100 protein-coding genes, 1 tRNA gene, 1 pseudogene and 1 riboswitch (1 of these 103 running past the window's edge) are annotated in these 115,343 nt (G+C 63.4%); of the genes and pseudogenes, 58 read left to right on the top strand and 44 right to left on the bottom strand.

Annotated features, from left to right (window positions below):
- The 18 genes and pseudogenes from PW947_RS03725 to PW947_RS03640 form a co-directional block, all read left to right on the top strand.
- On the top strand, nucleotides 1-3,135 hold the 3' portion of the coding sequence (locus tag PW947_RS03725; protein ID WP_299629723.1) for an FAD/FMN-binding oxidoreductase. 960 nt of this gene lie to the left of the window's left edge; 3,135 of the gene's 4,095 nt are visible here — the last part of the coding sequence; its start codon lies beyond the left edge, outside the window; the stop codon is at nucleotides 3,133-3,135.
- A 34-nt stretch (nucleotides 3,136-3,169) separates the two neighbouring features.
- Nucleotides 3,170-3,598 (top strand): HIT family protein, encoded by a 429-nt coding sequence (locus PW947_RS03720; RefSeq protein ID WP_299629722.1) that lies wholly within the window; start codon nucleotides 3,170-3,172, stop codon nucleotides 3,596-3,598.
- A gap of 7 nt (nucleotides 3,599-3,605) precedes the next feature.
- Nucleotides 3,606-4,016 (top strand): DUF971 domain-containing protein, encoded by a 411-nt coding sequence (locus tag PW947_RS03715; protein ID WP_299629721.1) that lies wholly within the window; start codon nucleotides 3,606-3,608, stop codon nucleotides 4,014-4,016.
- Between the two features lie 66 nt (nucleotides 4,017-4,082).
- Nucleotides 4,083-4,815, top strand: a pseudogene (gene ubiE / locus PW947_RS03710) (bifunctional demethylmenaquinone methyltransferase/2-methoxy-6-polyprenyl-1,4-benzoquinol methylase UbiE).
- A 37-nt stretch (nucleotides 4,816-4,852) separates the two neighbouring features.
- The gene (locus tag PW947_RS03705) at nucleotides 4,853-5,845 is read left to right on the top strand and encodes a TIM44-like domain-containing protein (protein ID WP_299629720.1); all 993 of its coding nucleotides are present in this window, start codon (nucleotides 4,853-4,855) and stop codon (nucleotides 5,843-5,845) included.
- 121 nt (nucleotides 5,846-5,966) lie between these two features.
- Nucleotides 5,967-6,629, top strand: coding sequence for an SCP2 sterol-binding domain-containing protein (locus tag PW947_RS03700; RefSeq protein ID WP_299629719.1), 663 nt, complete (start codon nucleotides 5,967-5,969; stop codon nucleotides 6,627-6,629).
- Nucleotides 6,630-6,644: 15 nt separating this feature from the next.
- Entirely contained in the window at nucleotides 6,645-8,219 is a 1,575-nt protein-coding gene (gene ubiB, locus PW947_RS03695) for a ubiquinone biosynthesis regulatory protein kinase UbiB (RefSeq protein ID WP_299629718.1), read from the top strand.
- Nucleotides 8,220-8,352: 133 nt separating this feature from the next.
- A complete protein-coding gene (locus PW947_RS03690; RefSeq protein ID WP_299629717.1) occupies nucleotides 8,353-9,003 on the top strand; it encodes a thiopurine S-methyltransferase in 651 nt (216 codons plus the stop codon).
- Nucleotides 9,004-9,218: 215 nt separating this feature from the next.
- The gene (locus PW947_RS03685) at nucleotides 9,219-9,614 is read left to right on the top strand and encodes an FmdB family zinc ribbon protein (protein WP_299629716.1); all 396 of its coding nucleotides are present in this window, start codon (nucleotides 9,219-9,221) and stop codon (nucleotides 9,612-9,614) included.
- 72 nt (nucleotides 9,615-9,686) lie between these two features.
- Complete coding sequence (locus PW947_RS03680; RefSeq protein WP_299629715.1) at nucleotides 9,687-10,337, top strand: DUF502 domain-containing protein; 651 nt, start codon at nucleotides 9,687-9,689, stop codon at nucleotides 10,335-10,337.
- A 64-nt stretch (nucleotides 10,338-10,401) separates the two neighbouring features.
- Complete coding sequence (gene aspS / locus PW947_RS03675) at nucleotides 10,402-12,204, top strand: aspartate--tRNA ligase (protein ID WP_299629714.1); 1,803 nt, start codon at nucleotides 10,402-10,404, stop codon at nucleotides 12,202-12,204.
- A 153-nt stretch (nucleotides 12,205-12,357) separates the two neighbouring features.
- Nucleotides 12,358-12,834 carry a dihydroneopterin triphosphate diphosphatase gene (gene nudB, locus PW947_RS03670; protein WP_299629713.1) on the top strand — a complete coding sequence of 159 codons (477 nt, stop codon included), beginning with the start codon at nucleotides 12,358-12,360 and terminating at the stop codon, nucleotides 12,832-12,834.
- Nucleotides 12,831-14,087, top strand: coding sequence for a cardiolipin synthase ClsB (gene clsB, locus PW947_RS03665; protein ID WP_299629712.1), 1,257 nt, complete (start codon nucleotides 12,831-12,833; stop codon nucleotides 14,085-14,087). Before nudB ends, clsB begins: the two co-directional genes overlap by 4 nt.
- Before the next feature lie 193 nt (nucleotides 14,088-14,280).
- Nucleotides 14,281-14,880: a TetR/AcrR family transcriptional regulator gene (locus PW947_RS03660; protein ID WP_299629711.1), complete on the top strand. Its 600-nt coding sequence runs from the start codon at nucleotides 14,281-14,283 to the stop codon at nucleotides 14,878-14,880.
- Between the two features lie 44 nt (nucleotides 14,881-14,924).
- Nucleotides 14,925-16,712 carry an acyl-CoA dehydrogenase C-terminal domain-containing protein gene (locus PW947_RS03655; protein ID WP_299629710.1) on the top strand — a complete coding sequence of 596 codons (1,788 nt, stop codon included), beginning with the start codon at nucleotides 14,925-14,927 and terminating at the stop codon, nucleotides 16,710-16,712.
- Between the two features lie 144 nt (nucleotides 16,713-16,856).
- Complete coding sequence (locus PW947_RS03650; protein WP_299629709.1) at nucleotides 16,857-19,292, top strand: 3-hydroxyacyl-CoA dehydrogenase/enoyl-CoA hydratase family protein; 2,436 nt, start codon at nucleotides 16,857-16,859, stop codon at nucleotides 19,290-19,292.
- A gap of 9 nt (nucleotides 19,293-19,301) precedes the next feature.
- Entirely contained in the window at nucleotides 19,302-20,501 is a 1,200-nt protein-coding gene (locus PW947_RS03645) for an acetyl-CoA C-acyltransferase (RefSeq protein ID WP_299629708.1), read from the top strand.
- Between the two features lie 97 nt (nucleotides 20,502-20,598).
- On the top strand, nucleotides 20,599-21,369 hold the full coding sequence (locus PW947_RS03640; RefSeq protein WP_299629795.1) for an enoyl-CoA hydratase: 771 nt from the start codon (nucleotides 20,599-20,601) through the stop codon (nucleotides 21,367-21,369).
- A gap of 27 nt (nucleotides 21,370-21,396) precedes the next feature.
- Here PW947_RS03640 and fdhD read toward each other — a convergent pair whose 3' ends face one another.
- On the bottom strand, nucleotides 21,397-22,218 hold the full coding sequence (gene fdhD / locus PW947_RS03635; protein ID WP_299629707.1) for a formate dehydrogenase accessory sulfurtransferase FdhD: 822 nt from the start codon (nucleotides 22,216-22,218) through the stop codon (nucleotides 21,397-21,399).
- A 148-nt stretch (nucleotides 22,219-22,366) separates the two neighbouring features.
- Between fdhD and PW947_RS03630 the strand changes: the two genes are divergently transcribed.
- The 3 genes from PW947_RS03630 to PW947_RS03620 all read left to right on the top strand — a co-directional run bounded on the left by PW947_RS03630 (nucleotide 22,367) and on the right by PW947_RS03620 (nucleotide 26,807).
- Nucleotides 22,367-22,843, top strand: coding sequence for a nitrate reductase associated protein (locus PW947_RS03630; protein WP_299629706.1), 477 nt, complete (start codon nucleotides 22,367-22,369; stop codon nucleotides 22,841-22,843).
- Between the two features lie 164 nt (nucleotides 22,844-23,007).
- On the top strand, nucleotides 23,008-26,136 hold the full coding sequence (locus PW947_RS03625; RefSeq protein WP_299629705.1) for an EAL domain-containing protein: 3,129 nt from the start codon (nucleotides 23,008-23,010) through the stop codon (nucleotides 26,134-26,136).
- A 119-nt stretch (nucleotides 26,137-26,255) separates the two neighbouring features.
- Nucleotides 26,256-26,807 (top strand): GNAT family protein, encoded by a 552-nt coding sequence (locus PW947_RS03620; RefSeq protein WP_299629704.1) that lies wholly within the window; start codon nucleotides 26,256-26,258, stop codon nucleotides 26,805-26,807.
- 41 nt (nucleotides 26,808-26,848) lie between these two features.
- Here the strand turns inward: PW947_RS03620 and PW947_RS03615 are convergent, their stop codons facing one another.
- Entirely contained in the window at nucleotides 26,849-27,244 is a 396-nt protein-coding gene (locus PW947_RS03615) for an acyl-CoA thioesterase (RefSeq protein ID WP_299629703.1), read from the bottom strand.
- A 227-nt stretch (nucleotides 27,245-27,471) separates the two neighbouring features.
- Between PW947_RS03615 and PW947_RS03610 the strand changes: the two genes are divergently transcribed.
- Nucleotides 27,472-29,376: an ABC transporter ATP-binding protein/permease gene (locus tag PW947_RS03610; protein ID WP_299629702.1), complete on the top strand. Its 1,905-nt coding sequence runs from the start codon at nucleotides 27,472-27,474 to the stop codon at nucleotides 29,374-29,376.
- 66 nt (nucleotides 29,377-29,442) lie between these two features.
- Here the strand turns inward: PW947_RS03610 and murU are convergent, their stop codons facing one another.
- Together murU and PW947_RS03600 are read right to left on the bottom strand one after the other, a co-directional pair.
- A complete protein-coding gene (gene murU, locus PW947_RS03605) occupies nucleotides 29,443-30,147 on the bottom strand; it encodes an N-acetylmuramate alpha-1-phosphate uridylyltransferase MurU (protein ID WP_299629794.1) in 705 nt (234 codons plus the stop codon).
- Between the two features lie 47 nt (nucleotides 30,148-30,194).
- The gene (locus PW947_RS03600) at nucleotides 30,195-31,259 is read right to left on the bottom strand and encodes a phosphotransferase (RefSeq protein ID WP_299629701.1); all 1,065 of its coding nucleotides are present in this window, start codon (nucleotides 31,257-31,259) and stop codon (nucleotides 30,195-30,197) included.
- Between the two features lie 225 nt (nucleotides 31,260-31,484).
- Between PW947_RS03600 and PW947_RS03595 the strand changes: the two genes are divergently transcribed.
- From PW947_RS03595 to gloA, 5 genes are all read left to right on the top strand, one after another.
- On the top strand, nucleotides 31,485-33,854 hold the full coding sequence (locus tag PW947_RS03595; protein WP_299629700.1) for an LPS-assembly protein LptD: 2,370 nt from the start codon (nucleotides 31,485-31,487) through the stop codon (nucleotides 33,852-33,854).
- Nucleotides 33,855-33,921: 67 nt separating this feature from the next.
- Nucleotides 33,922-35,283, top strand: coding sequence for a peptidylprolyl isomerase (locus PW947_RS03590; protein WP_299629699.1), 1,362 nt, complete (start codon nucleotides 33,922-33,924; stop codon nucleotides 35,281-35,283).
- An 85-nt stretch (nucleotides 35,284-35,368) separates the two neighbouring features.
- Entirely contained in the window at nucleotides 35,369-36,379 is a 1,011-nt protein-coding gene (gene pdxA, locus PW947_RS03585) for a 4-hydroxythreonine-4-phosphate dehydrogenase PdxA (RefSeq protein WP_299629698.1), read from the top strand.
- A gap of 134 nt (nucleotides 36,380-36,513) precedes the next feature.
- The gene (gene rsmA / locus PW947_RS03580) at nucleotides 36,514-37,374 is read left to right on the top strand and encodes a 16S rRNA (adenine(1518)-N(6)/adenine(1519)-N(6))-dimethyltransferase RsmA (protein ID WP_299629697.1); all 861 of its coding nucleotides are present in this window, start codon (nucleotides 36,514-36,516) and stop codon (nucleotides 37,372-37,374) included.
- A 72-nt stretch (nucleotides 37,375-37,446) separates the two neighbouring features.
- Complete coding sequence (gene gloA, locus PW947_RS03575; RefSeq protein WP_299629696.1) at nucleotides 37,447-37,833, top strand: lactoylglutathione lyase; 387 nt, start codon at nucleotides 37,447-37,449, stop codon at nucleotides 37,831-37,833.
- Nucleotides 37,834-37,988: 155 nt separating this feature from the next.
- On the opposite strand, the gene PW947_RS03570 is transcribed toward gloA, so the two are convergent.
- The 12 genes from PW947_RS03570 to PW947_RS03515 all read right to left on the bottom strand — a co-directional run bounded on the left by PW947_RS03570 (nucleotide 37,989) and on the right by PW947_RS03515 (nucleotide 51,385).
- Entirely contained in the window at nucleotides 37,989-38,912 is a 924-nt protein-coding gene (locus PW947_RS03570; RefSeq protein WP_299629695.1) for a SprT family zinc-dependent metalloprotease, read from the bottom strand.
- A gap of 45 nt (nucleotides 38,913-38,957) precedes the next feature.
- Nucleotides 38,958-39,713 (bottom strand): lysophospholipid acyltransferase family protein, encoded by a 756-nt coding sequence (locus PW947_RS03565; protein WP_299629694.1) that lies wholly within the window; start codon nucleotides 39,711-39,713, stop codon nucleotides 38,958-38,960.
- A gap of 162 nt (nucleotides 39,714-39,875) precedes the next feature.
- Nucleotides 39,876-40,430, bottom strand: coding sequence for a D-glycero-beta-D-manno-heptose 1,7-bisphosphate 7-phosphatase (gene gmhB, locus PW947_RS03560; RefSeq protein ID WP_299629693.1), 555 nt, complete (start codon nucleotides 40,428-40,430; stop codon nucleotides 39,876-39,878).
- A gap of 10 nt (nucleotides 40,431-40,440) precedes the next feature.
- Complete coding sequence (gene glyS / locus PW947_RS03555; protein WP_299629692.1) at nucleotides 40,441-42,540, bottom strand: glycine--tRNA ligase subunit beta; 2,100 nt, start codon at nucleotides 42,538-42,540, stop codon at nucleotides 40,441-40,443.
- Between the two features lie 15 nt (nucleotides 42,541-42,555).
- On the bottom strand, nucleotides 42,556-43,563 hold the full coding sequence (gene glyQ, locus PW947_RS03550) for a glycine--tRNA ligase subunit alpha (RefSeq protein WP_299629691.1): 1,008 nt from the start codon (nucleotides 43,561-43,563) through the stop codon (nucleotides 42,556-42,558).
- Nucleotides 43,564-43,746: 183 nt separating this feature from the next.
- Nucleotides 43,747-45,447, bottom strand: coding sequence for an apolipoprotein N-acyltransferase (gene lnt, locus PW947_RS03545; RefSeq protein ID WP_299629690.1), 1,701 nt, complete (start codon nucleotides 45,445-45,447; stop codon nucleotides 43,747-43,749).
- A gap of 40 nt (nucleotides 45,448-45,487) precedes the next feature.
- The gene (locus tag PW947_RS03540; protein WP_299629689.1) at nucleotides 45,488-46,384 is read right to left on the bottom strand and encodes a transporter associated domain-containing protein; all 897 of its coding nucleotides are present in this window, start codon (nucleotides 46,382-46,384) and stop codon (nucleotides 45,488-45,490) included.
- Nucleotides 46,385-46,618: 234 nt separating this feature from the next.
- Nucleotides 46,619-47,293 (bottom strand): gamma-glutamylcyclotransferase, encoded by a 675-nt coding sequence (locus PW947_RS03535; protein WP_299629688.1) that lies wholly within the window; start codon nucleotides 47,291-47,293, stop codon nucleotides 46,619-46,621.
- Between the two features lie 48 nt (nucleotides 47,294-47,341).
- A complete protein-coding gene (gene ybeY, locus PW947_RS03530) occupies nucleotides 47,342-47,809 on the bottom strand; it encodes an rRNA maturation RNase YbeY (protein ID WP_299629687.1) in 468 nt (155 codons plus the stop codon).
- A gap of 39 nt (nucleotides 47,810-47,848) precedes the next feature.
- Nucleotides 47,849-48,934 (bottom strand): PhoH family protein, encoded by a 1,086-nt coding sequence (locus tag PW947_RS03525; protein WP_299629686.1) that lies wholly within the window; start codon nucleotides 48,932-48,934, stop codon nucleotides 47,849-47,851.
- A gap of 44 nt (nucleotides 48,935-48,978) precedes the next feature.
- On the bottom strand, nucleotides 48,979-50,352 hold the full coding sequence (gene miaB / locus PW947_RS03520) for a tRNA (N6-isopentenyl adenosine(37)-C2)-methylthiotransferase MiaB (RefSeq protein ID WP_299629685.1): 1,374 nt from the start codon (nucleotides 50,350-50,352) through the stop codon (nucleotides 48,979-48,981).
- A 61-nt stretch (nucleotides 50,353-50,413) separates the two neighbouring features.
- Nucleotides 50,414-51,385, bottom strand: coding sequence for a LysR family transcriptional regulator (locus PW947_RS03515; RefSeq protein WP_299629684.1), 972 nt, complete (start codon nucleotides 51,383-51,385; stop codon nucleotides 50,414-50,416).
- A 124-nt stretch (nucleotides 51,386-51,509) separates the two neighbouring features.
- Here PW947_RS03515 and PW947_RS03510 point away from each other — a divergent pair, with 124 nt between their 5' ends.
- The 4 genes from PW947_RS03510 (at nucleotide 51,510) to ribB (ending at nucleotide 55,173) form a co-directional block, all read left to right on the top strand.
- Complete coding sequence (locus tag PW947_RS03510) at nucleotides 51,510-51,920, top strand: VOC family protein (RefSeq protein WP_299629683.1); 411 nt, start codon at nucleotides 51,510-51,512, stop codon at nucleotides 51,918-51,920.
- Between the two features lies 1 nt (nucleotide 51,921).
- A complete protein-coding gene (locus PW947_RS03505; RefSeq protein WP_299629682.1) occupies nucleotides 51,922-53,088 on the top strand; it encodes an MFS transporter in 1,167 nt (388 codons plus the stop codon).
- A gap of 183 nt (nucleotides 53,089-53,271) precedes the next feature.
- Nucleotides 53,272-53,985 (top strand): XRE family transcriptional regulator, encoded by a 714-nt coding sequence (locus PW947_RS03500; RefSeq protein WP_299629681.1) that lies wholly within the window; start codon nucleotides 53,272-53,274, stop codon nucleotides 53,983-53,985.
- 107 nt (nucleotides 53,986-54,092) lie between these two features.
- Nucleotides 54,093-54,275, top strand: a riboswitch (FMN riboswitch).
- Between the two features lie 154 nt (nucleotides 54,276-54,429).
- Complete coding sequence (gene ribB, locus PW947_RS03495) at nucleotides 54,430-55,173, top strand: 3,4-dihydroxy-2-butanone-4-phosphate synthase (RefSeq protein ID WP_299629680.1); 744 nt, start codon at nucleotides 54,430-54,432, stop codon at nucleotides 55,171-55,173.
- A 109-nt stretch (nucleotides 55,174-55,282) separates the two neighbouring features.
- Here ribB and PW947_RS03490 read toward each other — a convergent pair whose 3' ends face one another.
- The 3 genes from PW947_RS03490 to glpD form a co-directional block, all read right to left on the bottom strand.
- Nucleotides 55,283-55,969: an HAD family hydrolase gene (locus PW947_RS03490; RefSeq protein ID WP_299629679.1), complete on the bottom strand. Its 687-nt coding sequence runs from the start codon at nucleotides 55,967-55,969 to the stop codon at nucleotides 55,283-55,285.
- A gap of 276 nt (nucleotides 55,970-56,245) precedes the next feature.
- Entirely contained in the window at nucleotides 56,246-57,745 is a 1,500-nt protein-coding gene (glpK, locus tag PW947_RS03485) for a glycerol kinase GlpK (RefSeq protein WP_299629678.1), read from the bottom strand.
- Nucleotides 57,746-57,824: 79 nt separating this feature from the next.
- The gene (glpD, locus tag PW947_RS03480; protein ID WP_299629677.1) at nucleotides 57,825-59,357 is read right to left on the bottom strand and encodes a glycerol-3-phosphate dehydrogenase; all 1,533 of its coding nucleotides are present in this window, start codon (nucleotides 59,355-59,357) and stop codon (nucleotides 57,825-57,827) included.
- 244 nt (nucleotides 59,358-59,601) lie between these two features.
- Here glpD and PW947_RS03475 point away from each other — a divergent pair, with 244 nt between their 5' ends.
- Nucleotides 59,602-59,967, top strand: coding sequence for a hypothetical protein (locus PW947_RS03475; protein WP_299629793.1), 366 nt, complete (start codon nucleotides 59,602-59,604; stop codon nucleotides 59,965-59,967).
- A gap of 87 nt (nucleotides 59,968-60,054) precedes the next feature.
- Here the strand turns inward: PW947_RS03475 and PW947_RS03470 are convergent, their stop codons facing one another.
- Nucleotides 60,055-60,252, bottom strand: a complete 198-nt coding sequence (locus tag PW947_RS03470; RefSeq protein ID WP_299629676.1) for a hypothetical protein — start codon at nucleotides 60,250-60,252, stop codon at nucleotides 60,055-60,057.
- A 406-nt stretch (nucleotides 60,253-60,658) separates the two neighbouring features.
- The gene (locus PW947_RS03465) at nucleotides 60,659-61,438 is read right to left on the bottom strand and encodes a DeoR/GlpR family DNA-binding transcription regulator (RefSeq protein WP_299629675.1); all 780 of its coding nucleotides are present in this window, start codon (nucleotides 61,436-61,438) and stop codon (nucleotides 60,659-60,661) included.
- A gap of 167 nt (nucleotides 61,439-61,605) precedes the next feature.
- Here PW947_RS03465 and PW947_RS03460 point away from each other — a divergent pair, with 167 nt between their 5' ends.
- The 3 genes from PW947_RS03460 (at nucleotide 61,606) to PW947_RS03450 (ending at nucleotide 64,998) form a co-directional block, all read left to right on the top strand.
- Nucleotides 61,606-63,243, top strand: coding sequence for a gamma-glutamyltransferase family protein (locus PW947_RS03460; protein ID WP_299629674.1), 1,638 nt, complete (start codon nucleotides 61,606-61,608; stop codon nucleotides 63,241-63,243).
- Nucleotides 63,244-63,538: 295 nt separating this feature from the next.
- Nucleotides 63,539-64,342, top strand: coding sequence for a ferritin-like domain-containing protein (locus PW947_RS03455; RefSeq protein ID WP_299629792.1), 804 nt, complete (start codon nucleotides 63,539-63,541; stop codon nucleotides 64,340-64,342).
- Nucleotides 64,343-64,446: 104 nt separating this feature from the next.
- Entirely contained in the window at nucleotides 64,447-64,998 is a 552-nt protein-coding gene (locus tag PW947_RS03450) for a hypothetical protein (protein ID WP_299629673.1), read from the top strand.
- A gap of 107 nt (nucleotides 64,999-65,105) precedes the next feature.
- On the opposite strand, the gene PW947_RS03445 is transcribed toward PW947_RS03450, so the two are convergent.
- The 4 genes from PW947_RS03445 to PW947_RS03430 all read right to left on the bottom strand — a co-directional run bounded on the left by PW947_RS03445 (nucleotide 65,106) and on the right by PW947_RS03430 (nucleotide 69,727).
- The gene (locus PW947_RS03445; protein ID WP_299629672.1) at nucleotides 65,106-66,689 is read right to left on the bottom strand and encodes a DEAD/DEAH box helicase; all 1,584 of its coding nucleotides are present in this window, start codon (nucleotides 66,687-66,689) and stop codon (nucleotides 65,106-65,108) included.
- A 201-nt stretch (nucleotides 66,690-66,890) separates the two neighbouring features.
- Nucleotides 66,891-67,511 (bottom strand): hemolysin III family protein, encoded by a 621-nt coding sequence (locus tag PW947_RS03440; RefSeq protein WP_299629671.1) that lies wholly within the window; start codon nucleotides 67,509-67,511, stop codon nucleotides 66,891-66,893.
- Between the two features lie 161 nt (nucleotides 67,512-67,672).
- The gene (locus PW947_RS03435; protein ID WP_299629670.1) at nucleotides 67,673-68,974 is read right to left on the bottom strand and encodes a cytochrome c; all 1,302 of its coding nucleotides are present in this window, start codon (nucleotides 68,972-68,974) and stop codon (nucleotides 67,673-67,675) included.
- A 21-nt stretch (nucleotides 68,975-68,995) separates the two neighbouring features.
- On the bottom strand, nucleotides 68,996-69,727 hold the full coding sequence (locus PW947_RS03430; RefSeq protein ID WP_299629669.1) for a c-type cytochrome: 732 nt from the start codon (nucleotides 69,725-69,727) through the stop codon (nucleotides 68,996-68,998).
- A gap of 434 nt (nucleotides 69,728-70,161) precedes the next feature.
- Here PW947_RS03430 and copC point away from each other — a divergent pair, with 434 nt between their 5' ends.
- Together copC and PW947_RS03420 are read left to right on the top strand one after the other, a co-directional pair.
- On the top strand, nucleotides 70,162-70,539 hold the full coding sequence (gene copC, locus PW947_RS03425; protein WP_299629668.1) for a copper homeostasis periplasmic binding protein CopC: 378 nt from the start codon (nucleotides 70,162-70,164) through the stop codon (nucleotides 70,537-70,539).
- Nucleotides 70,536-71,474, top strand: coding sequence for a CopD family protein (locus tag PW947_RS03420; RefSeq protein ID WP_299629667.1), 939 nt, complete (start codon nucleotides 70,536-70,538; stop codon nucleotides 71,472-71,474). The genes copC and PW947_RS03420 overlap by 4 nt, the downstream gene beginning before the upstream one ends.
- A 138-nt stretch (nucleotides 71,475-71,612) precedes the next feature.
- Here PW947_RS03420 and PW947_RS03415 read toward each other — a convergent pair whose 3' ends face one another.
- From PW947_RS03415 to dgoD, 3 genes are all read right to left on the bottom strand, one after another.
- On the bottom strand, nucleotides 71,613-71,825 hold the full coding sequence (locus tag PW947_RS03415) for a YodC family protein (protein WP_299629666.1): 213 nt from the start codon (nucleotides 71,823-71,825) through the stop codon (nucleotides 71,613-71,615).
- Between the two features lie 59 nt (nucleotides 71,826-71,884).
- The gene (locus PW947_RS03410) at nucleotides 71,885-72,187 is read right to left on the bottom strand and encodes a hypothetical protein (RefSeq protein WP_299629664.1); all 303 of its coding nucleotides are present in this window, start codon (nucleotides 72,185-72,187) and stop codon (nucleotides 71,885-71,887) included.
- A 350-nt stretch (nucleotides 72,188-72,537) separates the two neighbouring features.
- A complete protein-coding gene (gene dgoD / locus PW947_RS03405; protein WP_299629663.1) occupies nucleotides 72,538-73,902 on the bottom strand; it encodes a galactonate dehydratase in 1,365 nt (454 codons plus the stop codon).
- Here dgoD and PW947_RS03400 point away from each other — a divergent pair.
- Nucleotides 73,901-74,578: a FadR/GntR family transcriptional regulator gene (locus PW947_RS03400; RefSeq protein ID WP_299629791.1), complete on the top strand. Its 678-nt coding sequence runs from the start codon at nucleotides 73,901-73,903 to the stop codon at nucleotides 74,576-74,578. The two genes, dgoD and PW947_RS03400, sit on opposite strands and share 2 nt — an antisense overlap.
- 23 nt (nucleotides 74,579-74,601) lie before the next feature.
- On the opposite strand, the gene PW947_RS03395 is transcribed toward PW947_RS03400, so the two are convergent.
- Nucleotides 74,602-76,140 carry a DHA2 family efflux MFS transporter permease subunit gene (locus PW947_RS03395; RefSeq protein ID WP_299629662.1) on the bottom strand — a complete coding sequence of 513 codons (1,539 nt, stop codon included), beginning with the start codon at nucleotides 76,138-76,140 and terminating at the stop codon, nucleotides 74,602-74,604.
- A 123-nt stretch (nucleotides 76,141-76,263) separates the two neighbouring features.
- Here PW947_RS03395 and PW947_RS03390 point away from each other — a divergent pair, with 123 nt between their 5' ends.
- Both PW947_RS03390 and PW947_RS03385 read left to right on the top strand, forming a co-directional pair.
- Entirely contained in the window at nucleotides 76,264-76,710 is a 447-nt protein-coding gene (locus PW947_RS03390) for a MarR family transcriptional regulator (RefSeq protein ID WP_299629661.1), read from the top strand.
- 351 nt (nucleotides 76,711-77,061) lie between these two features.
- Complete coding sequence (locus tag PW947_RS03385) at nucleotides 77,062-78,633, top strand: methyl-accepting chemotaxis protein (protein ID WP_299629660.1); 1,572 nt, start codon at nucleotides 77,062-77,064, stop codon at nucleotides 78,631-78,633.
- Nucleotides 78,634-78,773: 140 nt separating this feature from the next.
- On the opposite strand, the gene PW947_RS03380 is transcribed toward PW947_RS03385, so the two are convergent.
- The 4 genes from PW947_RS03380 to PW947_RS03365 form a co-directional block, all read right to left on the bottom strand.
- Nucleotides 78,774-78,850 (bottom strand) — tRNA-Met (locus PW947_RS03380).
- 140 nt (nucleotides 78,851-78,990) lie between these two features.
- Nucleotides 78,991-80,649 (bottom strand): MFS transporter, encoded by a 1,659-nt coding sequence (locus PW947_RS03375; RefSeq protein WP_299629659.1) that lies wholly within the window; start codon nucleotides 80,647-80,649, stop codon nucleotides 78,991-78,993.
- A 228-nt stretch (nucleotides 80,650-80,877) separates the two neighbouring features.
- Nucleotides 80,878-82,419, bottom strand: coding sequence for a sensor histidine kinase (locus tag PW947_RS03370; protein ID WP_299629658.1), 1,542 nt, complete (start codon nucleotides 82,417-82,419; stop codon nucleotides 80,878-80,880).
- A gap of 6 nt (nucleotides 82,420-82,425) precedes the next feature.
- Nucleotides 82,426-83,181 carry a response regulator transcription factor gene (locus PW947_RS03365; RefSeq protein WP_299629657.1) on the bottom strand — a complete coding sequence of 252 codons (756 nt, stop codon included), beginning with the start codon at nucleotides 83,179-83,181 and terminating at the stop codon, nucleotides 82,426-82,428.
- 198 nt (nucleotides 83,182-83,379) lie between these two features.
- Between PW947_RS03365 and recA the strand changes: the two genes are divergently transcribed.
- The 8 genes from recA (at nucleotide 83,380) to PW947_RS03325 (ending at nucleotide 92,200) form a co-directional block, all read left to right on the top strand.
- On the top strand, nucleotides 83,380-84,459 hold the full coding sequence (gene recA, locus PW947_RS03360; RefSeq protein WP_299629656.1) for a recombinase RecA: 1,080 nt from the start codon (nucleotides 83,380-83,382) through the stop codon (nucleotides 84,457-84,459).
- A gap of 7 nt (nucleotides 84,460-84,466) precedes the next feature.
- A complete protein-coding gene (gene recX / locus PW947_RS03355) occupies nucleotides 84,467-85,360 on the top strand; it encodes a recombination regulator RecX (protein ID WP_299629790.1) in 894 nt (297 codons plus the stop codon).
- Between the two features lie 184 nt (nucleotides 85,361-85,544).
- Nucleotides 85,545-86,366, top strand: coding sequence for a DUF2889 domain-containing protein (locus tag PW947_RS03350; RefSeq protein WP_299629655.1), 822 nt, complete (start codon nucleotides 85,545-85,547; stop codon nucleotides 86,364-86,366).
- Nucleotides 86,363-87,532 (top strand): ADP-forming succinate--CoA ligase subunit beta, encoded by a 1,170-nt coding sequence (gene sucC / locus PW947_RS03345; protein WP_299629654.1) that lies wholly within the window; start codon nucleotides 86,363-86,365, stop codon nucleotides 87,530-87,532. Before PW947_RS03350 ends, sucC begins: the two co-directional genes overlap by 4 nt.
- A 122-nt stretch (nucleotides 87,533-87,654) precedes the next feature.
- Nucleotides 87,655-88,536, top strand: coding sequence for a succinate--CoA ligase subunit alpha (gene sucD / locus PW947_RS03340; RefSeq protein WP_299629653.1), 882 nt, complete (start codon nucleotides 87,655-87,657; stop codon nucleotides 88,534-88,536).
- 156 nt (nucleotides 88,537-88,692) lie between these two features.
- On the top strand, nucleotides 88,693-89,397 hold the full coding sequence (locus PW947_RS03335) for a TerC family protein (protein ID WP_299629652.1): 705 nt from the start codon (nucleotides 88,693-88,695) through the stop codon (nucleotides 89,395-89,397).
- Between the two features lie 144 nt (nucleotides 89,398-89,541).
- On the top strand, nucleotides 89,542-90,237 hold the full coding sequence (locus PW947_RS03330) for a pilin (RefSeq protein WP_299629651.1): 696 nt from the start codon (nucleotides 89,542-89,544) through the stop codon (nucleotides 90,235-90,237).
- Nucleotides 90,238-90,412: 175 nt separating this feature from the next.
- Nucleotides 90,413-92,200, top strand: coding sequence for a Wzy polymerase domain-containing protein (locus PW947_RS03325; protein WP_299629650.1), 1,788 nt, complete (start codon nucleotides 90,413-90,415; stop codon nucleotides 92,198-92,200).
- Nucleotides 92,201-92,284: 84 nt separating this feature from the next.
- On the opposite strand, the gene moaC is transcribed toward PW947_RS03325, so the two are convergent.
- Nucleotides 92,285-92,761, bottom strand: a complete 477-nt coding sequence (gene moaC / locus PW947_RS03320) for a cyclic pyranopterin monophosphate synthase MoaC (RefSeq protein ID WP_299629649.1) — start codon at nucleotides 92,759-92,761, stop codon at nucleotides 92,285-92,287.
- A gap of 231 nt (nucleotides 92,762-92,992) precedes the next feature.
- Between moaC and PW947_RS03315 the strand changes: the two genes are divergently transcribed.
- The gene (locus tag PW947_RS03315; RefSeq protein WP_299629648.1) at nucleotides 92,993-94,807 is read left to right on the top strand and encodes a M48 family metalloprotease; all 1,815 of its coding nucleotides are present in this window, start codon (nucleotides 92,993-92,995) and stop codon (nucleotides 94,805-94,807) included.
- A 40-nt stretch (nucleotides 94,808-94,847) separates the two neighbouring features.
- On the opposite strand, the gene PW947_RS03310 is transcribed toward PW947_RS03315, so the two are convergent.
- The 6 genes from PW947_RS03310 to PW947_RS03285 all read right to left on the bottom strand — a co-directional run bounded on the left by PW947_RS03310 (nucleotide 94,848) and on the right by PW947_RS03285 (nucleotide 99,634).
- The gene (locus PW947_RS03310; protein WP_299629647.1) at nucleotides 94,848-95,441 is read right to left on the bottom strand and encodes a DUF2946 family protein; all 594 of its coding nucleotides are present in this window, start codon (nucleotides 95,439-95,441) and stop codon (nucleotides 94,848-94,850) included.
- Nucleotides 95,434-96,543: a hydrolase gene (locus PW947_RS03305; RefSeq protein WP_299629646.1), complete on the bottom strand. Its 1,110-nt coding sequence runs from the start codon at nucleotides 96,541-96,543 to the stop codon at nucleotides 95,434-95,436. Before PW947_RS03305 ends, PW947_RS03310 begins: the two co-directional genes overlap by 8 nt.
- A 33-nt stretch (nucleotides 96,544-96,576) precedes the next feature.
- Nucleotides 96,577-97,023, bottom strand: a complete 447-nt coding sequence (locus tag PW947_RS03300) for a nuclear transport factor 2 family protein (RefSeq protein WP_299629645.1) — start codon at nucleotides 97,021-97,023, stop codon at nucleotides 96,577-96,579.
- A gap of 145 nt (nucleotides 97,024-97,168) precedes the next feature.
- The gene (waaF, locus tag PW947_RS03295) at nucleotides 97,169-98,194 is read right to left on the bottom strand and encodes a lipopolysaccharide heptosyltransferase II (protein WP_299629644.1); all 1,026 of its coding nucleotides are present in this window, start codon (nucleotides 98,192-98,194) and stop codon (nucleotides 97,169-97,171) included.
- A 222-nt stretch (nucleotides 98,195-98,416) separates the two neighbouring features.
- Nucleotides 98,417-98,611 (bottom strand): zinc-finger domain-containing protein, encoded by a 195-nt coding sequence (locus PW947_RS03290; RefSeq protein ID WP_122153464.1) that lies wholly within the window; start codon nucleotides 98,609-98,611, stop codon nucleotides 98,417-98,419.
- A 99-nt stretch (nucleotides 98,612-98,710) separates the two neighbouring features.
- Nucleotides 98,711-99,634, bottom strand: a complete 924-nt coding sequence (locus PW947_RS03285) for a branched-chain amino acid transaminase (RefSeq protein WP_299629643.1) — start codon at nucleotides 99,632-99,634, stop codon at nucleotides 98,711-98,713.
- Nucleotides 99,635-100,011: 377 nt separating this feature from the next.
- Here PW947_RS03285 and PW947_RS03280 point away from each other — a divergent pair, with 377 nt between their 5' ends.
- From PW947_RS03280 to PW947_RS03240, 9 genes are all read left to right on the top strand, one after another.
- Nucleotides 100,012-100,836 (top strand): AzlC family ABC transporter permease, encoded by an 825-nt coding sequence (locus PW947_RS03280; RefSeq protein WP_299629789.1) that lies wholly within the window; start codon nucleotides 100,012-100,014, stop codon nucleotides 100,834-100,836.
- The gene (locus tag PW947_RS03275; protein WP_299629642.1) at nucleotides 100,833-101,156 is read left to right on the top strand and encodes an AzlD domain-containing protein; all 324 of its coding nucleotides are present in this window, start codon (nucleotides 100,833-100,835) and stop codon (nucleotides 101,154-101,156) included. The genes PW947_RS03280 and PW947_RS03275 overlap by 4 nt, the downstream gene beginning before the upstream one ends.
- Nucleotides 101,157-101,461: 305 nt before the next feature.
- A complete protein-coding gene (locus tag PW947_RS03270) occupies nucleotides 101,462-102,655 on the top strand; it encodes a phosphoglycerate kinase (RefSeq protein WP_299629641.1) in 1,194 nt (397 codons plus the stop codon).
- A 500-nt stretch (nucleotides 102,656-103,155) separates the two neighbouring features.
- The gene (pyk, locus tag PW947_RS03265; RefSeq protein WP_299629640.1) at nucleotides 103,156-104,592 is read left to right on the top strand and encodes a pyruvate kinase; all 1,437 of its coding nucleotides are present in this window, start codon (nucleotides 103,156-103,158) and stop codon (nucleotides 104,590-104,592) included.
- A gap of 231 nt (nucleotides 104,593-104,823) precedes the next feature.
- A complete protein-coding gene (gene fba, locus PW947_RS03260) occupies nucleotides 104,824-105,888 on the top strand; it encodes a class II fructose-bisphosphate aldolase (RefSeq protein WP_299629639.1) in 1,065 nt (354 codons plus the stop codon).
- 165 nt (nucleotides 105,889-106,053) lie between these two features.
- Nucleotides 106,054-106,944, top strand: coding sequence for a phosphoribosylaminoimidazolesuccinocarboxamide synthase (locus PW947_RS03255; protein WP_299629638.1), 891 nt, complete (start codon nucleotides 106,054-106,056; stop codon nucleotides 106,942-106,944).
- Between the two features lie 52 nt (nucleotides 106,945-106,996).
- Nucleotides 106,997-107,515, top strand: a complete 519-nt coding sequence (gene purE / locus PW947_RS03250) for a 5-(carboxyamino)imidazole ribonucleotide mutase (RefSeq protein ID WP_299629637.1) — start codon at nucleotides 106,997-106,999, stop codon at nucleotides 107,513-107,515.
- Nucleotides 107,516-107,601: 86 nt separating this feature from the next.
- Nucleotides 107,602-108,798 (top strand): 5-(carboxyamino)imidazole ribonucleotide synthase, encoded by a 1,197-nt coding sequence (locus PW947_RS03245; protein WP_299629636.1) that lies wholly within the window; start codon nucleotides 107,602-107,604, stop codon nucleotides 108,796-108,798.
- 16 nt (nucleotides 108,799-108,814) lie between these two features.
- Nucleotides 108,815-109,906: an L-threonylcarbamoyladenylate synthase gene (locus PW947_RS03240; protein WP_299629635.1), complete on the top strand. Its 1,092-nt coding sequence runs from the start codon at nucleotides 108,815-108,817 to the stop codon at nucleotides 109,904-109,906.
- Between the two features lie 204 nt (nucleotides 109,907-110,110).
- Here PW947_RS03240 and PW947_RS03235 read toward each other — a convergent pair whose 3' ends face one another.
- From PW947_RS03235 to dacB, 4 genes are all read right to left on the bottom strand, one after another.
- Entirely contained in the window at nucleotides 110,111-110,311 is a 201-nt protein-coding gene (locus PW947_RS03235; protein ID WP_299629634.1) for a hypothetical protein, read from the bottom strand.
- Nucleotides 110,312-110,769: 458 nt separating this feature from the next.
- Nucleotides 110,770-111,969 (bottom strand): SGNH/GDSL hydrolase family protein, encoded by a 1,200-nt coding sequence (locus tag PW947_RS03230; protein WP_299629633.1) that lies wholly within the window; start codon nucleotides 111,967-111,969, stop codon nucleotides 110,770-110,772.
- A gap of 99 nt (nucleotides 111,970-112,068) precedes the next feature.
- On the bottom strand, nucleotides 112,069-113,067 hold the full coding sequence (locus PW947_RS03225) for a sterol desaturase family protein (protein WP_299629632.1): 999 nt from the start codon (nucleotides 113,065-113,067) through the stop codon (nucleotides 112,069-112,071).
- Between the two features lie 441 nt (nucleotides 113,068-113,508).
- Nucleotides 113,509-115,149: a D-alanyl-D-alanine carboxypeptidase/D-alanyl-D-alanine-endopeptidase gene (gene dacB, locus PW947_RS03220; protein ID WP_299629631.1), complete on the bottom strand. Its 1,641-nt coding sequence runs from the start codon at nucleotides 115,147-115,149 to the stop codon at nucleotides 113,509-113,511.
- Between the last annotated feature and the right edge of the window lie 194 nt (nucleotides 115,150-115,343).

Here is a 115,343-nt window from a genome sequence, read left to right as displayed (position 1 = left end):
GGCACCGCGCTCGACAATCTCGCCTGGTGGCGGATGGTCGATCCGGAAGGCAACTGGCTCGAAGTCACGCGTCTGGATCACAACATGGGCAAGATCCACGACATCGAAGTCGCGCGCTTCGAGCTGAAGTGGTTCGACGGCGAATACAAACCGGGCGAAAAGCTGCTGCGCACGGAATCGCTGGACATCAAGGGCCGCGTGTTCCGTAAGGAAGGTCTGGGCAAGGACGTGACGGACAAGTTCCTCGCGGGTCTGCCGGGCATCCAGAAGGAAGGTTGCGACGGCCTGATCACGTCGGCGCGCTGGGTGCTGCACAAGATGCCCGCGCATACGCGCACGGTCTGTCTGGAGTTTTTCGGTCAGGCGCGCGAAGCGATTCCGAGCATCGTCGAAATCAAGGATTACCTGTTCGAAACGTCGAAGCAGGGCGGCGCGATTCTCGCGGGTCTGGAGCATCTGGACGAGCGCTATCTGCGCGCGGTCGGCTATGCGACCAAGAGCAAGCGCAACGCGTTTCCGAAGATGGTGCTGATCGGCGATATCGTCGGTGACGACGCGGACTCGGTCGCGCAGGCCACGTCGGAAGTCGTGCGGATGGCCAACGGCAAGAGCGGCGAAGGTTTCGTCGCGGTCAGCGCCGAAGCCCGCAAGCGCTTCTGGCTGGACCGCAGCCGCACCGCCGCGATCGCGAAGCACACCAACGCGTTCAAGATCAACGAAGACGTCGTGATCCCGCTGAACCGGATGGGCGAGTACACGGACGGCATCGAACGCATCAACATCGAGCTGTCGATCAAGAACAAGCTGCAACTGGTCGATGCGCTCGAAGCGTTCTTCAAGGCGGGCAAGTTGCCGCTCGGCAAGAGCGACGACGCGAACGAAATCCCGTCCGCCGAACTGCTCGAAGACCGCGTGCAACAGGCGCTGGATCTGCTGAAAAACGTGCGTACGCGCTGGGAATTCCTGCGCGACAAGCTCGATCTGTCGTTGCGCGAGGCGCAGCATTACATGGTCGGACTCGGCTACGCGGCGCTCGCGGAGAAGTTCGCGGATCGCGTCGATGCGCAGCCGGGCGCGACCGTGTTCGACATCACGCAAGACCGTACGGTGCGCGTGTCGTGGAAGCAGGAAATTCGCGCGGAACTGCGCCAGATTTTCAACGGCGGCGAATTCAAGCCGATCCTCGACGAAGCGCAGGCCATTCACAAGCAGGTGCTGCGCGGCCGCGTGTTCGTCGCGCTGCACATGCACGCGGGCGACGGCAACGTTCACACCAACCTGCCGGTCAACTCGGACAACTACGAGATGCTGCAGGACGCGCACGTCGCGGTCGCACGCATCATGAAGCTGGCGCGCTCGCTCGATGGCGTGATTTCCGGCGAGCACGGCATTGGTATTACGAAGCTCGAATTCCTGACCGACGAAGAGATCAGCGAATTCCGTCAGTACAAGCAACGCGTCGATCCGCACGGCCGTTTCAACGCCGGCAAGCTGCTCGAAGGCGCGGATTTGCGCAATGCGTACACGCCGAGCTTCGGGCTGATGGGCTATGAATCGCTGATCATGCAGCAGTCGGATATCGGCGCGATTTCCGAATCCATCAAGGACTGTCTGCGTTGCGGCAAGTGCAAGCCGGTGTGCGCGACCCACGTGCCGCGCGCGAACCTGCTGTACAGCCCGCGCAACAAGATTCTCGCCACGTCGCTGCTGGTCGAGGCGTTCCTGTACGAGGAACAGACGCGCCGCGGCGTGTCGATCAAGCATTGGGACGAATTCAACGACGTCGCCGATCACTGCACGGTGTGCCACAAATGTGTGACGCCGTGTCCGGTGAAGATCGACTTCGGCGATGTCACGATGAACATGCGCAATCTGCTGCGCAAGATGGGCAAAAAGAAGTTCAACGCGGGCAATGCCGCCGGCATGTTCTTCCTGAACGCAACCAATCCGCAGACCATCAACCTCGCGCGCACCGCGATGATGGGCGTGGGTTACAAGGCGCAGCGCCTCGGCAACGAAGTGCTGAAGAAATTCGCGAAGAAGCAGACCGCGCAACCGCCCGCGACGACCGGCAAGCCGCCCGTCGTGCAGCAGGTGATCCACTTCATGAACAAGAAGATGCCGGGCAATCTTCCGAAGAAGACCGCCCGCGCGCTGCTGGATATCGAAGACAACAAGATCGTCCCGATCATCCGCAATCCGAAGACCACCACCAGCGACACGGAGGCGGTGTTCTACTTCCCCGGTTGCGGCTCGGAGCGGTTGTTCTCGCAGGTCGGACTCGCCACCCAGGCGATGTTGTGGGAAGCGGGCGTGCAAACCGTGCTGCCGCCGGGCTACCTGTGCTGCGGTTATCCGCAGCGCGGCTCGGGTCAGTTCGACAAGGCCGAGAAGATCGTCACGGATAACCGCGTGCTGTTCCACCGCGTCGCGAACACGCTGAACTATCTGGACATCAAGACGGTGGTGGTGTCGTGCGGCACCTGTTACGACCAGCTGGCCGGATACGAATTCGAGAAGATTTTCCCGGGTTGCCGGATCATCGACATCCACGAGTTCCTGCTCGAAAAGAACATGAAACTGGATGGCGTGAACGGGATGCGCTACATGTATCACGACCCGTGTCACTCGCCGATCAAGACCATCGAGCCGATCAAGCTGGTCAATCAGCTGATGGGTTCGGAGAAAGACGGCTACCAGATCGAGAAGAACGACCGGTGCTGTGGCGAGTCGGGCACGCTGGCTGTCACGCGCCCGGACATTTCGACGCAAGTGCGCTTCCGTAAGGAAGAAGAAATCCGCAAGGGCGCGGCCAAATTGCGCGGCATACCGCTCGTCGCGGAAGCGGGCGCGAACGCGATCAACCCGGCCAATGCATCGGCCGGGTCGGCGGGCGCGGCGCCGGGTTCGGTGCTGAAGGCCGGCGACGGCCCGACGCCGAACGGCGCGACCGACGTGAAAATCCTGACGAGCTGCCCGTCTTGCCTGCAAGGCCTGTCGCGCTACAACGAAGACGCGGGCATCGAGGCGGACTACATCGTCGTCGAGATGGCGCGTCACGTGCTGGGTGAAGACTGGATGGCGGATTACGTCCAGCGGGCGAACAATGGCGGAATCGAGCGCGTGCTGGTTTAATGGCACCACGAACGATTTCAGCCTGAGGACGACGATGGACTGTGTTTTCTGCCGTGAAGAAGGCGGCGACGTGTTGTGGCAGGACGACGCGATGCGCGTCGTCCTCGCCGACGAGACCGATTACCCCGGTTTTTGCCGGGTTATCCTGAACCGGCACATCGCCGAATTTTCCGATCTCGACGACGCCGAACGCGAGCGGGTGATGCGCGCGGTCAACGCGACCGAACGCGCGATCCGTCGCGTGATGCAGCCGGTCAAGATCAACCTGGCGAGCCTCGGCAACCAGGTGCCGCATGTGCATTGGCACGTGATTCCCCGTTTTTCCAACGACGCGCATTTCCCGCTGCCGGTCTGGGCGCCGCGCCAGCGCACGGTGTCCGAAGCGCTGCTGGCGGCGCGGCGCGCGCAGGCTACGCTGCTGCGCGACGCAGTGCGCAGCGAACTCGAACACGCTTTCGCCTGAGGTCATCATGGCTGGACTCAATCGCGACACGCCGATTCCCGTCGGCGTCGTCATTCACAGCAAATCCCGGCTGCTCGAACTGCAATACGACAACAACGTCAGCTATCGCGTGCCGTTCGAGTTGCTGCGCGTGTGCTCGCCGTCGGCGGAAGTGCGCGGGCATGGGCCGGGGCAGGAAACCTTGCAGACCGGAAAACGGCAGGTGACCATCACCGCGCTGGAAGGCGTCGGCAATTACGCGTTGCAGCCGACGTTCTCAGACGGTCACAACACCGGTCTTTATTCGTGGGATCTGCTGTACGACCTCGCGACGCGCCAGAACGAGCACTGGCGCGAGTATTTCGACAAACTCGACGCAGCGGGCGTGGACCGCGATGCGCCGATGCCCGAAAAGAGCGCGTCGCACGGCTGTCACTGATACGATTCGCCCCTTAGCCGCGATGACGCGGCGCAACATTCCAGAATACGCGAAAGGACGAGCGCGATGAGCAAAACCCACTTCGGCTATCAGACGGTCGACGAACAGGAAAAAGCGAAGAAAGTGGCGGGGGTTTTCCACTCGGTCGCCTCCAACTACGACCTGATGAACGACCTGATGTCGGGCGGGATGCACCGGGCCTGGAAGATGTTCACGATCGCGCAGGCGAACGTGCGGCCCGGCTACAAGGTGCTCGATATCGCGGGCGGAACGGGCGATCTGTCGAAAGCGTTCGCGAAGCAGGCGGGCGACACCGGCGAAGTCTGGCATACCCGACATCAACGAATCGATGCTGCGCGTGGGCCGCGACCGTCTGCTGGACAAGGGCGTGATTACCCCGGCGCTGCTGTGCGACGCCGAGAAAATTCCCTTTCCGGACAACTACTTCGACGTCGTGACCGTGGCTTTCGGCCTGCGTAACATGACGCACAAGGACGTGGCGCTGGCGGAAATGCGGCGCGTGCTGAAACCGGCCGGGCGTTTGCTCGTGCTGGAGTTTTCGAAAGTGTGGGACCCGCTGAAGAAAGCTTACGACGTCTATTCGTTCAAGGTGTTGCCGTGGCTGGGCGACCGTTTTGCGAAAGATGCCGAAAGCTATCGTTACCTGGCCGAATCTATCCGGATGCACCCCGACCAGGAAACTTTAAAAACGATGATGGAACAAGCAGGCCTCGATGCCGTCAAATATTACAATTTGTCAGCTGGCGTGGTAGCGTTACATGTGGGGACCAAATACTAGGGTCCCTAACCCATCGTTTTTAAAGGAAATGTCAAAAATGGCCGATTCGCGTTTGTTAGGTTCCCGTAAGCATGGGGGTTCGTGGGCGAGGCGAATCGGAATGCTCGCCGTGGTCGGTTTGATCGTCGCCGGCAGCGTGGCGTCGCTCGACGCCGAAGCGCGCCGGATGGGCGGTGGTCGCAGCATCGGCCGTCAACAATCGTCGTCGATGCAGCGTGAAGCCACGCCGTCGCCGAGCCAGTCTCCGAATAGCTCGCAAGCCGCGCAGCGCTCGCAACCCGCGCCTGCACCGACTCCGGCCGCACAGCCGAACCGTTCGCGCTGGCTCGGACCGATCGCCGGTCTCGCTGCCGGTCTCGGTATCGCCGCGTTGCTGTCGCACTTCGGTCTGGGCGGCGCGTTCGCCGGTGCGTTCGCGAACATCATCGTGATCGCGCTGATCGCCATGGTCGCGATCTGGCTGATCCGCAAGTTCATGAACCGCAAGCGCGACACGGCTACGCCGGCTTACGCGGGCGCGTCGCCGTCGCTGAACGCGGGCGGCACGGGCTATTCGCAGCAGCCGAGCTACACGGCGCCGCCGTCGGGTTCGTATCTGGCGCCGCAAGGCAATCCGCTGAACACGCCTGACATCGAAGCCGCGCCGGCCGTTCCGGCCAATTTCGATTCCGAAGCGTTCCTGCGCAACGCCAAGGTGTATTTCGTGCGCCTGCAAGCTGCATGGGACGCGGGCAACATGGACGACATCCGTGAATTCACGACGCCGGAAATGTTCGCCGAAGTGAAGGTCGACCTCGACTCGCGCGGCACGCAGGGCAACCAGACCGACGTCGTCCAGTTGAACGCCGACCTGCTCGGCGTCGAAGATCGCGGCAGCGATTACTTCGCGAGCGTGCGCTTCTCCGGCCTGATCCGCGAAACGGCGGGGGCATCGGCGGAACCGTTCGTCGAAATCTGGAATCTGTCGCGCGCGTCGCGTAACAACGAAGGCTGGTTGCTCGCGGGCATCCAGCAGGTTGTCCAACATTGACCTTGCATCGGTCCTAGGCCGTTCGGCCGTGCCCTGACGGGGCGCGAACGGACGTGACGGACGTTACAATAGGAACCCGCGTGGGCACCTCGCCTGCGCGGGTTTTTTCTTGCCATCCTCAATGACCCTTGCCGCCAAGCCCTTCGCTGCTGCTGTCAATCATCTGCTCGCCCGTGAAGCATGGGCGCGCGACCGCCTCGCTCCGTATGCCGGAAAGACCGCGCGGCTGTCATGTTCGCCCGTGGTGTTGATGCTGCTGGTGCAACCCGACGGCTATCTGGCCGCCGTCGACGAAACCGAAGCCCAGCGTTTCGACGTGACGATCTCGGTGCCGTCGGACGCGTTGCCGGCTTTCGTGCAAGGCGGTCAGGCAGCCGTGATGAAGCACGTGAAGATCGAAGGCGATGCCGAGTTCGCCACGGCCATCGCAAAGCTCGCCGAGCATCTGCGTTGGGAGCCGGAAGAAGATCTGGCACGGCTGATCGGTGACGGGCCGGCCTGGCGCGTCGCGTCGTTCGCGCGCACAGTGCATCAGCAGGCGTTGCGCACGGGTCGCAATCTGCTGGATTCGGTCGGCGAATATCTGCTGGACGAAAATCCGCAACTGGTCCGCCGCGCCGCGCTAGACGGTTTCAACGCCGAACTCGCCCGTGCGCGCGATGCGCTGGCGCGCGTCGAAAAGCGCGTCGAGCGGCTCGAACAGAAGCAACACGATAAGCAGCAGGTCGAAGCCCGTGGCGCAGTCGCGCCGGGCGCCGCCGCCACTCCGCGCGGCACGCGCTAGTCACTGGGCTCAACCATGCGTTTTCTGCGTTTTCTCAAGATTTTCTTTACCGTCATCCGTTTCGGTCTCGACGAGATGATGTTGAGTCGCGTCAACGACCGCCGTGTCCGGCTGTTGTTGCGCGTCACCACGATTGGCCGCAAGTTCGACGCGCCGCCGGGCGAACGTCTGCGTCTCGCGCTCGAAAGCCTTGGGCCGATCTTCGTGAAGTTCGGTCAGGTGCTGTCCACGCGTCGCGATCTGTTGCCGGTGGATATCGCCAACGAACTCGCAAAGCTTCAGGATCAGGTGCCGCCGTTCGATTCCGACGTGGCGATCGGCATTGTCGAGAAGGCGCTCGGTGCGCCCGTCGGCGTGCTGTTCGACGACTTCGAGCGGGTGCCGGTGGCCAGCGCGTCGATCGCGCAGGTGCACTTCGCGAAGGTGAAAGCGGGGCAGCACGCGGGCAAATCGGTCGCGGTGAAGGTGCTGCGTCCGAACATGTTGCCGGTGATCGATTCCGACCTCGCGCTGCTGCGCGACATCGCCGTGTGGGCCGAGCGTTTGTGGGCGGACGGCAAGCGGCTGAAGCCGCGCGAAGTCGTCGCGGAGTTCGACAAATACCTGCACGACGAACTCGACCTGATGCGCGAGGCGGCCAACGGCAGCCAGTTGCGGCGCAATTTCGCGGGCCTCGATCTGCTGCTCGTGCCGGAAATGTACTGGGAGTTCTGCACGCCCACCGTGCTCGTGATGGAGCGGATGGTCGGCGTGCCGATCAGCCAGGTGGAAACCTTGCGGGCGGCGGGCGTGGATATTCCGAAGCTCGCGCGCGAAGGCGTCGAGATTTTCTTCACGCAGGTATTCCGCGACGGTTTTTTCCACGCCGACATGCATCCGGGCAACATCCAGGTGAGCCTCGATCCGGCGCATTTCGGCCGCTATATCGCGCTCGACTTCGGGATCATCGGCGCACTGTCCGACTTCGATAAAAACTATCTCGCGCAGAACTTCCTCGCGTTCTTCAAGCGCGACTATCACCGCGTGGCGACGTTGCATCTGGAGTCGGGATGGGTGCCGCCGCACACGCGCGTCGAAGAACTGGAAAGCGCGATTCGCGCGGTCTGCGAGCCGTATTTCGATCGTGCGCTGAAAGATATTTCGCTCGGTCAGGTGCTGATGCGCCTGTTCTCCACGTCGCGCCGTTTCAATGTCGAAATTCAGCCGCAACTGGTGCTGCTGCAAAAGACCATGCTGAACGTCGAAGGTCTGGGCCGTTCGCTCGACCCGGAACTGGACCTGTGGAAAACCGCGAAACCGTACCTCGAACGCTGGATGAACGAGCAGATCGGGTTGCGCGGCTGGTACGAGCGGCTGAAGATCGAAGCGCCGCAGTGGAGCAAGACATTGCCGCAGTTGCCGCGTCTGATTCACCACGTGCTGGCCGAACGCCATGAAACGCAGCGTCCGAACGACGACATGATCCGGCAGATCCTGCTGGAACAAAAACGCACCAACCGGCTGTTGCAAGGGATGTTGATGTTCGGTGTCGCGGTGGGTATCGGCGCGGTGATCGCGAAGCTTTGGCTGGCGCTGTCTTACGGCGGTTAATGACGGTTGCCGGCCGTCAGCGGCGGTCGCTGCGCGCGGTTGCGGTTGCGGTTTTGCGCAGGCGCATCGTCGAAACCCACGCTGACGCTGCCTGTTCATATTGAGCGTCAATACTTGTGTGTGAGGTGCATCGATGAGTGATCGAAACCATCCCAAAGATGCGTCCGGCGCAGCGGTGCCGACCTTCTCGACGCGTGACCCGAACTCCCCGGACTTCTGGGACGAGCGCTTCGAGCAACGCTTCATGCCGTGGGATCAGGCGGGCGTCCCGGCCGCGTTTCAGGCTTTCGCGGCGGAGCGGCCGGATGCGCCGGTGCTGATTCCCGGTTGCGGTAACGCGTACGAAGCGTTGTGGCTTGCGCGCCGGAACCAGCCGGTTCGCGCCATCGACTTTTCCGCGGGCGCGGTCGCTGCGGCGCGCGTGGAGTTGGGTGAATTCGCCAGCGTCGTCGAACAGGCGGATTTTTTTACGTACGCGCCGCCGTTTGCGCCGCAATGGGTCTACGAGCGCGCGTTTTTGTGCGCGCTGCCGCTCGACCGTCGCGCCGCTTACGCACAGCGAATGGCCGAGATTTTGCAACCCGGTGCATTACTGGCGGGTTATTTTTTCCTGGGCGCAACGCCGAAAGGTCCGCCGTTCGGGATCGAGCGCGCGGAGCTGGATGCGCTGCTGACGCCGCATTTCGAATTGCTCGCCGACGAACCCGTCAGCGATTCGATTGCGGTATTTGCCGGCCGCGAGCGTTGGCTCACGTGGCGCAGACTCGGCGCGCGGCCTGCGTAAGCGTGGCCGTAGCGTGACCGGCGCTGTATGCGCGGCGCCGCAGTCACGCATTGCATGTCCGGTCGCAGGTTCAGCTTGAGTTTGCGCCGGGCGCCCCATCTGTAGCGGCTGCGGCCGGTTTGGCCGTACGCGCCCGTTTTCCAGGATGACCACCCGTTTGCGGCTATAATTCAAGGCTTTGCAAGCGCTCAAAAGATTTCAGTAGGGAAAAGATCATGCCGATCTACGCTTATCGTTGCGAGTCATGTGGGTTCGGAAAAGATGCGCTTCAGAAGATGAGCGATGCTCCTCTGACGCACTGCCCCGAATGCGGCAAGGACACCTTCCGCAAGCAGGTTACTGCAGCCGGTTTTCAATTGAAGGGATCGGGTTGGTACGTGACCGATTTCCGCGGCGGCAACACGAATAAGGGCGCCGCTGCCAGCGGTGGCGAGTCCACCGGCACAGCGGCCCCGGCCGCTGGCGACAACGCCGGCACGTCCGCGTCGTCGGGCGAAGCCAAAGCCGCGACCGCGACGGCCGCCTCATCGGGCACGTCGGGCGCATCGAATGCGACCAGCTCCGCGCCTGCGGCCGCACCGGCATCGTCGGGCGGCAATAGCGGCTCGTAAGCAGGCTGCCGTCGGCGTAGGCGGCGAACACGCCGCTCCCGGTCTCCCGGGCGCGGCCTTATGGCGGGACACATGACGACCAAAAAAGTGACGCTCAAATCGGTGTTTCTGACCGGCCTGCTGGTGCTGGTGCCGTTGGCCATCACACTGTGGGTGCTCGGCCTGATCATCGGCACGATGGATCAAACGCTGCTGCTGTTGCCGAGAGCATGGCAACCGGAGCGGTTGTTGGGCTTCCGTTTGCCGGGTCTCGGCGCCGTGTTGACGCTCGCATTCATTTTCATCGTCGGGTTGTTGACGCAGAACTTCATCGGGCAGAAGCTCGTGAAGTGGTGGGAACTGCTGGTGCGTCATATCCCCGTCGTCGGCCCGATCTACACCAGCGTCAAGCAAGTGTCGGACACATTGTTGTCGAGTAACGGCAATGCGTTCCGCAAGGCGCTTCTGATCGAATATCCGCGCGCCGGCTCCTACACGATCGCGTTTCTGACCGGCATTCCGGGCGGCGACGTGGTCAATCACCTGAAAGAAGACCACGTGAGCGTCTACGTGCCGACCACGCCGAATCCCACGTCCGGCTTCTTCCTGATGGTTCCGAAGAGCGAAGTCATCGAACTGGATATGACAGTCGACGCCGCGCTCAAGTACATTGTCTCGATGGGCGTGGTCGCACCGTCCGTGCCGCCAGCGCAATTGCGCCGCACCGTCGAGCCACCGCTGTAATGCCGGCGCGCAGTGCAACACTGCCGCGCGCCGTTCAACCAATGCATAACGAAAGACAAACATCATGTCGATGAGATCTGAATACTGCGGTCTGGTGACCGAACACCTGCTGGGTCAAACCGTGTCGCTGTGCGGCTGGGTGAGCCGCCGCCGCGATCACGGTGGCGTTATCTTCATCGACCTGCGCGATCGCGAAGGCCTGGTCCAGGTGGTCTGCGATCCCGACCGCGCGGAGATGTTCAAGACGGCTGAAGGCGTCCGTAACGAGTTCTGCGTGCAGATCAAGGGTGTCGTGCGCAACCGTCCGGAAGGCACGACCAACGCCAGCCTGAAGAGCGGCAAGATCGAAGTGCTGTGCCACGAACTGACCGTGCTGAACGCATCGATCACGCCGCCGTTCCAGCTCGACGACGACAACCTGTCGGAAACCACGCGTCTCACGCATCGCGTGCTCGACCTGCGCCGTCCGCAGATGCAGCACAACCTGCGTCTGCGCTACCGCGTCGCAATCGAAGTGCGCAAGTACCTCGACTCGCTGGGCTTCATCGACATCGAAACGCCGATGCTCACGAAGAGCACGCCCGAAGGCGCGCGCGACTACCTCGTGCCGTCGCGTACCAACCCGGGCCAGTTCTTCGCGTTGCCGCAATCGCCGCAGCTGTTCAAGCAACTGCTGATGGTCGCGAACTTCGACCGTTACTACCAGATCGTCAAGTGCTTCCGCGACGAAGATCTGCGCGCTGACCGTCAGCCGGAATTCACGCAGATCGACTGCGAAACCTCGTTCATGTCGGAACAGGAAATTCGCGATCTGTTCGAAGCGATGATCCGTCACGTGTTCAAGGAAACGATCGGCGTTTCGCTCGACGAAAAATTCCCGGTCATGCTGTATTCGGAAGCGATGCGCCGCTTTGGTTCGGACAAGCCGGACTTGCGCGTGAAGCTCGAATTCACGGACCTGACCGACGCGATGAAAGACGTCGACTTCAAGGTGTTCAGCACGCCGGCCAACACGAAGGACGGCCGTGTCGCGGCGATCCGCGTGCCGAAGGGCGGCGAACTCACGCGCGGCGATATCGACGGCTACACGGAATTCGTGCGCATCTACGGCGCGAAGGGCCTGGCGTGGATCAAGGTCAACGAAGTGGCGAAGGGCCGTGACGGTCTGCAAAGCCCGATCGTCAAGAACCTGCACGACGAAGCGATCAAGGCGATCATCGAGCGCACCGGCGCGCAAGACGGCGACATCATTTTCTTCGCGGCGGATCGCGCGAAGGTGGTGAACGACAGCCTCGGCGCACTGCGTCTGAAGATCGGTCATTCGGAGTTCGGCAAGGCCAACGGTCTGGTCGAAACCGGCTGGAAGCCGCTGTGGGTGGTCGACTTCCCGATGTTCGAATACGACGAGGAAGACAACCGCTACGTCGCGGCTCACCATCCGTTCACCAGCCCGAAAGACGAGCACCTGGAATACCTGGAAACGGATCCGGCGCGCTGTCTCGCCAAGGCCTACGACATGGTGCTGAACGGCTGGGAAATCGGCGGCGGTTCGGTGCGTATTCACCGTGAAGAAGTGCAGAGCCAGGTGTTCCGCGCGCTGAAGATCAACGCGGAAGAAGCCCGTGCGAAGTTCGGCTTCCTGCTCGACGCGCTGCAATACGGCGCGCCGCCGCACGGTGGTATCGCGTTCGGTCTGGACCGCATCGTCACGATGATGGCCGGCGCCGACTCGATCCGCGACGTGATCGCGTTCCCGAAGACGCAACGCGCGCAGTGTCTGCTCACGCAGGCGCCGAGCGAAGTGGACGAGCGCCAGTTGCGCGAGTTGCACATCCGTCTGCGTCAGCCGGAAGCGCCGAAGGCGTAATTGCGACGGCCTGATGAAGGCCGCGTCGCATCCGGGCAGCATCGAAGCAAACAAAAAGGCGCCATGTGCGCCTTTTTGTATTTTTGCGTTACAGTCGAAGCAGCAGCGTCGTCCGACATGCATCACGCGCCTCGTGCGCCTAGCCTTTTTGCCATGCCGAAACCGCCCAAGATTCCGCAATCCGTGCTCGTCGTCATTCACACGCCCGAACTCGACGTGCTCCTGATCGAGCGTGCCGATCATCCGGGCTTCTGGCAGTCGGTGACGGGCTCGAAAGATCACGTGGACGAGTCCTACGTCGAGACCGCCGCGCGCGAAGCGGCCGAAGAAACCGGGATCGTCGTCGGCACGGCGGCGGTGCCGTCGGGCGCATTGCTCGACTGGCAGTGCGAGATCGAATACGAAATCTATCCGGTGTGGCGGCATCGCTATGCCGAAGGCGTCACGCGTAACACCGAACACTGGTTCAGCCTCGAAGTGCCCCGCGACACCGACATCGTGCTCGCGCCCCGCGAGCACACCGCGTTCGTCTGGCTGCCGTATCAGGAAGCGGCGACGCGCTGTTTCTCGTCGTCGAATGCCGAGGCAATCCTGCAATTGCCCGAGCGTCTGAAGGAGCGTGTCCGGTGACGGCACGCGGCGATCGCCGCTTTGCCACGTTCCGGCAGAGTCTGTTCGGCCGTCGTTACTGGTCCCGTTACCGCTTTACGCCGGACAACCATGTCCGGCTTTTTCAATCCGGCACGCCATTTTTCGAAGCGCTGATCGCGCGGATCGACACCGCGGTTCACGACGTCGCGCTGGAAACCTACATCTTCTGCAATGACGACGCCGGCCAGGCCGTGTCGGCCGCGCTGATTCGCGCGGCGTCGCGCGGCGTGCGCGTGCGCGTGATTACCGACGGCATCGGCACCGCGCGGCTCGACATGTTCAATGCGTGGCCGGAAGCGGGCATCGAGCATCGCATCTACAACCCGCATATTTTCGGACGCTTCGGATTTTCGCGGACGCATCGCAAGCTCGCCGCCATCGACGACGACTGCGCGTTTTGCGGCGGCATCAATATCGTCGACGACTTCGAGAACGATGGTCACCGTCTGCCGTTCGCGCGCTGGGACTTCGCCGTCGAGTTGCGCGGTCCTGTCGTCACTGACGTGCACCTCGCGTTCGATACGCAGTGGCGGCGCATCCAGATCGGCCACCGGCCGGGCAAGCTGTATCAGCCGGACCTGAATCTGCGCCCGATCGACCCGACCGGACTTGATTCGTCCGGCCGGCCGCGTCCCGAGGAATTGCGCAGCGCGGGCGAGCCGTGCGTCGCGTTCGTCGCGCGCGACAACGTGATCAACCGTCGCGCGATCGAAAAGGCGTATCTGACCGCGATCGGCCAGGCGCGCCACGAAGTGCTGCTGGCCAACCCGTATTTCATGCCCGGTCGCAAGCTGCGACGCGCGCTTGCGTATGCGGCACGACGCGGCGTCGAGGTGAAGCTGGTGATCGGCCGCAAGGAGTTCGCCGCGCTCGACTACGCGGTGCCGTTTCTGTACCGCTCGCTGCTGAAGGCGGGCGTGAAGATCGCGGAATACGAAAAAACCATGCTGCACGGCAAGGTTGCCGTCGTCGATTCGACGTGGGGTACGGTCGGTTCGTCGAATCTCGACGCGCTGAGCCTGATGCTCAACAACGAAGCCAACGTCGTGCTGGTGCTTCACGACGAAGTGAGGACGCTGCGCGACGCGATCCTGATCGCATTCGACGAATCGCGCCGCATCGATCAGGCGCACTACGACGCGCGTCCGGCGGGCGAGCGGGCGATCAACTGGCTCGCGTACAACCTTTATCGCGTAGTGATGAAAGTGCTGACGGTAGGCGGCTACGATTGATGGCTGGCGGCGCCGTCGTCGATGGAGAAAAAAGCCTCTAAAAAATACGATTCCTCCGATTGACGTATGACGCAGAATTGATCACCGGTTAGAAACCGGTTTCTAATAAAGTCCTTGTTTCGCGGACGGCACCACTCAATAATAGTACGGCCGTTCGATTTTATTTCTTGTCTTACAGAACGGTACAACTGCTATGCGAAAAGGCGAACAAACGCGCGCCGCGATTCTCGATGCCGCGCTCGATCTGGCCAGCCGGGACGGACTGGAAGGTCTGACCATCGGGCTACTGGCCGAGCGTATGCAGATGAGCAAAAGCGGCGTGTTTGCGCATTTCGGGTCACGCGAAGATCTGCAGGTGGAAGTGGTTCGTGAATATCACCGCCGGTTTGAGGAGGAGGTGTTTTTCCCGAGCCTGCGCGAGCCGCGCGGTCTGCCTCGTCTGCGCGCGATGATCTCCCGCTGGATTGAGAAGCGCATCCAGGAAGTCACCACTGGTTGCATCTACATCAGCGGCGCGGTCGAGTACGACGACCGTGCGGACAACCCGGTGCGCGAGCAACTGGTGCTGAGCGTCACGATGTGGCGGGCGGCGCTGACCCGGGCCATTTCGCAAGCAATGGAAGAAGGGCATCTGCGGGCGGACACCAATCCGCAACTGATGCTGTTCGAACTGTATAGCTTCACGCTCGGTCTGCATCACGACGCGCGCTTCCTGCATCTGCCGGATGCTGTGCCGCTCACGTGGGCCGCGCTGGAAAAAATGATCGTTTCGTATCAAAGCGAGAGCCGATAGCGCCAAAAAAGCCAAGGCTCGCGTCAAATACTTTGGAGAGAGTCATGGGACAGTACGCCGCGCCGCTTCGCGACATGCAATTCGTGATGCACGAACTGCTGAACGTCGAAGCCGAAATCAAGCAGATGCCGAAGCACGCGGACCTCGATGCCGACACGATCAATCAGGTGCTTGAGGAAGCCGGCAAGTTCTGCTCCGAAGTCCTGTTCCCGTTGAATCAGAGCGGCGACCAGGAAGGCTGCAAGTACGAAGGCGACGGCGTCGTCACCACGCCGAAGGGCTTCAAGGAAGCCTATCAGCAGTATGTCGAAGCCGGCTGGCCGGCACTCGGCTGCGATCCCGAATACGGCGGCCAGGGCTTGCCGGCATTCGTCAACAACGCGCTGTACGAGATGATGAACTCGGCGAACCAGGCGTGGACGATGTATCCGGGTCTGTCGCACGGCGCGTACGAATGCGTACACGCGCACGGCACGCCGGAATTGCAGCAGCGTTATCTGCCGAAGCTGGTGTCGGGCACGTGGACGGGCACGATGTGCCTGACCGAACCGCATTGCGGCACCGACCTCGGCATTCTGCGTACCAAGGCCGAACCGAACAGCGACGGCTCGTATGCAATCAGCGGCACCAAAATCTTCATTTCCAGCGGTGAGCACGACATGGCCGAGAACATCGTCCATCTGGTGCTCGCACGTCTGCCGGACGCGCCGAAGGGCACGAAGGGCATCTCGCTGTTCATCGTGCCGAAGTTCCTCACGAACGACGCCGGCGATATCGGCGAACGCAACACCGTGAAGTGCGGCTCGATCGAACACAAGATGGGCATTCACGGCAACGCCACCTGCGTGATCAACCTCGACAACGCGACCGGCTGGCTGGTCGGCGAGCCGAACAAAGGCTTGAACGCGATGTTCGTGATGATGAACGCCGCGCGTCTGGGCGTCGGGATGCAAGGTCTCGGCCTGACGGAAATCGGCTATCAGAACTCGCTGGTCTACGCGAAGGAACGTCTGCAAATGCGTTCGCTGACCGGCCCGAAAGCGCCGGAAAAAGCAGCGGACCCGATCATCGTTCATCCGGACGTGCGTCGGATGTTGCTGACGCAAAAGGCCTATGCCGAAGGCGCGCGCGCATTCACGTACTGGGCCGCGCTCAATATCGACAAGGAACTGTCGCACGCCGAGGAATCGGTCCGTAAGGAGTCCGCCGACCTCGTCGCGCTGCTGACGCCGGTCATCAAGGCATTCCTGACCGACAACGCGTTCGAATCGACCAACCATGCGATGCAGATTTACGGCGGCCACGGCTTTATCGCCGAGTGGGGCATGGAGCAATATGTGCGCGACGCGCGCATCAACATGATCTACGAAGGCACCAACGCCATTCAGTCGCTCGACCTGCTGGGCCGCAAGGTGCTCGGCGACATGGGCGCGAAGATGAAGAAGTTCGGCAAGATGGTTGCCGCGTTTATCGAGGAAGAAGGCGTCAAGCCGGAAATGCAGGAGTTCATCAACCCGCTCGCCGACATCGGTGAAAAGGTGCAGAAGCTGACGATGGAAATCGGCATGAAGGCCATGCAGAACCCGGACGAAGTCGGCGCTGCGGCCGTGCCGTATCTGCGTACCGTCGGCCATCTGGTGTTCTCGTACTTCTGGGCGCGCATGGCGCGTCTCGCGCTGGACAAGGAAGCGTCCGGCGATCCGTTCTACAAGGCGAAGCTCGCCACCGCACGCTTCTACTTCGCGAAGCTGCTGCCCGAAACCGCGATGACGATCCGTCAGGCGCGTGCCGGTTCGAAGACGTTGATGGACGTCGAAGTCGAGCTGTTCTAAGCCATTCGGCAACGCGCCGCGCATCGGTTCCGTGCGGCGCGTGTTCCCGGGCGTCAACGCATCGACAACCCTTCGTCACTGCATTCGCGCTGTTTCGTCCGACTACGGACGATAACCGCGACACAACTCCCCTGGAGGAACGACGTGAGCAATCTGATCATTCGCAAGGTGGCCGTGCTCGGCGCCGGCGTGATGGGCGCGCAGATCGCTGCGCACCTGGTCAACGCCAAGGTGCCGGTACTGCTGTTCGATCTGCCGGCAAAAGAAGGCCCGAAGAACGCGATCGCGCTCAAGGCGATCGAAAATCTGAAAAAGCTGTCGCCCGCGCCGTTCGGCGTGAAGGACGACGCGCAGTTCATCACGCCCGCCAATTACGACGACGACATCGAGAAGCTCGCGGAATGCGACCTCGTGATCGAAGCAATCGCCGAGCGGATGGACTGGAAGCACGACCTGTACAAGAAAGTGTCGCCGCACATCGCGCCGAACGCGATTTTCGCGTCGAACACGTCGGGTCTGTCCATCACGGAATTGTCGACGGGTTTCTCGGACGAGCTGAAGGCGCGCTTCTGCGGCGTGCACTTCTTCAATCCGCCGCGCTACATGCATCTCGTCGAACTGATCCCGACAGCGACCACGCGTCCGGAGATTCTCGACCAGCTCGAAACCTTTCTGACCAGCGTGGTCGGCAAGGGCGTCGTGCGCGCCAAAGACACGCCGAACTTCATCGCGAATCGCGTCGGTATTTTCTCGATCCTCGCCGTCATCACCGAAGCCGCGAAGTTCGGCCTGCGTTTCGATGAAGTGGACGACCTGACCGGCAGCCGTCTGGGCCGCGCGAAATCCGCGACCTTCCGTACCGCCGATGTCGTCGGTCTGGACACGATGGCGCACGTCATCAAGACGATGCAGGACAACCTGAAGGACGATCCGTTCTTCCCGGTCTACGAAACGCCGGCCGTGCTGGCCGAACTGGTGAAGAAAGGCGCGCTCGGTCAGAAGACCGGCGGCGGTTTCTACCGGAAGGAAGGCAAGGCCATCAAGGTGCTCGATCCGAAAACGGGCGAGTACGTGGAAGGCGGCGCGAAAGCCGACGAACTGGTCGGTCGCATCCTGAAGCGTCCGGCTGCGGAACGTCTGAAGCTGCTGCGCGAATCGCAGCATCCGCAAGCGCAGTTCCTGTGGGCGATCTTCCGCGACGTGTTCCATTACATCGGCGTGCATCTGGAGTCGATCGCGGACAACGCGCGCGACGTCGATCTCGCGATCCGCTGGGGTTTCGGCTGGAACGAAGGCCCGTTCGAAGGTTGGCAAACGGCGGGCTGGAAACAGGTCGCCGAGTGGGTGCAGGAAGACATCGCGGCCGGCAAGGCGCTGTCGGACGCGCCGCTGCCCGCTTGGGTGCTCGAAGGCCCGGTCGCCGAGAAGGGCGGCGTGCACACGAACGAAGGCTCGTGGTCGCCCGCGTCGAAGACGTTCGCGCCGCGTTCGTCGCTGTCGGTCTACGACCGGCAGGTGTTCCGTGCGCCGCTGGTCGGTGAAACGGGCGCCGATCCGAAGACGTACGGCAAGACCGTGTTCGAAACCGAAGCGGTCCGCGCATGGGTCGACGACCGCGCGGGCGAAAACGACGTGCTGATCGTGTCGTTCAAAAGCAAGATGAACACGATCGGACCGTCGGTGATCGACGGTCTCGTGCAGGCAATCGAACTCGCGGAAAAAGACTACAAGGGCGTGGTCGTCTGGCAGCCGACTTCGCTGAAGCTCGGCACGCCGGGCGGCGCGTTCTCCGCAGGCGCGAATCTCGAAGAAGCGATGCCGGCGTTCATGATGGGCGGCGCGAAGGGTATCGAGCCGTTCGTGAAGAAGTTCCAGCAAGGCATGCTGCGCGTCAAGTATGCGAACGTGCCGGTCGTGGCGGCGGTGTCGGGTATCGCGCTCGGCGGCGGTTGCGAGCTGGTGCTGCATAGCGCGAAGCGCGTCGCGCATATCGAGAGCTATATCGGCCTCGTCGAAGTGGGCGTGGGCCTGGTGCCTGCCGGCGGCGGTCTGAAGGAAGCCGCACTGCGCGCAGCGGAAGCGGCGACGCAAGTCGGCGCGACCAACGACCTGCTGAAGTTCGTGCAAAAGTCGTTCGAGAACGCGGCGATGGCAAAGGTGTCCGCATCGGCGCTCGACGCCCGCGCAATGGGCTACCTGAAGCCGTCCGACACGATCGTGTTCAACGTGTTCGAACTGCTCGACATCGCGAAGAAGGAAGCACGCGCGTTGTCGGCGGCGGGTTATCGTCCGCCGCTGCGTGTGACGCAGGTGCCGGTCGCCGGCCGCTCGGCGATTTCGACGATCAAGGCCTCGCTGGTCAACATGCGCGACGGCCGCTTCATCAGCGAACACGATTACCTGATTGCAAGCCGCATCGCGGAAGCCGTCTGCGGCGGCGACGTCGAAGCGGGCAGTCTGGTGGACGAAGAATGGCTGCTGCAACTGGAACGTCGTGCGTTCGTCGATCTGCTCGGCACGCAAAAGACGCAGGAGCGGATCATGGGCATGCTGCAAACCGGCAAGCCGGTGCGGAACTAAGGAGCTGAAATGGCAAAGCAATTGCAAGACGCATATATCGTCGCCGCGAGCCGCACGCCCATCGGCAAGGCGCCGCGCGGCATGTTCAGGAACACGCGCCCGGACGAACTGCTGACGCACGCGCTGAAGGCAGCGGTCGCGCAGGTGCCGGGTTTCAATCTGGCCGAGATCCAGGACGCCATCGTCGGTTGTGCGATTCCGGAAGCGGAGCAAGGCCTGAACGTCGCGCGGATCGGCTCGTTGCTGGCCGGCCTGCCGAACTCGGTCGGCGGCGTGACCGTCAACCGCTTCTGCGCATCGGGCATCACCGCGCTGGCGATGGCGGCTGACCGGATTCGCGTCGGCGAGGCAGACGCGATGATCGCGGCCGGTTGCGAATCGATGAGCATGGTGCCGATGATGGGCAACAAGCCGTCGCTGTCGCCGCATATTTTCGATTCGAACGAAAACATCGGCATCGCTTACGGCATGGGCCTGACTGCGGAACAGGTTGCGCAACGCTGGAAAATCAGCCGCGAAGCGCAAGACACGTTCTCGGTCGAATCGCACCGCCGCGCGATTGCTGCGCAGCAATCCGGCGAGTTCAACGACGAAATCGCCGCCTACACGATCACCGAACGCTTCCCGGATCTGGCCACGGGCGAAGTCCGCGTGAAGACGCGCGAAGTCGGTCTGGACGAAGGTCCGCGCGCCGAAACCACGATGGAAGGCCTCGCGAAGCTGCGCGCGGTGTTCGCGAACAAAGGCTCGGTGACGGCCGGCAACAGTTCGCAGACGTCGGACGGCGCGGGCGCGCTGATTGTCGTGTCGGAGAAAATGCTGAAGGAATACAACCTGACGCCGCTGGCCCGTTTCGTCAGCTTCGCCGTGCGCGGCGTGCCGCCGGAAATCATGGGCATCGGTCCGAAGGAAGCGATTCCGGCCGCGTTGAAAGCCGCCGGCCTGAAGATCGACGACATCGACTGGATCGAGCTGAACGAAGCGTTTGCCGCGCAATCGCTGGCGGTCATCCAGGACCTGAACCTCGATCCGTCGAAGATCAACCCGCTCGGCGGCGCGATTGCGCTCGGCCACCCGCTGGGTGCGACCGGTGCGATCCGCGCGGCGACGGTGGTGCACGGACTGCGCCGCCGCAACCTGAAGTACGGGATGGTGACGATGTGTGTCGGCACCGGCATGGGCGCAGCGGGCATCATCGAACGCATGTAAGCGATTCGACGCGCCCGGTCCGGCAACGGTTCGCAGGTCGTCTGACTTGCGAACCGTTTTTTCCATTCAGCACGATGCAGTCACGCATTACGAGGAGATGACGATGGACATTCTGGTCGAACGCGCCGAAGGCGTGATGACGATTGCCTTCAACCGGCCCGACAAGAAAAACGCGATCACGGCCGCGATGTATCAAACGATGGTCGATGCGTTGAACGAAGCGCAAACCGACACGTCGGTGCGGGCCATCGTATTTCGCGGCAGCCCCGGCATTTTCTGCGCGGGCAACGATCTCGAAGATTTCATGAAGTCGCCGCCGATCGGTGAAGAGTCGTCGGTGATTCAGTTCCTGCGCGCAATCAGCGGCGCGGAAAAGCCGCTCGTGGCGTCGGTGGCGGGCGCGGCGGTGGGCATCGGCACGACCTTGCTGTTGCATTGCGATCTGGTCTACGCGGCCGATTCCGCGAGCTTTTCGTTGCCGTTCACGCAACTCGGCTTGTGTCCGGAAGCTGCGTCGAGCCTGCTGTTGCCGCGCGTCGGCGGATATCAGGCTGCCGCGGAAAAGCTGATGCTCGGCGAAGCGTTCGATGCAAAGGAAGCGCAGCGGATGGGTTTCGTGAATCGCCTGTTGCCCGCCGCTGAGGTCGACGCGTTCGCGCTCGCGCAAGCGGCGAAGCTGGCCGCGTTGCCCGCGTCGTCGTTGCGCGTGACGAAGAGTCTGATGAAGCGTGCTGCGCACCATGAAATCCATACGCAGATCAGCGACGAAGCCGTGCATTTCGGCAAGATGCTGCTCGCGCCGGAAGCGCGCGAGGCCTTCAAGGCATTCTTCGAGAAGCGCAAACCGGATTTCCGTCAGTTCGATTGATGCACGGCTTTTGACGGTGCGGCACGCTCAGACCGTGCCGTAATCCACGAAACCCGACGCGCGGCAAAAGCTGACAAGGCGAACGCCCGCGCGCCGCGCGATTTCGATCGCGAGCGAAGACGGCGCGGAGATCGTCGCGACCATCGGCACATCCACCCGCGCCGACTTGCGCACCAGTTCATAGCTCGCGCGGCTCGACAGAAACACGAAACCGTCTTTCGTATCGACGCGGTCCAGCACCAGTTGGCCGATCAGTTTATCCAGCGCGTTGTGACGGCCCACGTCTTCGAATGCGTAATGGATCGCGCCGTTCGCATCGCACCACGCGGCCGCGTGCAAACCGCCGGTCAGTCGGGTCAGTGCCTGATGCTCGGGCAATTCGCGCGACGCACGTTCGATCGCGTCGGGCGCGAGTCGGGTCAGAAAGCCGGTGTCGGGCACCCGTTCCGGTTTCAGATCCAGCAGGTCGATGCTTTCGATCCCGCACACGCCGCAACCGGTGCGACCCGCCAGCGCGCGCCGTTTCTCCTTCAGTTCGACAAACGCCTTCTGCACGACCTGAAGCTGCACTTCGGCGTGCGGCAGATCGCCGTCGAACAGCATGACCTCGATGTCCTGAATATCGCTGCCACGCTCGACGATGCCTTCCGAAATCGCGAAACCGACCGCGAACGCTTCCAGATCGCAGGGCGTGCACATCATCACCGCGTGCGAAATACCGTTGAAAACCAGCGCAACCGGCCACTCCTGACCGACGAAATCGGCGGTGGACTCGACCGCGTCGCCACGATGACGGCGCACCTGGCGCTCGACTGCGCCGGGCTGCGTGGCGCTTTCCTGTTCGTTCAAGCTCTGACTCCATGCGCCGACGTGGCGCCAATAAGGTTCTAAAATACCTCAAGCCGGCCCGGCTTGCCGTCCGCGGCCAGCCGCCTGTCGCGCGGCGTGGCCGGACCGTACGAACCGGATTGTGCGAAAACCTCGCGAGGACATTGTCATGGCTCTGAACGAAGCGCCGCTGCTGTTCAACTTCGAAGTCGAATCGTCGGAGAATTTCACCTTTATCCCGATGTCGGTGCGCTTCAATCTCGACCGCTTCGGGCTGCGCATTTCGCTCGCGCAATGGCAGATGTTGCCGCTCGAAGACCGCAAGCTGCTGGCCCGTTTTCCCGTCGACGACGCCACCGATATCGAGCCGAACTTCGATCACGCGCTGTTCGAGATGCTGCGTACGCACGCGAATGTCGAACCCGAATGGTTTTCGCCCGACGAAGCGCCCGCATGGCGCAATGCCGATGCCGTGCCGCCGGGCATCGCGAACCAGGCGGCGCTGGCCGCGCTCACCGCGCCCGGCGTCGCGCAATGGTCGCGATTGTCGCCGTTCCAGCGTTACGTGCTGGCGAAATTGTCGCGCAAACCGGACGCGAATCACGACTTCATTCCCGCCATGCGGGAATTCGGCCTCGCCGGTTGATCTGCGGCGGCGTTTTCTGGGCATTTTTCGAGGTTTCGCTCAAGCTGCACCGAACCTGGCCGTTATCCATGGGTTAGCTCGTAAAAGGCCCGTCGTCCAGCGCCCGCGCTTCGAATGCGGACGACCGGCGCGCTATCGGCCGTAGAACGTCACGTTCGGAACCCATGAATTATTCTCCATCGAAGCGACTGCTGATGAATGCAGCGGTCGTCGCCGTCGCGATCGGCGCGAATGCATTCGTCGCATACATGCAGATCGACAGCCAGCGCGTGGGCGTCGCGCGGATGCTGCAATCGACCGCCGTCCAGCAGAAGCTCGACGCGTACCGGCTGACGCTGGAGCGCGGCGTCTCGACGGTCGGACGGGTCGGCGCGTCGGGGCATCCGGCGCCGGCCGGCACGGCGGTGCAACTTGGCGCGTCGTTGCAGACCCTCGATCACGCATTGCGCGACGCATGGCGCGACAACCCGCAGATGAGCGCCGACTTCGCCGATGTCAGCGCCGACAGCGCCGCGATCCAGCGCGGCATCGAAGGCGCGTTGACGGTGCCCGGAGCCAACGATCCCACCGCCCCCGACGCCCCCAATGAAGCCGCCCGCGCCGCGGCCGCGACCGCGTACACCGAACTCGGGATGAACCTCGCGATCGTCGAGAACGAACTGGCCACGCTGCGCACCAACGAGCGCGAGGCGGTTCAGGCGTCGTTGATGCAATCCGTGCAGGAGACGCGCCGCGCGACGCTGCTGCTGGTCGTCACGATGCTGCTCGGCAGCGGGCTGCTGATCTACACGTTCGGCCGTCGGGAAAGCGTCGCGCGTGAAAAGCTGCGCCTCGCGCGCTCGTTGCGCGTCAGCGACGAGCGGCTGTCCGGCCTGTTCGACAATCATCCGGTGCCGATCTACATCTTCGATTGCGAAACCCTGCGGTTTCTCGCGATCAACGCGGCGGCGGTGCAGCAATACGGTTATTCGGAAACCGAGTTTCTCGCGATGACGATCCGCGCGATCCGTCCGCATGCGGAAATCGGGCGGCTCGAATCGCATCTTCAGCGCAGCGGCATCGCGCCGCGTCACGGCCAGCAAACCGCGGGCGTGTGGCAGCACCGGCGCAAGGACGGCTCGACGGTGCGCGCGGAAATCTCGTATCACGCGCTGAGTTTCAACGGCCGCGCCGCGTATTTCGTCCTCGCCGCCGACGTCACCGACCAGATCAACGCCGAAGCCGAAGCGCAGCGGTCGAACCAGATGCTCGAAACGGTGATCGACAATATTCCGCAACGGATTTTCTGGAAGGATCGCGAGTCGCGTTATCTGGGTTGCAACATGGCTTTCGCGCGCGATGCGGGGCTCGCGTATCCGGAGCAGGTGGTCGGCAAGACCGACGACGAGCTGCCGTGGCACGCGCTCGCCGACGACGTGCGGCTCATCGATCGCGAGGTGATCGAGTCGGGCGTGCCGAGGATGAACTACGAATTCGACATGGTGATCGACGGCGTGCACCGCACGTCGGTGACGAGCAAGCTGCCGTTCACCGATAGCGACGGCCGCGTGATCGGCGTGCTCGGCTCGTACACGGACATCACCGAGCGCAAGCGCGCCGATCTCGCGTTGCGTCTGCAAAGCCGCGCGCTCGATTCGAGCGTGAACGCGATCCTGATCACCGGCCCGACGCCGACCGGCAATCTGATCGAGTACGTGAATCCCGCGTTCAAGCGGATCACCGGCTACGATCCGGCGGAAGTGATCGGCCAGGATTGCCGCCTGTTGCAGCGCGACGATCACGATCAGGAAGGCATCGCGGCGATCCGTCAGGCGCTGCTCGCGAATCGGGAAGTCAGCGCCGTGCTGCGCAATTACCGCAAGGACGGCGCACTGTTCTGGAACCAGCTCTACGTCGCGCCGGTGCCGAACGCGCAGGGCGAAACCACCCACCATATCGGCGTGATCAACGATGTCACCGCGCTGATCCGCTATCAGGAACAGCTGGAATATCAGGCGAACTACGACAGCCTGACCAAGCTGCCGAACCGCAACCTGTTGCGCGACCGGCTACAACACGCGCTGATTCTCGCCGCGCGGCATCACAAGGGCGTGGCGGTCGTATTCATCGATCTGGACGGCTTCAAGAACGTCAACGACAGTCTCGGCCATAGCGTCGGCGACCGGCTGTTGACGGTGGTCGGCGACCGGCTGCTGCGCTGTGCGCGCGCCAGCGACACGGTCGCGCGTCATGGCGGCGACGAATTCGTGATCGTGATGACCGATACCGTCGACGAGCAGTCGCTGATTGCGTGGATGGAGCGCGTGCGCGCGTCGATTTCGGAGCCGGTATGGCTCGACGGCACCGAGTTGTACGTCGGTTGCAGCATGGGCGCGAGCCTGTTCCCGCAAGACGGCGAGGACGCGGAAACGCTGATGAAAAAGGCCGATCTCGCGATGTATCGCGCGAAGGACATGGGCCGCAACACCTTCCAGTTTTTCCAGCCGGAGATGAACGCGAGCGCGGGCGCGCGGATGAATCTCGAACGGCGCCTGCGTCGCGCGCTGCGCGACAACGAGTTTTTGCTGCACTACCAGCCGCAGGTCGATATGGTCTCCGGCAAGATCGTCGGGATGGAGGCGCTGGTGCGCTGGAGCGATCCCGAAGTGGGGCTGATTCCGCCGTCGTCGTTCATTCCGGTCGCGGAGGAGAGCGGTTTGATAGGACCGTTGTCGGACTGGGTGTTGCGCGAGGCGTGCCGTCAGAACAAGGCGTGGCAGGACGCGGGACTGCCGCCGGCGCGGGTGTCGGTGAATCTGTCGGCGCGGCAGTTCCAGCAGCGCAATATCGCGCAGCTCGTGATGGAGGTGCTTCAGGAAACTGGGCTCGAACCGCGTTATCTTGAACTGGAACTGACCGAAAGCACCATCATGCGCAACGCCGAAGAAGCCGTGATGATGCTCAACGAATTGAGCGCGCTCGGCATCGGCATCGCGATCGACGACTTCGGTACCGGCTATTCGAGCCTGAGTTATCTGAAGCGCTTCCCGGTAGACCGGTTGAAGATCGACCGCTCGTTCGTGTCGGATATCGGCGTCTCGGGCGACGACGAAACCATTACGTCGGCGATCATCGCGCTCGCGCATTCGCTGCAATTGCAGGTGATCGCGGAAGGCGTCGAGACATCCGCGCAGCTCGATTTTCTCAGGCAACGCGCGTGCGATGAAATGCAGGGCTTCTATTTCGCGAAGCCGCTGCCACGCGATGCAATTCCTCAGCTGTTACAGCACGGCGTCGAGGTTGCGGTCATATAAATGACGATGCACGATTGATGTGAGCGGCGCATCGCGCGTCGTTCGTGCACGCATGTGGTCCCGGAATTGCTGGAACCTGCGCACTGAACCTTTGACGGCGCCCGACGCCACGGACCTCGATGGCCGAATTTCCCACGCTCGACACACCGCGTTTGCTACTGCGCGAACTGGTGATCGCCGACGCGCCCGCGCTGTTCGCGATTCACGGCGACGCGATCGGCATGCGCTGGTTCGGCGGCGATCCGATGATCGACGTGCGTCAGGCCGAGCGGCTGATCGAAGCGTTCGCCAGCTGGCGGGCAATGCCCAATCCCGGCGTGCGCTGGGGGCTCGTGCACAAGCGCGACGGCGAGCTGATCGGCTCGTGCGGGCTGTTCAAATGGAATCGAAGCTGGAAGACCTGTACGGTCGGCTATGAACTGGCGCAATCGGCGCGCGGCGCGGGGCTGATGCACGAGGCGCTGACGGCGGCGCTCGACTGGGGTTTCGACCAGATGACGCTGAACCGGATCGAAGCGCAGATTCATCCGGACAACGCGCCGTCATTGAAACTGGCGCAGACGCTGGGCTTTGTCCGCGAGGGCACCGCCCGCGAGGCCGGTTTCTGGCAGGGCGCACATCACGACCTGCTGCATTTTTCGTTGCTGCGCCGCGACTGGCTGCACGCCTGACCGGTTCGAGCGCGGCCTGTCGCGGAGCGGATGCCGCGAATTCAGTCGACCAGCGGCAGCGCGCGCGGCTTGCGGTCGCTGTCGGTGGCGACGTAGGTGAGGAGCGCTTCGGTGACTTTGACGACTTCTTCGGCGAGGCTCATCCGTTGCGCGTACACCTCGACCGACACCGTCACCGATGTATTGCCGGTCTTGACGATATCCGCGTAAAAACTGAGCAGATCGCCGACGAACACCGGTTGCTTGAACACGAAAGAGTTGACCGCCACCGTCGCCACGCGGCCGTTCGCGCGACGGCTCGCGGGAATCGATCCGGCAATATCCACCTGCGCCATGATCCAGCCGCCGAACACGTCGCCGTGGACGTTCGCGTCCGACGGTTGCGGCACGACGCGCAGCGCACACGGTTTTTGCGGAAGCTGAAGAAGATCGGTCATTCGAACACCCCTGAACGGATTGGCACAACCGGCGGCAGAGTTTCGGGACAGCGACGTGACCAGCGATACGCCGGCCCAGCCCGTGGAAAGCGGCGCCAGCCGGCTTCTGCGACAATACAAAGATAGAAAAGATCAGGAATTGTACGGGAAAGCGTGATCGGCGGTCCGCCTGCGGGCGCGTCCGGCGCAGCCTTTCCGGCAGTCCGTCCCCACCAGCAGAACCCGCAATGCGTCGCTATTCCGCCTCGAACGAACCCGCCCCGATCTCCACCCAGCCTCGCAACGACTGGCAAGCGATCGTCTCGCTGCTGCCTTATCTGGCCGCGTACAAATGGCGGGTGGCGTTCGCGCTGACCTGCCTGATCGGTGCGAAGGTCGCCAATCTCGGCGTGCCGATCGTGATGAAGCGGATCGTCGACGGTTTGTCGTCGGTCCAGCATCTGACCGCGCTCGGTCGCGCGGAGCACGCGCCGGGCATCGTTCTGCTCAGCGGCGTGGGGATGCTGGTGGTCGCGTATGCGGTGGTGCGTCTGTCCACGTCGCTGTTCACCGAACTGCGCGAAATCCTGTTTTCTAAGGTGACCCAGAGCGCGGTGCGGCAACTCGCGCTGAAAGTGTTCCGCCACTTGCACGCGTTGTCGCTGCGGTTTCATCTGGAGCGTCAGACGGGCGGCATGTCGCGCGACATCGAGCGCGGCACGCGCGGTATTACCCAGCTGATCTCGTATTCGCTGTACAGCATCCTGCCGACGCTCGTGGAAGTCGGTCTCGTGCTGGGATTTTTCGTCGTGAAATACGAGGCGTATTACGCGATCGTCACGTTCATTGCGCTAGCCGTGTACATCGTGTTCACGGTGAAGGTGACCGAATGGCGCACGCATTATCGCCGGACGATGAACGATCTGGATTCGAAGGCGAATTCGCGCGCGATCGACTCGCTGCTGAACTATGAAACGGTGAAATATTTTGGCAACGAGGAATGGGAAGCCGCGCGATACGACGAGAACCTGAAGCGCTATCGGGCCGCTGCGGTGAAGTCGCAGACCTCGCTGTCGGCGTTGAATTTCGGACAGCAGGCGATTATCGGCACGGGCCTGGTGTTCATCCTGTGGCGCGCGACGCAAGGCGTGATGGCGGGGCGCCTGACGCTCGGCGATCTGGTGCTGATCAACACGTTCATGCTGCAGCTTTATATTCCGCTGAATTTTCTCGGCGTGATTTATCGCGAACTGAAGCAGAGCCTGACCGATATGGACCGGATGTTCACGCTGCTCGGCGCCGCGCAGGAAGTGCCGGACGTACCCGACGCGCCGGCATTGAACATCAGCGGCGCGCAGGTGCGTTTCGACGACGTGAACTTCGCGTACGAGCCGGCCCGTCAGATCCTGCACGGCATCAGTTTCACGATACCGGCCGGCACGACGACCGCGGTGGTGGGTCACAGCGGGTCGGGCAAATCGACGTTGGCGCGCCTGATGTTCCGTTTCTACGACATCGGGCGCGACGGCGGCGGCGCGATCACGATCGACGGTCAGGATATTCGCGACGTGACGCAGGATTCGCTGCGCGCGGCGATCGGCATCGTGCCGCAGGACACGGTGCTGTTCAACGACACGATCTACTACAACATTGCTTACGGCCGTCCGTCGGCAAGCCGCGACGAAGTGATCGCGGCGGCGCGCGCCGCGCATATTCACGAGTTCATCGAAGGCTTGCCGAAGGGATATGAAACGCCCGTCGGCGAGCGCGGCCTGAAGTTGTCGGGCGGGGAAAAGCAGCGCGTGGCGATCGCGCGCACGATCCTGAAGAATCCGCCCATCCTGCTGTTCGACGAAGCGACGTCCGCGCTGGATTCGCGTTCGGAGCGCGCCATCCAGCACGAGCTCAACCAGATTGCGCGAGACCGGACCACGCTGATCATCGCGCACCGGTTATCGACGGTCGTGCACGCACAGCAGATCATCGTGATGGATCGTGGGCGGATCGTCGAGCGCGGGACGCACGCGGAGTTGATTCGCGCGAACGGTCTGTTCGCGCAGATGTGGGCGCTCCAGCAACAGCGGGCGGAGCAGTCGGAAGACACGGCGGAAGGGCGCGATGCGGAGCGCGTGGCGGTCACGCAGGTGCCGTGAGGCGCCGCGCGTGAAGGGTGGAAACGACCGCCGGGCGCATACGATGCCGCCCGGCGCGTCGGAAAACTACACGGCAGGACGGCGGGCGATCAGAGCCGCGTCGAGCGCGTGGAGTTGCGCGGGCGTTCCGACGTTTTCCCACGCGCCTTGATACAGCTCGCCGGAAGCGCGTCCGGCAGCAATCGTCTCCCGGTAATACGGCGTCAACGCCTTCGCGACGCCCTTGGGAAGATCGACGAACATGCGTGAATCGTAGACGCCGATATTGCCGAACGTGAGCTTCTGCGAACCGTCGAGCGACAACCGGCCATCGTCGGACAGCGCGAAGTCGCCGCGCGGATGAAACGACGGATTCGGCACCATCACCAGATGCATACCCGGCTCGCGCATCCCGGCAAGCCGCGCGGCCTGCTTGCTCAGCGACGCGTAATCGAAGTCGGTGAAGACGTCTCCGCTGACGGCGACGAACCGCCGACCTTGCGCCGAAGGATCGATCAGCGGCAGCGCCTGGGCGATTCCGCCCGCGGTTTCTAGCGCCTCGGTTTCAGCCGAATACAGGACACGGATGCCCCATCGCGCGCCGTCGCCGACCGTGGCTTCGATCTGTGCGCCGAGCCATGCATGATTGATCACGACGGTCTGGAATCCGGCTGCGGCAAGCCGCTCGATCTGCCAGACGATCAACGCCTTGCCGCCCACCTGAAGCAGCGGCTTGGGGCAGCTATCCGTCAACGGCCGCATTCTTTCGCCGCGACCGGCGGCGAAAATCATCGCGCAAGTCAGCGGCTCCGGACTCGCGTTCACCGGCAGCGGCGCGCTCAAAACGTATAACCGACGTCGATCGCGCGGCCTTCGAGTTCGTCGAGCAGCTTTGCGAACGGCCCAAGCGGCCGATACCGCTCGCACACCTTGCGCGCGTAGCCGATAAAGCGCGGCAGATCCGCCATGTAATGCGGCTTGCCGTCGCGATAGTGGATCCGGCAGAACAGCCCGAGCACCTTGATATGCCGCTGCAAGCCCATCCATTCGATCTGACGATAGAACTCGCCGAAATCGCCATCGACCGGCAGGCCGGCCTTTTTCGCACGCTCCCAGTAGTACACGAAGCAGTCGATCTCGAATTCTTCGTCCCAGCTCAGAAACGCGTCGCGCAACAGCGAGGCGATGTCGTAAGTGATCGGCCCGAGCACGGCGTCCTGGAAGTCGAGCACGCCCGGATTCGGCGCGGCGACCATCAGGTTGCGCGGCATGAAATCGCGCAGCATGAACACCTGCGGTTGCGCGCGCGCACTCGCGATCAGCAGCGCAAACGTACGGTCGAGCAGTGCGCGGGTGGTGTCGTCGAGGTCGCGGCCCAGATGGCGTCCGATAAACCATTCGGGCATCAGCTCCATCTCGCGTCGCAGGAACGCTTCGTCGAACGACGGCAACGTGTCGCTGCAGGTGGTGAGCTGGAAGCGGATCAGCGCGTCGATCGCGTCGCGCATCAGGCGGCGCGCGCGGCCGTCGGTCAACGCTTGCGGATCGGACAGCACGGACAGGTACGATTCGGTGCCGAGATCGGTCACGAGCATCAGGCCGGCGTCGAAATCGACTTCGAGTATGCGAGGCACGTGCACGCCTGCCGCATCCAGCAATTGTGCGATCTGCACAAATTCACGGCACTTTTCCGGCGGCGGCGCATCGACAGCGATCAGTGTGGCGAGCGGGTTTTCTTGCGCAGCCTTACCCGTAATGCGGAAATAGCGGCGAAAACTGGCATCGGCGGAAGCGGGCGCGAGCGTGGCGAGGTCGAGTGCGTAACGCTCGGCGTGATTGTTCAGCCATGCGCGCAGCGTGTCGAGGCGGGGATCGGAGGCGGGAGAAACGTCAGGCAGGATCATGAAAACCGGAAGGCAAATTCAGGGGGGCAACGTCTTGCCATATAATACCCCACGACTTTTTTGACGCGGCTCGCGTCACCTTTTCACCCTTCCCGCTTCACCGCCTGCATCATCGTTCGACAGATTGTAGATATCGATGTGCCGCCGACTGTCACGGTCAGGTAGCGCAGGCGGCGGAGCGTGACTGACTAAAGCGGGCTGACGAGCCGATTCGCCAAACGATACATGCCGCCCAGACAGCTTTCCCAAACGATTCCCTCTTGTGACGGCACGCCGCGCAGAAGGCGGCTTGTCGCGGCGTTGATCGCCGTTCCGGGCCTGATGCCTGCGCTTGCGCACGCCCAGCTTGTGGGCGACGCCGCACAGGCGCAGCCGATCGACGCGCCTTGGGGCATGCGGCTCGCCCCGCAGCTCGAAGACCATACGTTGACGTCGGGCCAGAAGCCCGCCACCTTCGTAATCGGCGACTCGACCACCGGCACGACCGACCGTGACGCCGCCGCCAAAGGCTCGGCGGAAATCCGTCATGGCAACGTCGTGATCAAGGCCGATGCGCTGCACTACGATCAGGACAGCGACATGGCCGACGCGTACGGCCAGGTGCACGTCGACAACAACGGCGCGACCTTCGTCGGACCCGAAGCGCACATGAAGGTGGACTCGAGCGAAGGCTTCATGACTTCGCCGAAGTATCACTTCAACGTGACGGGCGGCTCGGGCAGTGCCGAGCGCGTCGATCTGCTCGACAGCGAGCGCTCGACCTTCTCGCATGCCACCTACACGGCGTGCCAGTGCGCGGACGATCCCGCCTGGTACATCAAGGGCACCGAGTTCAACTTCGACACCGGCGCCGACGAAGGCGTCGCGCACAACGGCGTGCTGTTTTTCCAGGGCGTGCCGGTGTTCGCGTCGCCGTGGCTGTCGTTCCCGTTGTCGGGCGACCGGCGCAGCGGCCTGTTGCCGCCGACCTTCTCCGTCAGTTCGACCAACGGCTACGAGCTGTCGCTGCCGTATTACTTCAATATCGCGCCGAATCGCGATATGACGGTGACGCCGCGCCTGATCTCGAAGCGCGGCGTGCAGGTGTCGACCGAGTTCCGCTATCTGTCGCCCACGTATTCGGGGTCGATCACCGGCGAGTTCCTGCCGGACGACGCGATCACCAAGACCAATCGCTACGCGCTGTACATCAAGCACAGCCAGAACCTCGGCAGCGGCTTCGGCGCGTACGTGTATTACAACAAGGTTTCGGATTCGCGCTATTCCGAAGACCTGTCCGCGGCCAGCAGCCAGATCCTGAACGGCACGCAGACGCTGTTCCAGCAGGAAGCCGGGCTGACGTACAACCACGGTCCGTGGTCGGTGCTGGCGCGCGAGCAGCATTTCCAGACCTTCACGTCGTCGACCGGCACGCCTTACGGCCGTGAGCCGCAGTTGAACGTGAAGTACGCGAAGTACAACGTCGGCGGTTTCGATTTCGGCGCCGAGGCGGATTACTCGCGCTTCAGCATCACGACGGCGGACGCGACCGAAGGCGACCGGGTGATGTTCAACCCGTACGTGTCGTATTCGGTGGTCGGGCCGGGCTACTTCGTCACGCCGAAGGTGCAATGGCACTTCGCGTCGTACGACCTGCGCAACATCGGCGCGGACGCACCCGCCGGTCAGCCGAAGAACTTCACGGAATCGATTCCGACGCTGTCGTTCGATACCGGTCTCGTGTTCGACCGTTCGGTGCGGCTGTTCGGCCAGGACTTCATCCAGACGCTGGAGCCGCGGCTTTACTACGTGTACACGCCGTATCGCGACCAGTCGATGGTGCCGCTGTTCGATACCGCAGATTCCGACTTCGGCCTCGCGGAAATCTTCACGCCGAACACGTTCGTCGGCGGCGACCGGATCGCCGACGCGAACCGTCTGACGGCCGCGATCACCACGCGTTTCCTCGATCCCGCTACCGGCGACGAACGCGCGCGTTTCGTGGTCGCGCAGCAGTACTATTTCCAGGACCAGCGGGTCACGCTGTCGTCGGCGGAAAGCACCGCGCAGGCAACGCACTCGGACCTGATCGCGGGCGCGTCGCTGAAGCTCGGGGCCGGTTTCGCGTCGGAAACTGCGTTCCAATATAATGCCGACAACAACCAGCTGACCAAGACCAGCATCGGTTTCGGCTTCAGTCCGGCCACGGGGAAGGTCATCAACGTCGCGTATCGCTATACGCGCGCCAACTCCACGCTCGACAACGAACCGATCAACCAGGTGCTGATCTCCGGTCAATGGCCGCTGTCGCATCGTGTCTATGCCGTGGGTCGTTTCAATTACGACCTCGGCGGCCACAAGGTTGTCGACGGCTTGCTCGGCCTGCAATACGATGCCGACTGCTGGACGCTCGGGGTGGGCTTCCAGCGGTATGCAAACGGGCTGAATACATCCGGTCAGACCACGTCGGGCACGCGCTTCCTTGCACAGTTGACGTTCAAGGGATTGTCGAGCGTCGATAACGGCCTGATCTCCGCGTTCCGTGCGGGCGTATCCGGCTACACGCCGTTGCCGCCGCCGCCGGCGCCCGAGTCCCGCTTCACCGACTACGAATGACGCACGTCCTACCGTTTGAGCAATGCGAAAAGACGGGCGAGGCGCGCCCGACATCACTGGAGTATCTGTGGCAATTATGAAAAAGCTTCGCTTGGCAACGTTCGTGGCAGGTTTCGCCGCCGTTGCGTCTTTCCTGTCGGCTGCGCCGGCGTCCGCGCAGGCGCTTGGCGGCAACAATGGCACGACCGTCGACACGATCGCGGCTGTAGTCAACAACGGCGTCATCACGCAGCGTGAACTCGACGAACGCGCGAGCCTGATCACGCATCGTCTGAGCCAGCAAAACGCACCGGTTCCGCCGGCCGACCAGCTGCGCGCGCAAGTGCTGAACCAGATGGTCCTCGAACGCATCCAGTTGCAGAAAGCGAAAGAAGACGGCATCCAGATCGACGACGCGGCAGTGCAGAAAACGCTCGAACGTCTCGCGCAGGCGAACAACATGTCGCTCGACATGTACCGTTCGCGGATCGAGGCGCAAGGCGTGCCTTGGGCCACGTTCACCAGCGACGCGCGCACTGAACTGACGCTGTCGCGTCTGCGTGAGAAAGAAGTGGATAGCAAGGTGGTGGTGTCGGACGCGGAAGTCGCGAACTACATCGCCAGCCAGCGCGGACCGAATGCCGGTCAGACGAGCGATCTGCGCTTCGAACACATTTTCCTGAAGGCGCCGCTGAACGCGTCGGAAACCGACATCGAAGCCGCGCAGAAAAAGGCCGACGGCCTGCTGAAAGAAGCTGCAGGCGGCACGAACTTCGAGAAGCTCGCGAAGGCCAACTCGCAGGCGCCGGATGCATCGAAGGGTGGCGACACCGGTTTCCAGGCACCGTCGAAGCTGCCGGCTGACTTCGTCAAGGCCGCGGCATCGCTGCGTCCGGGCCAGGTCAACCCGAGCGTGATCCGCACCGACGACGGCTTCGAAATCGTTCGTCTGGTCGATCGCCGCGCAGGTCAGGGCGCCACGGGTGCATCGACCAAGCTGGTTCAAACGCACGTTCGCCACATTCTGCTGAAGGTCGGCGACGGCATGTCGGAGCCGCAAGCCCGTCAGAAGCTGCTCGAAATCAAGCGTGACGTCGCGCAAGGCGGCGATTTCGCGAAGTTCGCGCGGACTTATTCGCAAGACGGTTCGGCGTCGCAAGGCGGCGATCTCGGCTGGATCAGCCCGGGCGAAACCGTGCCGGAATTCGAGCGCGCAATGAACAACTTGAGCGACAACCAGGTCAGCGATCCGGTGCGTTCGGAATACGGCTATCACCTGATCCAGGTGCTCGGCCGCCGCGACGCGGAAGGTTCGGTTTCGCAGCAGATGGATCTGGCGCGCCAGGCAATCGGTCAGCGCAAGGCAGAGCAGGCGTATTCGGACTGGCTGCGCGAATTGCGTGACACGGCGTATGTCGAGGTCAAGTCCAATCCGGTCGCTGCGCAGTAACGCGCTATAACGCGCGCATCGGGTTCGCAAGCATTGCGCACCCGATGCGTAAGCCGTTCAGATTCAATCAGAGTCACTTAAGACGATGACAGCCGCTTCCGCTTCCCATTTCCCGCTTCAGATTGCGATCACGACCGGCGAACCTGCCGGCGTCGGTCCGGAACTGACTGCGCGGGCGCTGGCAGGCGCGGCGGCGCACTGGCCGGACGCGCAGTTCACCGTACTCGGCGACGCCGCTCTGCTGGCGCAACGTGCGCAAGCGGTCGGAGTCGATTGGGCGGCGCTGACGGGCGGTCAGAGCGGGCGTGTCAGCGTCGAGCATCAGCCGCTTGGTGTGCCGGCTCAGGCGGGCAAGCTCGACGCCGCCAACGGCCGCTACGTGCTGAATCTGCTCGACGTTGCAATCGACGGCGCATCGAGCGGCCGTTTCGACGCAATCGTCACCGCGCCGCTGCAAAAAAGCACGATCAACGATGCGGGCGTGCCATTCACCGGTCACACCGAATATCTTGCCGAACGCACCCACACGCCGCGTGTCGTGATGATGCTCGCAGGCACGGGCGCGCGGCCGTTGCGGGTCGCGCTCGCCACCACGCATCTGCCGTTGAAGGACGTATCGGCGGCGTTGACGATCGACGGTCTGGTCGACACGCTGCGTATCGTCGATCACGATCTGCGTCACCATTTCGGTTTGCCCGCGCCGCGCATTCTCGTCACCGGCCTGAACCCGCATGCGGGTGAAAACGGTTATCTCGGGCGCGAAGAGATCGACGTGATCTCGCCGGCGCTCGCGCTCGCGAATGCGCAGGGCATCGACGCGCGCGGTCCCTATCCGGCGGATACGCTGTTTCAGCCGCGCTATCTGAACGAAGCCGATTGCGTGCTGGCGATGTTCCACGATCAGGGCTTGCCGGTGCTGAAGTACGCCACCTTCGGCGAAGGCATCAACGTCACGCTCGGTTTGCCGATCATTCGCACGTCGGTGGATCACGGCACCGCGCTCGATCTCGCCGGCACCGGCCGCGCCGATTCCGGCAGCCTGATCGCCGCGATCGATACGGCGGTGTCGATGGCGCGGCATCGTCGCGCGGGCTGATGAGCCTGCGCGCGCGATCCGGCTGACTCATCCGGCAATTCGGTTAGCATTCGGGTAACGGCGTGGCGCGCGAGCGCCGCGCGTCCCAGCGCATTCTTTTGCGTTTTCCCAGTTCTCTTTCTTAGCGGTTTTCGATGTCCACCAGCAGACAGCACCAGGGCCATTTCGCGCGCAAGCGTTTCGGACAGAACTTTCTGGTCGATATGGGCGTGATCGATTCGATCGTCGACGTGATTCGTCCGGCACGCGGCGAACGCATGGTCGAAATCGGACCGGGCCTCGGCGCGCTGACCCAGCCGCTGATCGAGCGTCTCGCGTCGCCGGAATCGCCGCTGCACGCGGTCGAACTCGACCGCGATCTGATCGTGCGTCTGAAGAAGAAATTCGGCGAGCTGCTCGAACTGCATGCGGGCGACGCGCTCGCATTCGACTTCGGCGCGCTGGCCGCGCCGGACGCGGACAAACCGTCGCTGCGGATCGTCGGCAATCTGCCGTACAACATTTCCAGTCCGCTGCTGTTTCATCTGACCGACTTCGCGCCGTGCGTGATCGATCAGCACTTCATGCTGCAAAACGAAGTGGTTGAGCGGATGGTCGCGGAGCCGGGCAGCAAGGCGTTCAGCCGTCTGTCGGTGATGCTGCAATACCGTTATGTGATCGACAAGCTGCTCGACGTGCCGCCCGAAGCCTTCCAGCCGCCGCCGAAGGTCGATTCCGCGATCGTGCGGATGATTCCGTACGCCGCGCACGAACTCGCGCCGGTCGATCAGCGCGTGCTCGGCGAACTCGTGACGGCCGCGTTCTCGCAACGCCGCAAGATGCTGCGCAACACGCTCGCCGCCTTTCGCGACCAGGCGGATTTCGACGCGCTCGGGTTCGATCTTCAGCGTCGCGCGGAAGACGTGCCGGTCGACGAATACGTGCGCGTCGCGCAGGTCGTCGAAGCGCATCGGGCGAGCCGTGCGGCCGCGTCCGGCGGCAACGCCGGCGCCTGAGTCACGGTCTGCAGCCGGGCACAAATCCGGGTACATTTACGTCCTCGATTTTTCCGCAACAAGGAGTACACGATGCGCCTGCTTCACACCATGCTTCGAGTCGGCAACATGGACCGCTCGATCGCGTTTTATACCGAACTGCTCGGCATGAAACTGCTGCGCCGCGACGACTACCCGGACGGCAAGTTCACGCTCGCATTCGTCGGCTACACCGATGAAGCCAGCGGCGCGGTGATCGAACTGACGCACAACTGGGACACCGAATCGTACGAACTGGGCAGCGCGTTCGGCCACCTCGCGGTCGAAGTCGACGACGCGTACGCAGCCTGCGCCAAGATAAAGGCGCAAGGCGGGACAGTGGTTCGCGAAGCCGGTCCGATGAAGCACGGCACGACCGTGATCGCTTTCGTCACGGATCCGGACGGCTACAAGATCGAATTCATCCAGAAGAAAAACTAAGCGGCGCATTGCACGCCGTTTAACTGTGTTTATCGCTGCTTATCGGATCAGATCCGTCAGTTCCCCACTGAACGAATGACCGGACCGCCGGCATGCGTGGCCTGCTTCACAGGCTGCGTCGGCGGTCACCGGATGGTGTCTGCACCTGCCGGCGCTCAGAGCGTCGGCAGCAATTCCGGTGGATGGCTTTTCAGCGTCTGCCGCGCCTCGCGAAACTCCGGAAAGATCGATTCGACCGTTTGCCAGAAACGCGGGCTGTGATTCATCTCGCGCAGATGCGCAAGCTCGTGCGCGACCACGTAATCGATGATCGACATCGGGAAGTGAATCAGACGCCAGTTGAGGCGAATCTTGCCATCGCTGGAACAGCTTCCCCAGCGCGTCGCCGCCGACGACAACGCATACGCGCGATACGACACGCCCAGCCGTTCCGCATACACCGCCAGCCGCTCGCCGAAAATCCGCTTCGCCTCGCTTTGCAGCCAGCTTTGCACGCGGTCCTTGATCTGCTGCGGATCGGCTTGCAACGGCAGCGGCAACGCGAGCGCGGCAAGCTGTTCGTCGAATGCGACGACACCGCGCGGCGCGCCGAGCGACACCCGCACCGGCTTGCCCAGATACGGCACTTCCGCGCCGTCTTTCCAGTCGACTTTCGGCAGCGCGCGCTGTTCGACGCGCGTTTGCCATTCGGTGAGTTTCGTGAAAATCCAGCGCTGTTTTTCGGAGATCGCGGTTTCGATATCGGCGATCGTGACCCAGCGCGGCGCGGTGATCGTCAGGCCGCTGCTGTCGATCGCAAAGCCGATCGAACGACGCGCCGAGCGCTTGAGCTGATAGTGAAGTGTCTGCGGACCGAGCGTGACGCTGCGCAGTTTCGAGCCGTCCGGCGCGCGTGGCACGCCGTTGAAACCCGATGAGGTGCCAGGCTGCAACGGTTGCGATGCGAGGCCGGCGTGACTGGTTTGAGTGGTCTGGTTTGCCGGCGACGGCGTCGCCGCACCGGGCTCTGCGAAGAGCGGCAGATCGAGTTGCCGGCTATCGAGCGCCGCAGCGGGTTGCGACGTGGGAGACTTCTGCATCGGATTCGGCTTCGCGCAAAGGACGCCGGAGAGGGCGCGAGCGCGTCAGAGTGGCGCGGCGGCAGTACCGTCCGCAGCGCTGTACGCGGCAGGATCGATGCGGCGCATTTCGCTTTCGATCCACGTTTCGACGCGCGTGTTGACCTGGTCGGGCGTGAGTCCCGTCGTGTCGATCGGCTTGCCGATCGACACCGTGACTATACCCGCATATTTAAAAAAGGAGTTTCGCGGCCAGACGCGCCCGGCGTTGTGCGCGATCGGCACGACCGGCGCGCCGGTGGCCACCGCGAAACGTGCGCCGCCGGTCTTGTACTTGCCCTGGCGGCCGGTCGGTGTGCGCGTGCCTTCGGGAAACATGATCACCCATGCGCCGTCGGCCATCCGTTCCTTGCCTTGCCGCGTGACGGAATCGAACGCGTACTTGCCTTCTTTACGGTCGATGTGAACCATCTTCAGCAAACCCAGCGCCCAACCGAAGAACGGCACGTACAGCAGCTCGCGCTTGAACACGTAGCACAGCGGACGCGGCATCAGCGCCGGAAACGCCAGCGTTTCCCACGCCGATTGATGCTTCGACAGCAGCACGGCCGGACCGTCCGGCAGATTCTCCATGCCTTCGATCCGGTAGCGGATACCGTTCAGCCAGCGCACCACGTGCAGCGTCGCGCGGCACCAGCCTGCGGCCATCCAGTAACGGTTGGTCGCCCGCAGAAACGGAAAGGCGATGAAGCAGGCGGTCGCGTACGGAATGGTGAACACGACGAAGTAGATCAGCAGCAGCAGCGAACGAATGAAGCGCATCGGTGGTATCGCGGAGAGCGCGGCGGGTTCGCCGCGCAGGGTCAATCTGAGAGAACGGCGCGGTGGTCTCCTCGCGTCGTTCCTTGCCTGGTTCTTTATTTGGCTTCGGCAGGACCGGCCCGCTTCAGCTTTCAACTTTCAACGTTCAGCTTCGGTGCAGCGTCAATCCTGCCGGTCGGACAGGAAATCCAGCGCGAACGCACGCAGATCGTCGTGGACCCGCGTGCCTTCCGGCAGGTTGCCGCCCGCGAGCGTTTTCTTGCCCTTGCCCGTCAGCACCAGATGAACCGGATGACCGAGCGCGGCGCCTGCCTGAAGATCGCGCATCGCATCGCCCACTACCGGCGTATGCGAAGGATCGACCTCGAACCGCTCGGCGACCATCTTCAGCATGCCGGGCTTCGGCTTGCGACATTCGCAGTGATCTTCCGCCGTGTGCGGACAGAAGAACACCGCATCGATCCGGCCGCCGACCGCCGCCGCCATCTTGTGCATCTTCAGATGCATCGCGTTGAGCGCGGCCATGTCGAACAGGCCGCGGCCGATGCCCGATTGATTGGTCGCGATCGCGACGCGATAACCCGCCTGATTCAGCCGGGAAATCGCTTCGAGGCTGCCGGGCAGCGCGACCCATTCGTCGGGCGACTTGATGAACGCGTCGGAATCGACGTTGATCACACCGTCGCGATCGAGGATGACGACTTTCCTGGTACCCATGACTGGACGCTCAGGCGGCAAGCCGCGAAATGTCCGCGACGCAGTTCATCTGCTGATGCAGGGCACCGAGTAGCGCGAGACGGTTGGCGCGCAGCGCGGGATCTTCGGCGTTGACCATCACGTCGTTGAAGAAGGTGTCCACCGGTTCGCGCAATGCCGCGAGCGCGGTCAGCGCGCCGGTGTAGTCGCGCGCGGCCAGTTGGGTTTGCACGCGCGGCGCAACCTGTTCGAGCTGCGCGTACAGCGCCTTTTCAGCGGGTTCGATCAGCAACGCCACCTGCACGCCGCCGGTCGTCGCGCTTTCCGACTTCTTCAGGATGTTCGAGATACGCTTGTTGGCCGCAGCCAGCGACGCGCTTTCCGACAGCGCCGCGAATTCGCGTACCGCGTCCAGTCGCGCGACGATGTCGTCGAGGCGCGTCGGGTTCATCGCGAGAACCGCGTCGATTTCACCGGCCGCGTGGCCACGTTCGCGCAGCAGACCGCGCAGACGGTCCATACAGAATTCGTAGATGGCTTGCGTCGAATCGGTGACGTTCGGCACGTTCGCGAATTGTGCGTGCGCTGCGCGCAGCAGTTCGATCAGATCGACCGGCAAACGCTTTTCGACCAGAATCCGCAGCACGCCGAGCGCGTGACGGCGCAGCGCGAACGGATCTTTTTCGCCGGTAGGTTGCAGGCCGATGCCCCAGATGCCGACCAGCGTTTCGAGCTTGTCGGCCAGCGCGACGACCGTGCCGGTTGCCGTGGCCGGCAACGCGTCGCCGGAGAAACGCGGCTGGTAGTGCTCCGAACACGCGAGCGCGACTTCTTCCGGTTCGCCGTCGTGACGGGCGTAGTACGTGCCCATCGTGCCTTGCAGTTCCGGGAATTCACCGACCATGTCGGTGATCAGGTCGGCCTTCGCGAGACGTGCCGCACGCGTGGCGAGCGCGACGTCCGCGCCGGTCATCTGCGCGATCGCGCCGGCCAGCGCCTCCACGCGTTCGACGCGTTGCAGCGCCGAGCCGAGCTTGTTGTGATAGACGACGTTCGCGAGCTGCGGCACGCGGTCGGCGAGCGGGCGCTTCTTGTCCTGCTCGAAGAAGAACTTCGCGTCGGCGAGGCGCGGCCGCACCACGCGCTCGTTACCTTCGACGATATCGCCAGGCGTCTTCGTCTCGATGTTCGACACGATCAGGAAGCGCGAGCGCAGCTTGCCGTTCGCGTCGGTCAACGCGAAATACTTCTGGTTGGTCTGCATCGTCAGGATCAGGCATTCCTGCGGCACTTGCAGGAATTCGTCCTCGAAACGGCACGCGTACACCACCGGCCATTCGACCAGCGACGTCACTTCGTCGAGCAGCGAGTCCGGCATTACCACCTCGTCGCCGTCGGCTTGCGCGAGCAGATGCGTGCGGATGGTTTCCTTGCGGTCGATGAAGTTCGGCACCACGTGGCCCTTGTGCAGCAAGGTTTCCGCGTAAGCGTCAGCGTGCTGGATCTGCACGAAGCCTTCGGACAGGAAGCGATGGCCGAGGGTGGTGTCGTCGGCATCGACGCCGAGCGCGCTGACCGGCACGACTTCGTTGTCGTGCAGCACCGTCAGACGGTGCGCCGGACGCACGAACTGCACGTTGGTGCCGTCCGGGCGCTGATACGTCATCACCTTCGGGATAGGCAGCTTCGCCAGCGTTTCGTCGAGCGCGGCCTGCAGGCCGTCGGCGAGCGTCGCGCCCGGCGCCGCGTAGCGCAGGAAGAACGCTTCGGCCTTACCGTCGGACGCACGTTCGAGATCGTTCACCGTGAAGTCGGGGAAGCCGAGTGCAGCGAGCTTCTTCGCGAGCGGCGGCGTGGGCTGGCCGTCTTTATCCAGTGCGACCGACACCGGCAGCACTTTTTCGCGAACGTGTTTTTCCGGCGCGACCGCGCGCACGTTTTTGATCGTGACGGCGAGACGACGCGGCGTCGCATATCGTTCGAACGACGGTTCGCCTTCGATCAGATCGCGCGCGGCGAGGCGCTGCGCGATGCCTTCGGCGAATGCGTCACCGAGGCGCGCCAGCGCTTTCGGCGGCAGTTCCTCGGTCAGCAGTTCGACGAGCAGGGTGGCTTGTTTGGCTTGAGTCATGTGTTCGTGTTTCCGTCAGTCCGGATCGATCTTGCGTTCGACTTTCAGCGGCGGCGCCCAGGCCGGCTTCGCTGCGTCTTCCGCGTCGGTGGTGAGGCCGGGCACGCCGTGCACCGGATTGCCGAGCATCGGGAAGCCGAGCTTTTCGCGCGATTCGAAATACGCTTGCGCGACGAGGCGCGACAACGCGCGAATCCGGCCGATATACGCCGCGCGTTCCGTCACCGAGATCGCGCCGCGCGCGTCGAGCAGGTTGAACGTGTGACCTGCCTTGAGCACGAGTTCATAAGCGGGCAACGCGATCTGCGCGTCGATCATCTTCTTCGCTTCGGCTTCGTAGCTGTTGAAGAACGAGAACAGCAGATCGACGTTCGCGTGTTCGAAGTTGTACGTGGACTGCTCGACTTCGTTCTGGTGATACACGTCGCCGTAAGTCAGGCGACGCATTTCCGGGCCGTTCGGGCCGAGTTCTTCCCATTCGGTCCAGACGAGGTCGTACACGTTCTCGACCTTTTGCAGGTACATCGCGAGACGTTCGAGACCGTAGGTGATTTCGCCGAGCACCGGCTTGCAATCGAGACCGCCGACCTGCTGGAAGTACGTGAACTGCGTGACTTCCATGCCGTTCAGCCACACTTCCCAGCCGAGACCCCACGCGCCGAGCGTCGGGTTTTCCCAGTCGTCCTCGACGAAGCGCACGTCGTTCTGCTTCAGGTCGAAGCCGAGCGCTTCGAGCGAGCCGAGGTACAGGTCGAGGATGTTTTCCGGCGCGGGCTTCAGCACGACCTGGTACTGGTAGTAGTGCTGCAGACGGTTCGGGTTTTCGCCGTAACGGCCGTCTTTCGGACGACGCGACGGTTGCACGTAGGCGGCGCGCCACGGCTCGGGGCCGATTGCGCGCAGGAACGTGTGGACGTGGGACGTGCCGGCGCCGACTTCCATGTCGATCGGCTGAAGCAACGCGCAACCCTGCTTGTCCCAGTAGGATTGCAGCGTCAGGATGATTTGCTGAAACGTGAGCATGAGGTGCCTTTCGGGCAGGACGCGGCTCACGACACGGCTACGACGTCTTGAAGCCCGTCGATAACCGGCCGGTTGCGCAGCCTGGTGCTAAAACCGCTAATTTTACCGGATAGACGGTGCGTTGAGACTTTCGTGCGACGAGGCGGCGGCGGATATCGAATCCGTCGCCGTCGGCATTGCGGTTTATTGCGGCGTCGTTGCGGTTGCGCGCTTGCGGCGCGCGGGTCCGAACGCGAAGCCCACCGCCAGCAGAATCACCGAGATCGCCAGCACCGTGTTGTTGCCGCTCGTCACGTAAGGCGTGTTGCCGGACGTCCCTTGCACGGTGAGATCGAGCGAGCCGATCGTGAACGGCTTGAGGCGGCCGATCACGTTGCCGTGCGCGTCGATGGCGGCGGTCATGCCGGTGTTGGTGGCGCGCAGCATCGGGCGGCCGGTTTCGAGCGAGCGCATCCGCGCGATCTGCAGATGCTGGTCGAGCGCGATGGTGTCGCCGAACCACGCGAGGTTCGTTGAGTTGATCAGCACGCCCGGCGAGGTCGTGCTTTCGCGCACGGTCCGCGCGATTTCCTCGCCGAAAATGTCCTCGTAGCAGATGTCCACGGCGACCGGCTGGTTATGCACGAAGAACGGTTTCTGCACCGGCGCGCCGCGCGTGAAATCGCCCAGCGGGATGTTCATCAGGTTGACGAACCAGCGGAATCCCCACGGCACGAATTCGCCGAACGGCACCAGATGATGTTTGTCGTAGCGGTAGATGTCGTGCGAAGCGGGGTTCACGCCGAACAGGCTGTTCGTGTAGTTGACCAGACGGCCTTCCGGCGTGATGTCGCCGCCGATCGCGCCGAAGATGATCGACGTGCCGGTGGTATCGACGAAATTGCGGATCGCGGTGCCGAACGGCTGCGGCATGGCCTGGAACAGCACCGGAATCGCGGTTTCGGGCGTGACGATCAGGTCGGCGGGCTTCGATGTGATCATCTGCTGATATTGCGCGATGGCTGAATCCACACCCGATTGCTCGAACTTCATTTCCTGCTTCACGTTGCCTTGCAGCAGGCGCACGGTGAGCGGCGCATTCGCGGGCACCGTCCACGCGACCAGCGGCAGCAGCAGACCCGCCGCGATCATGCCGACGGCGAGCGCGGCCGGCACCACGAACGCGGTGCGTGCGCGCCACGCGCTCCACGCCTGCACCAGCAACGCCGCCGTCAACGCCAGCGCCCAACCGGCGCCGTACACGCCCGCTACCGGCGCGAAGCCCGCGAACGGACCGTCGACCTGCGCATAGCCGCTGGCGAGCCACGGAAAGCCGGTGAACACGAAGCCGCGCAGCCATTCGCCGATCGCCCATGCGCTCGCGAAAGCGAACGCGCCGTGCCACGTCGGCGCGAACGGCGTTGCTTCGCCGAGCGGACGGTTGCGTGCGTCACGCGCATTGCGTGCGTGTCCGGCGCAAAACGACCACACGAGCGCCGACAACGCCGGATAAACCGCGAGATACAGCGAAAACAGCACGAGCGCGGCACCGGCGAGCGGCGCGGCCATGCCGCCGTACTCGTGCATGCTGACGTACAGCCACCAGATGCCCGTGACGAAGTTGCCGAAGCCGAACGCGCCGCCGGTCAGCGCGGCGCTTTTCCAGCCGGTGGTGCGGGTGAGCCACGCGACGAAAAACGCGAAGATCGCGAGTTCGAGCCAGCCGCCATGCGGCGTCGGGGCGAACGACAGCGTGTTCGCCGCACCCGCGACCAGCGCGACGAGGTAATGCCAGCGCGGCAATGCGCGCGCGCGGACGGCGACGGTGGAATCGGTGGAACTGGCGGTTGCGTGGGCAGCGGTGCTCACGCCGCTGCGCGGACGGGAAGAGATCGGGTCGGCCATTGTTGCGCGGTCGGCGTGAGGAAGAGGAGGGAAGCGGCGCTCAGGTCTGAACGTGCTGGGCGGTGCGTTCGCGCTCGCCGGCGAGCGGATCGCGGCGGACCAGCAGCATATGAATTTGCCGCGCGTCGCCCCGCAGGATTTCGAAGATCAGGTCGTCGATTCGGACTTTTTCGCCGCGATGCGGCACGCGTCCGAAATGATGCGTGACCAGCCCGCCGATCGTGTCGTTTTCGTCGTCCGGGTAATGCGTGCCGAACGACTCGTTGAACTGTCCGATTTCGGTCAGTGCGCGCACGCGATACCGGCCGTCGGGCGACGCGATGATGTTGCCGCTTTCTTCGTCGAAATCGTATTCGTCTTCGATATCGCCGACGATCTGTTCGAGCACGTCTTCGATCGTGATCAGGCCCGCGACGCCGCCGTATTCATCGACCACGATGGCGATGTGATTGCGGTTGACGCGGAAGTCGTGCAGCAGCACGTTCAGGCGTTTCGACTCCGGGATGAACACGGCGGGGCGCAGCATGCCGCGCACGTCGAATTCCTCTTCCGCGTAGTAACGCAGCAGGTCTTTCGCGAGCAGAACGCCGATGATGTTGTCGCGATTGCCTTCGTACACCGGATAGCGCGAGTGCGCTTCTTCCAGCACGAACGGAATGAATTCTGCAGGGGTGTCGGCGATGTTGATCGCGTCCATCTGGGCGCGTGGCACCATGATGTCGCGTGCGCACAGCTCTGTGACCTGGAAAACGCCTTCGATCATCGACAGCGAATCTGCGTCGATCAGGTTGCGTTCATGCGCATCCTGGAGGATTTCCAGCAATTCGGCGCGCGAGTCGGGCTCGGGCGAGATGAAATCGGTCAAGCGTTCGAGAAGGGAGCGCTTTTCCTGAGGTTTGTCACTGGTCGAGCGTCGACTGGGATACGTGTCGTTCATGGTGTGGCGCCCGGCATGTCTGGGCGCGCTGTTACGGAGCGTTAAGGATACACCACGCACATGGCAGAACCTTGTCGGTTGGCCGTTTGGCCAAGGGCAGGATCGCGCCGCGGCGGCAGGCTTGGGTCAATCCTAACTGATCTGCGTGGCGAAGGTGTGGCGGAGCAAAAATGCGAAACGCGGTGCGGCGTACAGACGGCGGCGTCGCGCGAGGTTCCGGGCGCGGCGGTTTCGTCATTCCGCCTTGCAGCGTGCGAGCAGCGCTTCCAGCGCGCGATCGGGCATCCCGCTTTCGCGCAAGGCTTCGACGGTGCGGCTGACGTAATCGAGCGTGGTGCCGTAACGGCCGGTTGCGCAGCCCATCACGGTTTTGACGACTTCGTCGGTGAGTTTGCCGGTGTAGCTCGGCACATCGCGGCGCATCACGAACGCAAGCGCATCGACGCGCCGTCCGTCGGCGATCACGCACGGCAGCCACGCGGGACGGTACGAGCCCATCGCCATTTCGCGTCGCCACAGTGCCTCGAGATGCGGCATCGCGCCTTCGGCGGCCAGCCGGAAGGCGATGCCGCCGCACGAACCGCCGCGATCCAGCGCGAGCACCAGACCCGGCAACTCCGGCGTGCCGCGATTCACGCGCGACCACAGATACAGGCCGCGGTGATAGCCGTGCACCCGCGAGCGCACCGCTTCGAGCGTCGGCAGACCCGGGTTCCAGATCAGCGAGCCGTAACCGAACAGCCATAAATCGCGCCGACGGTCCCAATCGCGCAGCGTGTCGTCCAGCGACGCGCGCAATTCGTCGTCCGTCAGCATTCGCGATTCTTCGAACACGGGCGGATAACCCGCGCAGGTGCTGGGGCTCGGCGTGTCGCTGCGGTCGTCGGCTTCGGGAGAGCGTGCGTTCACGGGCGTTTGGGCGGAAGTGGACGAGTGACTACAGGATGGCTGAAACGCTTACGTCTGTTGATACGGATCGGGAAAACCGAGTTTCGCGAGAATCTCGGTTTCGATCGATTCCATTTCTTCGGCTTCGTCTTCTTCTTCGTGATCGTAACCCTGCGCGTGCAGGGTGCCGTGCACGAGCAGATGCGCGTAATGGCTGGCGAGCGGCTTGTTCTGCTCGGCGGCTTCTTTCTCGACCACCGGACAGCACAGGATCAGATCGCCCGTCACCGGATCGTCTTCGGATTCGGCGTAAGCGAAGGTCAGCACGTTGGTTGCGTAGTCTTTGCCGCGATATGTGCGGTTCAGCGTGCGACCTTCTTCTTCGTCGACGAAGCGCACGGTCAGTTCGCCGTCCGCGAACAGCGCGGCCTTGATCCAGCTCGCGACGGTCGCGCGCGGCAGCAGCGCCTTGTGTTCCGGCCACGTTTTCGCGGCCGGAAATTGCAGGTTGAGCGTCAGTTTTGGGGCAGCGGGCATGCTTTTGTTCAGGTTTTACGTTCTGTCGGCGAGATCCGCTCAGCGCGGATCGACATTGCCGGTTTTTGCCGAATGCGCGTCATACGCCTCGACGATACGCGCGACCAGCGGATGACGCACGACGTCGGCGCTGGTGAAACGCGTCAACGCGATACCGCGCACTTCCGACAATACATGCTGCGCCTCGACCAGCCCGCTCTTGTGACCGCGCGGCAAATCCACCTGGGTGGTGTCGCCGGTGACCACGGCCTTCGAGCCGAAACCGATCCGCGTCAGGAACATTTTCATCTGTTCGGGCGTGGTGTTCTGCGCCTCGTCGAGAATGATGAACGCGTGATTCAGCGTGCGGCCGCGCATATACGCGAGCGGCGCGATTTCGATCATCTGGCGCTCGAACATCTTCGCGGTCTTATCGAAACCGAGCAGGTCGTACAACGCGTCGTACAGCGGACGCAGATACGGATCGACCTTTTGCGCGAGATCGCCGGGCAGAAAACCGAGCCGCTCGCCGGCTTCCACCGCCGGACGCGTCAGCACGATCCGTTTGACTTGATCGCGCTCCAGCGCATCGACTGCGCATGCGACGGCCAGATACGTCTTGCCCGTACCCGCAGGTCCGATGCCGAACGTGACGTCGTGCGAAATGATCTGCTTCAGATACTCGCGTTGCGCAGGCGTGCGGCCACGCAGATCGGCCCGGCGCGTGTACAGCTTCGGACCGAGGTCTTCCGCGTCGAGGTCGCCGGTATCGGCCGGCTGGTCGAACGGATGATCGGGGTCGCCGCGAAAGCGCACGTCGAGCGTGTCGCCGTCTTGCCCGGCGCTTGTGCCGTTCGCGCCGCGCGGCCGCTGACGCGCCAGGTGGCGCGATTCAACCAGCGCAAGCTGGATATCGTCGAGCGACAGTGGGTCGCGCGCGTTGTTGTAGAAATTTTCCAGCGCCGTCAGCGCAAGCTTCGCGCCGCGACCGCGGATGCCGATACGGTGGCCGCGGCGTTGCAGCGTGACGTCGAGCGCCTGCTCGATCTGCCGCAAGTTTTCGTCGAGCGGGCCGCAGAGGTTGGCGAGCCGCGCGTTGTCTTCGCGCGGAGCGGTGAATTCCAGGTGCTGCTGAGTGGTCTTCAAGGCGGTCAGTCGATCCTGTCGGTTTCGATACGCTGAGTGGAAATTCAGTGCGTGGTGGCGGGTGCGCCGTCGTGCACCATCACGAGTTCGCCGCGCAGCGAGTGCGGGTACGCATGCACGATCTTTACATCGACCATCTGGCCGATCAGGCGCGCGTGCGAGCCGACCGGAGCCGGGAAATTCACCACGCGGTTGTTTTCGGTGCGGCCTGCGAGTTCGTTCGGGTCTTTGCGCGCCGGGCGTTCCACCAGAATACGCTCGACGTTACCAACCATCGATTCGCTGATGCGCAGCACGTTTGCTTCGATGGTGGCTTGCAGATGCTGCAGACGCTTGAGCTTCACTTCGCGCGGCGTGTCGTCGTGCAGGTTCGCCGCCGGCGTGCCGGGACGCGGGCTGTAGATGAACGAGAAACTGGTGTCGTACGACATGTCGTGAACCAGCGCCATCATCTTGTCGAAATCTTCGTCGGTCTCGCCGGGGAAGCCGACGATCATGTCCGTGGACAGCGACAGGTCCGGGCGGATCGCGCGCAGCTTGCGAATCACCGACTTGTATTCGAGCACCGTGTAGCCGCGTTTCATCGCCATCAGGATGCGGTCGGAGCCGTGCTGGACCGGCAGATGCAAATGGCTGACGAGCTTCGGCACCTTTGCGTAGGTGTCGATCAGACGCTGCGTGAATTCCTTCGGATGCGACGTGGTGTAGCGAATCCGTTCGATGCCCGGAATTTCCGCGACGTATTCGATCAACGTGGCGAAGTCGGCGATTTCCGACGACCCGAGCGTCAGCGCGCCACGGAAAGCGTTCACGTTCTGACCGAGCAGCGTGACTTCACGCACGCCCTGATCGGCGAGACCGGCGACTTCCGTCAGTACGTCGTCGAGCGGACGCGAGACTTCTTCGCCGCGCGTGTAGGGCACCACGCAATAGCTGCAGTACTTGCTGCAACCTTCCATGATCGACACGAACGCGCTCGGACCATCGACGCGCGCGGGCGGCAGATGGTCGAACTTTTCGATTTCCGGGAACGAGATATCGACTTGCGGGCGGCCGGTTTCACGGCGCTTGTCGATCATTTGCGGCAGACGATGCAGCGTTTGCGGACCGAACACGAGATCCACATACGGCGCGCGCGACACGATCGACGCGCCTTCCTGGCTCGCCACGCAACCACCGACGCCGATGATCAGGTTCGGATTGGCTTCCTTCAGTTCGCGCACACGGCCGAGGTCGGAGAAGACTTTTTCCTGCGCTTTTTCGCGCACCGAGCAGGTGTTGAACAGGATCACGTCGGCATCTTCCGGCGTGTCGGTCTTGACGAGGCCTTCCGCCGCGCCGAGTACGTCGACCATCTTGTCGGAGTCGTACTCGTTCATCTGGCAGCCGAAGGTCTTTACGTAAACTTTTTTGGTCATCGTGGGGTCGCCGGTCGCAGTGGTTAATCTGGGGGCGTCGGTAATAGTAGGGAAAGGCGAATTATAGCCCTTGATGCGCCGCCGTTCCGGACGCGGGACGAAGCTGCGGCAAGCCCAGCAACGCTTCCAGTTCGTCCGAAACCTGCGCGAAGCGCGCGCTCAGAAAATCGAGCAGAACCCGCACGCGCGGCGCCATGAAGTGATTGCGGTGATACAGCGCGTGCAACGGCGCGTCGGGATAACGCCATTCGGGCAGCAGCACTTTCAGGCCGTCGCTGCGCAGATCGGCTTCGATATCCCACATCGATTTGACGACGATGCCGTAGCCGCGCAACGCCCATTCGCGCGCAACCGCGCCGTCGTTGGTTTCGCGCGCGGCGTCGAGCGGCACGGTGAAGGTCTGCACGTCGTCGCCGCGCGTGAAGCGCCATTCGTTGACGGGGCCGGATGCGGTCCCGAGCACGATGCAACGAAACCGCGCCAGATCACGCGGTTCGGTGGGTTCACCGTATTTCGCGATGTATTCCGGCGACGCGCACACGACCCGCCGGTTCGGCGCCAGCGGCCGCGCGACCAGCGAACTGTCCTGCGGCACGCCGAAGCGGATCGCCAGATCGATGTCTTCCTGCACCAGATTCGACAGCGAATCCGACAGCGTCAGCGCAAACGTGACATCAGGATAGTGAACGTTGAACTCGTCGAGCCAGTGCATCAGCAGATTGCGGCCGAAATCCGAGGTGGCGGAAATCCGCACCTTGCCGCGCACGAGGTTCTGGCCGGCTTGCAGCGCGGCTTCCGCGTCGTCGAGCGATTGCAGCGCCTGGCGGCAGCACGTCACGTACAGACGGCCTTCGTCGGTGAGCCGCAATTGTCGCGTGGTGCGCTCGAACAGCCGCGTTTTCAGCCGGGCTTCGAGCTTGCCGAGCCGCGCGCTCGCGGCCGCGGGCGTCAAGCCCAGCTTGCGCCCGGCCGCCGACAGACTGCCAAGCTGCGCCGCTTCGACGAACAGCCGGATGTCGCCGAGATTGTCCATGGCCATTTGCTACAAAAATTTGATAATGATTCAAATGCTACGCCAATTATCAAATCGATGAGGGTTCGGGACAATGCGAACCGTTGAAATCACCTCGGCACGGCGGCACGCCGGACCTCAAGCCATGTATCTCGATCACGCAACCATCGTCACACCCGATCTCGACTCGACCCGGCGCTTTTTCGTCGATATCGCCGGGCTCGAGGCGGGCGCGCGGCCGCCGTTCGGGATTGCGGGCGACTGGCTGTATGCGAACGGCCGCGCGGTGATCCATCTCGTCGACGCGACGATTCCGGCGCAAACCGGACGCAGCGTGCCGCGGATCGATCACATCGCGTTCCGGATCGACACGCGCCACGCATGGGACGCACTGCTGTCGCGTCTCGACGGGGCGCGGGTCCGCTACCAGATCGCCGAGGTGCCGCTCAGCGGCGAAATTCAAGTGTTCGTCGCGCTGGCCCCGGGCGTTGTCGTCGAATTCGTGACGGCGCTCGACTATCCACGCGACCCGCATCAACCGATATCCGGAGAGTGACATGCCAATTCCTTTACTTGCGCTGGCGATCAGCGCGTTTGCCATCGGCACGACCGAGTTCGTGATCATGGGTCTGTTGCCCGAAGTCGCGCGCGATCTCAGCGTGACGATTCCTTCCGCAGGCCTGCTGGTCAGCGGCTACGCGCTCGGCGTTGCCGTCGGCGCGCCGTTGCTGGCCGTGCTCACCAGCAAGATGCCGCGCAAGCTCGCGCTGCAATTGCTGATGGGCGTGTTTATCGTCGGCAACGTGCTGTGCGCGATTGCGTCGGACTATTCGGTGCTGATGATCGCGCGGGTTGTCACGTCGTTCGCGCACGGTTCGTTCTTCGGGATCGGCGCGGTGGTCGCGGCGTCGCTGGTGCCGCAGGAAAAGCGCGCCAGCGCGATCGCGCTGATGTTCACCGGCCTGACGCTTGCCAACGTGCTGGGCGTGCCGTTCGGCACGTTTATCGGCCAGCAGTTCGGCTGGCGCATGGCGTTCTGGATCGTCGCCGGGCTGGGCGTGCTGTCGCTCGCCGGCGTCACCGCGCTGGTGCCGAACCGGCACGACACGGGCCCGGTCGGCCTCGGCCACGAAGTGCGCGTGCTGAAGGACGTACAGGTCTGGCTCGCGCTGATGATGACGGTGCTCGGCTTCGGCGGCGTGTTCGTCGTGTTCACCTACATCGCGCCGATTCTCGAGCAGGTCAGCGGTTTCACGCCGCATGGCGTCACGCTGGTTCTGGTGCTGTTCGGTGTCGGCCTGACGGTGGGCAACACGGTCGGCGGCAAGCTCGCCGATCGGGCGCTGATGCCTTCGCTGATGGGCATTCTGATCGCGCTTGCGGTGGTGATGGCGGTCTTCGCGCGCACCAGTCACTCGCAGATCGCGGCGGCGGTGACGATTTTCGTGTGGGGCGTCGCCGCTTTCGCGACCGTGCCGCCGCTGCAGATGCGCGTCGTCGAGAAGGCGAGTGCGGCGCCGAATCTGGCTTCGACGCTCAATATCGGCGCGTTCAACGTGGGCAATGCGGCGGGCGCGTGGCTCGGCGGTCTCGCGATCGATCGCGGTCTGGGCCTCGATGCATTGCCGTGGGTTGCGGCGGCGGTGACGATTGCCGCGCTGATCGTCACGTGGATCGCGTCGAGAATGGACGCACCCGCGCGCATCGTCCAGCAACGTGCGTGACGTGTGAGTGGTGAGTTGCCGCGAACCTGAGCGCGAATGAAATGCCGCGCCCGCATCGCAGATGCTGTCCTCTGCAATGCTGATAACAGTGTGAAGATAACTTCGTTGGGCGCAGCGAATCCCGATGCTATGTTGGCTCCACTTACCTGAATGCGCCGTCCGGCGGCGCGATTGGAGGCCGTCATGCATTCCCCGCTTGCGCTGGTTCGCGATCCGTCCGCACGGCACGCGCCGGACCTGAATCACCCGAACGATTCGTCCGATGCCTTCCGTGCCACGGATTCGCTCGACGCGCTCGAACATCAGGTCGGCATCAATCTGGCGCGTTTGCGCGCCGAACGGCAGTTGTCGCTCGATGCGCTGGCGCGCGCGTCCGGCGTGTCGCGGGCGATGCTCGCGCAGATCGAATCGGCTCGCAGCGTGCCGTCCATCAAGGTGCTGTGCAAGGTGGCGGCGGCGTTGAAGGTATCGGTGGCGGCGTTCTTGCGGCGACACGCGCTCAACGGAATCGAACATCTTCCCGCCGATCGCGCGTCGCGCGTCGTCAGTGCAAACGGTCTGTATTCGGCGCGCGCGCTGTATCCGGAAGCCGAACCGCGCGCCGCCGAGTTCCACGAACTGCGGATCGCCGCATTGCACACGGAGCCGGGCATTCGACGCGCGCCCGGCACGACGGTGAACCTCGTGGTCAGCGAAGGAACACTCGAAATCAGCGTGCACGATCGGCGGCAACTGCTCGCGACCGGCGACGCGATCGTCTTCGACGCCGACCAGCCGCATAGCTTTCGCAATCCCGGCGACACCGAAGCCCGTGCGTTTCGTGTGACGCTCAATGCGGAAACGCCGCCGCGTTGGGACGTGCCGCACGACACCGCGCGTCAGACCGAACCGGTCTAGCGCGTCAGTCTGTCTGACGGACCGGCAATGACCGTCAGAAAGTTTTGCTGCACTGCGCGCGCCGCGTAGCTGTTGTATGCTTCACCCGCCGGAATTTTCCGGCATCAGTGCGTCTTCAGGGCGGGGCGAAATTCCCCACCGGCGGTATGCCGGCAGCGCGAACAGCGTTAGCCGACGAGCCCGCGAGCGCTCGCGTCGAATCTGTTCCGGTAGTCGAGGAACGCGCGGGGTCAGCAGATCTGGTGAAATGCCAGAGCCGACGGTCAGAGTCCGGATGGAAGAAGATGTGCAGATAGTCATGTCCGTTCCGGACCGGCTTGCCTGCTCGATGAGGCAACCATGAGTGCGTGCCGCCACGAGCGGTGCGTGCGCGTCCGAACGCGTTCTGTCTGTTTGCAATGCCCTGAAACGTTTCTCGCCAACTTCTTGCGATGAGCGTTTCACATGTCAGCTGTCAATCAAACCGCTAGCCCGATTCACGCCTTTCCGGCCCCTACGACGATCGCCGACGACGCGTTCGCCGATCTCCCGCTGCTCGCCACCGAAGCCGTTCCGCCACGCATCGCCGCCGCGTTGCAAGCGATGCGCGAAGGCCGCGCCGTCGTATTGCAAGACGACCACGACCGCGAAAACGAAGCCGATCTGATCGTCTCCGCCGAACGGATGAGCGTCGAAACGATGGCGCTGTTTATCCGCGAATGCAGCGGGATCGTGTGTCTGTGCCTGCCGGATTCGAAAGTCCGCGCGCTGGAATTGCCGCCGATGACCGTCAACAACGAAGCGCGTCACGGCACCGGTTTCACGGTGTCGATCGAAGCGCGCGAAGGCGTGACCACCGGCGTGTCCGCCGTCGACCGTCTGACGACGATCCGCGCCGCGATCGCCGACAACGCAAAACCTGCCGATATCGTGCGTCCCGGTCACGTGTTCCCGTTGCGGGCGATGCCCGGCGGCGTGCTCGCGCGACGCGGCCACACCGAAGGCACGGTCGATCTCGCGATTCTCGCGGGCTTGCAACCGGCCGGCGTGCTGTGCGAACTGATGAACGCCGACGGCACGATGACGCGCGGCGCGGACGTCGAGCGCTTCGCCGCGCAACACAATATGCCGATGCTGACGATCGCGGAACTGGTTGAGTTCCGTCAGGCGCTGGCGGCGGCGCGCGAAGAGTGCACGAGCGCCGCCTGAGCGGCTGTGTGACGACGCATCGCGACACCGCTCGCGCGGTGTCGCGCACAAACAGAAACGGCGTGCCATGTTCGGGCACGCCGTTTTTTTATGGCCTGGGCAAACGCGCTCAGGACTGCACGTCGCCGAATTCGCCACGCATGCCCGCTTCGATCAGCGCGGGCAATTCGTCCATGTGCTGCATGATCCGCGTGATGCCCATCTTGCGCAGCGCGTCGGCGTATCCGTCCGGAATATGGCTCGCGCCGACGAACGCAATCGTCTTCATGCCGGCCGCGCGCGCCGCGTTCAGGCCCGCCACGCTGTCTTCGACGACGATGCAGCGCGCCGGCTCGACGCCCAGTTGCTGCGCAGCAAACAGATACACGTCCGGGTACGGCTTCGGACGCGCGACCTGTTCCGCGCTGAACACGCGCTCGCCGAAAATCTCCTGAAGCCCGGCGCGCTTGACCGACGCGCGCACGCGGGTCATCCGGCTGTTCGACACGACCGCGGCGGGCAGCGTCACGCGTTGCAGCGCCGCGCGCACACCGCCGATCGCGCTCAACGACGACGCGAGCGCGACCTCGACGTTTTGCTCGATGGTGCTGAGGAAGTCGGCGGGGAGTGTGAGATTGAACGTGGTTTCGATGCCTTCGAGAAAACGCGAGGTCTGCTGACCGAACGCGGTTTTGACGACGGGCGCGAAATCGACGCCGGGAAACGTCGTGGAAAGCGTGTCGAGCATCACGTGATCGGCGATGACTTCGCTGTCGACGAGCACGCCGTCACAGTCGCAAATGAGGTGGTCGAGCATGGGCAGAGCAAGGAAAGCAGAATGGGAAACCGGCGTGGGCCGCGGCGCTCGGCGCGCGTCCGGCCCGCGCCGGTCGAAACGTCATGATACGTGCTTTGCCGTTTCGTCTCAGTGCACGTGCGTGTTGAAAAGCGTCGCCGCCGATCCGCCCATCAGCGGACCGCAAAAAGGAATCCATGCGTCGGGCCGGTCAATACAACCATCGCCGTGCCGATGAATTCGGCAATATAAGGTGGTATCGATCCAGTCTTCCAGGTGTGTCGTTCTGTACGCCGCTCAGGGCGTATCGGCCCACGCTTTGGCCGCTCGGATCGCGCGATGCCAGCCGTCGAGGCATTGCGCGACGTCGGCGGGTTCGGCGCCCGGCTGAAAGCGGCGGTCGAGTTTCCACTGGCTTTTCAGTTCATCGACGTCTTTCCAGTAGCCGACTGCCAGTCCGGCCAGATAGGCCGCGCCGAGCGCGGTGGTTTCCGCCACTTTCGGCCGCACGGCATCGACGCCGAGAATGTCGGCCTGGAATTGCATCAGCAGATTATTCGCGCACGCGCCGCCGTCGACGCGCAGTTCGCCGATCCGGATGCCCGAGTCGGCTTCCATCGCCTTCAGCACGTCGAGCGATTGATACGCGATCGAATCGAGCGCGGCGCGCGCGATATGCGCGTCGGTCGTGCCGCGCGTGACGCCGAACAGCGTGCCGCGTGCGCGTGCGTTCCAGTGCGGCGCGCCGAGTCCGGCGAAGGCGGGCACCAGATACACGCCGTCGCAATGCGGGACCGTGCGCGCAAGCGTTTCGATGTCCGACGCGCTGCGAATGATGCCGAGCCCGTCGCGCAGCCATTGCACGACCGCACCCGCGATAAAGATGCTGCCTTCGAGCGCGTAATTGACCTGATCGCCGATTTTCCAGGCAATCGTCGTAACCAGATTGTTATTCGATTCGATCGGCGTGTCGCCGGTGTTCATCACGAGAAAGCAGCCGGTGCCGTAGGTGTTTTTCACCATGCCGGATTCCGTGCACATCTGGCCGAACAGCGCCGCGTGCTGATCGCCGGCAATGCCCGCGAGCGGGATCTTCGACGCGAACACCGTGGTCTTGGTCGGGCCGTACACTTCCGACGACGCGCGCACTTCCGGCAACATGCTGCGCGGAATGTCGAGTGCGTCGAGCAGTTCGTCGTCCCATTGCAGCGTGTGGATGTTGAACAGCATCGTGCGCGATGCGTTGGTGACGTCGGTGATGTGCAGGCCGCCTTTGGTGAAATTCCACACCAGCCAGCTATCGACGGTGCCGAACGCGAGACGGCCCTGGTTCGCTTTTTCGCGTGCGCCTTCGACGTTGTCGAGAATCCAGCGGATCTTGGTCGCGGAGAAATACGAGTCGATCGGCAGGCCGGTCTTGGCGCGCACCGTGTCTTCGAGCCCTTGCGCTTTCAGCTGATCGCAGAAGTCGGCGGTGCGGCGGTCTTGCCAGACGATCGCGTTGTAGACCGGATGGCCGGTTTCGCGGTCCCACACGACCGTGGTTTCGCGCTGGTTGGTGATGCCGATCGCCGCGATCGACGTGCCGTTCATGCCGGCGCGCGTGACGGCTTCGGCGGCGACGCCCGCCTGCGTGGACCAGATTTCCAGCGGATCGTGCTCGACCCAACCCGGTCGCGGATAGATCTGCTGAAATTCCTTCTGCGCGGTCGAGACCACGTTCCCCGCGCGATCGAACAGCATCGCGCGTGAACTCGTCGTGCCCTGATCGAGCGCGAGAATGTACTGATCCTGCATTGTCTCTTCTCCATGTTTTATAAAAAGCCGCCGCCGGCTGCTGGCCTGCAGAACGGCGGCGTCGAATTGCAAGCGAGCGTTATGCGGCGTGCTGGCGGGCGGGTTCGCGCGAGAACCACGCGTCGATGTCGCGCGTGACGGCGGCGAGCGCGGCGGGTTCGACGTGCAGGCCGAGCTTCGAACGGCGCCACAACACATCTTGCGCGCTGCGCGCCCATTCGACGTCGCGAAGATAGCGGAGTTCGGCTTCGTGAAGACCCGGTGCGAATGCGTGGCCGAGATCGTCGAGGCTGCGCGCGGCGTCGATCACGCGCGATGCACGTGTGCCGTACGCACGCGCGTAACGGCGGGCGAGATCGGCGGGAAGCCAGGCATGCTGCGCAGCAAATTGCGCGGTAAAACGCTCGAAATTCGCGCCGGGCATGTCGCCGCCGGGGAACGGCACGCCGGCCGTCCATGCGCGCGCATCGACGCGCAGCGCGCCTGCCAGCGTATCGACCGCCTGTTCCGCGAGCTTGCGAAAGGTCGTGATCTTGCCGCCGAACACCGACAGCAGCGGTGCTTCGCCGGTGGGCGCGTCTAGTTCGAGCTGATAGTCGCGCGTGACCGCCGACGGGTTGTCGGCGTTCTCGTCTTCGAGCAGCGGACGTACGCCCGAATAGGTCCAGCGGACGTCTCGCGGCGCGATCTGCTGCTTGAAGTAGCGGTTGATCGAGTCGCACAGATACTGCGTTTCGTTGCCGTCGATCGCGACTTGCGACGGGTCGCCGCGATACTCGATGTCGGTCGTGCCGATCAGCGTGAAATCGCGTTCGTACGGAATCGCGAAAATGATCCGCTTGTCCGGATTCTGGAAGATGTACGCGTGATCGTGATCGAACAGTTTCTTCGTGACGATATGGCTGCCCTTGACGAGCCGCACGCTGTGATTCGCGTCGCGACCGAGCGCGCCTTGCAGCAGCGCGCCGACCCACGGTCCGGCCGCATTCGCGATCGATGCGGCGCGGACGTCGAAGGTCGAGCCGTCCTCGCGTTGCAGCTGCGCGCGCCACTCGCCGTCCGCGCGCGTGGCGCTGACCAGTTTTGTACGCGTGTGGATCGTCGCGCCGCGTTCCTGCGCGTCGAGCACGTTCAGCACGACGAGGCGCGCATCGTCGACCCAGCCGTCCGAGTAGACAAAACCGCGCTTGATCGAATCCACCAGCGGCGCGCCGGCCGGATGACGCCGCATATCGATGCCGCGCGAACCCGGCAGCATCTCGCGTTTTGCGAGGTGATCGTAAAGGAACAGCCCTGCGCGGATCAGCCACGCGGGGCGCAGATTCGGCATGTGCGGCATCACGAAGCGCAGCGGCCACATGATGTGCGGCGCGGCGCGCAACAAGGTTTCGCGCTCCTGCAGCGCTTTGCGCACGAGGCCGAATTCGCGGTATTCGAGGTAGCGCAGCCCGCCGTGAATCAGCTTGGTGCTGGAGGACGACGTGTGCGCGGCGAGGTCGTGCTGCTCGCACAACAGCACCGACAGGCCGCGCCCGGCTGCGTCGCGGGCAATTCCCGCGCCGTTGATCCCGCCGCCTACGACGAGCAGATCGTACTTTGAGCCTTGCGTCACCTGCGGTGTCTCCTGCTGCTTTGAAAATGGGATGAATGGCTTCGAACATCGTGTGTTCGTTTTCGAACTTTAATGAACATATTCGAAAAAGTAAAGTTCGCGGAGGACGGTCGGCGGCATGCGCGGATTCGCGTTGCACGCACGAAGGTGGCGCTTCCGGCGGTCACGGACGATACTTCCGGCAGTGATCAAACCGAGGTGAACCATGGGTGGAATGCGGCGTGGAATCTGGACAATCGGCGGGATGAGCGCTGCGGCGATGCTGGTCGCGGGATGCGTGGCGACGCCGAGCTTGAGCGGAACGATGGGTGCGCCGTCGCTGACGGCGTTGCAGCAGATGTGCGGGGAGAGCGCGCAGCCGGTCGACTACGGCAACGACGCGCAGTCGGTGTATTCGACGCTATACGATGCGTACGTGGCGAAGCGGCGCGGCAAGGTATCGGCCGACGAGTATTGCGGCTTCCAGTCGGCGATCGCGCAGCATTACACCGCGCTCGGCACGAGCCGGGACCCGCAGATCCGTAATCGCTGGGTGCAGTTCTTCAACGAACAGCGCGCGAAGGCGGTGAGCTGGCGCGCAGCGGTCGATCCGACCTTGCGGGCCGGCTGATTGCATTCGACGATGGGCTGGCTGACAGACGCGCGGGCGGGGCGTTCCCCACCACGCGTCGTGCGATCGCTGGCGGCCGGGGCCGCGCTACGATAATCGCTTGATGGCGCGGATGGCTGAATCTCCGCTTTCGGTCACGCTCCATTGTTCGCGGCCGGAAGCGAGTCGTTCGAGTTGAACCAGTTGGCGTTCCAGCAGGGCGTCGAGTTCTTCCCGTTCCATATCGACCTGATGCGGTGCGTCCTTGACGAGCAATAGCGTGGCGAATTCATGCGGACTCAGCATTGTTCTCTCCAATTCAAGCGTCTACGGAACACAGGGCGCCGGTGAATGGCACGGCCATTCGTCCGTCGCGGTGGGATCCGCATTGAGGTCAGGCGGGAGGTGAAACGATCGTGCTGTTCTTGCTGCCAATGCCGTCGCCGGATCGTGGTCGAAACACGAAAAAGGCGTCGGGGAACTGGAGTGTAGTCAACCGCACGTTGAACGCCAAATCGGCCCCAGTAAATTTTCCCGTTGACAATCAAGTTCGCAAGAGGCGGTCCGGCTCTGCGCGCAACTTCATGATTTCACTCGAAGTTTGGCGTGCGGTGCAGCATGGGATCTTGATCGGACGGGAGCGCCCGGCGCGCAATATGCTTGGCGCGCTGTTTTCGGGGGCAAGCTGGAGAGCGTGAACCGTGAGTTTCGCTCAGTCCGCGATGTAGACCTGGGTGCCGGCCGTGGCCAGCGTTTCCTGCATGTCGGCGGGCGGTGCGGCGTCGGTGAACAGCGCGTCGACCTGGTCGAGATGGCCCTGACGGACCAGCGCGGGGCGCCCGAACTTGGAATGATCCGCGGCGAGGAAGACCGTGCGCGCGTGCTGCATGATCGCCTCGGCGACACGCACTTCACGCGTATCGAAGTCGCGCAACGTGCCGTCGGTTTCGATGCTCGACGTGCCGACGATCGCGAAGTCCACCTTGAACTGCCGGATGAAATCGATCGCGAGTTCACCGACGATGCCCTTGTCCCACGGCCGCACAATCCCGCCCGTCACCAGCACCTCGCAATCCGGATAGCCGCTCATCATGCTCGCGACGTTCAGGTTGTTGGTGATCACGCGCAAGCCGCGATGCCGGTTCAGCGCACGCGCGACTTCTTCGGTGGTCGTGCCGAGGTTGATGAACAGCGACGCCTGATCCGGAATATGCGTGGCGACCAGCGTGGCGATGCGGCGCTTTTCGTCATGGAACATCCGTTGACGCGCGGTGTACGACACGTTTTCTGAACTGGTCGGCAAGCTCGCGCCACCGTGATAGCGGCGCAGCAAATTCATATCGGCCAGCCAGTTGACGTCGCGGCGGATGGTTTGCGGCGTCACGTCGAAATGCGCGGCCAGATCGTCCACGGTGACGAAGCCGTCGCGTTGCACCCATTCGAGCAGTTCCTGTTGACGTGCGTTGAGGGTCAGGCGAGGGTCTCGGGTCATTTTGTCTAAAGGCGCTGCCGGTTGGCATCTGATCGATCGGGGTGCGCATATTGTAAGGGCTTAAGGCCGCTTGTCCGCTGCAGCTTCGTGGGTTCCGTGCTTGAATAGTCGCCGTTCCGGCGCGCACCGCGCGATACCCGGCCGGCGATTCTCACGAGACCTTGCCCATGACCCGTTTCGACTGGCACAACCCGTATCCGACGCCGCGCTTGCCGGTGTTCGCGCGCAACCTCGTCTCCACCTCGCATCCGCTCGCGGCGCAAGCCGGGCTGCGCATGCTATGGAAAGGCGGCAATGCGGTCGATGCCGCGATTGCCGCGGCGGCGGCGATCACGGTGGTCGAGCCGGTGTCGTGCGGCTTGGGCGGCGATGCGTTCGCGCTGGTCTGGGACGGCGCGAAGCTGCACGGTCTGAACGCGTCGGGTGTGGCGCCGGCCGCGTGGAACGTCGATTACTTCCGGCGCAAATACGGCGAGCGCGACGGTCTCGCGCAACAACCCAAACGCGGATGGGACTCGGTGACGGTACCGGGCGTGATCGCAGGTTGGGAAGCGCTGCACCAGAAGTTTGGCTCGCTGCCGTTCGCCGATCTGATGGAACCCGCGATCGACATCGCGGAGCGCGGTCACGCGGTGGCGAGCATCGTCGCGTACAAGTGGGGGGCGGCCGTGCCCGAATTGAAAGATCAGCCGGGCTTCGCGCAGACTTTCATGCCGCGCGGACGCGCACCCGACGTCAGCGAGCACGTGCGCTTTCCGGGTCACGCGAAGACCTTGCGCCTGCTCGCCGAACACGGACCGCGCGCGTATTACGAAGGCGACATCGCGGCCCGCATTGCAGCATTTTCGCGCGAAGGCGGCGGCGTGCTGACGCTCGACGACCTGCGGCACTATCGCGCGCAATGGGTCGAGCCGATCGGCAAGTCGTATCGCGGCTATACGGTCCACGAAATTCCGCCGAACGGTCAGGGCATCGCCGCGCTGATCGCGCTCGGCATTCTGGAGAAGTTCGACCTGCGCGATCACGCGGTCGACGGCATCGATTCGCAGCATCTTCAGATCGAGGCGATGAAGCTCGCGTTCGCCGATGTCTATCGCTACGTAGCCGATCCGGTTTCGATGGACGTGACGCCGGAACAGATGCTCGACGACGCGTATCTCGCGTCGCGCGCAAAGCTGATCGACCCGCATCGCGCGACGCATTTCGACTTCGGCATGCCGAAAGCGGGCGGCACGATCTATCTGTCGGTAGCCGACGAGCGCGGCATGATGGTCAGCTTTATCCAGTCGAATTACATGGGCTTCGGTTCCGGCATCGTGGTGCCGGAACTCGGCATCGCGATGCAGAATCGCGGCTGCGGATTCTCGATGAATCCGGCTTCGCCGAATGTCGTCGAAGGCGGCAAGCGGCCGTTCCACACGATCATTCCCGCGTTCGTCACGCAGTCGATCGACGGCAGGCAGGACGCCGTGATGAGCTTCGGCGTGATGGGCGGCGACATGCAACCGCAAGGTCATGTGCAATCGATCGTAAGAATGCTCGATTATGGGCAGCAACCTCAGGCCGCCTGCGATGCGCCGCGCTGGAAAGTGAATCGCGACTTCACGATCGATATCGAATCCACGCTCGACGCGAACACAGCGCGCGGACTCGTCGAACGCGGCCACACGATCAAATCCGTCGACGATCCCTACATGGATTTCGGTTCGGGCCAATACATCTGGAAGCTCGATCGCGACGATCCCGAACGCGGCTACGTGGCCGCCAGCGACAGCCGCCGCGACGGCCTCGCCGCCGGGTTCTAGGTCGTATTGCGCGATGCCTTCAAAGTTTTCAGCCGGCTTACCGCGTTACGGGATTGCGTCCATGTCATGAGTTGGAACATTTCCCCCAGCCTTATCCTGGAACTGCGCGACGTCGGCATGGTCTGTGCTGTGTATCTGCAAGCTTGCGGAACACCGGCTAAGATGCAGGACATAAGAGGTTAACTATTTCAAGGTGCTGTACCTGCCGTGAGCCGCTACGCGAAACGCTCGCATGCTCGACACGTCGGGACAGCTTTGGGAGCATGACGCAATGCGCACTGAGTCAAAACAGGTGATGCCCTGGCGGATCGAAGATATCGATCTCACGAAGATCGACCGGCAAGCCGCCGTCGCCAACGAAGATCTTTTGCTGCTTCTGTGTGCCTCTTCATTTATCGAAAGCGGCACCGACCTCTACACGAGCAATCTCAGCACGTACTTCAACGACGACCCGGAGGTCTCGGCCTGGCTCAACAACGAGTGGGAGCCGGAAGAGATGCAGCACGGCCGCGCGCTGAAGACGTATATCGCTTACGTGTGGCCTGAATTCGAATGGGACGCTGCGTTCGCGAGTTTCTTCGAAGAGTATTCGAAGACGTGTTCGGTCGAAGATTTCGAAAAGACCCGCGCGCTCGAAATGGTCGCGCGTTGCGTGGTCGAAACGGGCACGGCGACGTTGTACCGCGCGATCAACGAATGCTCGAACGACCCGGTGCTCAAGCAGATCACCGACAACATTCGCACCGACGAAGTCCGTCACTACAAGCACTTTTTCAAGTTCTTCAAAAAGTACAACAAGATTGAAGGAAACGGACGTCTTGCGGTGCTCGGCGCATTGATGCGTCGCGTGATGGAAATGAAGAACGAAGATTCGGAAATTGCGCTGCGCCATGTGTTCAAGTTCCGTTACCCGGAGCGTGTGAACGATGCCGCGTACAACCGCGATCGCTCGGCGCGCATCAGCGCGCTGGTGCGCCGTAATCTGTCTGCTGAAATGGCGGTGAAGATGCTGCTGAAGCCGCTCAATCTGCCCGCGAAGATTCAACCCAGCTTGCACTACCCGTTGACCAAGATCACGCAGCATGTGTTCTTCCGGTGATCGAATGCCGGTCACGTGAATCGGGTCCGGCTAATCGAAGCGAAAATGGTCCGCGTGTGCGGGCCATTTTTGTTTGGCGCCGAACCCACTGAATGGAGTTGCCCATGTCCGGTTCCGATCAGGCTCGACCGCTGGAACAAACCGTATTCGACGAATGGCCCGCGCCGACGCGTGCGCTGTTCGACGGCGGCGCGCTGGCGACGAAAACGGGTTTCACCGCGTCGTTGCTGACTGTCGATGCGAGTGCGCATGTCCGCACGTCGCTGCTCGGCGTGGGCGAGTTGTACGCGCCGGATTCGCGCTCGCTGTGCATCGCGTTGTGGCCGCAATCGCGTGCGGCGCGCGTGCTCGCGCAAGACGGTCGTGCGGCGTTGACCTTCGTTTGCGACGATGCGTTTTATCAGGTGCAGTTGCGCTTCGACGCGTTGACCGACAGCAGCGCGCCGGTCACGTCTGAAGGCGCGGAGAGCGCCGCTGGCGGGCTTGCGTGCTTTATCGGGTGGATTGATACCGGCGAGACGCAACGGGTCCGCTACGCGCGTTTAACGGGCGGGGTGACGTTCGAGCTGGCGGATCAGGGGGAGGCGGTGCTCGACCGTTGGGAACGGCAGATCGAGTATTTGAAGCGGATTGCTGCGTCGGCGTCGCGACGCTGACGTCGGGTTGAGGATGACGCCGAAGCCGGGCCGCGATCGCGGCCGGCCCGGCGTTCGACGGAATCGCAGGCGTTGCGCCTGTGATCCCGTTCCGTGCCGATGCCCGATCAGCGGCCGCGATGGCCGTTGTTGCGTGCCGGCTGGCCGCTACGCGGAGCATCGCCGCGCGGCTTGGCGCCGCCGAGCAACGCGCCGGGGTTCGTCGCCGGCTTCGCGCCTTGCGGCTTGCGCGGCGCGTTCGATGCATTGCCGCCGTCGTGTGCGACCGCGCGCGGCTTGTCATGGTGACGCGTGGTTTCGTGACGCGGATTGTCCTTGCGTGCCTGCACCGGTGCGCTGCCCGGCTTCGCGCCTTGCGAGCGCGGCTGGCCGGCATTGCCGTTGCCTTGCGGACGCTGACCGCCCGGACGCGGTGCCGATGCGCCTTCGCGCTTCGGTGCGCCGCCCTGGCCCTTCGGCTGGCCCTGACGCGGTTGACGGTTGCCGCCGCCACCACCACCGCCGCCGCCTTGCCCGCGACGCAGGATCGGTTCCGGCTTCGCGGTCGGGTCGGGTTCGAAACCGGCGATCACTTCCTGCGGCACCGGACGCTTGATCAGCTTCTCGATATCCTTCAGCAATTGCAGTTCATCGACGCACACCAGCGACACCGCTTCGCCCGTCGCGCCCGCACGGCCCGTGCGGCCGATACGGTGCACGTAGTCTTCCGGCACGTTCGGCAGATCGTAGTTCACGACGTGCGGCAACTGGTCGATGTCGATACCGCGCGCGGCGATGTCGGTTGCGACCAGCACCTGCAGCGTGCCGTCCTTGAACTCGGCCAGCGCGCGGGTACGTGCCGACTGGCTCTTGTTGCCGTGAATGGCGAGTGCGCTGATGCTGTCTTTCGTCAACTGTTCGGCAAGGCGGTTCGCGCCGTGCTTCGTGCGCGTGAACACCAGCACCTGAAACCAGTTGTGCTGCTTGATCAGATGCGTCAGCAGTTCGCGCTTCTTGTCGCGATCGACCGGGTGAATTTTCTGCGCGACCGTTTCCGCCGTCGTATTGCGGCGCGCGACTTCGATCAGCGCCGGCGAGTCGAGCAGGTTGTCGGCGAGCGTCTTGATTTCATCGGAGAAGGTGGCCGAGAACAGCAGGTTCTGGCGCTTCGGCGGCAGCTTCGCGAGCACGCGCTTGATGTCGTGGATGAAACCCATGTCGAGCATCCGGTCGGCTTCGTCGAGCACGAGGATTTCCAGATGGGAGAGATCGATGGTCTTTTGCTGCATGTGGTCGAGCAGACGGCCAGGCGTCGCCACGACGATATCGACACCGCTGCGCAACGCGCCGATCTGCGGATTGATGCCCACGCCGCCGAACATCACGGTGGACTTCAGCTTCAGATACTTGCCGTACTGGCGCACGCTTTCTTCGACCTGAGCCGCGAGTTCGCGGGTCGGCGTGAGGATCAGCGCGCGCACCACGCGCTTGCCGTTCGCGGTTTGCGCCGACGGCATCGTGATCAGGCGTTGCAGGATGGGCAGCGTGAAGCCGGCCGTCTTGCCCGTGCCGGTTTGCGCGCCGGCCAGCAGATCGCCGCCGTTCAGCACGGCCGGGATGGCCTGCGTCTGGATCGGCGTGGGTGTGGTGTAACCGAGCTCGTGGACAGCCCGGACCAGCGGTTCGGACAAGCCGAGGGAATCGAAAGACATAAAGACTCTTTGCAAAGCATTAGCGCGAACGGCCTGCACGCAGTGTGAGGCGCGTCAACAGGGCGAGGCCCGGACCGTTCGCGGAGAAATCGGCGGCATGCGGGTGACGCGGTCGAACCGCAGGTCAAACGTATGCCGAATGCATCAACGCGCTATGCAGACACGTCGACTGGCGTTAAGTTGCATTCGCCGTCGTGGGCATTACGCGACATATCGCGCAACGCTGACGAATTGACACAGACTGCCCGCCAGTACGAACAGGTGCCAGATACCGTGTCCGTGACGGATGCGCTCGTCGTTGATGAAGAAGTAAATGCCGGCACTATATATGACGCCGCCGGCCACGAGCCAGGCGGTACCGGCTGCCGGCAAAGCGGCAACCAGCGGACGGACGGCCACGAGCGCGAGCCAGCCCATCAACACATACAACACCATCGAGACGCTGCGGGTACGCCGCCCCAGCGTCAGTTCCTGCACGATGCCAAGCACCGCCAGCCCCCAGCTTACGCCAAACAGCGACCAGCCCCACGGACCGCGCAAGGTGACCAGCGTAAACGGCGTATAGCTGCCGGCAATCAGCAGGTAGATTGCCGAATGATCGCATTTTTGCAGGATGGACTTCACCCGGGGCGAGCGGACGCTGTGATACAGCGTGGAAATCGCGTACAGCACGCATAGCATTGCGCCGTAGACGGCGAAGCTGACGACCTTGTACGCGTCGCGTTCGAGCGCGCCCATCGTGACGAGCACGGCGAGTCCTACGACCGACAACACGGCGCCGACGAGATGGGTAATGCTGTTGAAACGCTCACCGACATGCACGCTACTTCCTCCTGCCTGGGCTTACTGTACGCGAATGCTGCACTGCGCGCTGCGTTTGCGCGACTGCGGTGCGTACTGCCGGACAGGCACTGCAACCACAAAAACGAAGGGCGCGGCCGCGATGTTACCGCAGGCCGCGCCCTCCGTTCATCCTGACGGGCCTAGTCGAGTGGTGCGGAGCGCAAATCCGCCACCTGTTGCGGCGAGACCGCGGTGCCGTGATTGCCCCACGACATCCGGATATACGTGACCACCGCCGCCGCTTCCTGATTCGACAGCGCCTGCGCGAACGGCGGCATCCCGTAAGGCTTCGGATTGCGTTCGGTGCTCGGCGGATAGCCGCCGTTGAGCACCATCCGGATCGGATTGGCCGCCGAAGGCATCTGGATAGACTGGTTGTTCGCCAGCGGCGGGAACGACGGCGGCATCCCCAGACCGTTGGTGGCGTGACATTTCGCGCAATTATCTGCGTAGATCTTCTGGCCTTGTTTCAGCAACTCGCCGCCGAACTGCTCGGAGGTTTCCAGTTGCAGGTTTTCCGGCGCTTCGCTCTTTTGCGGAATGGTCTTCAGATACGTCGCCATCGCGTGGATGTCTTCGTCGCTCATGTACTGCAGGCTGTTGTGGACCACTTCAGCCATCGGACCGAACACCGCGCCGCGATTCGACACGCCGGTTTTCAGCAGATCGGTGATGTCTTTCGTTTCCCAGTCGCCGAGACCGGCTTCCTTGTTCGAGGTCAACGAAGGCGCATACCAGTTTTGCAACGGAATCAATCCGCCCGCGAACGCCGCCGACGTGTTCGGTGCGCCGAGCGCGTTGATCGACGTGTGGCACATCCCGCAGTGGCCGAGGCCTTCGATCAGATACGCGCCGCGATTCCATTCGACCGATTTGGTCGGATCGGGCTTGTACTCGCCTTCGCGGAAGAACAGCGTGCGCCAGCCGATCAGCATGTTGCGCTGGTTGAACGGGAATTTCAGTTCATGCGGACGGCTGGGGACGTTGATGGGCGGCACCGAGCGCAAATATGCGTAGATCGCGTCGGAGTCGGCGCGCGTCACCTTCGTGTAGCTGGTGAACGGGAAGCCCGGATACAGCAGCGAACCGTCCTTCGAGCGGCCCGTGTGCATCGCGCGATAGAAGTCGTCCTGGGTCCATTTGCCGATCCCGTATTGATCGTCGGGCGTGATGTTCGGCGTGAACATGGTGCCGAACGGCGTGGCCATCGGCAGGCCGCCGCCGAACTGCTTGCCGCCGCGCACCGTGTGACACGCGATGCAGTCGCCGGCACGGGCGAGATACTCGCCTTTCTTGACGAGCGCGGCCTGGTCGGCCGGCGTCGCCGCCAGCGCCACGCCACCGCCATGCAGGTGATCGCTGCCGGACCACAGCACCGGAACGAGAGCGGCAGCCGCGATCACGACCACAGCCGATAATGCGAACAGTGACTTGCGTTTCATGTGAGGGTCTCTCCCGGTGCCTTATTGCGGTTCGCTGCCGCAGGCAAGCGGAGTCTTCAACGAGCGGGCCGGAGCCGGCACGGGGTTTTGCGGAGCCGGCTGCGTCGACAGCCAGGCGGCGACGGCATTCACATCTTCGTCGGTCAGGCGGGTTGCGATCGTGTGCATGCAGTCCGGCGCGATGGCGTGGCGCGAGCCCGAACGCCACGCGCCGAGTTGCGCGCTGATGTAGTCGGAATGCAGGCCCACCAGACCGGGGATGGCCGGCTCCATGCCGGTCAGCGCCTTGCCGTGACATGCCGCGCACGCGGGAATCTCTTTCGACGCGTCGCCGTTCAGCACGATCTGCTGACCGCGCGCGACGATCGCTGCGGAGACCGTCGGCTTCGTGGGCGGCGGATACGGTGGACGTTGCTGCGAGAAGTACGTGGCGATCTGATGAAGATAGTCGTCCGATAGATACGTGACGAGGTAGTTCATCGGTGGGTATTTGCGGCGGCCTTCGCGGAAGTTCTGTAGCTGGTTGTACAGATAGTCGGCCGGCTTGCCCGCGAGGCGAGGGAAGTAGTCGTTGTCGGTGCCCTGACCGTGAGTTCCGTGGCACGCCGTACAACCTTGCACGCGTGCTTCCATCGTGTCGGGCGCCTGAGGTTGGGTCTGTGCATCCGCAGCGCTATACACGCCAGCAGAGCCGATCAGGAGAAGGGCGAGCAATGGGCGGAAAATGCGTCTTGAAGACACGCGTAACTCCATCAGATTCAGGGGACCTGACCGAACTTCGACTGGTTCGGTGTTTGGACAGCGAGTACTACGACGACGAGAAATTCTATCATCGATGTCTGATGGTGACTATTTGCCACAGGCTACGGGGAAACGCTTAATTTTCTTTGTGTTAGACGCTTTGACGCGCAGCTAAATCATGTGATAAGCACTCGCGAATGATCGGGTCGGAGAAACCTCATGTGCCTATACGAATCCCATATAACGCGGATTATTTTCCGACGCGCAACCTTGATCGCAACGACAGCGAGGTGAGTTTTACCGGTGTCGATTGATGAACCGCCGCGCGCTTATGCCGTCGAAGCGTACACTCCCGGGGCGCGCCATGTGCCGCTTCACCTGGCGCGTCGCGTCAACCGTTGGAATCCCCGCTCGTTTTCCGTTTTCAACCTGTAAAAACGCCTTTCATGAAGCTATCCGATTTCTCCCGCCCGGCGCTGCGCGCGCTGGCAGTCGTTGCGCTTGCCGCAACCATGACGACCACCGCTTTCGCCCATGCGCGGCCCGTATCGAGCGAACCCGTGCCGAATACCGAGGTCGCGGCGCCCGGCGACGTGACGATCCACTTCAGCGAGCCGCTCGAACCGGCCTTCACGCGCATGAGCGTCAAGGATGCGAGCGGCAAGTCGGTCGCGCAGGGCGCGGCGCAGGTCGACGCGCACGATGCCAAAACCTTGCATCTGCCGCTTCAGCCTTTGGCGGCCGGTCATTACGCGGTTCACTGGACAGCGGTCGCCACCGACGGCCATCGCACCCAGGGCGACTTCGCCTTCAGCGTCAAATGACGGTCGACGGCGTATGGATCGGGCAGGTCGCAATGGCCGCGCTCATGAATATCGCGTTTGCGTTCACGATCGGTTCGGCATTGCTGGCCGCCTGGCTCGCGAAAGATGCGCAGGCCAAGGTCGCGCCCGCGCGTCCGGCCTGGTTGCGCGCGCAACGGTCGATGCAAACCGGCAGCGTGGTGCTGGTGCTCGCCGATCTCGGCTGGCTGCTCTATCAGAGCGCATCGATGGGCGGCGTGGGTTTGCCCGACGCGTTCGGCTTGCTGTCGAGCGTGTTGACGCAAACCCATATCGGTCATGCATGGACGGTGGCGTTCGGCGGCGCGGTCGTATTGTTGCTGACCACGTTGTCGGGACATACGGGCACGCTGCGTAACGCGTTGCTGTGGCTCGCGGTGATCGCGATCTCGGCGGGCAAGGCGGCGCTCGGCCACGCGGCCGACGCAGGTCTCGCATCGGCCGCGATCGCCGTGCATACGCTGCATGTGCTGTCCACCGGCGTGTGGGGCGGGCTGGTGCTCGCAGCCGGACTCGGCATCGTGCCGACGCTCGGCACATCGATCGCGCGCGGCGTGCTGATTCGCACCGCTACGCAGATTTCGAACGTGTCGCTGGTGTCGGTGGTGCTGGTGGTCGTCAGCGGCGCCTTCAATACCGTGCGCGGAAGCGGCGGCACCGGCAACCTGCTCAACGCGATGGAGTTCAGCACGTGGGGTCACGTGTTGATGCTGAAGTTGGCGCTGGTTGCGCTCACGGTGGCGTTGGGCGGGCTGAACCGGTTCGCCGCGTTGCCGCGACTGCGCCGCACCGCTTCGACAATGGACGCGCATACGTTCACCAACGTGCTGTATCTCGAAGCGCTGGCGATGCTCGGCGTGTTCGTCGCGGCGGCGGTGCTCGCGCACAGCGTGCCGGCGTTCGCGTCGCTCGGCTGAGCGTCACCCGGTCCAGCGTCGGGTCTGCACCGGTCCTGCCTCACCAGGCATCGGCCAAAAAAAACGCCGCACGTCATTACGTGCGGCGCTTCAACACACGGTCGCCTGTTTAGAACCGGCTGATCCGTTACTGCCCTGTCACGCCGGGAGCGCATCGCGCGCCCGTTCCAGCGTCTCTTTGGGAAACATCTCCTGACGCATATCCCCGGCGTCATCGAACCATTGGCAAATCAGCCACGTCCCCGGCGCGAACAGCACCGGTCCAACCCATGTCGCCGTCATCGGACAGCCGCCGGATTTGAGCGTCAGCACATCGCCGGCGCGGAAGTTTTTGTTTCTGGCGCGAAACATCGAGGTGGTCCCCTCAGATCAGTCTTTTGTAAAGCGTTGGCGGCGATGCGCCAATCTGGTTATTCGTAGCCCAGCCGATGACCGAGGATCGGCGCGCAGAACAGCGCGATCGCGCAACCCGCGGCCTTGCCTTCGAGTTCGGCCAGTGCGCCATGCGCGCCGTACAGCGTCGTCAGCAGATCGAACAGCTGCGGCAGGCAATAGAGGAATGCGGCGAACAGAAACGACCGCTCGACGGTGCGGATGCTCCAGCCGCGTTGATACGCGCACATCGCGCCGATCACCCGCAGCACGCCGAATGCGACAAGTGCGCCGACGGCGGCCTGTTCGCGGAGCAGATAGTCTGGAAGGAATTCGCCCATGTTGTTCCCCTGTACGTGTTTCGTTTTCAACAGAAACAGCAAGGAGCGGGCCAGTTTGATTCCCGAGCGTCCTCGCAGCCCGGAAAAGCTTAGTGGATAAGCCTTCGGGTCATTTCGAGGAGGTCCGAAAATGCACATGTTTCGGCCGAATCCGCCAAGGATGTTACGTTACTGAGACGTCGCCGGAACGTGCCGGACGTAACGTCGGCGTAACGTCGAGGTAACGGCGGCGGCGCTGCGCCGCCAGGCGGGCTGCGCGGGTGGATGGCCAGACAAAAACGCCGCCCGGATATCGGGCGGCGTTTTTGTTTAAAAGACGAAACAGCGAAGCGGCGGCGCGGCCACCAATCTCACCATTCGGCGACGCTGCCGTCGGCGTGACGCCACACCGGATTGCGCCACCGGTGTCCGGTCTGCGCCATCTCCCGCACTTTCTCTTCGTTCACTTCGATGCCGAGCCCCGGACCTTGCGGGATCGACACGAAGCCGTCTTCGTATTTGAAGACTTCCGGATTCTTGATGTAGTCGAGCAGGTCGTTGCCCTGGTTGTAGTGAATCCCCAGGCTCTGTTCCTGGATAAACGCGTTGTAGCTGACCGCGTCGATCTGCAGGCAGGTGGCCAGCGCGATCGGGCCGAGCGGGCAGTGCAGCGCGATTGCGACGTCGTACGCCTCGGCCATCGTCGCGATCTTGCGGCATTCGGTGATGCCGCCCGCGTGCGACGCGTCCGGCTGAAGAATGTCCACGAAGCCGTTCGCCAGAATGTGCTTGAAGTCCCAACGCGAATACAGACGCTCGCCCAGCGCGATCGGCGTATTGGTCTGGTTGACGATATCGCGCAGCGCTTCCGCGTTTTCCGACAGCACCGGTTCTTCGATAAACATCAGCTTGTACGGATCGAGTTCCTTCGCGAGCACCTTCGCCATCGGCTTGTGGACGCGGCCGTGGAAGTCCACGCCGATACCGATGTTAGGACCCACTGCGGCGCGAACCGCCGCCACGTTGTCGATCACGCCCTGCACCTTGTCGAAGGTATCGATGATCTGCAACTCTTCCGAGCCGTTCATCTTGATCGCCTTGAAGCCGCGTTCGACGACCGCGCGCGCGTTGTTCGCGACGTCGCTCGGACGGTCGCCGCCGATCCACGAGTAGACCTTGATCCGGTCGCGAACCTGGCCGCCGAGCAGCGCGTGGACCGGCACGCCGTGGTGCTTGCCCTTGATGTCCCACAACGCCTGGTCGACGCCTGCGATTGCGCTCATCGTGATCGGGCCGCCGCGATAGAAGCCGGCGCGATACATCACCTGCCAGTGATCTTCGATCAGCAGCGGATCTTTGCCGATCAGGTAGTCGGACAGTTCGTCGACGGCGGCGGCGACGGTGTGCGCGCGGCCTTCGACCACCGGCTCGCCCCAACCGACGATGCCTTCGTCCGTGGTGATTTTCAGGAAGCACCAGCGCGGCGGGACGATAAAGGTTTCGAGCTTGGTGATTTTCATGGCGTGTCTCCTTGGCCGTAGGGCCCATGCCGGATTGTGCGAATGCCGGTGGCGCAATGGCGCACGCCGACGCGAACGGTTGACCGGTATGCTACAACAAAATCGCTTTAAAATACTATTAATAGTACTATTCGGAGTGAGGTTGTCGCTGCGGGGTTTTCGTCTGACGTCGGGAATACCGGATAATCGCGGTCTTTTTTCACGGGAGAACACCATTCAGCACGATCTGCACGGCCGCGTCGCGTATGAGCTGGGCACCGCCATCCTGCGCGGCGACTTCGCGCCCGAATCGATCCTGCCGCGCGAGGCGGAATTGATGCAGACGTTCGGCGTCAGCCGCACGGTGCTGCGCGAAGCGTTGCGCACGCTCACGTCGAAAGGGCTGATCGAATCGCGGCCGCGGGTCGGCACGCGGGTCAGGCCGAGACGCGCGTGGAATCTGCTGGATGTGGACGTGCTCGACTGGTATTCGCGAGTGGCGTCGCCGGTGCTGTTCGCGCTGAAGCTGCAGGAAATGCGCGAGATGATCGAGCCGTACGCCGCCGCGCTCGCCGCGCAGTCGCACACGCCCGACACCTTCGCCGCGCTCGACACCGCGCATTCCGCGATGGTCAACGCCCGCAATGTCGATGAATGGGTGCGAGCCGATCTGGCGTTTCATCTGAGCGTGCTGAGCGCGTGCAGCAACGAACTGCTGATTCCGCTCGGCACGTTGATCGAACGCACGCTCGAAGCGCAATTGCGGCTGAACGCGAAGCGCGCCGATGTGTTCAACGCGTCGCTGGCCGAACATACGGCGGTGTTCGACGCGATCCGCGAGCGCGACGCCGGGGCCGCGCGTCACGCGATGGCCGGCCTGCTCGGCGTGACACGCGGGCGCATCGAAGGCTGAAGCCGCGCGCCCGTCGCGCGCGGTCAGTCCATAGCGGCGTGCGCGACGGATTCGGCCGGCGCCTGACGGCTCGGCCGGATCAGGAGCAACAGCGGCACGACCAGCAAGGTCGCGACGAACATCAGCTTGAAGTCGTTCAGATACGCGATCATCGCCGCCTGTTGCGTGATCGACACGTCGAGCGCGGCGAGATCGCGCATCGAACCGCCGCTCAGCATCGATTGCATCGCCGGATTGAAAACGGAAATGTTCGCGGCAAGGTCCGAATGCGACACCTGGGTGTTGCGCGTCATCAGCGTCTGAACGATCGAAATGCCGATACTGCTGCCGATATTGCGCATCAGGCTATAGGTCGCGGTGCCGTCCGCGCGCAGTTGCGGCGTCAGCGTCGAGAAGGTCAACGCGCTCAGCGGCACGAATACCAGACCGAGCCCGAACCCTTGAATCACGCCCGGCCACACGATGTCCGACGCCGACAGCACGATCGTGTACTGCATCATCTGCCACAACGCGAACGCCGAAATCAGGAAGCCGCACAGCAGTAGCAGCCGCGCGTCGAAGCGCTTGAGCAGACGTCCGGCGACCAGCATGGCGAGCATCGTGCCTGCGCCGCTCGGCGCGGTGACGAGGCCGGTGGTGGCGACCGGATAGTTCATCAGGTTTTGCAGCATGGGCGGCAACAGTGCGCGGGTCGCGTACATCACCGCGCCGATCACGAAGATAAAGAACGTTCCGGTGGCGAAGTTGCGGTCTTTGAGCAGCTTGTACTTGAAGAACGAGCGCTCGCCGACCGTGGCTGTATGGACAAGGAAAAACGCGAAGGCGAGCGCCGCGACGATCGCCTCGGTGACGATTTCCTTCGAGCCGAACCAGTCGAGCTGCTCGCCCCGGTCGAGCATCGCCTGGAGCGCGCCGATCGCGAGACCCAGCGTCGCGAAGCCGAACGCGTCGAACTTGACGTCGTGACGCGGTTCTTTCGACGGCAGGAAGGTCAGCACGCCGAACAGCGCAAACGCGCCGATCGGCAGATTGATGAAGAACACCCAGCGCCAGTTGTAGCTGTCGGTGAGCCAGCCGCCGAGCGTCGGCCCGAGAATCGGCCCGACCATCACGCCCATGCCCCAGACCGCCATGGCCTGGCCTTGCTTCTCGCGCGGATTCACGTCGAGCAGGATGGATTGCGACAGCGGCACCAGCGACGCCCCGAAAATGCCCTGCAACAGCCGCGCGCCGACGATCTGCGTCAGCGTTTCGGCGAGCCCGCACAATGCCGACGCCACCGTGAAACCGGTGATCGCCACCACCAGCAGACGCTTGATGCTCAGCCGGTCGGACAGCCAGCCGGTCAGCGGCGTCGCGATTGCCGCGGCGACGATGTACGACGTCAGTACCCACGTGATCTCGTCCTGCGACGCCGACAACGCGCCCTGCATATGCGGCAGCGCGACGTTGGCGATGGTGCTGTCGAGCGTTTGCATCAGCGTGGCGAGCATGATCGCCACCGTCAGCATCGGTCTGTTGAGCGGTTTGGCGGCAGTGTCGGACGTCGAATCGGATGACATGGGCGCGGGTCGCAAAAATAGTAAGCATGCTTATTGTATAGAGCGCTTACTATCATGGGAATCGGTAACACACCGTAGACCGCGACACCCCTGTCTTGCGATGGGCTTTCGTATAATCGCCGCATGAAAACCCCTGTAGAAGAGCGCTTCGGCTTCTTGATCTCCGATGTGGGCCGCCTCTGCGCAAAACGCTTCGACGACTACGCCAGGTCGTCGCTCGATCTCACGCGCGCGCAGTGTCGGGTGCTCGCGTACCTGTCGCATTACGGCGACGTGAATCAGGCCCGGCTCGCCGACCTGCTCGACGTCGCGCCGATTTCGGCCGGCCGTCTGCTCGACCGGATGGAAGAGGCGGGATGGATCGAACGTGTCGCGAATCCGCAGGATCGCCGTGAACGGATGGTGCATCTGACGCCGAAAGCCGAAGGCTCGCTCGACAACGCGCGCAAGGTGGGCGATCAGGTCGCGGCCGAAGGGCTCGACGGTTTCAGCGACGACGAAGTCAAGCAGCTGATCGCGCTGTTGCAACGCGTGCGCGGCAATCTCAGCCGGATCGTCGACAGCGATTGAGCGGCGCTGGCTGGACGGCGAAGTGCGCGAATCGGAATCGCGATGTGACGCGTCGAATGCACAACTAAAAGTCAAATAGTGCGTCGATTTTCAAGGGCTGAATCGTCAACGTTTGCGCGCGACGATTCGCCGTCGATGTGTCGTAAATCCGCAAAAATTATCCCCAGGATGTCTATGCAAATACGCGCACGAAAATTTCGCGCGTGATAATTAAATTTGCATGGACAAGTGGTGCGCAGCGGAGTAGAGCATCGCGTCTCGTGCAAGGTGCCGTAACAAACTGGCATCGGACGAGAGAAGTGGACGGACGGCCCTTTTTTTCGATTTACTCAGCCGTCCTCGGGGAACACCATGAATCGCAGCCAATGGTCCGTCAAGGCAAAACTGACGACCGGTTTCGGCGGGCTTGCCGCCATCGTTCTGATCGTGTCGGGACTCGGCGTCAAATCGCTGAACGACGAAAACCAGCAATTTTCCAACTACGTGACCGGCATCAGCGCGCGCGCCGAAGTGGCGTCACGTGTGCGCACGGCGGTCGATCGTCGAGCGATCGCCGCACGCAATATGGCGCTCGCGACGCGTCCCGAAGACTTCGCCGTCGAGAAAGCCGCGGAAGCGCAGGCGCAGCAGGACGTGACCGCACGGGTCCGGAAGCTGAACGACCTGACGCAAGCCGCCGCCGACACCACCGATCAGGCGCGCGCGCTGGTCGCCGAAATCAATCGTGTCGAAGCGCTGTATTCGCCGGTCGCCGAAGGCATCGTTCAGCTCGCGACGGACAACCAGCGCGACGCGGCCGTCGCGAAGATCAACGACGAGTGCCGCCCGTTGCTGGCCGCGCTGATCAAGGCCACCAACGACTACGCGAACTACACGAAAGACCAGTCCGACCGGATGATTCGCGATGCAGAGCAGCGCGCAGCGAACCAGCGCAATCTGCTGATCGGGATCTGCGCAATTGCGCTGGCAGCCGCGCTTGCCGCGGGCGCAGCGATCACCCGTGGTCTGACGCGCGCGTTGGGCGCGGAGCCGGGCGCGCTGAGCGACGTGACGAAGCGTGTCGCGTCGGGCGATCTGCGTGCCGTCGATGGCGCGAAGCAGGCGCCGGCCGGAAGCGTGCTCGCATCGATGGGCGTGATGCAGGAAAGCCTCGTGCGATTGATCGGCGAGGTGCATTCGGCGGCGAACCATATTGCGGCCGGATCGAGCCAGATTGCCGCGGGCAATCTCGATCTGTCGGCGCGGACGGAGGAGCAGGCGGCATCGCTGGAAGAAACCGCGTCGAGCATGGAGCAACTGACCGCGACCGTGAAGCACAACGCGGAGAACGCGCAGCAGGCGAGCGCGTTGTCGGCGACGGCATCCGATGTCGCGCATAAGGGCAGCGAAGTGGTCGGCAAAGTCGTCTCGACGATGGACGCGATCAGCGAAAGCTCGACGAAGATCGCGGAGATCACCGGGATGATCGAGGGAATCGCGTTCCAGACGAATATCCTGGCGCTGAACGCGGCCGTCGAAGCGGCGCGCGCGGGCAAGGAAGGCCGTGGCTTCGCGGTCGTCGCCAGTGAAGTGCGCAATCTCGCGCAACGTTCGTCGAGCGCGGCGAAGGAGATCAAGGATCTGATCGGCGCGTCGGTCGAGCGGATTCAGGATGGCTCGACGCTGGCGCGCGATGCGGGCAACACGATGAACGAAGTCACGCAGGCAGTCGCGCGGGTGACGGACATCATGGGCGAGATCGCGGCGGCGTCGGGCGAGCAGAGTCGCGGGATCGAGCAGGTCAATCACGCGATCAACCAGATGGACAAGGTTACGCAGCAGAACGCGGCGCTGGTCGAAGAAGCGGCGGCGGCTTCGCAGTCCCTGGAGGATCAGGGGCAGCAGTTGAATCGCGCGGTGGCGTTTTTCAAAGTGACGGCGTGACGCGGCTTTCAGGTTCGCGTTCGAGTGAATTGCGCTAGCCGGAAACAACAAAGCCCGCGAAAGCGGGCTTTGACGTGCGTGTGCTGTTGTAAAACAAAAAACCCGCTGCTTCTTTCGAAGCAGCGGGTTTTTCTTACGACTGGTGGCGAATCAGGGATTCGAACCCCGGACCTGCGGATTATGATTCCGTCGCTCTAACCGGCTGAGCTAATTCGCCGAAGAAAAAGATTATGAAGATGCGGACCCTGGCTGTCAACCCCTATCCGCGAGATTTTCGAGCTATCTGTATATAAGGCGACAGCCGGTCCGGCCAGCCGCCGGCATGTCGCCACGATCACCGCCGGAAACCTCGATACATCAATCCTTCGCGTAGATATCCGAGTCTTTGGTCTCGCGGACAAACAGCATCCCGATCACGAACGTGATCAGCGCGATAACGATCGGATACCACAGCCCGGAGTAAATATTCCCCTTCGCCGCGACGATCGCGAATGCCGTCGCGGGCAGAAATCCGCCGAACCAGCCATTGCCGATGTGATACGGCAGCGACATCGACGTATAGCGGATCCGCGTCGGGAACATCTCCACCAGCATCGCCGCGATCGGCCCGTACACCATCGTCACGTAGATCACCAGGATCGTCAGGATCACCACGCTCATCGGCCAGTTGATCTGCCCAGGATCGGCCTTCGGCGGGTAGCCGGCGGCTTTCAGCGTCGAGCTGAGCGTCTTGTCGAAGGTCTTGCCCTGATCCTTCGCGTCGGCGGCCTTGCCGTCATAGGTGTTGATCACCGTGTCGCCGACCTTGATCTGCGCGAGCGTCCCTGCAGGCGCGGCAACGTTCTCGTAATTCAGACCGGATTTCGACAGCGCGCTCTTCGCGACATCGCATGACGACGTGAATTTCGCCGTGCCGACCGGATTGAACTGGAACGAGCACTCGTCCGGATTGGCAATGACGACGATCGGCGACTTTTGCGTAGCCATTTCCAGCGCCGGATTCGTGTAATGCGCTAGCGCCTTGAACAGCGGGAAGTACGTGCACGCGGCGATCAGCAAGCCCGCCATGATGATCGGCTTACGACCGATCCGGTCCGACAGCGAGCCGAAGAACAGGAAGAACGGCGTGCCGATCAGCAGCGCGATCGCGATCAGGATATTGGCGCTCGTGCCGTCGACCTTCAGCGTCTGCGTCAGGAAGAACAGCGTGTAGAACTGGCCCGTGTACCAGACCACGGCCTGACCCGCCGTTAGCCCGATCAGCGCGAGAATCACCACCTTCAGGTTCTTCCATTGACCGAACGCTTCGGACAGCGGCGCTTTCGACGTCTTGCCCTCGGCCTTGATGCGCTCGAACACCGGCGATTCATGCAGTTGCAGCCGAATCCAAACCGACACGGCCAGCAGCAGGATCGACGCGATAAACGGAATGCGCCAGCCCCATGCGCCGAACGCGTCTTCGCCCATGATCGTGCGCACGCCGAGAATCACCAGCAGCGACAGGAACAGACCGAGCGTGGCCGTGGTCTGGATCCATGCGGTCCAGAAGCCGCGTCGGCCGGCCGGCGCGTGTTCCGCGACGTAGGTTGCCGCGCCGCCGTATTCGCCGCCGAGCGCGAGACCTTGCAGCAGCCGCATCGCGATAAAGATCACCGGCGCCGCGATCCCGATCGACGCATAGCCCGGCAGAAAGCCGACCAGAAACGTCGACAGACCCATGATCACGATCGTGACGAGGAACGTGTACTTGCGCCCGACCATATCGCCGAGCCGCCCGAACACGATCGCGCCGAACGGACGCACCGCGAAACCCGCCGCGAAGCTGAGCAACGTGAAGATGAACGCAGCGGTCGGATTGACGCCGGAGAAGAAGCTCTTGCTGATGAAGGCCGCGAGCGAGCCGGCCAGATAAAAGTCGTACCACTCGAACACTGTGCCCAGCGACGACGCGAAGATCACCCGTTTCTCTGCGCTCGTCATCGGCACGTGCGAGATTTGCCCGCCAACGGTAGCCATATGAAGTCTCCCATATTGATTTATGCACGCGGTCAGCCCGGAGAGGCAGTCCCGTGAGCGCATTATTGGAGCGGAAACTTACGGCGTACTGACGTGGCAGGGGCGGGTTTTCACGGGTCTCAAAAAGAACGTGATTTTATATCTTCGGTCTTCATGCGACCTTTTTCGTTCTAGTTGTATGTATTTTGTTGATTGTGAGCACATCGCGCCGTGGCGCGAAACTGACGCTTAGGGTAAGTCCCGCCCCGTTTCCAGCGTGTCCAGACTGACGCGCACCAGCGTGCCGGCCAGGCGCGGTTCGGACTGGTAGACGTTGTCGTCGAGGGTGAGGGTGCCGCCGTGCATCGTCGCGATTTCGCGGACGATCGCGAGGCCGAGTCCGCTGCCGTCGCCTTCGCGTCCGAGAATCCGGTAGAAGCGCTCGACCACGCGGGTCCGCTCGGCGACGGGAATCCCCAGACCGGTATCTTCGACTTCGAGATGCACGCTGCGCGCGGCCGGATCGTGCCGCACCCGCACGGTGATGCGGCCGCCTGCGGGCGTGTAGCGGATCGCGTTGTCGAGCAGGTTCGACAACATCTCGCGCAGCATCACCAGGTTGCCGTTCACGCTGATCGCTTCGTCGGGCGCTTCGTAGCCGAGGTCCATCTGTTTGGCGAGCGCGGCCTGAACCCAGTCGCGCACCGCGTTTCGCGCGACGTCGGTGATATCGAGCGGTGCGAAGATCTGGCCGGACATCCGGTTCTCCGCGCGCGCCAGCGCCAGCAATTGCGTGACGAGCCGCGCGGCGTGCTCGGAACTGGTCGCAATCTGTTCGAGCGAGCGATGCACTTCGGCTGACGCGTCCTGCCGCAACGCCAGTTCCGCCTGCGTGCGCAAGCCCGCCAGCGGCGTCTTCATCTGATGCGCGGCGTCGGCGATAAAGCGCTTTTGCAACTCCATGTTCTGTTCGAGACGCGTCAGCAGATCGTTGAACGACGTGACCAGCGGCTCGATTTCTGGCGGCGCGCGACGCGCTTCGAGCGGCGAAAGATCGTCCGGACGACGCGCGCGGATATGCGACTGCAGCGCGTGCAGCGGCGCCAGCCCGCGCGACAGCCCGAACCATACGAGCAGGATGGCGAGCGGCAAGATCACGAATTGCGGCAGGATCACGCCTTTGATGATGTCGTTGGCAAGCTGGCTGCGCTTGTCGAGCGTCTCTCCGACCTGCACCAGCACCGGTTGCGCGCCGGGCGTCTGCGGAAATTCGACGGTCGTGTACGCGACGCGGATGTCGTTGCCGCGCAGCACGTCGTCGCGAAACTCGACGAGACCCGGTGGCGGCCGGTCTTCCTCGTGCGGCAACGGCATGTCGCGCTCGCCGCCCACCAGCTCGCCGCGCGTGCCCAGCACCTGATAGAACACGCTGTCCACGTTGTCGGCGCGCAGGAAATCGCGGGTCGAATCGGGCAAGGACAGTTCCGCGATGCCGTTCGCCGGATGAATTTGCCGCGCGAGCACGTAGGCGTCGGTTTCGAGCGCGCGGTCGAACGGCCCGTTCGCAATCGACTTCGCCACCAGATACGTGACGGCGATGCTCATCGGCCACAGCAACAGGAGCGGCGCGAGCATCCAGTCGAGAATTTCGCCGAACAGCGAGCGCGGACGGGCTTCGGCGGCGGCTTCGGTTTCGTCGGGCGGCGTGAACGGATTGGCGTAGCGGGCGTCGCGGCTCGCGTCGTCGAGGTCCGCCGCGGGCGCGGTGGCGCGGTCTGCGCGAGCGGACATGGCGGCTTACTTGAAGTGGTGGCTCGCCGGCATCGGATCGGCGCCGCCGGTTGCGGCTTGCGTCGATTGTGCCGATTGCGCCGTGGGCGGGCCGTTTGCGGCCTTTTCGAGGCAGTAACCGAGGCCGCGCACGGTAATGATCCGCACGCCGCTCGGTTCGATCTTCTTGCGCAGCCGGTGCACGTAGACCTCGATGGCGTTGTTGCTGACTTCCTCGCCCCATTCGCACAGATGGTCGACCAGCTGTTCCTTCGACACCAGCCGTCCGATCCGCTGCAGAAGCACTTCCAGCAAACCGAGTTCGCGCGCCGACAGATCGATCACCTGCTCGTTGACGCACGCGATCCGCCCAACCTGATCGAACGACAGCGAGCCGTGCCGCATCACCGTCGGGCCGCCGCCCGCGCCGCGCCGCGTCAACGCGCGCACGCGCGCCTCGAGTTCGTTCAGCGCGAACGGTTTCGCCATGTAGTCGTCGGCGCCGAGATCGAGGCCTTTGACGCGCTCGTCGACGCTGTCGGCGGCCGTCAGGATCAGCACGGGAAGCGTCGAATTGCGGGCGCGCAGGCGACGCAGCACTTCGAGCCCGGACATGCGCGGCAGGCCGAGATCGAGGATCAGAAGATCGAAAGTTTGCATCGACAGCGCGGTGTCGGCTTCCACGCCGCTCTTGACGTGATCGACGGCGTAGGCCGATTGGCGGAGTGATCGGACCAGACCGTCCGCGAGTATGCTGTCGTCTTCGGCAATGAGAATTCGCATGGTGCGTCAGCCCGACGGTGCCGGCGCTGGATATTGCCCGGCGCGCAGCGGTCTCCAATAAATATTCTGAGTGGTTTGGCTTGAATACGCTTGCCAAAACCACTGTTTTTTTATACAGTGTCTGCGTTCCGTGTGTTGTCCGTACTGATGGGCTGCACACCTGCCTCAGACGCCGTTCATCATAGCAAAGGACGATTCATGGAAGATAGCAAGAAAGGCTCGGCTGGACTGACTGCTGAGAAGAGCAAGGCGCTCGCCGCCGCGCTCGCGCAGATCGAAAAACAGTTCGGCAAAGGGTCGGTCATGCGGCTCGGCGCAGGTGAGGCGGTTGAAGACATTCAGGTCGTCTCCACCGGTTCGCTGGGCCTGGACATCGCACTGGGCGTCGGCGGCTTGCCGCGTGGTCGCGTGGTCGAAATCTACGGACCGGAATCGTCGGGTAAAACCACGCTGACGCTGCAAGTCGTCGCAGAAATGCAAAAGCTGGGCGGCACCGCAGCGTTTATCGACGCGGAACACGCGCTGGACATCCAGTACGCGCGCAAGCTCGGCGTCAACGTGAACGAGTTGCTGGTTTCGCAGCCGGATACGGGCGAACAGGCACTGGAAATCGCCGATGCGCTGGTGCGCTCGGGCTCGATCGACATGATCGTGATCGACTCGGTTGCGGCACTCGTGCCGAAGGCCGAAATCGAAGGCGAAATGGGCGACTCGCTGCCGGGTCTGCAAGCGCGTCTGATGTCGCAGGCGCTGCGTAAGCTGACGGGCACGATCAAACGTACGAACTGCCTGGTGATCTTCATCAACCAGATCCGTATGAAGATCGGCGTGATGTTCGGCAATCCGGAAACCACCACCGGCGGTAACGCGCTGAAGTTCTACGCATCCGTGCGTCTGGACATCCGCCGTATCGGTTCGATCAAGAAGAACGACGAAGTGATCGGCAACGAAACGCGCGTGAAGGTCGTGAAGAACAAGGTGGCGCCACCGTTCCGCGAAGCGATCTTCGACATCCTGTACGGCGAAGGTATTTCGCGTCAGGGTGAGGTGATCGACCTCGGCGTGCAAGCCAAGATCGTCGACAAGGCGGGCGCCTGGTACAGCTACAACGGCGAACGCATTGGTCAAGGTAAAGACAACGCGCGTGAGTTCCTGCGTGAGAACCCGGACATTGCACGTGACATCGAAAACCGCATCCGCGAATCGCTGGGCGTGAACGCAATGGCGGAAGTCGCCGTCGGCGCACCTGCTGCGGCGGATGCGGAAGACGAAGAGTAATCGTCGCGTGTTTCGCAAGAGCCGCTCATCGTTCAGTGCCGCTAAATCAGGGCTCGGAAAGCGCGGCTCTCGCGCAGATGAAGACGATTCGTTCGAATCGTCTTCATCGTCCTCACCGGTTCAATCTTCTTCGCAGTCATTCGACGCCTCCACAGAAGAAGAGAATGGCGATCCGTTCGAATCATTCGACGCTCACGATCGCGCAGCCGGACATCACACCTATTCGCGATCCAGTGAACGTCGGGCGGGATTTTCCCGGTCGGGGTCGAGTCGCGCGGATTCGGGCTATTCGCGTTCGAGCCAATCCCGTTCAAGCCAGCCAGATTCGACACCATCTGACACTGTTTCGGAAATCACCGAAGCCACCGAAGCCACTTATTCGCGCTCACGTCGCGTACCCGGCGAACCCAAACCGGTCGATCCTGACGCAGCACAATCATCTAAGCGTCCTGCGCGCTCGCTGAAAGGCCGGGCGCTGGGTTATCTGTCGCGTCGCGAATACAGTCGCGCCGAATTGGCGCGCAAGCTCGCGCCTTACGTCGAAGAAACCGACAACCTCGACGCGCTGCTCGATGTACTCGAAACCGAGAACTGGCTCTCCGACACACGTTTTGCCGAGAGCCTGCTGCATCGGCGCTCGGGGCGGCTTGGCGCGAGCCGGATCGTCGGTGAGCTGAAGCGTCACGCGCTCGGGCAGACGCTGATCGAAGAGGCGAGCGCCCAGTTACGCGAGACGGAACTGCCACGCGCACTGGCCGTGTGGCAAAAGAAGTTCGGCAAGCTTCCCGAAACGCAGCAGGAGCGGGCGCGTCAGGCGCGCTTCCTCGCGTCGCGTGGTTTTTCGGGCGCGACGATCGGCAAGATCCTCAAAGGCATCGACGAAGACTTCGTCGACGGATAACGCGCGCGCCTCGCGCAACCCCATCTTTCCTCTCAAAGCCTTGCCCAGCTTGGGCCGCAGTGCCGTCCCCGACGGCTGCGACATTAAAGCATCTTGCAAGAATCGGATTTTGCGTGTTTCGGGCTGTCCCAAATATCCGATATGCTAAAATTCAGGGGTTTTCCCAATCCGGCCTTCCTTCCGCATGCCGCTTTCCACGCCAGTCTCCCGTCAGTTGCGACACCGTCGCGCGATACGAGCGGAAGCCTTTGAGCGTGAAGATGGTCTGTGGGATATCGAGGCATGCCTCACCGACGAAAAGCCACGCGATGTGGCGCTTGCGTCCGGTGTCAGGCCCAACGGTCAGCCGATCCATGAACTCTGGCTTCGCATCACGATCGATCGGAAGCTCAACGTCGTTGACGCGCAAGCGTCATCCGACTGGGTGCCCTATCCCGGTCTGTGCCAGAGCAGCAACCCCGCCTATCGCGCCCTCATCGGGCTCAATCTGTTCCATAACTTCCGTCGCGATGCCAACCGTTTGCTCGGTGGCACGGCTGGCTGCACGCATCTCACCGAGTTGTGTGCCGTCCTGCCGACGGCTGCCATTCAGGCCTTCGCGGGCGACGTGTGGAACACCAACGATGGCGCGCCGGGCGGCGGTCACGAAGATCCCGCCGGATCGGCACAACCCGCGGGCCCCGGCGAGTCGGCCGGTGCATCACAGGCGGCAGGCAAGACCGTCGAAGGAAACGCAGAAAACTGTCATTCCAATGACAAACCGCCATTCCAGTTGGGGCGCTGCCATGCGCTGCGTTTCGACGGAGCGGCGGTGAGACAGTTTTATCCGCGCTGGTATGGCCGCGCCCCGCGTTCTTCGGAACGCACGGACGCGTCGAATGAGCGGACCAACCGCCAGGCCGATCAAGGCGGAGACGGTGGAGACGCATCGCTCATCACCAGCAAGCGCGAGCTCAGCGGAAACGAAGTTCAATCCAACTCTCAGACTGAAGGGAATCACGCATGAAGATTCACGAGTACCAGGGTAAGGAAATCCTGCGGAAATTCGGAGTCGCGGTACCGCGCGGCAAGCCGGTATTCTCGGTGGATGACGCGGTCAAGGCCGCTGAAGAGCTTGGCGGCCCGGTGTGGGTCGTGAAGGCTCAGATCCATGCGGGTGGCCGTGGTAAGGGCGGTGGCGTGAAGGTTGCCAAGTCGCTGGAACAGGTTCGCGAGTATTCGGAACAGATCCTCGGCATGCAGCTCGTCACGCACCAGACCGGTCCGGAAGGCCAGAAGGTGAATCGTCTGCTGATCGAAGAAGGCGCTGACATCAAGAAGGAATTGTATGTCGGCCTGGTGATCGATCGCGTTACGCAGAAGATCGTCGTGATGGCATCGAGCGAAGGCGGCATGGACGTCGAAGAAGTCGCGGAAAAGACGCCTGAGCTGATCCACAAGATCGCAGTCGACCCGGCAACCGGTCTGAAAGACGCCGAAGCCGACGAGCTGGCAACGAAGATCGGCGTGCCCGCCGCTTCGCTGCCGCAAGCACGTTCGATCCTGCAAGGCCTGTACAAGGCATTCTGGGACACCGACGCGTCGCTGGCCGAAATCAACCCGCTGATCCTGACCGGCGACGGCAAGGTCATCGCGCTGGACGCCAAGTTCAACTTCGATTCGAACGCACTGTTCCGTCACCCGGAAATCGTCGCGTATCGCGATATCGACGAAGAAGATCCGGCTGAAGTCGAAGCGTCGAAGTTCGACCTCGCGTACATCTCGCTCGACGGCAACATCGGCTGCCTCGTGAACGGCGCAGGCCTCGCAATGGCAACGATGGACACCATCAAGCTGTTCGGCGGCGAACCGGCGAACTTCCTGGACGTCGGCGGTGGCGCGACGACCGAGAAGGTCACGGAAGCGTTCAAGATCATGCTGAAGAATCCGAACCTGACGGCGATTCTGGTCAACATCTTCGGCGGCATCATGCGCTGCGACGTGATCGCGGAAGGCGTGATCGCGGCGTCGAAGGCCGTGTCGCTGAAGGTGCCGCTCGTCGTGCGCATGAAAGGCACGAACGAAGACCTCGGCAAGAAGATGCTGGCTGAATCCGGCCTGCCGATCATCGCGGCAGACAGCATGGAAGAAGCTGCGCAGAAGGTCGTCGCGGCCGCTCAAGGCAAGGCGTAAGCCAAGCCCGGCGTTCACCAGGATTACGAATGGCGGCGCAACGAAGCCATGCGGCGCGGGCGGAGAAACTCCGCGCGCGGCCCGCATAGGCCGACCGTCGCCAAACGAACAGAGGTCAATACATGTCGATTCTGATCAACAAAGACACCAAGGTCATCACGCAGGGCATTACCGGCAAGACCGGTCAGTTCCACACGCGCGCATGCCGTGAATATGCAAACGGTCGCGAAGCGTACGTTGCGGGCGTGAACCCGAAGCGCGCAGGCGAAGATTTCGAAGGCATTCCTATCTACGCAAGCGTCGCGGAAGCGAAGGCTGAAACGGGCGCAACCGTGTCGGTCATCTACGTGCCGCCGGCAGGCGCTGCGGCTGCAATCTGGGAAGCGGTCGAAGCCGACCTGGATCTCGCAATCTGTATCACGGAAGGCATTCCCGTCCGTGACATGATCGAGCTCAAGGCGCGTATGCGCGCGGAAAACCGCAAGACGCTGCTGCTCGGACCGAACTGCCCGGGCACGATCACGCCGGACGAACTGAAGATCGGCATCATGCCGGGTCACATCCATCGCAAGGGCCGCATCGGCGTCGTGTCGCGTTCGGGCACGCTGACGTACGAAGCAGTCGGTCAACTGACGGCGATCGGCCTGGGCCAATCGTCGGCAGTCGGTATCGGCGGCGACCCGATCAACGGTCTGAAGCACATCGACGTGATGAAGATGTTCAACGACGATCCGGACACGGACGCCGTCATCATGATCGGCGAGATCGGTGGTCCGGACGAAGCGAATGCTGCTGAGTGGATCAAGGACAACATGAAGAAGCCGGTGGTCGGCTTCATCGCCGGCGTCACGGCGCCTCCGGGCAAGCGCATGGGCCACGCCGGCGCGCTGATCTCGGGCGGTGCGGATACGGCTGAAGCAAAGCTGGAAATCATGGAAGCCTGCGGTATCACCGTCACGAAGAACCCGTCGGAAATGGCGCGTCTGCTGAAGGCGATGCTGTAATCGACTGAGGCGATTCAAGCCTTTTTTGATATGCTTACGGAATCCTTTCCGTGAGTGGCAGTCTCAAAGCGAGGGAGCGAAAACTCCCTCGCTTTTTTATTGCCCGCACGCTTCCCGCACTGTCGGCCTTCTTCGCTTTCATTTACTCTTTTGGCCATGCTCGAGTTCTTCGCAACGCTCCATTGGGGCGCAGTTATCCAGATCGTCATCATCGACATTCTGCTGGGCGGCGATAACGCCGTGGTCATCGCGCTCGCCTGCCGTAACCTGCCGCCCGCACAGCGCACACGCGGCGTCCTGTGGGGCACGCTCGGCGCAATCGTGCTGCGGGTCGTGCTGATCGCATTCGCGGTCGCGCTGCTGGATGTGCCGCTGCTGAAGTTCGCGGGCGGGCTGTTGTTGCTGTGGATCGGCGTGCGCCTGATGGCGCCCGCGCACGACGCGCACGAGCATGTGAAGCCGGCGGACAAACTGCTCGCGGCGATCAAGACCATCATCATCGCCGACGCCGTGATGAGCCTCGACAACGTGATCGCGATCGCGGGCGCGGCGGAAGCGGCGGACCCGCAGCATCGGCTGGCGCTGGTGATCTTCGGTTTGATCGTCAGCATCCCGCTGATCGTGTGGGGAAGCCAGATCGTGCTGAAATTGCTCGACCGCTTCCCGGTCGTCATCACGCTGGGCGCGGCGTTGCTCGGCTGGATCGCGGGCGGTCTGATCGTCAACGACCCGGCCGGCGACCGTTGGCCGATCCTCGATACCCCGGCCGCCGAATACGGGATGAGCCTCGCCGGCGCGGTGTTCGTGGTGGGCGTCGGCTATCTGTTCAAGCGGCGCAATGCGCGTCGAGCAGCGGCCTGAACGGTATTCACTACCACTTGGCAGGTCAGCGCGGACATTCGACGTTAGCCATCTGGCCGACTCGTTGATCGCCGGTTCGACCGATACGATCTGAGCGCCTGTTCCGATTCCGGAGCAGGCGTTTTTCGTTTCTGGAGTCAGCCGATGATCGTCTCTTTCCCCGCTGTTTCTTTCCGTCCGCGTTCGTGGTGGCACATTTTCGCGGCCACGCTCGAAGCCAGGCTTTTCCGCCGCCTTAAGTCCACCCGGCCATGTTGCCGCGACCTTCCGGCCGATCCCGCCCGAAGACCTGTCACGCGATGGCGCGCGCAGCTCGCGCGCGCATGCGGCTTCGGCTTCACGTTGATCGAACTGATGATCGTGCTGGCGATCGTCGGCGTGATTGCCGCGTATGCGATTCCGGCGTATCAGGATTATCTGGCGCGTAGCCGGGTCGGCGAAGGCCTGTCGCTGGCGAATGCCGCGCGGATGGCGGTTGCGGACAATGCCGCGAACGGCGTCGCGTTCAGCAGCGGGTATTCGACGCCGCCGGGCACGCGTAACGTCGAATCGATCCATGTCGACGACGACACCGGCCAGATCACGATTGTGTACACGGCGCGCGTGTCGGCGAGCGGTACGAACACGCTGGTGATGGTCCCTTCGACGCCCGACAATGCCGACACCCCGAGCGCGCGCACGCCGCTCGCGAAGGGCGCAGCACAAACCGGCACGCTCACGTGGGAATGTTTCGCGGGCGGCAAGGCCGCGTCTTCGTTGCCCGCGCCGGGCGCCGGACCGATGCCCGCCGAGGCCGCGACATTGCCGTCGAATCTCGCGCCGCCGGAGTGTCGCGCGTGACGGAGCGGTTCGAACCGGTGACGCAGCCTGAAAACGCGCGCATCGCGTCGCCAATGCGGTCGCGCACCATGCAAATCCGCCGTTAGAGTCCGATTTCGGGATATTTACCGCGTACCGGCGCACAGCCCCTGGAATTTTTTGTATAGTGCGCCGGTTGCTGACGCCCCGGTTCCCTATGCCCACTCCATTTGCGCGTTTCCTGTCTTTCGTTCTGCTGGCGCTTGCGTTGATTCTGCCTTACGCAATCGTCAACCATACGTATCCGATTCCGACGTTCTACGCGGAGTACACGGCGCTGTCGGCCTATCTGCTGGTTGGCGCGGCGGTTGTACTGCTTTACGCAACGTCGAGGCCGAAGCTCCCGTTCGCGTCGCCGACGGTCGCGCTGGTGCCGCTCGCCTTCGGTTTACTGCTCGTCTTGCAATCGTTCGTATTGCCGGTTGCGCAACCGTCGATGAACTGGCTCGGCGGCGGTTACCTGCTGGCCGCGTTTATGGCGACGCATGCGGGTTACGGCCTGACGCGCGCGCGGCTGACCGACGAAACCTTGCAATGGGCCGCGATCGCGTTGATCGTCGGTGGGCTGTTTGCGGTGTTTTGTCAGGTGATCCAGCTGTTCCACCTAGAAGTGAAGGTGAGCCCGCTGGTGGTCGCCTACAACGTCACGGTGGACCGCCGGCCGTTCGGCAATATGGCGCAGGCGAACCATCTCGCCACCTATATCGCGTTCGCAATGGCGGGTGCGCTGTTTCTGGTGCAGACACGCCGCATCAATATTGCGGTGTGGGCGCTGGTGTCCACGATTTTTGCAGTGGGTCTCGCGCTGACGGTGTCGCGGGGGCCGTGGCTGCAAATGGCGGTGATCGTCGTCGCCGGTCTCTGGATGGCGTTCGCGCAGACGCGCAATGACCCGGCCATGCGTCGCAGCAATCGCGAATGGTTGATTCCGGTCGCGCTCGCGGTGCTGTTTTTCGTCGTCAATGCGCTGATCCGTTGGGCCAACGTGCGTTATCAGCTCGCGCTGGGCGAATCGGCGGCCGATCGTTTCAAGGATGCCGGACAGATCGCGCCGCGTCTCGCGCTGTGGAAATACGGCTGGACGATGTTCAAGACACATCCATTGATGGGTGTCGGCTGGGGCGAGTTTCCGCGTTACCAGTTCGACCTGGCGCGGCATCTGGGCGGCGTCGAGATCGCCAACAATTCGCACGACATCTTTATCGACCTGCTCGCCAAAACCGGCGTGATCGGTCTTGCCATCGCGTTTCTCGGTCTGGTGGCGTGGCTGGTGCGCGTCATCCGTGCGCCGCAAACGGCGTCGCGCATCTTCGGCGTTGCGCTGATCGGCGTGCTGGTGATGCACGCACTGGTCGAGTATCCGCAGCAGTACATGTTCTTCCTGCTGCCGGCGATGTTCGTGCTGGGTCTGCTGGAAACGCGTCCGTTGCGCCTCGTGCCGCGCGGCGCGTCGTTCGGCGCGTTCGCGGTGATCGTGTTTGGCGGGATTGCCGCGCTGTATCCGGTGTATCGCGACTATGCACGCGCCGAGGTGCTGTACTACGGCTCGCGACCGGCCGAGCAGTATCAGGCCGATCCCTCGTTCATGTTCCAGGCGTGGGGCGAGTACGGCATGGCGACCTTGCTGCCGATGAACGCGCAAGATCTGCCGCACAAGCTCGCGATGCACAAGCAGGCGCTCGCGTTGTTGCCCGGCGAAACGGTGTTGCGGCGTTATGCGGTGTTGCAGGCGCTGAGCGGCGATACCGACGGCGCGTTCGATACGGTCGCGCGTCTGAAGATTTTCGCCGAGGAACTGAAGGACTGGCCGACGCAGCAGACGTATCTGTATCAGCTATGCGATGAACAGAAGTCGCTGGCCGGATTCAAGGCCGAACTGGTGAAGCACTACGGCACGCCGGCCAATGGCGCCGTTCCGGACGACGAAGAGTCGGACGACGAGTAATCAACCAGGCGTCGCCTGGCTGCGCGGACTTTGAGGGATTCGGGGAAAGACAGGTGCCGGTGAATCCGGCACTTACTCCGCCGCTTACGCCGCCACCCAATCCCCCGATTTCCCGCCGTGCTTCTCCAGCACTTTCACATCGGTGATCGTCATGCCGCGATCCACCGCCTTGCACATGTCGTACACCGTCAGCAGCCCAACCTGCACGGCGGTCAGCGCTTCCATCTCCACGCCCGTGCGTCCCAGCGTTTCCACCTGCACCGTGCAATGCACGGCGGGCGTCGCTTCATCCAGTTCGAACTCGACCTTCACGCGCGTCAGCGCCAGCGGATGACATAGCGGGATCAGGTCGGCGGTACGTTTCGCGCCCTGGATCGCCGCGATCCGCGCGATGCCGATCACGTCGCCTTTTTTCGCATTGCCGTCGCGGATCAGCGCGAAGGTATCGGGCAGCATCCGGATCGAGCCGCGCGCGATCGCGATCCGCTTCGTTTCCTGTTTGCCGCCGACGTCCACCATATGCGCCTGTCCGGCGGCGTCGAAATGGGTGAGTTCTGCCATGTTGGGCTCCTTCAGAGGGCGCTAATCATAACAGCGCGCCGCGCCCCGGCCCGCGCTGCACTTCGCGTGGATCACGCCGCCGCTTCGAGCCGGTTTTGACCACGCTCCACGGCACGCCGACTGCGCATTTTCGCGTCGGCATTCATTACAATTGCTTAATCGTCGCCGTTCGCCTGCCATCTTATGCCGCGTGCGCAGGCGTCGCTCTGGATTGCGCAACCGGTCCCTGCAATGCGTCTGAAACGGACACTCGCCGCGTTTCTATCCGCCGCGCTCGCGCTGCCGCCCGGCGCGTATCCGCAATCGCTGGCCACGCAGCAGGCGTCGCAGAGCGGCGCGATCGCACCGTCTTCCGCTCCCGCTCCCACATCGTCAGCCCGTTCTTCGCCGCCGCCGGTCCTGCCGGGCAAGGTGCTGTCGCTTGGGACCGTGGTCGTCGGGCCGTCTCCGGAAGCGCCGGCGTCGCGACGCACATCGCTGGCGTCCACGCTGCCGGCCGACATCGCGCCCGGCGTGTTCGGTGTCTACGGTGGTGCCGAAAACCGGCTCTCGGGTCACGCGGGCGCACTCGTCACGCATCTCGGTTCGCCGTTGCTCAACCAGCAGTTGCCCGACCTCGGCAACGGCGGTTCGGGTGCGTTGACGCCCGAGGCCGAGCGCAAACTCGGCGAGCGTGCGATGCGCGAAATCCGTCGCGATCCCGATTATCTCGACGACTGGCTGCTGCGCGACTATCTGAATTCGGTCGCGGGAAAACTCGCGGCGGCGGCGAGCGCGCAATACATCGGCGGCTATCGGCCGGACTTCGATCTGTTCGCTGTGCGCGACGCGCAGATCAACGCGTTTTCGATGCCGGGCGGCTTTATCGGCGTGAATACCGGGCTGATCGTCGCGACGCAAACCGAGTCGGAACTCGCGTCGGTGATCGGCCACGAAATGGGACACGTGCTGCAACGACACATCGCGCGAATGATTTCGACCGGCGAGCACGGCACCTACGCCGCGCTCGCCGCGATGCTGCTCGGCGTGCTGGCGGGCGTGGTCGCGCACAGCGGCGACCTGGGCAGCGCGATCGCGATCGGCGGCCAGGCGTATGCGGTCGACAACCAGTTGCGTTTCTCCCGCTCGGCCGAACACGAAGCCGACCGCGTCGGCTTTTTGCTGCTGACCGGCGCGGGTTACGACCCGTACGCGATGGTGACGTTTTTCGGCCGTCTGGATCGCGGTTCGCTCGACGATACGGCCGTGCCGCAATACGCGCGCACGCATCCGCTCAGCGGCGAACGGATGGCCGATATGGCCGACCGCGCGCGTCGGGTGCCTTACCGGCAACCGCGTCAGTCGTCGGAATATGGTTTTGCGCGCGCCCGTGCGCGGGTATTGCAGGACCGTTCGCGCAGCGAATACGCGGACGAAATCAGCCGGATGCGCGCTGAAATCGAGGATCGCACCGCGCTCAATATCGCCGCGAACTGGTACGGCATCGCGCTTGCGCAAAGCTTGCTCGAACAATACGACGACGCGTCGATATCGCTCGCGACCGCGCGCACCACGTTCGGCGCGTTCGAGCACGCCGAAGGCGACGCACAGCGCAGCACCCCGAGTCTCGACGTACTGGCCGCCGATATCGCCCGTCGCGCGGGCCGCAACGACGATGCGGTGCGGCTTGCCGCGATCGCGCAACAGCGCTGGCCCGATTCGCACGCGGCGATCGACATGCATTTGCGCACGTTAATCACGGCGAAGCGCTTCACCGACGCACAGACGCTCGCGGCGACGGAAACCCGCGACGATCCCCGTCAGCCGGCATGGTGGACTTATCTTGCGCAGGCGAGCGCGGGAAGCGGCGATGCACTCGAACAGCATCGCGCGCTGGCGGAAAAGTTTGCGTTGGAAGGGGCGTGGCCGTCGGCGATTCGCCAGTTAAAGCAGGCGCGCGACATGAAAACCGTCGGTTACTACGATCTGTCCACGATCGATGCGCGTCTGCATGAGCTGGAGACGCGCTACAAGGAAGAGCGCGAAGAAGCTAAAAACAGCGGCTGACGTCGGATAATGGCCGATTGCCATTAACGCGCGCTGCCGCTCAGGATTCCCGCGCCGCGCGTGCAGCCGGACTCGCGACAAAACCGAAACGCGTCGGCACGTCGTCGCAACGGACGGCGTGCAGCGGCAAGGTCACGTCGGCACGCCAATGGAATTCGCCGCTGGTGCCGTCGTCGGACAGATCGGCGTGGGCGGAAAACAGATCGAGGTCATGATCGTGCAGCGCCGCGACGCGCGGGAGCGCGTGCGTCGGGTCCGGCGAGGCGGTGAACAGCACGCCGCCCGCGTCGTCGAGATACGTGGCGGCAGGCTCGAACGGCTCGCCTGCCTGATCGGCCAGCGTCAGCGCGCCGTTCATCACGGACAGCCTGACGATCCACGGCGTGTAGGCCAGTTCCACGTAGACGCGCTGCGGCCCGTTCTGGAAGAACCATTGACCGTCGGCGTCCGCGTCGTAATTGCGATTGATGAAGCCGAGCAGCGCGGTATGCCGGATCGGGTCGCCGGGCGCGCCCGCCGCCTGCGCGGCATCGTCGCGCATCCGCCAATTGCCGCGCCGGTCGAGCAGCAGCCATCCCGTGCAATGCGGGACGTTGGGCCATTTGGCGAGCGCCTGTCGAACGATGTCATCCATGATTGATGAAGGGCGCGAGATAGCCGAAAACACGTCGAGAAAGCCAGTCGATCCTGCCCGGAAACGGTCCGGTCATAAAGCCGACGTGGCCGCCATGCCGCGGCTGGTCGAGTTCCACCGCCGCCGATACTTCATGCCGCGACGGCAGCACCGCGCCGGGCAGAAACGGATCGTTGCGTGCGTTCAGAACAAGCGTCGGCACGGTGATGCCGGGCAGCAGCGGCCGGGTGGTGGCGCTCGTCCAGTAATCGTCCGCGTCGCGAAAACCATGCAGCGGCGCGGTGACGACGTCGTCGAACGCGTGCATCGTACGGCTCGCTAGCATCGTCGGGGCGTCGAACAGACCCGGATACTGATCGAGCTTTTGCAGCGCCTTGCGCTTGAGCGTTTTCAGAAAGCTGCGCGTGTAGACCTTGCCGAATCCTTGTGACAGCGCGCGGCCGCCCGCGTGCACGTCGAGCGGTGCGGAGATCGCCGCGGCCGCCGTCACGAACGACGCGTCTTCGCGACGCTCGCCGAGCCAGCGCAGCAGCACGTTGCCGCCGAGCGACACGCCCGCCGCGACGATCGGCCCGCGATGTGACGCGCGCAGACGGCGCAACACCCAATCGACTTCGTCGCTATCCGCGAGATGGTAGAAACGCGGCAACAGGTTCAGGGATCCGCTGCAACTGCGGAAATGCGGCACCACGCCATGCCAGCCGTACGCGCGCGCGGCCGCCATCAGCGCGCGCGCGTAGTGCGACGACGAACTGCCTTCGAGGCCGTGAAACAGCACGAACAGCGGGGCGTCGTCAGGCGGCGTGGGTTGGGCGAGCGTTTGCGACAGCGTCGGAACGGCTCCGGCAAGCGGTTCGTGCAACAGCCAGTCCACGTCGATGAAATCGCCATCGGGCGTATCCCAGCGCTCGCGACGGTAATTGACGTCGGGGCGGCGCGCGAACAGCGCGGGAACGATGGTCTGGATATGGCTGTTGGGCAACCAGAGCGGAGCGCGGTAGAGCAACTCGATGGCCGCGGCGCTGGCCGTGTCGCTCGTTGTGTCGCCGGCCGCACGCTGGGTCAGGCCGGGAGAAGCGGATTTGTTGTGAGTCGTGCTCATACCTGCAACCGGTTCAACGAAAAACGAAAAACGTCAGTGCAACGGCCCCTGGCCATGACGCATTTTCGCCGCGAACTGGCTGGCGGCTTCGTTCGGCATCGCACTTGCGTGAATATGCGCGATCTTCCATTCGCCGCGCTCGTGGACCATCACGTAAGTCGTGAAGACCATTGCCGGCGATGCGGCCGGATCTGCCGGGCGATGCGCTTCGGCGATCGCATACACGACCGTGCCGAGACTGTCGTACACACGGATATCGAGCGGCTCGATGCTGACCGGCGCGAGTTCGAGTTGCACCGACAAACCGGCGCGAATCGCTTCCAGCCCGTGCAGATGCGAGCCGTCGGCGCAGATGCAACTGACGAACTCTTCGTCGATCCACAAGCCCATCAAGGCGTCGACATTGACCTCGGCGATCGCCTGATAGTAGGCGTGGAGGGTATCGGCGGCAGCTTCGAAGATATGGGCAAAACGTGGCATGGCTCGTCAGTCTCTAGTGCGCGGCGCCGAGGTGGCGCGGTTGCGGATCAGCAGTCGGCGGTGTTGCCGCGACTGCTTCGAGGATGCGCGCGCCGTGAGGCGCGAGCATGACGCGACGCGGCGTGCGTGCGGTGTTGCGTGAAAATCAGCGTTGCGCGAGCAACATGCCGCGCAGGTCGCCGAATACCTGTTCGGCGCTGAGTTGCCGCAGGCAGTTCAGATGACCGAGCGGACACTCGCGCTGGAAACAGGGACTGCATTCGAGATGCAACCATTGTACCTTCGCAAGCTCGGACAGGGGCGGCGTGTGGCGCGGATCCGTGGAGCCGAACACGGCGACCAGCGGGCGACGCAGGGCCGCCGCCACGTGCATCAGGCCGGAGTCGTTGGTGACGACGGCGCTGGCCCGCGAGATCAGCGCGCACGCTTCGCCGAGCGCGGTCTGGCCGCACAGATTGCGCACGTTCGGCGCCTTGTCGGCGATGGCTTGCGCGAGCGGTGCGTCTTTCGGCGAGCCGAGCGCGACGATCTGCGTGTAAGGGAACGACTGGCCGACCATTTGCGCGAGCGCCGCGAAATGCTCGGGCGGCCAGCGCTTGGCCGGGCCGAACTCCGCGCCGGGGCAGAACACCAGCAACGGCACGCGGGTATCCAGATTGAAGCGTGCCGATACGCGCACGGCTTCGTTCGGATCCGCGTCGAGGCGCGGCATCGGCAGCTCGTCGGGCGCTTTTGCGCCGGGCGTGTACGCGAGCGCCGCGTACTGCCCGACCATCGGCGGACGCGCGTCCTTGCGCGGATTCGCGTGGCGCACGTTGAGCAGCCCGTAACGGCTTTCGCCGGTATAGCCGATGCGCAGCGGAATGCCCGCCATCCACGGAATCAGCGCCGATTTCAACGAATTCGGCAGCACATACGCGGCGTCGTAACCGACTTCGCGCAAATCGCTGGCAAGCTGCCAGCGGCGCAGCATCTGCAGCTTGCCGTGCGCGAGATCCGTGGCGTGGACGTCGCGAATCTCCGGCATCCGTTCGAGGACGGGCGCGACCCACGACGGCGCGACCGCATCGATCGCGATGCGCGGGTGCAATTTCACGAGGCGCGAGAACAACGGCTGCGCCATCAATGCGTCACCGATCCAGTTCGGTGCGATAACCAACGCGCGACGCATCAGGGTGAGTTTCCGGTGTCGAATAGAAGCGCCGCGCGATCTATGCGCGCGACGTTCGGGTTGTAAGGGGGAGACGGTCGCCCATGCTGCAATGGCGGCTGCGTCCGATGCGGATTGACCGTTTCGGGTGGCATCGGGCCACGGCTGCCGGGCGCCGTACGCGCGCTCGCGGCGTTCGCGGGCACTGCGCTATCTACGTTATCGGCGGGCCGGCGGTCTTGTTTAGTGACCTTTGACGACTTCGCCGTCGCGCAGCTTGTAACGCGTGCCGCAATACGGGCAACGCGCCTCGCCGTGCGTGACGTCGATGAACACGCGCGGATGGGCGCTCCAGCGCGCCATTGCGGGGTTCGGGCAATACGCGGGCAGGTCTTTCGCCGACAGTTCGACCAGCGGCATTTCCTTGATTTCGCTCATGTGGCTTTCTCGTTTTCAGCTGTGGGGCGTATGTGGGCGTGGGCGGCGCGCGCCGGGGCCAGGCCCGTGATCGCGCGCATCCGACACACTAACCGGCGCTTAAACGCGCGTCAGCCAGTGTGCGTACTTCTCGCTCTTGCCGTTGACGATATCGAAGAAGCCCGATTGCAGCTTCTCGGTGATCGGGCCGCGTGCGCCGTTGCCGATCGTGCGGTTGTCGAGTTCGCGGATCGGCGTGACTTCGGCGGCCGTGCCGGTGAAGAACGCTTCGTCGCAGGTGTAGACCTCGTCGCGCGTGATGCGTTTCTCGATCACCTCGATGCCGGCGTCGCGGGCGAGCGTGATGATGGTGTCGCGCGTGATGCCGTCGAGGCACGACGCCAGATCCGGCGTGTACAGCTTGCCGTTGTTGACGAGGAAGAAGTTTTCGCCGGAGCCTTCCGACACGTAGCCGTCCACGTCGAGCAGCAGCGCTTCGTCGTAGCCGTCGGTGATCGCTTCCTGATTGGCGAGGATCGAGTTCACGTACCAGCCCGACGCCTTCGCGCGGACCATCGACACGTTCACGTGATGGCGCGTGAACGACGACGTCTTCACGCGGATGCCCTTGGCGATGCCGTCTTCACCGAGGTACGCGCCCCACGGCCATGCGGCGATGGCGACGTGAATGGTGTTGCCTTTCGCCGACACGCCGAGCTTTTCCGAACCGACCCAGATGATCGGGCGCAGATAGCACGATTCCAGCTTGTTCTCGCGGACCACTTCGCATTGCGCGGCGGCGAGCGTTTCGTGGTCGAACGGGACGTCCATCTGGAAGATTTTCGCGGAATTCAGCAGACGTTTGGTGTGCTCCTGCAGACGGAAGATCGACGTGCCGCCGTCGACCGTCTTGTATGCGCGCACGCCTTCGAATACGCCCATGCCGTAGTGCAGCGTGTGGGTGAGGACGTGGATCGTGGCGTCGCGCCAGTCGATCAGCTTGCCATCCATCCAGATTTTGCCGTCGCGGTCGGCCATTGACATACGATTCTCCAGCGGTACGTGAACTGCGTCAGTGCAGAAGTGCGGGATTGCACGATGCCGCGGGGACGAACGGACGGGCCCGGAGGCGTCGCGGCGGTGGCCCGGCATGGCGATTTCGACTGCAACCGGGTTCGCTGCGCGCCCAGGCCGTAACGGAGGTCCGGCAGGCGGCGAAGTCGGTTATTTTAGCGTCTTTTGTATATGGAACGGGCATTTGGCCGCACCCCGAACGCTATAATCCGCGGCACGCATCATCCTGACCGATGCGCCAGCGGCTGTCCGACGATCTGGCGCCCACTTTTGCCGGTTCCGGCAGCATGCCGTGCCGCTTCGACTTCATGTCCGCTCGCGTGTTAGCCCGTCTGTCTGCGTTGTTGATGTCCCGTCTGTCAGTCTGTCTGCCAGCCCGTTTTTCGACGCGCTTTTCGACACGATTCCCTTCCGCTTCGCCGCCAGCCTCTGTCGCCCGATCCCGCTCCAGTGCCCCCAGCCGCTTTCCGGACGCCGAACGCCGTGCGTTCCTCGACGGTCTGCGCGCGTACTCGCCCACGCTGATGGCGGTGTTTTCGTGGGGGCTCGTAACCGGTATCGCGATGAGCAAATCGGTGCTGACCATGCCGCAGGCGCTGACGATGTCGGTGCTGGTGTACGCCGGCTCGTCGCAACTGGCCGTGCTGCCGCTGATGGCCGCGAAGTTGCCCATCTGGACCGTGCTGCTGACCGCCGCGATGGTCAACACGCGCTTCGTGATCTTCAGCGCCGGACTCGCGCCGCACTTTTCCTACCTGCCGATGTGGCGCCGTATGCTGCTCGGCTACTTCAACGGCGACGTCATCTATCTGCTGTTCCAGAAGAAAAGCTTTCAGACCGGTTACGTGCCCGGCAAGGAAGCGTATTTCTGGGGCATGGCGCTGACCAGTTGGGCGTCGTGGCAGGTGTCGTCGATTATCGGCATCGTGCTGGCGAGCCTGATTCCCGATAACTGGGGGCTGGCGCTGGCGGGCACGCTCGCGCTGGTGCCGATCATGATCTCGGCGATCGCCACGCGCTCCACGCTGGTTGCGGTCGCGGTGGCCGCCGTGGTCGCGCTGCTCGCCTTCGATCTGCCTTACCGGCTCGCGTTGCCGCTCGCGGTGGTCGCGGCGATCGTCGCGGGAAGCGCGGCTGACCTGATGCTCGAACGCAAAGGAGCGCGCGCATGACATCCACCGAAATCTGGCTGTCGATCATCGGCATGACGGTCGTGACGGCGTTGACCCGCGCGCTGTTTCTGATCGGCGGCGAGCGCACCGTGCTGCCCCCGCGCGTGCAGCGGATGCTGCGTTACGCGCCCGCGGCGGCGCTCGCAGCGGTGGTGGTGCCGGACGTGCTGGTCGGCGACGAAGGTGTGTCGTTCGCGCTGTCGAATCACGAGTTTTACGCGACGCTGGCCGGTCTCGGCTGGTGTTTGTGGCGGCGCACCATGCTCGGCACCATCGTCACGGGCATGGTGGTTTATACGATTCTCCGGCTCGTCGCATAAGAAACCCTGCCGTTATGTTGCGACGCAATATTCGTCCCGCTATTCGGGTTCGCGAGACGCGCATGTAACACACGCGTAACTTCCCCATCAAATACGGGACATTCGCGCCAATGCGGGTCTGCGTGCAATGGGTATCGGTTAAAATGTTTGTCTTCCGGATGGAGGCGCGAAGCCGCGGCAATGCCGCCGGTACGCCGGTTCGAAGAGCGGTCTGAAGTCCGGTTCATCACTTCAGGCGTGCGCTTCAGCAAGGCTTAACGTGCACCGTCCGCCATGCCTTCTCATCAACTCGCAAATAAACGCCCATGAACCAGGTATTGCGTCTCTCCGATCTGATCGCCGAAGGCAAGTTGTCCGGCAAACGCGTTTTCATCCGTGCCGATCTGAACGTGCCGCAGGACGACCAAGGCAACATCACCGAAGACACCCGTATCCGCGCCTCCGTGCCGGCTATCAAGTCGGCGCTCGACGCGGGCGCGGCCGTGATGGTCACGTCGCACCTCGGCCGTCCCACTGAAGGCGACTTCAAGCCGGAAGATTCGCTCGCGCCGGTCGCGAAGCGCCTCGCCGAGCTGCTCGGCCGTGACGTGCCGCTGGTCGCGAACTGGGTCGAAAACGGCGTGAACGTGATGCCCGGCCAGGTCGTGCTGCTCGAAAACTGCCGCGTCAACAAGGGTGAAAAGAAGGATTCCGACGAGCTCGCGCAAAAAATGGCGAAGCTCTGCGACGTCTACGTGAACGACGCGTTCGGCACCGCGCACCGCGCCGAAGCCACCACGCACGGCATCGCGAAGTACGCGCCGGTCGCGTGCGCGGGCCCGCTGCTGGCCGCCGAACTCGACGCGCTCGGTAGCGCGCTGGGCGCGCCGAAGCGTCCGCTGGTGGCGATCGTCGCCGGTTCGAAAGTGTCCACCAAGCTGACCATCCTGAAGTCGCTGGCCGAGAAGGTCGACCAGTTGATCGTCGGCGGCGGGATCGCCAATACGTTCATGCTGGCGGCCGGTCTGAAGATCGGCAAGTCGCTCGCCGAAGCCGACCTCGTCGCGGAAGCGAAGGTCATCATCGACGCGGCCAAAGCGCGCGGCGCATCGGTGCCGATCCCGACCGACGTCGTCACGGCCAAAGAATTCTCGCCCACCGCGAAGGCCGAAGTGAAAGCGGTCGCCGACGTACAGGACGACGACCTGATCCTCGATATCGGACCGGAAACGGCCAAGGCGCTCGCCGCGCAACTGGAAAAGGCCGGCACCATCGTGTGGAACGGCCCGGTCGGCGTGTTCGAATTCGACCAGTTCGGCAACGGCACCCGCACGCTCGCCGACGCGATCGCGCGCTCGCCGGCGTTCTCGATTGCCGGCGGCGGCGACACGCTCGCGGCCATCGCGAAGTACGGCATCCACGATAAGGTCAGCTACATCTCGACGGGCGGCGGCGCCTTCCTCGAGTTCCTCGAAGGCAAGAAGTTGCCGGCTGTCGAAGTCCTCGAGTCGCGGGCCTGATCGTGGCGATGCGCTCCCCCTCGGCGAAGTCTGCAAAGACGCGCGGCAAGTCGCAGAAAGCGGCGGCAGCACAGGAAGGGGAGCGCGCCGAACGCTCCATGCAACACGCGCAGTACACGCAGTCCGAACCGGAATCGCAGTCTCATGTTTCCGGTTCCGTCGCGCGGGTAGCGGACGCCGTCGCGACGGCGTCCGCTATCGACTCGCCCGATGACGCAGCGAATGACATCGCGCTGGCCGACGCGCCCGCGCCGATCGCTTCCACTCCGACCGACCAGCCGCACGCGCCCGATTTGAAGGCAGCGCCCGCCGTCGTCGGATCGTCGAATTCATCACGGCCGGCGCATGACGCACCGGTCTCGAACACCGCTTCATCCCATAAAGCGACGCCAGCATCGACCGGCGCGCAGCCCCATGACGTGCCTCTTGACTTGGGTGCGCAGCCTCCGCACCTCACTCGCAGCGTTCTTCCTAGCGATCCCATCCAGACGAGGAGACTCATGCATCGCGCCACCAAGATTGTCGCCACTATCGGCCCGGCTTCCAGCACGCCTGAAATCCTGCTGCAAATGATTCAGGCCGGCGCCGACGTGGTGCGGCTTAATTTTTCGCACGGCACCGCCGACGACCATCGCCAGCGCGCAGAATTCGTGCGCGAGGCGGCCCGTCAGGCCGGTCGCGAAGTTGCGATCATGGCCGATCTGCAAGGCCCGAAGATTCGTGTCGGCAAGTTCGAAAACGGCAAGACCACGCTGGTTCCGGGCAACGCGTTCATTCTCGATTCCGAATGCGAACTCGGTAACGACGACCGCGTCGGGCTCGACTACAAAGACCTGCCGCGCGACCTGAAACCGGGCGACGTACTGCTGCTGAACGACGGCCTGATCGTGCTCGACGTCACGCGCGTGATCGGCAGCGAGATTCACACGCGGGTCAAGGTCGGCGGCGACCTGTCGAACAACAAGGGCATCAACCGCCAGGGCGGCGGGCTGACCGCGCCCGCGCTGACCGCGAAAGACATGGAAGACATCCGCACCGCGATGTCGCTCGGCTCGGATTACGTCGCCGTGTCGTTTCCGAAAAACGCGACGGATATGGAAATGGCGCGCCAGCTCGCGAATATCGCGGGTGCGCCGTACGGCATCAAGCCGAAAATGATCGCGAAGATCGAGCGCGCCGAAGCGATTCCGGCGCTGCAAGGCATCCTCGATTCGTCGGACGGCATCATGGTCGCGCGCGGCGACCTCGCCGTGGAAGTGGGCAACGCGGCGGTGCCGGCGCTGCAAAAACGCATGATCCGGATGGCGCGCGAATCGAACAAGTTCGTGATTACCGCCACGCAGATGATGGAGTCGATGATCCTTGCACCGGTGCCGACGCGCGCCGAAGTGTCGGACGTCGCCAATGCGGTGCTCGATGGCACCGATGCGGTGATGCTGTCGGCGGAATCCGCCGCGGGCAAGTACCCGGTTCAGACCATCGAAACGATGGCCGCGATCTGCATCGAAGCCGAAAAATCCGAACAGGCCGAACTGGACAAGGATTTCCTCGACCGCACGTTCACGCGCATCGACCAGTCCATCGCGATGGGCGCGCTGTTCACCGCGTATCACCTGGGCGCGAAGGCTATCGTCGCGTTGACGGAATCCGGCTCGACCGCGCTGTGGATGTCGCGCCACTGGTCGCATGTGCCGATTTTCGCGCTGACGCCGCGCGTCGGCAGCGAGCGCGCGATGGCGATCTACCGCAACGTCACGTCGCTGCATCTCGACACCAGCAGCGACCGCGACACAGCGTTGAGCCAGGCGCTCGAAACCGTGGTGGGCAAGGGTTTCGCGTCGCGCGGCGACATGGTCGTGCTGACGGCCGGCGAGCCGATGGGCCAGCCGGGCGGCACCAACGCGCTGAAGATCGTGCGCGTCGGAGAACCGTTCTAAGCACCACAGACTTGCCGGCTTTCCCCGCTTACAGTGCGCTGATAAGACGCGTCGCGCAGCCTGGGGCGAGAGAGCCGGCCAACGATCGGCACGGCGGACAATCCGCGGGCATTCCGCGCGAACCTCGAGTTTTTGCGAAATTCGCAAAACAGGAACGCGGTTTGCTTAGCGATAAAATTGTCAAAAAAGATGCCGACGGTACAGGATTCGTTTCAATCTAAGGAGTAAACCATGCCTCTCGTATCAATGCGTCAACTGCTGGACCATGCCGCCGAACACGGTTATGGCTTGCCGGCATTCAACGTAAACAACCTCGAACAGGTGCAGGCGATCATGGCAGCGGCCGACAAGGTCAACGCCCCGGTCATCATGCAGGCTTCGGCAGGTGCCCGGAAGTACGCGGGCGAGCCGTTCCTGCGCCATCTGATCGAAGCGGCAGTCGAGTCGTATCCGCATATTCCGGTTGTGATGCACCAGGATCACGGCCAGTCGCCGGCAGTTTGCATGGCTGCAATCCGCAGCGGTTTCACGAGCGTGATGATGGACGGTTCGCTCGAAGCCGACGGCAAGACGGTCGCGTCGTACGAGTACAACGTCGAAGTGTCGCGCCGCGTGGTCGACGCCGCTCACTCGATCGGTATCACGGTTGAAGCCGAACTGGGCGTGCTCGGTTCGCTGGAAACGATGAAGGGCGACAAGGAAGACGGCCACGGCGCGGAAGGCACGATGACCCGCGAACAGCTGCTGACCGATCCGGAGCAGGCCGCCGACTTCGTCAAGCTGACGCAGTGCGATGCGCTGGCAATCGCGATCGGCACGTCGCACGGCGCGTACAAGTTCAGCAAGAAGCCCACGGGCGATATCCTGTCGATCCAACGCATCAAGGAAATTCACCAGCGTATTCCGAACACCCACCTGGTGATGCACGGTTCGTCTTCGGTGCCGCAGGAACTGCTGGCCGAGATCCGCGAATTCGGCGGCGACATGAAGGAAACCTACGGCGTGCCGGTCGAGGAAATCCAGGAAGGCATCAAGAACGGCGTGCGCAAGGTCAACATCGACACCGACCTGCGTCTGGCCATTACCGGTGCGATCCGCCGCTACATGGCGACCAATCCCGGCAAGTTCGATCCGCGCGATTATCTGAAGCCGGCGCGTGATGCGGCGATGAAAATCTGTATCGAGCGCTACATGCAATTTGGCTGTGAAGGGCAAGCTGGCAAGATCAAGCCGGTTTCGCTTGATAAAATCGCGGAGAAGTACAAGTCGGGCGAACTCGCGCAAGTGGTTCGCTAACGCCTTTTCGCGTGTCAACCTGTGCATCGTGGCACAGGTTTGAGTTGCACAACACCTGGCCGAATGGCCAGGTTGTCGTCAGATCGCCGTTCCCGCATGATCCGGGGAACGGCGTTTCCCTTTTGTTCCGGTGTTACTTTAGCCTCATTTTTACGAGCTACGACGATGTCTACCCTTTACGAATCCACGCTTCGCTCGCTGCCGCTGCTGGGCCGCGGCAAGGTCCGCGACAACTACGCGGTGGGCAACGACCAGTTGCTGATCGTCACCACCGACCGTCTGTCCGCGTTCGACGTCATCATGGGCGAGCCGATTCCGGCGAAGGGTCGCGTGCTCAACCAGATGGCCAATTTCTGGTTCGACAAGCTCCAGCACATCGTGCCGAACCACCTGACGGGCGTCGAGCCGGAAACGGTCGTCGCGGCTGACGAAGTCGAGCAGGTCAAGGGCCGCGCGGTCGTCGTGAAGCGCCTCGAACCGATCCTCGTCGAAGCCGTGGTGCGCGGTTATCTGGCCGGTAGCGGCTGGAAAGACTACCAGGCAACCGGCGCCGTGTGCGGCGTGGCGTTGCCGCCGGGTCTGCAAAACGCGGAAAAACTGCCGGAGCCGATTTTCACGCCCGCAGCGAAGGCCGAAATGGGCCACCACGACGAAAACATCACGTACGACGACATGGAACGCCGTATCGGCACCGAACTGTCCGCCACCATTCGCGACATCTCGATCCGTCTGTACAAGGAAGCGGCCGAATATGCGGCCACGCGCGGCATCATCATCGCCGACACCAAGTTCGAATTCGGCCTGGATAACCACGGCAAGCTGTATCTGATGGACGAAGCGCTGACGGCGGATTCGTCGCGTTTCTGGCCGGCCGATCAATACCAGGTCGGCACCAACCCGCCGTCGTTCGACAAGCAGTTCGTGCGCGACTGGCTCGAAACGCAGTCGTGGGCCAAAGAGCCGCCCGCGCCGAAGCTGCCGGACGACGTCGTCACGAAAACGGGCGAAAAGTATCAGGAAGCGCTCGAACGCCTGACCGGTCAAAAGCTCGCGTAGTCGTCGGTCCAGAAAAAAAGTCCCCGCAACGCCCGAAGGAAGTTCGTCAAAGATGAGTGAAGTCCAGACTGCCCATACCCACGATGCGCCGGTTGTCGGTGTTTTGATGGGCTCCAGTTCCGATTGGGACGTGATGAAGCAGGCGGTCGCCGTGCTGCAGGAATTCGGCGTGCCGTACGAGGCGAAAGTCGTGTCCGCGCACCGGATGCCCGACGAAATGTTCGCGTATGCGGAATCCGCGCGCGAGCGCGGCCTGCGCGCGATCATCGCGGGTGCGGGCGGTGCGGCGCATCTGCCCGGCATGCTGGCCGCCAAGACCACGGTGCCGGTGCTCGGCGTGCCGGTGGCGAGCAAGTACCTGAAGGGCGTCGATTCGCTGCATTCCATCGTGCAGATGCCGAAGGGCGTGCCGGTCGCCACCTTCGCGGTCGGTGAAGCGGGCGCCGCGAATGCCGCGCTGTTCGCCGTATCCATTCTGAGCGGCACGATCGCGGACTACGCGGACAAGCTCGCAGCGTTCCGCGTGCGTCAGAATCAGGCCGCGCATGCAATGGTGCTGCCCGCGCTGTAAGTGGTTCGATGTCTTTTTGATGTTGTCCGTAGCTTGACCCCCGGCGAGGCGCACCCGCGTTCGCCTCGCCGTGACTGATCACTGAAATGAACCCAGACAACACACCGGTTTCACCGATTCTGCCCGGCGCCTGGCTCGGCATGGTCGGTGGCGGCCAGCTTGGCCGCATGTTCTGCTTTGCCGCCCAATCGATGGGCTACCGCGTCGCCGTGCTCGACCCGGACGAAAGCAGTCCGGCGGGCGCCGTCGCCGACCGCCATATTCGCGCGGCCTATGACGACGAAGCGTCGCTGACCGAGCTCGCGCGGCTGTGCGCGGCGGTGTCGACCGAATTTGAAAACGTGCCGGCCGCGAGCCTCGATTTTCTCGCCCGCACCACGTTCGTCAGCCCGGCCGGCCGATGCGTCGCGATCGCGCAAGACCGCGTCGCCGAGAAGCGCTTCATCGCTTCGTCGGGCGTGGCGGTGGCGCCGCACGTCGTGATCGAATCGTCGGCGGGCCTCGCTGCGCTCGACGACGCGAAGCTCGAAGCGGTCTTGCCCGGCATCCTGAAGACCGCGCGGCTCGGCTATGACGGCAAAGGCCAGATCCGCGTGCGCAACGCCGACGAAGTCCGCGAGGCGCATGCGTCGCTCGGCGGCGTTGCATGCGTGCTGGAAAAGCGCCTGCCGCTGAAGTTCGAAGTGTCCGCGTTGATCGCGCGCGCGGCGAACGGCTGTTCGGCGGTCTACCCGCTCGCGCAGAACACGCACCGCGACGGCGTGCTGTCGCACACCATCGTGCCCGCGCCCGACGCCACGCCTTCGCTGGTCGCGCAGGCGCAGCAGGCCGCATTGCAGATCGCCGACAAGCTCGGTTACGTGGGCGTGCTGTGCGTCGAGTTTTTCATTCTCGAAGACGGTTCGCTGGTGGCCAACGAAATGGCGCCGCGTCCGCACAATTCCGGCCACTACACGGTCGATGCGTGCGCAACCAGCCAGTTCGAGCAGCAGGTCCGCGCGATGACCGGCATGCCGCTCGGCGATACGCGTCAGCATTCGCCGGCCGTGATGCTGAACATCCTCGGCGACGTCTGGTTCCCCGACGGCCCGAAGCGCGCGTGCGTAACGCCGCCGTGGCACGAAGTGGCGGCGATGCCGGCCGCGCGTCTGCATCTGTACGGCAAGGAAGAGGCGCGTCCCGGTCGCAAGATGGGACACATCAACTTCACCGCCGCGACGCTCGACGAAGCGCGCACCGCAGGCCGCGATTGCGCGCGTCGTCTGCATATCATCCCCACCTGAGCATCGGGTGAACGATATGCCGGACCAACGGAAATCGGCGCAAGACGCGGGGCAACGCGTCGATGCCGCAGCAAGCGCCGCCTCGGGCGAAGCCGCAACCACGATCGACGCGGCGCGGATCGAGCACGCGGCCGCGTTGCTCGATGCCGGCGAGTTGGTCGCGTTCCCGACCGAGACTGTCTACGGGCTGGGCGGCGACGCCGAGAGCGCCGACGCCATTGCGCGCATTTACGCCGCCAAAGGGCGCCCGGCGAATCATCCGGTGATCGTGCATCTGGCGCCGGAAGCCGATCCGAATTACTGGGTCGCGCATTTGCCGGCCGACGCGCAACGCTTGATCGACGCGTTCTGGCCGGGTCCGCTGACGTTGATCCTGAAGCGCGCCGCGCATATTCCGGCTGCGGTGAGCGGCGGCCAGGATTCGGTGGGTTTGCGCTGTCCGTCGCATCCGGTGTCGCAGGCGTTGCTGACGGCATTCGGCGCGCGGCGTGGTGGACACGGCGGCGTGGCGGGACCGTCGGCGAATCGCTTTGGGCACGTCAGCCCGACCACCGCGCAGCATGTGCGCGATGAGTTCGGCGGTTCGGTTTACGTGCTCGACGGCGGTGCGTCGGAGGTCGGCATCGAATCCACCATCATCGATCTGTCGCGCGGTTTTCCGGCGCTGCTGCGCCCGGGTCACGTGACGCCGCAAGATATCGCCGACGTGCTTGGCGAAGCCCCGCGTCTGCCGGATGGCTCCGACGCCACCGCACCGCGCGCGTCGGGCACGCTGAAGGCGCACTACGCGCCGCGCACGCCGCTCGCATTGCTGCCGTTCGAAGAACTGGAGTCTTTGCTGGCGGAGCACGCCGCAAACGGGCAACGGGTTGCGCTGGTTGCACGTAGCTCGCGCGCCGGCCGTTGGGCCGACGCGCCCGGCGTGCATTTCGTCGCGGCGCCGGAAGATCCACACGCGTATGCGCGCGAGTTGTATGGCTTGCTGCGCGCGCTGGACAGTGCGCATGTCACGCGCATCCTGATCGAGCGCTTGCCGGAAACGATCGAGTGGATCGCCGTCAACGACCGGCTCGGTCGCGCGGCGGCTGCGTTCGAGGCGCAGCACTAGCGCGTTTGGCTGGATCGACGCGAGGTGCGTCGTGAGTAGAAAGTCGTACGCTACGAAACAGAAAAGCCCCGAAAGGGGCTTTCTGTTTTTCTACGCGATACCTACGGAAAAGTGCGCGGTGATCGCGCGGTAACTGCGCGGCAACCCGCCGGCTTCGACGATGTTTTGCGACGCGTCGTCGAACCGGCGTGAGTACGCCGCGCGTCAATGACCGTAGTGACGATGACCCGCCAGCAAGCCGGCGTCGTAGGCGGCTTCGAGCGCGCTGGTCAGGCTGTCGGCGGACACGATGTGGAAGTCCGGCGATGGCATACCCGGCAACCGGAATGCTTCGACGCCGAGGCTTTCACGCGCGATCGCGCGCAGCAGTTCAATCCGTTCGTCATACATGATCGTGTTCATCATCGAGCCTCCGCTGTCGCCCAAACCGGACGCCGATTCACCGATGCCAATTCGCCAGATCGACTTCCATTAAAGACGCTCGGCTTCGCCGAACCAAGGTTTTGCGTGCTCACGCACGGTGCGCGGTGACTATGCGCAACTCGCAATGCGTGTTCACGACGAAGCGTATTGCGGGGAAACATGATGTTATTCACTGTGTTGTCCTGATCCTCTCTTTCGAGACTTTGACGGTATTGGGTGTTCCTTACCGATTACTTTCAGGATAGTTGATGACCTGAACCACGCTAAGTGGCGAGGTGACGCATACTGAGGCTCTACTCCAAAATGCGTGAAAGGGCAGGATCGAAACGTTACACCACACGATCTTATCCGGCTGATTAGATACGGAAGCCGTAATTAAAATAGAAAAAGCCCGGCGCGAAGGCCAGGCTTTTCCGAATGCGGAAACAATCAGGTAAGACTTACTTTCCCAATCCCGTCGCTGCGATCTTCTGTTCGACGTACTGCGCGAACAGCGCGTGCAGGTGCGTCGTGGGGTGAACCAGGTCGGCAAACATGTACGTCTGATCCGCGCCGGCCACCGTGTACGTTTCCGGCGAACAGAACAGCGAAGAGGCGAACGCGCTCGGATCGCTCTCGCCGTACTTGGCCGCTGCCGCTTCCATCGACGCGAGGTTACATGCGGTGCCCGTGTTCGACACCGTGAAGCCGAGCGCCTGGTAATTGGCCAGCGTATCGTCTTCGAGTTGCGCCGCGTCGATCAGGATCACCTGCGAGCTGCTGCCGAACACCTGCTTCAACGCGTTGTTATAGCCCGTCGTCAGCGCGCCCAACACCTGTTTCGCCGATGCCGAACTGTTGACGCCCAACGGCGACTGCACGATATCCGGAATGTTCATCACGACGACGTGCGTCGCGCCGTGCGCGATCAGGTTCTGCACCGCGCCGATAAACTGCGTCGCCGCCGTGGTGATCGCCTGCGATGCAGCCGGAATCGCCGCTACCGACGCGGCAATACCCGCGTTGGCCGCCGTCGTCGCGTCGGCGCCGCCCTGAGCGGCTGCCGTCGCCGCTGCGGTGCCCGCGTCGGAGATCGCTTGTGCCTGGATGAAGATATCGTTCGCGCCGCCGTTGATCAGCACGAGCTGGTTCGAGTTGAAGCTGCCGTGCGCGTCGATGTAGTTCTGGATCTGCTGGAGGACCGGCACGGTGGTGGCTTGTGCGTACGCGGCGTTAGCCACGCTCGCGTCGGCATGACCTTCGCCGAGCGGCTCGTTCACGCGCGCGCCACCTTGCGCGTAGCCCAGGCCGCCGGCTGCGGCGAGCGGCTGGCCGAAGCCGCCGAGATACGCCGGCGTGACCGTGCCGCCGTAGTATTCCGCGACTTTCTGCACCCAGATTTCGCCGGGGTTGGTGGTGAACTTGCCGCCACCGAAATTCGTCAGGATGACGGGCGAATACGTGCCGACGTCCGAAAGGCTGTCGCCGAACGACACCACTTGCAGCTTCACGCCGCCGGCCGGCGTCGTGTTCGCCGAACTGTTGTTGTTATCGCTACCGCCGCCGCAGGCGGTGATCAGCGCGAACGCGGCACAGGCAATGGCGCACTGGCCGGCGCGCAGCAACGTGCGTCCCGATAGGTTCTTTTCTGCGTGCTTCATCTCGACTTCATCTCCTCGTATGTGTGGCCCTTTTGCCATGTGTTGCAGGCAGCGCCCGCCGCTTTGTCCGACGGCGTGGCGACAGCTTACAGAATCTTCCTACGAACTGCGCGGTGTTTCAAACGCGTTCGAAGTGTTGCTCGACACGTCGGTCTGGCTTCCGGCGCGTCGGTGTAGTGGCGCTTCAATGCCGTGATCGTATGGCGCGTCCGGCGTGTCGTGCGGCGTGCCGGCCGACGCCGCCAGCGACGCGTGATACGCCGTCGCCCACGCGGGCGGCGCGAACAGCGCGCGGCACCTGTTGCGCCAGCCGGACGCGCTCGCGACGTCGCGCGCCATCGAGCGCCACTCGTGAAATGTCGCGGTCAGCGGATTGTGGCTGTGCAGCGGTTCGGTGATCCCGTAGACCGGCACATCGTGCGGATCTTCGTCGACGTAAGTGCCGAACAGGCGATCCCAGATCGACAGCACGCCTGCGTAATTGCGGTCGATATAACGATCGTTGCGCGCGTGATGCACCCGATGCATCGACGGCGTGTTGAACACGGATTCGAGCCAACCGAGCCGCCCGATCATCTGCGTGTGAACGAAAAACTGAAAACCGAGATTGATCAGCACGATTGCGACGATCTGCGTCGGCGGAAAGCCGAGCACCGCGAGTGGAATCCAGAACACCCACATGCCCGCGAGCGGATACATCAGACTCTGACGGAATGCCGTCGAAAAATTCAGTCGTTCCGACGAGTGATGGACGACGTGCGCAGCCCACAGCCAGCGAACCCGATGGCTGCATCGGTGAAACACGTAGTACAGCGCATCTTGTGCAACGAACAGTACGACGAACGAGATCCAGCCGCGTTGCCAGGTGTGAATCCGGTAGTGATCGTAGAACCACGCGTAGACGGGGATGATGGCGAACCACGCGAGCTTGTCGGCGGCCTGTTGCATCAGCGCGAGCGATGCATTGCACAGCGTGTCGCGCCAGCTGTAGATAGCCGCGTCCGGGCGTACTCGCCGCACGTGCCACGCCTCCCAGCCGATGCATGCGAGAAAGACTGGCGCCAGCGCGAGCAACAGCAATTCGGCATCGAATTGCATCAGCGTCTCCCTCCATGGTCCCTTGCCGCCGCGTGTGTCGCGGCGCGCGATGTCGTTATCGTGTGATCTGTCGGCGAGGCGCGCGGAAAGCGTTCGTTGCGCGCTCCGCGCGATGCGTCGCGTACTGCGGTTCATCGCTTGTGTTGCGCTAGATGTTGCGACAAAAGCGCGCACCCGACATTGCCCGACAGCGTACACGGTAGACCGTCGGGCGACGCAGCGCTTCGCTAGAAGAAATCCTCGATGGGACGTGCGAGCGGCCGCACGGTGGGCCGCTCGGGAATGGGCGTGGGAACTGCCGTCAACGGACGAAGCGCGCCCGTGAGTGCGTGCTTCGTGCGTCCGTTGTTGCGGCGATTGATGCGGAGGTTGGTGAGCTCGTTGGTGAGCCCGTTGGCAGGATCGACGGGATTCGTGAGACGGATGAAATTCGCGCGACCGTCAGTGCGCCGGATGAGCGGCACGCGGCCGCAGGATTTTGCGGGGCTTGCGACGCGGCGCGTCGTCCGCTGTGTCCGGCGAGGTTGCCGCCGCTTCGGCCTGCGACTGCGCGAGTGCCGCTGCCGGACCTTGATAGACCCATTCGAGCAGCGCATCGTGGGCGGCGCGCGCCGCTTCGGAATGCGGATCGTTGATCAGGCTGACGACCACATAACTGCTGCCGTCCGCCGATGCGACGTAGCCCGCGATCGCGCGGACATCGCGCAGCGTGCCGGTCTTGATGTGCGCGTTGCCGCCGACCGGTTGTGTCGTCAGCCGGTTGCGCATCGTGCCGTCGACGCCCGCGATAGGCAGCGACTCGACGAACACCTGCGCGACCGGACTTGCGTTGGCCGCTTGCAGCAGGTCGGCGAGTGCGAGCGCCGTGACGTGTTCGTCGCGCGACAGGCCGGAGCCGTTGTCGAGCGTCAGGTATTCCATCGGCAGGCCGCTGCGGTGCAGGAACGACGTGATCGCGGCGATCGATTTCTGCGTGGTCGCGGGCGGCTTGCCCGCCACCGCGCCGATCGTCAGGAACAGGTTGCGCGCCATCGTGTTGTTGCTGAACTTGTTGATGTCGCGAACGATATCGGACAGCACCGGACCTTGATGCGTTGCGACGAGGCGCGCGTCGAGCGGCACTGCGCCTTCGCGCGTGGTGCCCTTGAACGTGCCGCCGGATTGCTGCCACAGCGCGAGAAAGCCGCCCGCGAAAAATGCCGAGTGGTCGAGCACGGCCACGTTGATCGTGCGCGGACCGCAATGCAACGGATAGTCGCCGTCGAACGATGCGGTGACCGTGCCGTCGGCTTGCGCGTTGACCGCAGGAGCGAGCGCGGTGCCTTCGCCGCGGCACGGGCCGCGGGTGGCGTGCAGATGATTGTCGATCTGAAGTTGCGCGAGCGCGGGCAGGACGTCGATCGCGACCGAACCATCCGCCGACGGCGTCAGCGAAAACGACAGCGATTTGAAAGCGTACAGCAGCGGATCGGGGCCGACGTTGTAGGGCGCGGTGGCGTCGTCGTCGAACGGCGGCAGGTCGCGGGTGGACGGATCGAAGAAGCGTTTGTCGAGCACCAGTGCGCCGTCGATGCCGCTGATACCCGCCTTGTGGATCTTCTGCACGAGGTCGATCAGTTCTTCGGGGACGAGTTTCGGGTCACCGGTTCCCTGAATATAGAGATTGCCATGCAGGATACCGTTCGCGTCGATCGAGCCGTCGGCATAGGCGGTGGTTTTCCATCGGTAGTCCGGACCGAGGATGGACAGACCGGCGAAGGTCGTGACCAGTTTCATGGTGGACGCGGGCATCATCGGTTGTCCCGCGTTGAGGGCGAGGATCGGGGTTCGATCGCCGACTTTCTCGACCACCACGCTGATGTTGGACAGCGGCACGTGTGCGCGTTGCAGTCCGAGCATGACCGGGCGCGGCAGGACCGTGCTGACGTTGACCGATGGGTGTTCTGCTTTTTTTCTTGCGAAGGCGGGTGGGGCGGCGAGTAGCGCGCCGGCGGTGAGTGCGACGCAGAGCGAGGAGACCGCAAGCCGTCTCGCGGGCCGAAACGGAAATGAAAGAAACGTAGCGACGGACGGACGGGGCATGCGGAGACCGGTAGAGCGGGGGGACGCTGCGCGGGCGTGGTGATTTGAGGGCGCTGCGCGCGGCAAAGCGGCTATTGTAGTGATATGGGGGGTGGGGTGGTTTTTTTGTGGTTCTTTGGTTGTTCCGGTTTCGCGCTGGTCTGTTGGCGTCGGGTTGGTTGTCCCGGTTTCACGCTGGTTTGCCTGGATCGTCC

Origin of the sequence: Paraburkholderia sp. (assembly GCF_028283785.1) — a bacterium.
Classification (GTDB): Bacteria; Pseudomonadota; Gammaproteobacteria; order Burkholderiales; family Burkholderiaceae; genus Paraburkholderia.
Note: the sequence above shows the minus strand (reverse complement) of the source record. Positions and strands in the feature narration are given on the sequence as shown.

Coding starts and splice junctions, on each gene's coding strand:
- PW947_RS03720 (WP_299629722.1), top strand. CDS start 3,170: ATGGACTGTGTTTTCTGCCGTGAAGAAGGCGGCGACGTGTTGTGGCAG.
- PW947_RS03715 (WP_299629721.1), top strand. CDS start 3,606: ATGGCTGGACTCAATCGCGACACGCCGATTCCCGTCGGCGTCGTCATT.
- PW947_RS03705 (WP_299629720.1), top strand. CDS start 4,853: ATGGCCGATTCGCGTTTGTTAGGTTCCCGTAAGCATGGGGGTTCGTGG.
- PW947_RS03700 (WP_299629719.1), top strand. CDS start 5,967: ATGACCCTTGCCGCCAAGCCCTTCGCTGCTGCTGTCAATCATCTGCTC.
- ubiB (WP_299629718.1), top strand. CDS start 6,645: ATGCGTTTTCTGCGTTTTCTCAAGATTTTCTTTACCGTCATCCGTTTC.
- PW947_RS03690 (WP_299629717.1), top strand. CDS start 8,353: ATGAGTGATCGAAACCATCCCAAAGATGCGTCCGGCGCAGCGGTGCCG.
- PW947_RS03685 (WP_299629716.1), top strand. CDS start 9,219: ATGCCGATCTACGCTTATCGTTGCGAGTCATGTGGGTTCGGAAAAGAT.
- PW947_RS03680 (WP_299629715.1), top strand. CDS start 9,687: ATGACGACCAAAAAAGTGACGCTCAAATCGGTGTTTCTGACCGGCCTG.
- aspS (WP_299629714.1), top strand. CDS start 10,402: ATGTCGATGAGATCTGAATACTGCGGTCTGGTGACCGAACACCTGCTG.
- nudB (WP_299629713.1), top strand. CDS start 12,358: ATGCCGAAACCGCCCAAGATTCCGCAATCCGTGCTCGTCGTCATTCAC.
- PW947_RS03660 (WP_299629711.1), top strand. CDS start 14,281: ATGCGAAAAGGCGAACAAACGCGCGCCGCGATTCTCGATGCCGCGCTC.
- PW947_RS03655 (WP_299629710.1), top strand. CDS start 14,925: ATGGGACAGTACGCCGCGCCGCTTCGCGACATGCAATTCGTGATGCAC.
- PW947_RS03645 (WP_299629708.1), top strand. CDS start 19,302: ATGGCAAAGCAATTGCAAGACGCATATATCGTCGCCGCGAGCCGCACG.
- PW947_RS03640 (WP_299629795.1), top strand. CDS start 20,599: ATGACGATGGACATTCTGGTCGAACGCGCCGAAGGCGTGATGACGATT.
- PW947_RS03630 (WP_299629706.1), top strand. CDS start 22,367: ATGGCTCTGAACGAAGCGCCGCTGCTGTTCAACTTCGAAGTCGAATCG.
- PW947_RS03625 (WP_299629705.1), top strand. CDS start 23,008: ATGAATTATTCTCCATCGAAGCGACTGCTGATGAATGCAGCGGTCGTC.
- PW947_RS03620 (WP_299629704.1), top strand. CDS start 26,256: ATGGCCGAATTTCCCACGCTCGACACACCGCGTTTGCTACTGCGCGAA.
- PW947_RS03615 (WP_299629703.1), bottom strand. CDS start 27,244: ATGACCGATCTTCTTCAGCTTCCGCAAAAACCGTGTGCGCTGCGCGTC.
- PW947_RS03610 (WP_299629702.1), top strand. CDS start 27,472: ATGCGTCGCTATTCCGCCTCGAACGAACCCGCCCCGATCTCCACCCAG.
- murU (WP_299629794.1), bottom strand. CDS start 30,147: ATGATTTTCGCCGCCGGTCGCGGCGAAAGAATGCGGCCGTTGACGGAT.
- PW947_RS03600 (WP_299629701.1), bottom strand. CDS start 31,259: ATGATCCTGCCTGACGTTTCTCCCGCCTCCGATCCCCGCCTCGACACG.
- PW947_RS03595 (WP_299629700.1), top strand. CDS start 31,485: ATGCCGCCCAGACAGCTTTCCCAAACGATTCCCTCTTGTGACGGCACG.
- pdxA (WP_299629698.1), top strand. CDS start 35,369: ATGACAGCCGCTTCCGCTTCCCATTTCCCGCTTCAGATTGCGATCACG.
- rsmA (WP_299629697.1), top strand. CDS start 36,514: ATGTCCACCAGCAGACAGCACCAGGGCCATTTCGCGCGCAAGCGTTTC.
- gloA (WP_299629696.1), top strand. CDS start 37,447: ATGCGCCTGCTTCACACCATGCTTCGAGTCGGCAACATGGACCGCTCG.
- PW947_RS03570 (WP_299629695.1), bottom strand. CDS start 38,912: ATGCAGAAGTCTCCCACGTCGCAACCCGCTGCGGCGCTCGATAGCCGG.
- PW947_RS03565 (WP_299629694.1), bottom strand. CDS start 39,713: ATGCGCTTCATTCGTTCGCTGCTGCTGCTGATCTACTTCGTCGTGTTC.
- gmhB (WP_299629693.1), bottom strand. CDS start 40,430: ATGGGTACCAGGAAAGTCGTCATCCTCGATCGCGACGGTGTGATCAAC.
- glyS (WP_299629692.1), bottom strand. CDS start 42,540: ATGACTCAAGCCAAACAAGCCACCCTGCTCGTCGAACTGCTGACCGAG.
- glyQ (WP_299629691.1), bottom strand. CDS start 43,563: ATGCTCACGTTTCAGCAAATCATCCTGACGCTGCAATCCTACTGGGAC.
- lnt (WP_299629690.1), bottom strand. CDS start 45,447: ATGGCCGACCCGATCTCTTCCCGTCCGCGCAGCGGCGTGAGCACCGCT.
- PW947_RS03540 (WP_299629689.1), bottom strand. CDS start 46,384: ATGAACGACACGTATCCCAGTCGACGCTCGACCAGTGACAAACCTCAG.
- ybeY (WP_299629687.1), bottom strand. CDS start 47,809: ATGCCCGCTGCCCCAAAACTGACGCTCAACCTGCAATTTCCGGCCGCG.
- miaB (WP_299629685.1), bottom strand. CDS start 50,352: ATGACCAAAAAAGTTTACGTAAAGACCTTCGGCTGCCAGATGAACGAG.
- PW947_RS03515 (WP_299629684.1), bottom strand. CDS start 51,385: ATGGACAATCTCGGCGACATCCGGCTGTTCGTCGAAGCGGCGCAGCTT.
- PW947_RS03510 (WP_299629683.1), top strand. CDS start 51,510: ATGTATCTCGATCACGCAACCATCGTCACACCCGATCTCGACTCGACC.
- PW947_RS03505 (WP_299629682.1), top strand. CDS start 51,922: ATGCCAATTCCTTTACTTGCGCTGGCGATCAGCGCGTTTGCCATCGGC.
- PW947_RS03500 (WP_299629681.1), top strand. CDS start 53,272: ATGCATTCCCCGCTTGCGCTGGTTCGCGATCCGTCCGCACGGCACGCG.
- ribB (WP_299629680.1), top strand. CDS start 54,430: ATGTCAGCTGTCAATCAAACCGCTAGCCCGATTCACGCCTTTCCGGCC.
- PW947_RS03490 (WP_299629679.1), bottom strand. CDS start 55,969: ATGCTCGACCACCTCATTTGCGACTGTGACGGCGTGCTCGTCGACAGC.
- glpK (WP_299629678.1), bottom strand. CDS start 57,745: ATGCAGGATCAGTACATTCTCGCGCTCGATCAGGGCACGACGAGTTCA.
- PW947_RS03475 (WP_299629793.1), top strand. CDS start 59,602: ATGAGCGCTGCGGCGATGCTGGTCGCGGGATGCGTGGCGACGCCGAGC.
- PW947_RS03470 (WP_299629676.1), bottom strand. CDS start 60,252: ATGCTGAGTCCGCATGAATTCGCCACGCTATTGCTCGTCAAGGACGCA.
- PW947_RS03465 (WP_299629675.1), bottom strand. CDS start 61,438: ATGACCCGAGACCCTCGCCTGACCCTCAACGCACGTCAACAGGAACTG.
- PW947_RS03460 (WP_299629674.1), top strand. CDS start 61,606: ATGACCCGTTTCGACTGGCACAACCCGTATCCGACGCCGCGCTTGCCG.
- PW947_RS03455 (WP_299629792.1), top strand. CDS start 63,539: ATGCCCTGGCGGATCGAAGATATCGATCTCACGAAGATCGACCGGCAA.
- PW947_RS03450 (WP_299629673.1), top strand. CDS start 64,447: ATGTCCGGTTCCGATCAGGCTCGACCGCTGGAACAAACCGTATTCGAC.
- PW947_RS03445 (WP_299629672.1), bottom strand. CDS start 66,689: ATGTCTTTCGATTCCCTCGGCTTGTCCGAACCGCTGGTCCGGGCTGTC.
- PW947_RS03435 (WP_299629670.1), bottom strand. CDS start 68,974: ATGAAACGCAAGTCACTGTTCGCATTATCGGCTGTGGTCGTGATCGCG.
- PW947_RS03430 (WP_299629669.1), bottom strand. CDS start 69,727: ATGGAGTTACGCGTGTCTTCAAGACGCATTTTCCGCCCATTGCTCGCC.
- copC (WP_299629668.1), top strand. CDS start 70,162: ATGAAGCTATCCGATTTCTCCCGCCCGGCGCTGCGCGCGCTGGCAGTC.
- PW947_RS03420 (WP_299629667.1), top strand. CDS start 70,536: ATGACGGTCGACGGCGTATGGATCGGGCAGGTCGCAATGGCCGCGCTC.
- PW947_RS03415 (WP_299629666.1), bottom strand. CDS start 71,825: ATGTTTCGCGCCAGAAACAAAAACTTCCGCGCCGGCGATGTGCTGACG.
- PW947_RS03410 (WP_299629664.1), bottom strand. CDS start 72,187: ATGGGCGAATTCCTTCCAGACTATCTGCTCCGCGAACAGGCCGCCGTC.
- dgoD (WP_299629663.1), bottom strand. CDS start 73,902: ATGGTGTTCTCCCGTGAAAAAAGACCGCGATTATCCGGTATTCCCGAC.
- PW947_RS03395 (WP_299629662.1), bottom strand. CDS start 76,140: ATGTCATCCGATTCGACGTCCGACACTGCCGCCAAACCGCTCAACAGA.
- PW947_RS03390 (WP_299629661.1), top strand. CDS start 76,264: ATGAAAACCCCTGTAGAAGAGCGCTTCGGCTTCTTGATCTCCGATGTG.
- PW947_RS03385 (WP_299629660.1), top strand. CDS start 77,062: ATGAATCGCAGCCAATGGTCCGTCAAGGCAAAACTGACGACCGGTTTC.
- PW947_RS03375 (WP_299629659.1), bottom strand. CDS start 80,649: ATGGCTACCGTTGGCGGGCAAATCTCGCACGTGCCGATGACGAGCGCA.
- PW947_RS03370 (WP_299629658.1), bottom strand. CDS start 82,419: ATGTCCGCTCGCGCAGACCGCGCCACCGCGCCCGCGGCGGACCTCGAC.
- PW947_RS03365 (WP_299629657.1), bottom strand. CDS start 83,181: ATGCGAATTCTCATTGCCGAAGACGACAGCATACTCGCGGACGGTCTG.
- recA (WP_299629656.1), top strand. CDS start 83,380: ATGGAAGATAGCAAGAAAGGCTCGGCTGGACTGACTGCTGAGAAGAGC.
- PW947_RS03350 (WP_299629655.1), top strand. CDS start 85,545: ATGCCGCTTTCCACGCCAGTCTCCCGTCAGTTGCGACACCGTCGCGCG.
- sucC (WP_299629654.1), top strand. CDS start 86,363: ATGAAGATTCACGAGTACCAGGGTAAGGAAATCCTGCGGAAATTCGGA.
- sucD (WP_299629653.1), top strand. CDS start 87,655: ATGTCGATTCTGATCAACAAAGACACCAAGGTCATCACGCAGGGCATT.
- PW947_RS03335 (WP_299629652.1), top strand. CDS start 88,693: ATGCTCGAGTTCTTCGCAACGCTCCATTGGGGCGCAGTTATCCAGATC.
- PW947_RS03330 (WP_299629651.1), top strand. CDS start 89,542: ATGATCGTCTCTTTCCCCGCTGTTTCTTTCCGTCCGCGTTCGTGGTGG.
- PW947_RS03325 (WP_299629650.1), top strand. CDS start 90,413: ATGCCCACTCCATTTGCGCGTTTCCTGTCTTTCGTTCTGCTGGCGCTT.
- moaC (WP_299629649.1), bottom strand. CDS start 92,761: ATGGCAGAACTCACCCATTTCGACGCCGCCGGACAGGCGCATATGGTG.
- PW947_RS03315 (WP_299629648.1), top strand. CDS start 92,993: ATGCGTCTGAAACGGACACTCGCCGCGTTTCTATCCGCCGCGCTCGCG.
- PW947_RS03310 (WP_299629647.1), bottom strand. CDS start 95,441: ATGGATGACATCGTTCGACAGGCGCTCGCCAAATGGCCCAACGTCCCG.
- PW947_RS03305 (WP_299629646.1), bottom strand. CDS start 96,543: ATGAGCACGACTCACAACAAATCCGCTTCTCCCGGCCTGACCCAGCGT.
- PW947_RS03300 (WP_299629645.1), bottom strand. CDS start 97,023: ATGCCACGTTTTGCCCATATCTTCGAAGCTGCCGCCGATACCCTCCAC.
- waaF (WP_299629644.1), bottom strand. CDS start 98,194: ATGCGTCGCGCGTTGGTTATCGCACCGAACTGGATCGGTGACGCATTG.
- PW947_RS03290 (WP_122153464.1), bottom strand. CDS start 98,611: ATGAGCGAAATCAAGGAAATGCCGCTGGTCGAACTGTCGGCGAAAGAC.
- PW947_RS03285 (WP_299629643.1), bottom strand. CDS start 99,634: ATGTCAATGGCCGACCGCGACGGCAAAATCTGGATGGATGGCAAGCTG.
- PW947_RS03280 (WP_299629789.1), top strand. CDS start 100,012: ATGTCCCGTCTGTCAGTCTGTCTGCCAGCCCGTTTTTCGACGCGCTTT.
- PW947_RS03275 (WP_299629642.1), top strand. CDS start 100,833: ATGACATCCACCGAAATCTGGCTGTCGATCATCGGCATGACGGTCGTG.
- PW947_RS03270 (WP_299629641.1), top strand. CDS start 101,462: ATGAACCAGGTATTGCGTCTCTCCGATCTGATCGCCGAAGGCAAGTTG.
- pyk (WP_299629640.1), top strand. CDS start 103,156: ATGCATCGCGCCACCAAGATTGTCGCCACTATCGGCCCGGCTTCCAGC.
- fba (WP_299629639.1), top strand. CDS start 104,824: ATGCCTCTCGTATCAATGCGTCAACTGCTGGACCATGCCGCCGAACAC.
- PW947_RS03255 (WP_299629638.1), top strand. CDS start 106,054: ATGTCTACCCTTTACGAATCCACGCTTCGCTCGCTGCCGCTGCTGGGC.
- purE (WP_299629637.1), top strand. CDS start 106,997: ATGAGTGAAGTCCAGACTGCCCATACCCACGATGCGCCGGTTGTCGGT.
- PW947_RS03245 (WP_299629636.1), top strand. CDS start 107,602: ATGAACCCAGACAACACACCGGTTTCACCGATTCTGCCCGGCGCCTGG.
- PW947_RS03240 (WP_299629635.1), top strand. CDS start 108,815: ATGCCGGACCAACGGAAATCGGCGCAAGACGCGGGGCAACGCGTCGAT.
- PW947_RS03235 (WP_299629634.1), bottom strand. CDS start 110,311: ATGATGAACACGATCATGTATGACGAACGGATTGAACTGCTGCGCGCG.
- PW947_RS03230 (WP_299629633.1), bottom strand. CDS start 111,969: ATGAAGCACGCAGAAAAGAACCTATCGGGACGCACGTTGCTGCGCGCC.
- PW947_RS03225 (WP_299629632.1), bottom strand. CDS start 113,067: ATGCAATTCGATGCCGAATTGCTGTTGCTCGCGCTGGCGCCAGTCTTT.
- dacB (WP_299629631.1), bottom strand. CDS start 115,149: ATGCCCCGTCCGTCCGTCGCTACGTTTCTTTCATTTCCGTTTCGGCCC.